The organism is Chryseobacterium sp. CY350 (assembly GCF_027945075.1).
Lineage (GTDB): Bacteria > Bacteroidota > Bacteroidia > Flavobacteriales > Weeksellaceae > Chryseobacterium.
The window spans coordinates 1,787,814-1,903,156 of record NZ_CP116034.1; the positions used below are offsets into that span (position 1 = coordinate 1,787,814).

Sequence of the window (115,343 nt, forward strand, 5' to 3'; positions counted from 1 at the left end):
AAAATCTGATCCTGCAAGAACTTTCACTCCACGAAGTTCAGTATTTTGAATTTGAGGATTATCATCAATAAAAAAAACCTGGTTCCACTGTTTTTTTTCTTTCTGAATAATTTCTACCAAATGTAAAATCTCTGTAGAAAAACCTCCTGCTCCAATTAGATATAAATCTTTCATTAAAATTTTTTGTCAACACTTATTACAGTTCCTCCCCAAGATAATCCTACACCAAATCCTACTAAAGCAATATTTTCTACTGGAAATTCGCCAGAATATCCATCACTCCATCTCTTTAATGCAATTGGAATTGTACACGAAACGGTATTTCCACCGTCTTCTAAATCAATATAGAATTTTTCTTTTGGAGCTTTAATTTTCTTTCTCAAAAAATCGAGCATGAATTGGTTTGCTTGGTGAAGAACAAACAAATTGCACTCATCCATCTCTACATTATTTTTTTCTAATAAATTCAGCGTAAATTTAGGAATCACGGCACTTGTGAAGTTAAAAATCTCTGGGCCATCCATGTACAATTCATTATCTGTATATCTATTACCTGAACCATATTCTTTTACTTTTGAATTGGTTTCTATTTTATTTTTACTTGCTCCGTTTTTAATAATCAATTTATCATATCCTAGACCATCCGTTCCAAACAAAAAGTTTTGAATATTATTATTTTCTTCATCATAAGATATTATCGTAGCTGTTGCAGCATCACCAAAAATTCCGCGATTAGATTTATCTTCAGGATTAAGATATTTTGAATATGTTTCGGCAGTTACTAACAAGACATTTTTAGCTTGTTTAGTTTCTATAAGACCTTTTGCCATACTCAAACCATATATGTAACCGCTGCATCCTAAATTGAAATCAAAGGCACCAACTGAAGTATTTAGTCCTAGTCTCTGTTGAAGAATACAAGCAGTAGTTGGTAATATATATTCAGGACTTTGAGTACAGTAAATTATAAAATCTACAATATCTTTATCAAAGTTATGAAAGAGTTTAAAACATGCCTTTTCAGCCAAATCTAATGCTGTTTCACTTTCATTAACCCAATATCTTTTTTTAATTCCAACCTTAGTATCAAATTTAGTGAAATCGTAATCTGGAAACTGTTTTGAAAGGTCATCGTTTGTGTAACCTTTTTCAGGAAAAATATATTCTATATGTTTGATTATTGCTCCCATTAAGTTTAATTATAGCCATTAAATGCCTCTGTTGTAGCCTGACCTTCGGCAGAAATTCCTTCTCTCACAAATACTTTATTTATTGTTTGGAAGAAAATTTTAAGATCCAAAATTACGGATAAATGATCGACATACCAAACATCCAATTCAAACTTCTTTGTCCAGGAAATGGCATTTCTGCCGTTTACCTGCGCCCAACCTGTAATTCCAGGTCGAACATTATGTCTGCGTTTTTGATTATCGTTATATAAGGACAGATATTGTGGAAGTAAAGGACGAGGACCAATTAAAGACATGTCTCCTTTTAAAACATTAAAAAGCTGTGGCAATTCATCCAAAGATGTTTTTCGTACAAAAGCTCCGACAGGAGTCAGTCTTTCAGAATCAGAAAGAAGATTTCCCCGAATGTCTTTCTTATCATTCATAGTCTTAAACTTGATGATTCTGAAAATTTTTTCTTTTAATCCCGGGCGAGCCTGAAAAAAGAAAGGCTTACCATCGTTTGCAAAATACAAACCAATTGTTACAATAATAAAGACCGGACTTAAAATCAATAATGCAAAAAATGCAACCATGAAATCAAGCAGTCTTTTTATATAATTTTTATACATTCTTATATCTTTTCTATGATCAAATTGTACGATATGTCGACTAAATATTCACTCATCAGAAGTTTCTCAGCATTATCTCCCAATTTACACAAGTCATTATGAAGTAAAGCTTCTAATTTTATATGCATTTCGTTCTTATTGCCTGCAATAACTTTATATCCGCAATTCGCTTTCTCAATGATGTCACCGATGTCTGTATTTGCATCAGTTGCAGCAAGTACAGGTATTTTCATTTCCAGATACGATAATAATCTTGATGGAAAATTAGGAATCAGGAAATTTTTATCTAGAAAAATTAAACCTACGTCACATGCTGCCAATAATTTATCATAATCATCTTTTGGTAACCGTTGAAGAAGTTTTGCATTACCCGGTTTATTATTATTGAACCAATCCTGAATTTTTGGAAACTCAGTGCCATCACCAACTATCAGAAAAAATATCTCTTCAAATTTTGTTGTATGAATAGTTTCTAATAAAAAATCTAAACCTTGCGGTTTTCCTAAATTACCTCCGTAAACAAAAACTTTTTTATTTGCAGGAATCTGATATTTTTCACGAATAGATTTTTTTTGTGCATCAGAATATGAAAAAACAACAGGTTCTATTGTGTTCGGATTAACTTCAACTTTATTACGGTTGATTTCAGGATTATGTTTTAGAACAAATTCTACATTTGCAGGAGACATACATCCTATTGTATCTGAAATCTGATACAGTTTTTTTTCCTTTTTTAAAAATTGTTTATGCAGAAAACCATCTTTTTTAAGCATATTCATATCTACAGCGTTCTGAGGAAAAATATCTTTTAGAAGTAAATAAGATTTTGCATGATCTCTTTTTTTTACAAACTCAATTACCTTTGCAAAGGTAATGGGTGGTGTAGAATATAAAACCAGATCAAATTTTCTATCTTTAAGATTATTTTTGATTGCTGAAAGATATTGATATTCTATTGCAAGAGTTCCAATTCCTTTCTCAATAATATTGGTTTTCTGAATATTAAATGTCTTTACCTGCAAAATTGAAACCCCTTCTTTTTTACTGAAATTAGTAGAAATCCCCTTTCTTCTTTCAACTGGTGATACGATGGTAACATCATGCCCTTCCTTACGAAATTTTCGCAACAAGTCCTGATAAATACCCCGGTCTTCTACAGAGTTGATTTCAACTAAAGTCAAAAAAAGTATATTCATATGCAGATTTAAATTGTCTTAAAACGATATGTAATCACATTTGCGATTTCATTCTTAAATTTCTTCTGACCAAACAGTCCTTTTAATATAATCTGTATAGGAAATAATAATTCTCACCACTTTTTCAGAAACATTCGGCATCGAATAATCGGAAACAGGTCTGAAATTTCTTTCTGCTCCTACTTTTTGTTGTAAAACCTGAGTCAAACCCTGCAAAACTCTTTCTGGAGACAAGCCAACCATCATTACGCTTGCTTCTTCCATTGCTTCAGGTCTTTCGTGCGCCTGGCGAATGTTTAGAGCTCTGAAATTTAAGATAGATGATTCCTCTGAAATTGTTCCCGAATCTGAAAGTACGGCATAAGCTCTTTTTTGCAAAGCATTATAATCGTGAAAGCCTAAAGGCTTCAAAAATTGAATTTCAGGACGCATTTCAATCTGCATTTTGTCAATCATGTTTTTTGTACGCGGATGAGTGGAAACGATGATTGGAAATTGATACTTTTCAGCGATAGCATTCAAAGAATCCATCAATCCTCTAAAGTTTTTCTCAGAGTTGATATTTTCTTCTCGGTGAGATGAAACTACAAAAAATTTCCCCTCCTCCAAATTTAGTTTTTCAAGTACCTTTGAAGCATCAATTTGTAGTAAATAATGATTCAAAACTTCAAACATAGGCGAACCCGTTTTGATGATCCTATCTGCAGGCAATCCTTCTCTTAAAAGATATTCTCTCGCAATATCTGAATATGTAAGGTTGATATCAGAAGTATGGTCTACAATTTTACGGTTGGTTTCTTCAGGAACTCTCTGATCAAAACATCTGTTTCCAGCTTCCATATGGAAAATAGGAATATGTCTTTTCTTTGCAGGAATTGCACACAGACAAGAGTTTGTATCTCCTAAAACCAAAAATGCATCAGGTTTTAATTCTTCTAATAAAGGATCAATTTTAATTAAAATATTTCCGACAGTTTCTGTTGCTGTTTTTCCAGCTGCTTCCAAGAAATAATCGGGTTTGCGAAGTCCTAGATCTTCAAAAAAGATCTGATTCAATTCGTAATCATAGTTTTGCCCAGTATGAACGATGATATGTTCTACTGCTTCAGATGCATCTAAAGCATCTAATACTCTTGATAATCTAATGATTTCAGGTCGTGTACCAACGACCGTCATTACTTTAAGTTTTTTCATTATATAGCTTTTTGCTGACGGCTTTCGTTTTTAGCAATTACTTTCAGCTTTTAATATTAAATTTAATTACAAATTATACTTCAAGAAAATAAGTGTCTGAATTTTCTGGGTTGAATGCTTCATTGATCCAGAAGATCGTATATAATTCTTCTTCTCCAATATTTTTAATGTTGTGAGTATACCAGATCGGCATATCTACATAAGCAGGCTCATTTCCGTCAAGATAAAAATCTAAAACTTCGTCAGTATCTATTTTTCTTAATTGAATCAATGCTTTACCCTTAATTACAGCAAAACGCTCAATTTTTCTTGTGTGATAATGATTTCCTCTTGTGATATCCGGAACTGTGGTTGAAAACGAACATTGTCCGCCAATTCCAAGTCTGATCACTTCAACAAAAGCTCCGCGAGGATCTGTATGTTGAGTAAATTTTACCGGATAATGTGTTTTATGATCAATATAAGAACGGTAAGTGTTGAATAAATTATGTTCGAAAGAATCATTGATCACAGGAATTTCTCCGCCGTCAAAATATTTCGTTTTATAATCATTTAATAATGCTAAGACTTCAGAAACTTTTTTAGTTGTGGTAGGTTCAATAAAGAATTCTGGTTTACTATTACCTTCTCTGATTTCACTAATAATCGTATCAACCAATTCCTGAACGTAAATTAATTTAACTTCTCCATCTGTAGCAATCGTCGGAGTTTCTCCATGTGTTAACTGATGACAGAAAGTAGCAACAAAAGAATTGTAGAAAGGTTTTCCGAAAGCACCAAAAACATTAGGAATAATTAATCCTGTTATTTTTCCACCATTTTCATTGGCCCAGTTTACCAATGCTTCTCTTCCTTCTTTTTTAGATTTCCCATATAAATTATCTCTTTCTTCCTGCGTAGAAGAAGAAATCATTACATGAGCTTTTGAATCAGTTCTTTTTAAAGAATCTACCAGCTTTTGAGCCAAACCAACATTGGTCTCATAGATAAATTGCTCACTTTCGTGACGGTTCATCGCAGCAAGATGTACAATCACATCGCACTGCTTTACAAATTGATCTAATTCAACCTGATCTTCAAAATATTCTTTTTTAAAATCAACTCTTTCAAATTCTTCAGGAAATAAGCCCAAAGTATTGTATAAATGTCTTCCGACAAAACCATTCTGACCGGTAATTCCGATTTTTTTCATTTTTAAATGCTTTTAGCAAACTTAAACCATTGCAAAACACCCATTAGTTAAAATGTTATGCTTATATATTATTAAAATAATCTAAACTGTATCTGTACTCATCGCTGATCTCTCCCATTTCATGGTCAGCTAAAACCAGCAATTTACTTTTGCCATTTCTTGCCCGAATTGCTGTAATATATCCCGCAGGAATACGAAGGTAAGTTAGCGCATCATCTTTTAAAAGATATTTCTGAATTGTTAAATCTTTTGAAGGATTTGTAAAATTATCTACTGCAATTACAGAAATTTCAAAGCTTCCTTTCATACAAGCAAACCATCTCTGTTCTACTTTATGACCTTGCCAGCCACGAATAAAATCTGTAGAATGATTTTCGATAGTGTAGATGCTTTTTATCTGTGAAGCAACAAAGTCATTATTAAAAGTAATAATTCCTCTTTCGTCCTGATGTTTCTTTCCTTCTAAAAGCATCAATTTTACTTTTTATACTTAACTTCATCTTATTATTTCTAATAAGGATATTGCATCACATCTTCTCCAAAAACTTCTTTTCTGATTAAAGGCAAAGTGGAAATCAGTTTTTTCAGACCTTCAACGCCTTCCTGCTTTGTATTGTGAGAATGATAATCTTCAATCTGGGCAACTTCTTCTTCACCTTCAGAGAAATACTGTGCATAATTCAAATCTCGGTTGTCTGCTGGTACTCTGTAAAAATCTCCCATATCCTCAGCTTTTGCCATTTCTTCCCGGGTACAAAGTGTTTCATATAATTTCTCGCCGTGACGGGTTCCGATTACTTTTACAGGAACATCTTTACCTGTGAGTTCAATTAAAGCTTTTGCCAAATCACCTATGCTTCCAGCTGGAGCTTTATTAACAAATAAATCTCCCGGATTTGCATGCTGAAAGGCAAATAAAACCAAATCTACAGCATCTTCCAATGACATGAAAAAACGTGACATATTCGGATCTGTGATTGTAATAGGCTCACCTTTTTGAATCTGATTTAAAAACAAAGGAATAACAGATCCTCTTGAAGCCATTACATTTCCATAACGGGTAAGACAAACCACTGTATCATTTGTATTTCTGGATTCTGCAACAGCAACTTTTTCCATCATTGCTTTAGAAATTCCCATCGCATTGATAGGATAAGCTGCTTTATCTGTCGACAGACAAATTACTTTCTGTACTTTGTTTGCAGTGGCTGCACGAATAACATTCTGAGTTCCTTCAACATTAGTTTTCACTGCCTGCATCGGGAAAAATTCACAAGATGGAACTTGTTTCAACGCTGCAGCATGAAAGATATAATCTACACCTCTGGTTGCCGGTTCTACACTTGAGAAATCTCTAACATCACCTATATAATATTTTATTTTATCGTTTTTGTACAAATTTCGCATGTCATCCTGTTTTTTCTCATCACGAGAAAAAATACGGATTTCCTTGAAGTGGTCTGTTTTTAAGAATCTGTTGAGTACAGCAGTTCCGAATGAACCTGTACCGCCTGTTATTAGAAGGATTTTATTTTGAATTTTCATTGTATTCTTTTACTTAATTTTTTCTAAAAATGCCCAAGTTTCACTAATACCAAGCATTAAATTTACCTTGGGACTAAAAAGCAAATCCTTTTTTGCTTTTTCAATATCTAAGCAAATATGCTGTACATCAAATTTATTTGACTCAAGGTATTGCACCTCAAAATTACTTTCACAAACATTTTTTATTGTACTGATAATTTCATTAATTGAAGTCCCTTTACCGCTTCCAATATTAAATATTTCTCCATTTGATGTACATATTGATGCTTCATATATCGCATCCGCCAAGTCGGTTATAAAAACATAATCTTTAGATATATTTCCATCTCCCCAAACCTCAAGATTCTGTTTTTGAAAAACTTTACCTAAAAAAACCGAAATAACCCCCTGATTACTAAAAGGGTTTTGCCTAGGTCCATATGGATTTGAAGGTCTTATAATATTATATTCCACCCCGTAATTTAAGGAAAAATAGGCTAAATACTTTTCGATTGCCAATTTGGTAATTCCGTAAGAAGAGATTGGGTTTGTAGATGAATCTTCTTTAATAGGTACGATTTCAGGCTCTCCATATACTGCTCCACCACTTGATAAGTAAACAATTCGCTTTATATTTTTTTCACAAGCTGTTCTAAACAATTTGACAGAGTTTATTAAATTCGATTCGATATCAAATTCAATATTTTGATTTGAAGTTATCGGTACTGTCGTGCTTATGCAATGAATTAGAACGTCCTTACCCTTAAAAGCACTTTCAACTAATTTTTGATTATTAATATCTCCAAATACATATTTTACATCCGATAGAGGTTGTCTGAACTTTTCACTCCCTAAATCAAAAACGGTAACTTCGTGACCTTTACTTATCAAGATATCTACAACGTAAGAACCTATAAATCCATTTCCTCCAAGAACTACATATTTCATATTTCAATTTTTAAAAAATAAAATCAGGTTTTTGACTTTTGTTTAACATCCAACTATATAATGACAAAGTTTTTTTTGCAATTTCATCCCAAAGATATTTTTCATTAACTAATTTTCTTGCATTTTTGCTGTAAGTACTCAGCATATCCGAAGATAAATCAATCATCCTAATCAAAGAATCTGTTATTGAATTGACATCAATATCAACCCAAAAACCGCATTCATAATCATTCAAATCTTTCCAACTAGAAGACTTTGTAGTTATAACAGGTATTCCATACGCTAAAGCATCTACAACAACCATTGGAGAACCTTCAGAATAAGAAGGTAAAATGAAAAAATCTGAGGCATCAAAAGCATCGAATTTTTTATCTCCAAGCTGAGGCTCAATAATAAAGACACGATGAGCAAGCTTCATTTCTATAATCATATTCTCTACGACATTTTGATAGCCAAACTCATCATTTCCCACTATAACTAAAACCCAATCATCGAATTTATGGTTTAACTCAAAAATTGATTTTAATAACATATCCAATCCTTTTTTAGGTGTAATTCTAGATAAATATAATAGAACTTTTTTATCTTTTGGAAGATTATATTTAATTTTAAATAGATCTCCATTTCCTTTTTTCTGTAAAAACTGTGATCCTATCCCGTTTTCTATATAGGCTATTGGATTTTTTAATCCTAATCTTCGAAAATCTTCTATTTCATATTCAGAAGTTGCATGGAGAGTATTTGATTTTTTCAAATTGTTTTTTTCAAATAAATTGAGAGCAATATCTTTCTTTATCTTGGAAGTATTTAGTGCATATTCTGATAATGTTCCATGTGCAGCGATACATGTTTTCGCACCATTTTTTCTCAAAATAGAGGTAATTAAAGATTGTGCTGTCCATAAACTGTGTTGATGCACAATATCAAAGCTTTTTTCAGATATTGATCTTTTATGTTCTATCCTCGAAAAATTCAAAAAAGGTATATCAGATGGAAACCCTTCTAATCTTTCTTGTTCTATATTGTAATTTGACGAAGCCCAAATTACATTTTCTTTATTGTCAGAGCTCCAAATATAAACATCTTCCCCAAGTTCAAGTTGAGCCTTTACCAGTCCCATACTGATTGTTCCAAGACCATAAGACTGTTTTGAATAAGAGGAAACAATATGTAGTATTTTCATTTTTGTTATTTCTTGATTATAACTTTAAGCTAGATAGACTTTAACTTGTTCTTCGGCAATATTATAAAAATCCATTTCGCTTACGTTTTTTCTTAAATTATTATAATAATCTTTATCTGTCATTTTTTTTATGGATATAAGTAGACTATTTTGATTTTCAAGATTAAAGATTAGACCATTAAAATCATTCACAACAATTTCGTCACTACAACCAACCTTTTCACTAACAATTACTGGCATTCCATTATTAAGAGCTTCTTCTACCACGAGCCCCCAAGGTTCAATTAAAGATGGCAGAATAAATACATCATAATTCTGATAAAATTTATATAAATCAACATTACTTATTGCTCCATGAAATTTGACATTTTCAAGCGCGATGTTTTTTAAATCTTTTTCCTGCGGTCCAAAACCAATTATATGTAAATTTAAATTTGGAAATGAATTGAAAACCTGGATAAGATTTAGTAAGTTCTTTTCAGGAGAAAGTCTACCTACATAAAGAAAATTTTTTACGATTGTTCTTTCTTGAAAATATGGTTGACACTTTATATTAAATAAACCTACTCCTTTCGTCTTCTTTATTTCGTGATTAAAATTCAATGCTTTTAATAATTTCATTTGCGCTTCACCCGAAGCATATGCTCGATTTACCCTATTTAATACAAGTTTCTTTATAAAAGCCTTAAATCCTTCCGTTTTTGATTCATAAATACTTGATTCAACGATAATAGAATTTTTCCTTTTTGCACTTAATAAAGAGGCGAACCATAATAAAGGCTCATCCCAGCCTCCTAAGATTAATTCTTTATATTTTGAAAATACAATCAATTTTAGTAAAAATGCAAACTGTTGAACGCTACTCTTATTTTTCAAATCAACAAACTTAAACTTAATGAGTTCTTTTTTGAAAAAATCTTCATTACGTAATTCAGCCGTATTTCCAGTGAATATGACAAAAACTTTCTGAGTTTTTGATATTTCATTAAACAGATTAACCTTATAAAAAGCAGGAAGATTAGTTATAATTATTTTATCAAATTCCATTTTTTTAATAATTTAGAGAAAATATATGCTAGCAAAATAATAAAAATCATCATTATACTAGATGTAACTATTGATCTCACTGCAAAGAACAACCAAGCAATCACAGAACTTGAAACGATAAGTATAAAATATGAGTTAATTTCAACGTTGAGTAACTTTTCATTCAATTTAGACAACAGAATTCCTATTAAAAAAAATACAATTACAGTCAGGTACTTACCAAAATCCATATATATTTCTCCTAAAAAACCAGATGCCGTCGAATGCCCACTCTCATCATACTCATCAGTATATTCTCTGATTAGCCAGAAATCAATTTGAGTTGGTTTTGAAGTCCAAATTACTCTCGGAATCCAAAAATAAAGTAGAAAAGAAAAACTTTTACCGTAAGTGAAATCATTTTTTTTAGTATAATCTGTAATCATCGCAGCATTTCTAAAAACACCTTCTTCTGTAAAGTTACTCACCACTTTTTGATTAAATGAAGAACTTTCGTCATATGAAACAGATTCATATTTTGCCCCTGATGCAATACCGATGTTGCGATACTGTAAGAAAAAATTTCCTAAAAGTCCTATCATCAGCAAAACAATTCCTAAGCCTGCTATTTTTTTTAATTTTAAATTAAAAAGGGAAGAATTTATTAATGCAATTATTCCAAACAAAAGTAAAAACCTTGTACCACTTCCAATATATAATATAAAAATAGGAAGCGAATACAATATCACTTTTATGTAATTATCTTTTCCATAGAACTGTTTAAAATAATATTTATAATTGACGATACAAATTACACCAACTGCATAACTTATAGATGATAAAATACCATATTCAAAAGCGTTCTGCCTACCTTCAGTTAAACCTTTTATAATCAAGACAATATTTCCAAAAAAAATTAAATAAGTTAAAAATAGATTAAATTTAAAAAAAGATTTCTTATTTTTAATGAAGAAAAAGTTTTTCCTTTCTCCATTTTTTATCTTTTTTTTACAGAATAAAAGTTGATGAAAATAATATCCTGATAAAAAGGTAATGGCTGAGAAAAGAATTGTTTGAAAGGCTATTTCTACGTTTTCTTTTCCCCAATCCACTATTAAATTATCTGTATTGTTTAGAATTTCTTTGAAGTAGATATATATGAAACCAAAAATAAAAATTGAAGCTAGTGATACATATTTATCCTTTATAACATTATATCCTAAAAACAAGATAAAAACCCACAATAATATATTTGCAGATAATAATAAATTACTAAATGAAATTAATGTAGTTACAATAAGTATAAAAATCAAAAATAGTCTCACAATAAAATAAATAATAAAAAGATTAAAAAAGTTGCTCAAAGCTTAAAGAATGAAATTTTTGCTGCGGTTATAATACTCAATTACTAATTTCTGTTAAACATATTTTTAATAATGTATATATATACATTATTTTTATATTTTATTGCTTCATCAAACATAATTTTTAGTTATGATAATTATTTTTTTCTTAATAAAAAACAATACTAATGTCTATATTTATTATAGAAAAACTGCCACTTAGCAATCAACTTGTCATCATTGAGAATATTCATTATTACATCAAAATTATGATATTGAATTTCTAAAGATAATGGTTCTAAAAAAGCTTCAACTTTCATTTTTGGTATTTCATCAACATGATTAATCTTACAACCTAAAGATTTTATGTAATCGAAATTATTTCCTGCTAAAAAAATTTTTTTTCCCAATTTTAATGCTGAGTATATTGCTCCTAAACCTGTTTGCTCTTCAATGGCACATATATAGATATCACATCTATCTATATATCGTGGATAATCTTTTAAATCATAAAAACTTTCATCAGTCGAAAAGTTTGTATGATAATTTAATTTACCAAAAGAAATCAAATTATTATAGGTTTCATTTTTTACTAGATCATAATTGAGCATAGCAGTTATCTTAATTTGATTTTTAAATTTTTTTAGCAGAACCACTAGCGGTAAATATGAATTTATAGCAGATGAATTATTTCCTATAAAAACATCTGCAATCAATTTATTTTCAACACTAAATAACTTTTTATCAAAATTGAATAAAGTATTTACAGATTCAAAGTATGATATTTGTTCTATATTTTTTACTTTAAAATTTAATCGTAAATTATTAGTGTCGATGTTTGACAGCGTTATAATACTTTTTAATCTTCTGTATAAAAAAAATTTAATAGGAGCACTTATATAAGATTTAATAGATCTATTTATAACAGTTCCACTTCCCCAGCAAACCCAATGAATATTTCTGTAAAATCTAAGTATGAAAAAAAACATCCATCTAAAAGAATCACTGTGAAGTATAATGAAAGAATCCTTTAACAAAAAATTCCCTAACATAAATGTTTCAAAATTATCATACATTTTAAAACATTTAACCGATAAATCCTCAAACAAGTTATTATACAATTTCCAGTTCTCAGTCGAATTGTCTTTTCCAATAACAATAAAAAAATGTTGTCCTGGAGTATTAGTTACAATACTCCTAATTAACTGTGGACTAAGATGATAAACATGTGCAGGAAAAATATGATAAATGTATTTAATCATTTGTTATCAAGAATTATTTTTTTAAAATTTGAAACATTTTTTTTTATAAACTACCTAAAATATCAATTAAATTAAATTTTCTTTATTACTCTTGCAGGCACACCTACCGCAACACAATTATCAGGTATATCTTTATTAACAACTGATCCGGCGCCAATAATTACATTTGAGCCAATTTTCACTTTAGGTAAAATTGTTGCACCTGAACCAATTTGTGAAAACGCCCCTATATGACAACCTCCCAACAAAGTGACAGCCGGAGATAATTCAACAAAATCATCAACTTGACAATCATGAGTTATTGTGACATTGTAATAAACTAAACTACATCTTCCAATTATTACACTATTAGATAAAATTACATTATCTAAAATAGTTGATCCTTCAGCAATTTTCACATCATAAGATCCAATTTGTGCTTTATCACTAATTACAGATATACACTTTCCATTCAAAGAAATAAATTTTTTATAAATGTTAAATCTTAAATGTGGATTTCCGATCCCAATAGTAAAATTAGAATCTGAAAGATCAAAAAACTCTTTAACTTCATCTTCATCTTTGAGGATTTTAAATTTGTTAAATAAGAGGCTATCACCATAATGATTAACATCATCAAAGAATGCCAAGTTAGATAATTGATTTTTTTGATGAAAAATTTCTAAAACTTCCTTTGCAAAACCTTTTGCTCCAATTATTAACATTACTTAATTATTTTGGATTCTTAACAACAATCTACAAATCAAATCTACTTCTTCCAAAGAAAGATCAACATAGAGAGGTAGACATAAGACTCTTTTTGCAAAATCGTCAGTTACTTGAAAATTTTGTTTTTCAAGATAAGGAAGCGTACTAGCTAGAGAAGGATAAAAATAACGACGTGTAAAAATCTCATGTCTCTGTAGGCCCTCCATGCATTTTAACATTAATTCTTCTGTGTCAAAAACTAAAGGATAATAAGCATAATTTAATGTGCCTTCTTTATGCCATACTGGTTGTCTGGCCTTTAATCCTTTTAATTTTTCATTATAATATTCGCTTAGCTCCTTTCTTTTTTGATGAATTTTCTGAATATAAGAAAAATTAGTCAATCCAATTGCAGCATGAAATTCTGAATTTTTTCCGTTTAAACCTAATTCTGCAAAAGCCTCTGGACCGTTGAATCCAAAGTTTCTGATAAACGCCAATTTTTTTAGAATTTCTTTATCATTAGTTACTACTAATCCTCCTTCTCCTGAATGATATAGTTTGGTTGCGTGAAGACTACAAGTAGAAATATCTCCGTATTCAAATATAGATTTTCCGTTTATTTTAACACCGAAAGCATGGGCTCCATCATAGATAACTTTTAAATTATGTTTTCGAGCAATTTTTTCAATTGCAATTACGTCACATGGGTTTCCATAAACGTGTGTGGCTAGAATCGCAGTCGTTTTATCAGTGATATTTTCTTCAATCTTTGAAGGATCAATATTAAGAGAACTTTTATCAATGTCGACGAAAACTGGTCGACAACCTTCCCAAACAATACTGCTTGTTGTAGCTACAAATGAGAATGGTGTAGTGATAATTTCTCCTTTTAAATTTAAGGCTTTAATTGCCATTTGTAATGCAACAGTTCCATTTGTTACAAATAAAAGATGGTTTAAACCTAAATATTCTTTGAGCTTTATTTCCAGATCGCTTGCCAAGGGACCCATATTAGTCAACCATTGGCGTTGCCAAATTCCTATTAAGTATTTCTGATATTCTTCAATTGGTGGAAGAAATGGTTTTGTTACTGGTATCATTTTTTTAATATAAGATTTTTTATATCGTTTAAGCTTTCAAATTTAAATAACAATGCTAAGCTAAGATATATAATTACACCAACCGCACTACAAACAAGTATTTGTAAAATATTTGTTTGTTTAATTAAAATTAGATTTAATGTATACATCGCAAAACCCATAATTGTAGAGAAAAGAAATATGGGAGATATATCTTTAATTTGATAGAAGCCACTATAGTTTAACATTTTACCAGCATAATGTGTATTTATAAGTAATGCTAAAATGGAACAGATTAATTGTCCCCAAAGGAGAGCATAAAAACCATAATATAAAGTGATTGCTAATACTATCGTAATTACTACCTTTTTAATAATTTCTAATTTTAAAAATAAATCACTTCTTCCTTTTACCTGTAAAACTATTAAATTGTATAAATGAATAGGATATAAAATTCCACTAGCGCAAATGATTTGGAAAATTGGAACCATAGGCAGCCACTTTTCTGTGAACAATAGAATAATTAATGGTTTTGCTAAAACTGCCATAATTATCATAATGGGTGTTATGATAAACAAGACAAGCTGCATTACTTGCTTGTATGCTTTTTTTAAACGAGGAATATCATCTTGAACTTTGGAAAAAATTGGAAATATTACTCGACTTAGCGCTCCTGAAACATTAGACACCGGAAGCATCATTAGCGAATTTGCCCTTGCATAATATCCAACCTGTCCTGCTGAATAATATTTACCAATTACTATTTGGTAAATATTAGTAAAAATTATATCTAAAATTCCAGACAACGTAAGCTTGTAACCAAAATGGAAATGTTGGCGGAATTTGTCCTTATTAAACACAAGAATTGGATGCCACTTTGAAGATACCCACAAAAAAAAACTGGTAAAAAATGAATTTGTTATAGCTAAGCCAACTAGACTCCAAACTCCCCAATTTTTGTAGGCCATTAAAACACCTATAACTCCACCAATAAATACTGCTGGAAAAGTTATTAATGCTTGTTTTTTAAATTTTAATTCTCTTGTTAATATAGTGTTTTGCACGGCTCCAAAAGCAGAGATTACAAATGTTAAACCATAAACGCGGGTTATAGAAGCAAGCGAAGGCTGACTATAAAAATCTGCAATTAAAGGAGCACATAGATATAATATTCCGTAAATTATAATACTACATACTAAATTAAAATAAAAAACTGTTGAATAATCCTCCTGATTTACCTCTGCAGTACGAATTAATGAACTTGTCATACCACCATCAAAAAGTGTATTACCTATTCCAATAAAGATTGCAAGCATACCAATTAAACCAAATTCTTCAGGCAATAAAATTCTTGCCAAAACAACAGAAACTACAAATGTTAATGCTTGAGTACCAAATTGTTGAGAATAAGTCCAAATCATTCCCGCTAAAGCTTGTTTTCCTAATGACATTAATTAGATATTATATTTAATAATTAACGGTATTTTATATTAATGATTCCTCCCTTATTCTTAATTTGCATAGCTAGTAAGAGATTGCAAAAATCTTCTAAGTAAATAATTAGATATCATTACCAAATATACTCTAAAATTATCTACAATCTCTTACTTACGCTATCTCTAGATAAAACTCCTTTCACATCATAGACAATTCCATGTTCTTTCAGATATTTACTAAGATCAAGTGTGAGAAATTCATGGTGTGAAACTGTATGAATAATAGCATCAAACTTAGTATCAAAAGCTTTTTTAAATTCATTGTCAATAGTATTTGAATAGCAAGTTATTCCATACTCATCAAAAACGTCCTTAGAGTTAGCCCAAGGATCATAGGTTATAATCTCAGCACCATAATCCTGCAAATTAGTAATAACATCAATGGCCTTCGAATTTCTAATATCAGGGCAATTTTCTTTAAAAGTAATGCCGAGATTCAAAATTTTAGCACCTCTAATTTTTATGTCGCTTTTGATCATTAATTTTACAACCTGTGATGCTACAAATGCTCCCATAGAATCATTCAGTCTTCTAGCAGCTAATATTAATTCAGAATAATATCCTATTTCCTGAGCTTTCTGAGCTAAATAAAAAGGATCAACCCCAATACAATGACCTCCTACTAAACCAGGCTTGAACTTTAAAAAATTCCACTTTGTTCCTGCAGCTTCCAAAACATCGTGAGTATCAATATCCATTAATGAAAAAATTTTGGCCAACTCATTCATAAAAGCAATATTAAGATCTCGCTGAGAGTTTTCAATTACCTTTGAAGCTTCAGCCACTTTAATAGTCGGGGCCAAATGAGTTCCTGCTACGATAACAGACTTGTATAAATCGTCAACAATTTTTCCGACTTCCAGAGTAGAGCCAGAAGTTACTTTTAAAATTTTATCTACCGTATGTTCTTTGTCTCCGGGATTAATACGTTCTGGTGAATAACCCACAAAAAAATCTATATTGAATTTTAATCCTGAAACTTTTTCCAAAACAGGCACACATTCTTCTTCAGTTACACCTGGATATACCGTAGATTCATAAATGACAATATCATTTTTCTTCAATACATTTCCTACTGTTTCACTCGATCTGTATAATGGAGTTAAGTCAGGTCTGTTATGTTTATCGATAGGTGTTGGAACGGTGACAATGTAAACGTTTGCATCCCGAATGTCTTCATGATTTGACGAGCAGTATAATCCCAAATTGTTGGGTGTTGCAAAAGGATTCTCACTGACCTGTACTGACTTTAATAAATCCTCAGAAATTTCCTGGGTAGAATCAACTCCGTTATTAATTTCGGCAATACGTTTTTGATTGATATCAAAACCTATAACCGGATATTTCGTTGCAAAAAGTCTTGCCAAAGGTAAACCCACATATCCTAGACCTATTACTGCAATTTTATTTTGTCTGCTCATCAATATTTTCCACATCAATTTCATTACTGAAACTTTGTTACTTATTTACCTTCCAAAAATTCTTTGTAAAAAAGATTTCTTTTGGTCTACAGAATATCCGTATCCATATTTATAACCATAACCATATCCACTGTTCATCTTACTTACATCATTCAAAACCAAACCAACATTTTTAATTTTTTTGTCTTTGATTTGTTTATTGATGAAACCAATCAGTTCTTTTTCTGTGTAACCAGACCTTGTCACATAAACTGTCGCATCAGCTACATCTGAAATTAATAATGAATCTGTTACCAACATTAACGGTGCTGTATCTAAAATAATATAGTCATATAAAGGTCTTAAATTCTCTATTAATTCCTGATATCTTCCGTTCGACAACAATTCTGTAGGATTTGGAGTAATTGCCCCGGAATATATTACATCGCAGTAAGGGTTAAATGTAGTTTGATGAACAATTTCAGAAGCAGTCATAGCATCATCATGCATAAATTCAGACAAACCAACCAATCCTCTTCTGCTTTCGTTGTATCTCTGTAACTGTGGATTTCGAATATCAGAACCAACGATTACTACTTTTTTTCTAGGCGTTGCCAAAGTAAGTGCCAGATTCACTGAGGTAAAAGTTTTCCCTTCTCCTTTAACTGTAGAAGTTACAAAAATAACATGACCTTTCTTATTTTTGGGTAACATAAAATTGATATTGGTAATCAAAATTCTAAATGCTTCTGCCAGTGGAGACATATCGTTCAGTTGTACAATTTCAGGATCACCTTTTTCCAAAGATGGTAATTCACCAATAACGGTTGCACCTTCAGCTAGTTTTTCTAGATCTTGCTTGGATTTAATTTTGTTATCAAATAATTCAAGTAAGTAAATTATTACAAACGGTATTAAAAGGCCAGCTATCAAAGCAACAAGATAAATAATTTGTTTCTTGGGTGAAACTGTACTTATTGTCAAGGCATCATCCACTACTCTTGCTTTAGGTGCGGCAATAGCTAACGAGATTGCTGCTTCCTCTCTTCTTTGCAACAAAAGCAAATATAATTGCTCTTTTATATTTTGCTGTCTCTCTATGCTTCTAAAAAGCTTTTCCTGAACGGGAATTTTAGAAATTCTACCGGAAAGCCTGTTCTGCTCAGATTGCACATTATTTCTAGAAATCTGAAGCCCAGACCTGCTTTTCTGCAGACTCTGCAACACAGAACTCCTAATACTGGTAATCTGCTTTGTTATATCCTGAACCATAGGATTTGAAGTAGTAGCATTCTGTAATAGTCTTGCTCTTTCTAAAACAAGCTGGTTATACAGAGCAATGTTTGAATTGGAATCTGAATCTGTAAGACCCACGTTCAAAGGTAAAACTTCGTAATTCCCTTGCCTGCTGTTCAAATTGCCAATTAAACCATTAATTAATTCAAGTTGTGATTCGGTAGCAATCTGTTGTTGACGTATTGTCGAAGCTGTTTGTAAGGACAATTCTGCTTCAGTTTCAATATCTGCAATGTTATTCTTAACCTTAAAATTCTGCTTCTGTGTTTCAACCTTTCCTAACTCCTCACCAATCAGATTAATTCTTTCATCAATAAATGCAGCTGTTTTTTGCGCTTCAGAATTCTTATCTAAAATTGCCTCACGATTGTAATTGACAGCCAATCTATTCAATATATCTTCAGCTTTTTCTGATGAAGGATGATTAAGACTTAATTTTATTACTGTAGAATTTTTTTCTACTAAACTTACTTTGAGCTCCGAGAGAAGTGCTCTTGATCTGTTCATTGCCGACATAAATTCCAATCTGTAACGCACTTGCTTATCAGTATGAGAAATTACATTCGGATCTCTTTGAAATATCACCACACCAAACGGTAGAGACAACGACTTATTAAAAGTGATTTCTATCGGATTTTTAAAGCTTTCTGACTTTAGGGTGATTGAACTGCCTTTCACAGTCGCAAAAACTTCTTTTGCTGGATAAGTACCTTTAGATTTTTCACTAATAACTCTCACAACAAAAGGAGCAGAATTTCTATATAGTTCAGTATCTTTTAGCTTTCCGTTAGAATAGATATTTGTTTCCAAGCCCAGCTCTTTTACGACAGAAATCATCAATTTTTTTGATTTAAAAATTTCAATCTCATTATCTACAGAGTTCGTACCCATACCTCCAACCCCACCGATTTCTGAAAGCACAGACATTTCAGGCTGACCAGACGAAGATTTTTTCACCTCTTTAATAAGCAATGTAGATTCTGTATTGTAAACAGGAATTGTATACCTAAGAAAAAACCAAGCTGTTATGATTGCAATAATCGCCCCCATAATAAACCAATACCATCTATAGACGAAAGGTTTTATAACTTCCCTAATATTGAAAGACTCTTCTTCATGAGTCTGATCTTGTGTCTGATTATAATCCACTATAATGAATAATTATGATATTATTAATTTCTTGTAAGTGCTAATACTCCAAGAGCAATAGATGCTATTACTGATGCGACAGAAATATACAACCCAGTATTAGGATCTATTCTAGCAGATTTTTCTCTGATAGAGTTTGGCTGCACGTAAATCATATCATTCTGTTTTAAATAATAATATGGTGAATTAATAAATTGTGCACTTGTTAAATCGATTCTTTGTTGTGCAAATTTACCATCTACATTTCTAACAATCAAAATGTTATTGCGCACACCAAAAGAAGTTAAATCTCCGGCTAAGCCTAAAGCTTGCAATAATGTGGTGTTTCCATCTGGAATTACATAGGTTCCTGGTTTTGCTACCTCACCTAATAATGACACTTTAAAATTGATTAATTTTAAATCTACCACAGGATTTTTGACATATATAGAGATTAAACCCGAAAGTTTTGCTTTTAATGTTTCAATGTTTTCGTCTTTGGTACTAACCAAGCCTATTTGCGGAAAATCTATATTTCCATCTGTATCTATTAAATAGGTAGGTCCTGATGCAGGTACTGGCTGAAACTGGTTATTACTGTTTGGGGTAGAATATTGTGCCACTGTAGCTGCAGAAGAATAATTTTGATTAAATGGCTTTACTACATCAAGATCTTTAGCTGAAACCATAATTACCAATTGATCGCCTGGCTGTAATGTAATTCTATTGTTTTTCACAGAATTATCAAGAGCGATGCTTTCAATATCTTTCATGTAATTGATTTCCTGTCTAGGCGCACAAGAAAATATTGTCAAACTTAGAGCTCCGTATATATAGTATTTTTTTATATTCATTCTAAATAATTTTTTCACAAAAATAGTATTATTATTCTTTAAACAAAATTTGTTTGTTTTTATATTAGTTTTTAATTTAGTTTCAGAGAATACGTCTATATATTATTCTCTATTTCTAAAGTTAAATTTTCCGTACCATTTAATAGCTTTTTGTCCAAGCTTTCGTACTCAGAATTATTACTGATAAATTCGGGCACAATTTTTTTCAACAAAGTCACAACCTGCACTTTATCACGTTTTACCGCTGATTTAATAATTTGTTTGAACAGAACTTCAATTTCACCAAAATTAACAGTTGGGTCTTTAGAAATCATAATTTTCTCATGATGAGTAGGTACTGTTGTAGCATCATTACTCAGCAATTCTTCATATAATTTCTCACCTGGTCTTAATCCTATGAATTTAATTTTAATATCTACATCAGGAGTAAAACCAGACAATTTAATCATTCTTTTGGCTAAATCTAAAATCTTTACGGGATCACCCATATCAAATACATAGATTTCACCACCAGCTCCCATTGTTCCCGCCTGCAGAACCAATTCGCAAGCTTCAGGTATGGTCATGAAGTATCTAATAATATCAGGATGAGTAATCGTCACAGGACCTCCTTTCTCAATCTGCTTTTTGAAATGTGGAATTACTGATCCATTTGATCCCAATACATTTCCAAAACGCGTAGTGATGAATTTTGTTGTATTCCCTTCAGAATTTTGCAATGATTGTACAAATAATTCTGCTGTTCTTTTTGAAGCCCCCATTACATTGGTAGGATTCACAGCTTTATCGGTAGAAACCATTACAAAACGGTTTACCTTATATTTTTTAGAAAGTAAAGCCACATTTTTTGTCCCTAACACATTCACAAAAATAGCTTCGTGAGGATTTTCTTCAATTAACGGAACATGCTTATATGCAGCAGCATGATACACCATTGAAAACTGATAGATCTCAAATATTTTTTCAAGCCTGTAACTATTGGAAATATCCGCTAAAACAAATTTAAATTTTTGTTCGGGAAACTTTTCTAATAACTCTAGTTCTAATTCATACAGAGGTGATTCTGCCTGATCTAATACTACTATTAAAGATGGACTAAACTGAGCGACTTGTCTTACAATTTCACTTCCGATAGAACCTGCTCCCCCAGTAACCAAAACATTTTTCTCAGCATGTCTGATGATAACATCTTTATTTTCAATTTTAATTGGTCTTCTATTCAATAAATCTTCAATCTGAAGCTGACGAATACCTCCAACCAAATCAGAATCTCTCATTTTACTGACGGTAGGCGCCTTCAGAACCTTTAAGCCATTATCTAAGGCTAATGTCATCCATTCTTCAAGCTCAGGTTTTGACATGATTTCTTTTATAATTAAAAGCGCATCAAAAGATTTTATTAAATCTTTATTCCTGAAAAAACGGTCGCTATTGTATATTTTGTGTCCCAACAAAAGAGCTTTGTGGGAATCTGATCTTTTTGTAAGAAAACCTTCTAATCGATAAGGATAATTAGGGTTATGCAAGATTGCTCTAGCCAAAGAAACAGAGGCATCGCCTACTCCAACAACGGCGATTTTGATTTTAGAAGAAGAACCTTTTATATCTATTAATATATTGAAAAACTGTTTTGTCAGCATTCTAAAGAAAAACATGATAGAAACAGAAATAAAAAAGTAAAGAAATAGATTTGGATATAGAAAAAGTGATTTTCCCAGCCAAAATTCTGTAGCATAATTTACTAAAAGTAATGTCAATAAAGTACTTCCAGAAGACAATACGATTTTAAAAAAGTCAAAGAATGTTGAATGTCTGATAATTCCTGCGTATGTTTTAAAAGTAAACATAAACAGAACATTTATTGCGATCAGCAAAATTCTTTTTTCAGTAAGATATTGCGGAAAATTAACTTTTACATGTAATTTTTCTAAGAGAAAATAAGAAATAAGTATGGAAGATAATATGATGATAACATCAATAAGAATAACTGTCCACCTAGGTATATATCTTAGCTCTGTGAGTTTCACAATATTATCCCCGTTATATATGGCGTTAAAAGCGTCATTCAGCTTTTTCATTCAGCATTCGTTGTTTATTTATTTTCGGCAAAGATAATCATATTATTTTGATAAAAAATGACTTAACTCATAAATTACAGTAAGCATTAGAAATCATAAGACGTAATCTTAACCATCTTAATTACTTAGGTGCTCCGAGTTTAATTTAAAAATTAGTTATCCACATTATCCATTTGCAAAACTACAAAATAATACATCACTGAAGCTAAATTGAAAACAATATATCGGCAGATTAACAAACTTTATTACAACAAAATATTTATGAGAAAATCTTCATACTTAGAATAAAAACCCCTCGAAGCTGATTCCGAGGGGTTTATTTTAATTATATTGAATGATTAAGCGATTTGCTTTCTCTTTACAACAATAACTATTAAAGCTAAAGCTGCAATTATAAGTTCTGGAATGTATTCGTTGATAGGAACTGTATCGCCTGGGTTTCCCGGAACCACATCTTCCTGGATAGCCATCTCAGAATTATCATCATAAATAAATGGATTTGATGAAGTTTCCTGCGCAAAACTCATCACAGAAAGTATGATTAAGCTTGCAATTATTATCTTTTTCATATTTGTTATTTAATTATTTTTTTAGAGTAATCTTTTCCTCCTGAAACAGCTTTGACTATGTAAAGGCCTTTAGCTTGAAGTTTTATATGAACAAGTTTGGAGTTTGCCTTAAATTGCTGAACAATTCTACCAGCCGCGTCAAATACTGCTACTGAATCAATATTTTTATTATTTCTTACATAGAAATCCTCACCTTCTCTATAAATTTCAAAAGAATCACTTTGTACTTCTGACGTAGATAACACATCTAGTTTGTACACAATTTCAAATCTGTTTCCAAATTCTCCTGCATTAGATGCAAATGAGTAAGCTTGATTTTGAAGATTTATATACGTTCCCAGCTGCTTATCATGAAGATAAATTGCCTGTCCGTTATTAAAAATTCCTTCTTTCTGAGCTAATGAAATCACAAAATTCCCGTTCTCAAAATGCTTAACTCCCATCGGAACTACATCATTCACATCAAAACCAGCTTTCCCCTGAATTACTAATTTCTGCGCATCTGCCGTTGTATAAAAAGCATCTGAACCCATAGCAATAGCTTTAGAATCGTAATTATCAAATGCATCTGAAGCAGAATTTAGATAGGCAACAGCAAAAGTATTGTTGGTGTTATAGGATGAATTTAATCTCAACCAAAACTTACCTTCACTTGCATTATTATTTTTATTGAAGAAAGTTCCGTCTGTAGCATTTCTCATGTCGTTTGTAAAACTTAATAATGTATTCACAGTAGGAGATGAAGTTTTAACGATAAATCCTTGCGCAATAGGAGCAACAGTTCCCGTAGGAATAACTGTTCCCGGATTGTTATTTACAGGAACCCATGCTGAGCTCAATGCATTATAAGTAGCGTATCCAATGTTTGTGGTAGTAGCACCATTCTGAGTGGTCACAGAATTGCTGGTGTTATCCCAAAAATACATAGTGCTCGCAATTCTTGATGAATTTGCAGTGTAAAATGCATTTAGATCTAAATTTGAAGGATAAGGGTTTCCAACTAAGTTGAATCCGTTACCGGTTGTAGCTAATGTAAATGTTTGACTTCCGTTATTTGGAACTCCAGTGAAAGTTACCGCCGCGTTTGCAATAGGCGTTTTAATAGCATAAGCTTTTGCAAATAAAGAAGATGCATCAGCAGTATTTACAAAATAGTCTGTCGCTGTATTGTAATCTGTCACAAATGCAGGAGTAGCGCCCGAATAGATATTGTTCAGATTTTGTGAAGCTACAGGCGAAGACCAGAATGCGTACTTATCAACTACACTTGTTCCTGTTTTTAAAACTTTAAAAGTTCCTGCATAATTTAGCGTAGAACCGTCTTTCTGAACAAGATTTCCACCGTTTTCAATGGTAACATCTAAAGCTGAAACTGTACTACCTGTCGTTATTTCTAGAACTCCGCTATTTTTAATTGTGATATTTTTCGCAGCAAATACAGGAAGTGAATTTGTTGAGTAAACACCTGTAAGAATAACATCTTTACCATCAGGAGTACCATTTGACCATGTTGTACCGTTCCAAACTGTAGTTTCTATTCTTTTATAAAGAGCAACTTCAGGTAATTGGCTACTTGGTGCATAAGCCTTAAAGCCCGGTGTTCCCAAACCTGCATTGTACTTTAAAATTCTTGTAGCGTCAGAAGCATTTTTAAAAGAATAATACCCTGCATTTACATAGGTCACATTCCATCTCTGCTGAGTATTGGATAATGTTGCAACAGTTGAAAGGTTTGTACTACCTCCCGCATAACTCAGATATTTAGAGTCATTAGAATTTTGAACGGTATAAACTCCACTAACATTTGTAATATTCCAAACATTATTTGTTGGAGGATTAATCACTTCATTATTTACCGCATTTAAATTTGAAGTAACCAACGTACCACTTGTAATGGTATTTGTTGTTATCACCTCATCATTAGCATCTGCAATTACATAATAGCCATCCGTTAAATTCGCTAAAGAATTGATTTTTTCAAATCGTCCGATACCATTATAAGTGACAGGATCATTGGCAACAGTTAAAACAATCTGCTGATTATATACATTCCAGTTAGTATCACCTGCTTGAGCAGCTGTGATGGTCGTTGTTCCTAAACCTGTAACAGTTACTGTATTTCCAGAAACCGTTGCAACTGCAGGATTTGAGCTTGTATAGGCAACCGTTAAATTGGCATTAGTTGTATTTGCAGGAAATGTGAAAGCAGGACTGCTTGCATATTTTGTAATATCAGAAAATCCTGTTAAAGTTTGAGAACCTTTAGCAATTGTAATCGTAATAGTTGCCGCAACTGAAGTTCCTGAAGCATTTGTAGCAGTAACATCAGTAGTAAAAGTTCCTGCTGAAGCAGATGTTCCTGTGATTTCACCAGTAGTTGTATTTAAAGTCAAACCAGATGGCAAATTACTTCCGCTTACTAATGCGTAAGAAGTAGGAGTCTGTGTAGCTACAATATTTTGAGAGAAAACAGCACCCACATTTCCCGTAAAGGTAGATGCAGTGACAGTAGGTATAGCAGTTACATTTCCTGTAACAGCAATATTTGTATTTGTTGCTACACTTCCTCCCGCAAGAATAATATTCCCTGAGTAAGCTCCTAAAGCTAAACCTGATTTTAATCTTGCATATACACTTTGAGCTGAAAATGCTCCTCCTGTATATGTAATAGTCTTTGTATCAGCAAAGTCATTTCCACCTGTTAAAGAAACTTCAAAATTTGTCGGAGCAGTCACTGTAACCGCAGTATTATCTAAATTACTTCCTGAAGTAGCAATAGATTGACTTGCTGAAGGACCATTTCCTTCAACATATGAAAATGCATTAAATGTTCCTGTTGTAGTAAAATTAGGAGTATTTGCAGATTCATAAGTAATTACAATAGAGGTAATGTAAGCTGCAGCTGTACCCTTTTTTAAAACAAAAAAAGTATAGTTATTTGCTGACAGATCTCCGGACGTCCAGGTTGTACCTGTAACTGATCCTGCAGATGTGCCACCCGTAACAGTATAGTTACCTGTTGTACTGTTTACAAGTCTTGATGTACCCCCGAATAAGGTAAATGATGTTGCGGCATTTTGATTTACTTGAATCGTCTTGATTCTACCAGGAATTGCAGTTGTATTATATACAACTCCATTACTTGCCTGAGCCTGTATAGTTCCTGCATTTGGGCTGATTGCACTTGTTATAGCTTTACCACCGAAACCTACACCTGTTTGCGTCCAAGTTCTTTCAGCTCCGCTAGCGTAAGCATTAACACCTAGATTTGTTGATCCTCCTGCCGAGGTCAAATCAATCGTTATAGTCTGGCTCATTCCCCAGACCGAGAATAGCGCCATCAAAAATGCCAATGACATCTTTGAAAAGTTTTGTAGTTTTAAATTCATAAATTATTTTTTTCAACTACAAAACTATGATTTTTAACCAATCGTTGCGAAAACTTAAAATTACATAAATATTAACTTTCGATTACATGTAAAATATTATCATATTCGAAGCCTCTGCTTAAAAGATATTTAATTGTTTTTGATCTTTTTTGATAGACCTGCAAACCTTTCTGTTTTGAAAAATGACTTTCGTAAATTTTCCTGATTATGTTTAAATAATCTTCATCATCAATCTCATCAAAACATCTGTTAATTAGCTTCTCGTTAATGCCTTTTTGCTTGAGATGCATTTTTATTTTGTTTTTTCCCCAATGTTTTATATTAAATTTTCCGCGAATATAGCTTCGTGTGAATCTCTCTTCGTTCAGATAATTTTCTTTCATCAGGTACAAGAGAATTTCATCTTTCGCTTCAGGAATTAAGACAAATTCCCGCATTTTCTGCTCTACTTCTGCATGACAGCGATCCTGATAAACACAATAGTTGACCAGTTTCTGCTTAGTTTCTTCAAAAGTAAAAAGTTTTTTATCCGGCTGCATAATTAAAAGAGTAAGAGTGATGAGTAATTAAATTACGGCTTATTAAAAAGAGGCACAAAATATTTGCACCTCTTTGATATATTTACGAAATGAAAAATTTCATGTCATTTTTTAAAACTAATTAGTAATTGAATAATGCTTTACCTTCCATCAATCCGTTCACTTTTTTTCTTACTTCAGAAATTACTTCCTCATTTTTGATATTATCTACTACTTCAGAAATTAATTCTGCAATGGTATTCATATCATTTTCTTTAAGACCTCTTGTAGTAATGGCCGCAGTTCCCAATCTTATTCCGGAAGTTGTAAAAGGAGATTTATCATCGAAAGGAACCATATTTTTATTACACGTAATATCAGCTTTTACCAAGGCCTTTTCTGTTTCTTTTCCGTTGACACCTTTGTTTCTAAGGTCAACCAACATCAGGTGATTATCCGTACCGCCACTTACAATGTCAAAACCTAAATCTACCATTGCTTTAGATAAAGCTTTAGCATTAGATTGCACCTGCTTTGCATACGTTAAGAATTGATCATCAATCGCTTCAGCAAAGGCAACTGCTTTTGCTCCAATCACGTGCTCCAGCGGACCACCCTGAATTCCAGGGAAAACAGCTCCGTCAAGAACCTGACTCATCTGTTTGATTTCTCCTTTCGGAGTTTTGTGACCGTATGTATTTTCAAAATCTTTACCCATCATGATCATTCCGCCTCTAGGACCTCTCAAAGTCTTATGAGTCGTCGTTGTCACAACATGGCAATGTTCAAATGGATTATTTAAAAGACCTTTTGCAACCAAACCTGCAGGATGTGCAATATCTGCCCAAAGTGTCGCTCCAATTTCATCTGCAACCTCTCTGAATTTCGCATAATCTAAATCTCTGGAATACGCAGAAAAACCTGCAATCAGCATTTTCGGTTTTTCTCTCAAAGCTACTTCTCTCATCTGATCGTAATCAATCAAACCAGTTTCCTGCTGAACTCCGTAAGAAACTACATCGTATTGTATCCCCGAGAAATTAACGGCAGAACCGTGCGTAAGGTGACCTCCCATGGAAAGATCCATCCCCATGATTTTATCTCCCGGTTTCAAAACTGCCAGATAAATTGCAGCATTCGCCTGAGAACCAGAATGTGGCTGCACATTTACATAATCTACCCCAAAAAGTTCTTTAGCTCTGTTAATGGCTAAAGTTTCAACCTCATCTACAACTTCACAACCTCCGTAATATCTTTTTCCGGGGTATCCTTCTGCATATTTATTGGTAAGCACACTTCCCATGGCTTTCATTACGTTTTCAGAAACAAAGTTTTCTGAGGCAATAAGCTCTAATCCGTGGGATTGTCTTTCTCTTTCTTTTTCGATAAGGTCAAAAATAATGTCCATTTATTTTTAGATTTTAGATTTTGAACCTCAAAAATACGCAATTTCGAACAGACTTAAGTATTCCTGTTGATGATTTTTATATTGAAAGTTTTATATAATTTAGATCAATAATATTTCTTTTTCAGCCATAAACTTGCTCTTACCAATAAAATAAGTACCGGAACCTCCACCAACGGCCCGATTACACCAACAAAAGCTTGTGCAGAATGTATTCCGAAGACTGAGATCGCAACTGCAATTGCCAATTCAAAATTATTTCCGGTAGCTGTAAATGATATTGATGCATTTTTATCGTAACTGACGTTCATCGATTTACTTAAAAAGAAACTGACAAAAAACATCAATATAAAATAGATAATCAGCGGTATCGCAATCTTCAGAACATCCATCGGTAATTCTACAATTTTATCACCTTTCAGACTAAACATCAGAACTATAGTAAATAATAAAGCATACAATGTAATAGGTGAGATTTTCGGAACAAATTTCCTGTTGTACCAATCGATTCCCTTTTCTTTTACTAAAATAAAACGGGTAAAAAATCCTGCCAAACAAGGTATTCCTAGATAAATCAAAACACTTTCAGTAACATCTCGCATTGGCACATAAACATTGAAATTTCCAAAACCTAATTTTTGTGGCAGAATATTAATGAAAAACCAAACGAAAAAACCGTAAGAAAATATTTGAAAAATACTGTTCAATGCTACTAAGAGCGCAGCATATTCGCGGTTTCCTTTGGCTAAATCATTCCAGACAATGACCATTGCGATGCATCTTGCCAATCCGATCAGAATTAAACCAACCATGTAATCAGGTTCATTTTTAAGGAAAATGATGGCAAGTACGAACATTAAAATCGGACCGACAACCCAATTGAGTAATAATGAAAGTGACAGCACTTTTTTATCTTTAAAAGCCATTGGCAGAAGCGAATAATCTACTTTTGCGAGCGGCGGATACATCATTAAAATTAAACCGATCGCCAACGGAATATTGGTGCTTCCTATGGAAAGGGCGTTGGTAAATGTTGAAAGATTAGGAAATAAAAAGCCTAGTCCTACTCCAATTGCCATTGCAAGGAAAATCCAAAGAGTGAGGTAACGATCAAGAAATTTGAGTTTTGGCTGCATTTTTATTGTTTAATTAAAGAAAAAACATACAGACATTCCATTGCAATCTCGTTGCTTCTCTCCGTATATTTTTCATCCTGAAGATCGGAGTTATCATAAGATTTCGGGTCAAAATAAGTTGTTCCGATTTTCAAATCACAACCCGGAATAAACGGACAGTTTTCATCTGCATCACCACAAGTCATCACCGCCAAGAAGTTTTCTTTAGGCAAACTTTCATCATCAATTGTTTTAGAAAAACAGAGATTAGATTTCTGTTCGCCAAAAATCACTTCATATTTTGGATTGCTGGTTTCATCTAATTTTTTAACTTTAAAACCTGCAGAAACCAAAGCATTGATTGCGTTTTGATTAAAAGCCGTAGCTTCTGTTCCGGCAGAAAAGGTATTGATATTGAAACCGTAAAAATCGGCAGCAACTTTTGACCAGACTTGTCCCAAATGACTTCTTCGGGAGTTATGCGTACAAACGTATACCAAGTTAATTTCTTTGCCTGAATTCAATTTTTCCTCAATATGACTCGCTAATTTTCCTAGCAAAGCTTTTCTTTCCAAAGTAATCTCATTGAAATTTTCACTGAGTACTTCGCAGCGCTTTCTGATTAACTGATTCATTTTCAAATTATTTAGTTTAAATGTATATTAACAACAGCCACTTCCCGGCGTGCAAGAATCTGACTGTTTTACGGTTATTTCCCTTAAATTTATTTTCTTCTTTTCCCCAGGGATTCCACAGGCATCTTCTGCTAAACATGCGGTGGTTTTATTTTTCAGAACAAAACTCTTCCCGTTAAAATCAAGATCATACTTTCCAATTGTTGTGTTTTGGTATTCAACTTCAACCTCAAAATCTTCAATTCCTAATTTTTCTTCTGAAAGTTTAATTATATTTAAAAGTTTTGTCGGTTTCAAACGATGTTCAAAATCATTGGCATCCCAAAGCTGAAAGTTGACTACTTTTTCCGAACGCATAACGCCACCACAGTCAATAAAGTCTTTCGCGATCATTCCTACTTCTGTCACATGGAAATGCTCCGGAACCAAAGTTCCATTTTCCAATTGAAATTCTACATTTTCTAATGTCGTTAAAATCTCTTTTATGGTTGATAATTTCATATTATATATTTCAAATCGTTATAATGCAATATTGCGATGAATCTGAGAAAAAAAATGCTTTAACAGCAATTCTGCTTTTTTACGGTAGAAATAATATTGCCGAAGTAAGTAGTTAAAGTTCCAAAAGCCATTTCATTAATACAATAACAGATTTTATTTCCTTCTATATTTCCTTTAATAAGACCGGCATTTTTCAATTCCTTTAAATGTTGTGAAACTGTGGGTTGTGCCAATGGTAATTCATTCACAATATCTCCGCAGATACATTCGTTCACCTTCAGTAGATACTCAATTATTGCAATTCTTGCCGGATGTCCCAATGCTTTTGCGATGGTAGCAATCTGATTTTGCTCTTCGGTAAAAAAATCTGTTTTTGTTGCTCCCATCCCGATAATTATATCGCAATATTACGATAAAAATTTACATCGCAATAATTATTTTAAAAATTTGTGATAGATTAACGATAATATGAAAATACACTCCGAATGAAAATGATATATTTGCATAAATCTTAAAAGCGTAAAGCGTCTGACATTATGGGAAAGAAAAAATATAAAAAACAATTACTCAATTCTTTAAAGGCTCTCGGTAAATCTGAACACCGTATTCTTAAAAGTATGACCAATCTTATGCTGCAAAAAGAACTGAAGAAAAACAAAATCACTTTCAAAGATGGTGACACATTCAGTTTTAAAGATGATATTTTTGATTACAGCGAAGACAAAAACATCAGAAAATTAGCTAAGTTGAGAAGACAGATGCTGAAAACGATGAATAATCTGGTTTTGAAAAATAAATTTAAAGACGAAGAGATTAAATTCTTAAGTTAAATTTTAATACTTCATTTAAAAGCAAAACAAAAAAGTCCCGAATTTTTCGGGACTTTTAAATTATAACGAAAGTAATTACTTCTTCGCTTTTTCCTTCAGTTCTTCTTTATCTTTATCCGAAGGATTCCATACTTTTACTTCAGCATTTTTATCTATTCCCGAAAGAATCTGCACATTGATCCCATCGCTTGCTCCTAATTTCACAAAGACTTTCTTAAATTTTCCGTCAGGCTGTTTTACCTCAACAAATGATCTGTCTTTACCGTTGCTTTTTTCGTACTGAACCAAAGATTCATCCAACAACAAAGCATTTTTCTGAGAACTCATTACGATTTCTCCGTTTGCTGAAAACCCTGCTCTGATGTATTCGTTGTTTGGATTATTTACATCACCTTCTACGGGGAATTTTATCGTTCCGTTGGTATCTTTACCTTTTGGAGCGATCATCGTCAGTCTTCCAGGGAAAGTTTTATTCTGCAAAGCGCCAATCACGATGTTCATATCCATTCCCTGCTTCAGTTTTCCTGCCTGTGCTTCGTCAATTTCTCCCTGAAAAATCAATGAATTTAAATCTGCAATCGAACAAATAGTAGTTCCTGCGTTGAAAGAGTTGGCTTCAATTACCTGACTTCCCACTTTCACAGGAACTTCAAGAACAGTTCCTGCAGCTTTTGAGCGGATTTGAGTTGTTGCCAAACCTTGCAATTCGGGAGTTGCACCTGTTTTCACAATCTGCAATCTTTTCTGAGCCGTCTGAAGTTGCTGATTGGCGTTTTTCAGGCTTTGCTGCTGAGAATACAATTGCTGCTGAGAATTTAAAAATTCCTGTTTTGAAATCACGCCTTGAGTAAACAATTTTTGCTGCATTGCAAACTGTTTCTGCATATTTTCAACATTCATTCTTGCATTGCTGATCTGGAGCTGAGAATTCATCACTTCTTGCTGAGCATTGTTTACTTCAGCAATATTCGGGATGATTTTTACGGTAGCAATCAATTGTCCTGCTTCTACTCTGTCACCTTCGTCAACCAATATTTTATCGATAATTCCTGCAATATTCGGTTTAATTTCAATTTCTTCTTTCGGAACAATCTTTCCTGTTGCCATCACTTTATCATCCATATTCTGAACGGTAGGTTTTCTGGTGAGAAACGCTTCACTTTCTGTAGAATTTGATTTCACCAAATAACTTATTCCTGAAAACAGTGCTAAAGCCAATAAAAGCCCAAGAATGATGTAAATTGCTTTTTTCCAGGTAAACTTCTTTTTCATATGTAAATTTTTATTTTTTTAATGGTCATATGTGATCTATTACGATTTCATATGTGTAGCTTATTTTAATATTGAATCAATTTCGTTTTGTCAATTTCCCTATACTCCGCAAGTTTTTCAAATGCAGCGTTCAGGTCTTCTTTTTTACTAATAAAAAGAATAACAATCATCCTATTTTTAGCATCATAAAAACTGATATTTTGCACTGAACTATTATATTTTATATTCCTAATCTCAGGAAAAGCTTTTTTTAATTCTTCAAAATTTTCCTGATGATGAGTATCAATTAGCATAAGAAAAGAAGACTCTTCTTCTGAAAGTTTTGAACTTTGAGAAACATTCTTATATGGACTTGAAATTCCTATACTATTTGCATCGAAATAGCTGAAGAAATTATCAAATATGTCATTCGAATTTAATTGTTCAGTATAGATATTCAGGGTGTTAAAATTTGGAGCATATTCATAGATAGAATCAGGAAACGTTTCTTGAAATTTTTTAACTACCTCATCAATAAAATTCTTGTCAATAGATCTATTTGCTTTAAGATATTTTTCCGTTAAAGGATAAATAGCTTTTGCAAAAAGATTAATAGTTTTATTATTATACCAATCCTGTTTATCTAAAATATTATTATTTATAATTTTATAAGCATAGCCATTTCCTAACACGGTTGCCATTGCTTCATTAAAATAGGAATAAGCAAGTTTAGAATATTGTGACTGATTCTGTTTAAAATAATTCTCAAACTCAAGCTGAATATTCTTGCTTTGTTCGTTGTATAAAATATGACACATCTCGTGTAAAGTAACACCCAATGTTCCTACTGTATCATTTGCATCTGTCAAACTTCCGATACAAAGTGCATTACCATGTGGCGTTGCTGTCGTTGTGCCATTTTTCCCAGGAATCGGATATAATACAACGTAAAACGGAATCTCTTTATCCCAAGATGATTTATAAAATTGATTGAATTTTAAAAACAACTGAGCATTAACTTCATTATATTTTTTGAGTTGATCAATCTGACTTCTAACCTTACTTTGATTTTCATTCCATACAAATTTTCTGAAATAAGGCTGTGCAATTTTCAATGAATGATACATTTGCAATTGTTCATTCATCGGTAAAATTCCCGTAATCCTTTCATTAAAATCTTCAAGATCTTTGGATTTCACAGCATTTGTGATAAGTAATGTCAAATAACTTTTTCGATAACTTCTTCCCCTCGGATAATCATGCCTTGTAATTCCTTCATTAAAATTAACAGATCTGAAATCTTGTACCGCTTTTTTAAAATCAGTATCTCCAGATAATTTCCCATCGATAAATTCCTGATAGGTAGATGAAGTTCCTGGCATTTTTGCTGCAGTTTCCATAAAATTAAACAGACTATATACTTCATTCTCTTCAAAAATGAAAAAATCGCGCTTTTGTGCATTGGCAAAGCCAAAACAGCAAACACATATTATTACAAAAAGTCTGCTCATTTTAATTTTAAATTACTCACTTCTTAATGCTTCGATAGGTCGTATTTTCACCGCTCTCTGCGCAGGGATCATTCCGATAATTAATCCCAGCAAAATCATGATTCCCATCGCGGCAAAAACCTCTGAGTAATTAACCGTCGGGTTATAAAATGGAAATTTATCCTGATTTCTGGTGAGAACATCAATAATCATCAGTAACATGATTCCGAATATGAAACCCAATAATCCGGAGGCGAGTGTAATGACGACACTTTCCAGCAAAATCTGATTTCGCACTTCAGAAGGTTTTGCTCCGAGTGCTCTTCTAATTCCTATTTCTTTCGTACGTTCTGTCACCGTGATCAAAAGTATATTTGAAATCGCAATAACTCCGGCAATAATTGTTAAAGTTCCCACAATGATAGTAAGGAGCTGCATTCCTGTTAGAAATCCGGTTACTTTTTCGAACATTTTACCGAGATTAAAAGTTCCGAATGCATTGGTATCTTCCGGAGAAACGCTGTTTTTCTTTTTTAGTTCTGCCTTGGCAAGATCTTCTACTACGGCAAGATCAGCATCTGGTTTGCTTACAATTGCAAAAAAATCTACTTTATCACCATCATTAAACATTTTTGTAAAAGTGGAAAGAGGTATATAAGATGTGGTGTCGTTATTATTGGGGCCACCTGCCTGAGCAACTTTATAAACTCCGATTACATTAAAGAACAATCCTTTAATATTGATCGATTTTCCTATCGGATTTTCGTTCTTTTTAGCATCAAAAAAATTTTTATAAATAGCTTCTCCAATCACCACAACATTCTTGTTTGCGGTAACATCGGCGTCATTGAGATAACGTCCGAAAATAAGTTTTTTCTCAGCAATTTTATTTCCTACAGGATAATCTCCGGTCAGCGTGTAAACTGCAGTTTTTCCGTTTCTGCTCATCTGTTCTCCTGCATTTCCGAAACTTCCTCTGGAGTTCTGAGGCGAAATATAATCGATCTGAGGAATTCTTTTTTGCAGCAAATCTATATCCGGAAGATGCAGACTTACCTGTCTCCCTTTCGGAAAACCGTTGTAAGGAATTGACGTTGTCTGCGACCACATAAAAATGGAATTGGTGGCAAGACCGGAAAATAGTTTATCAAAACCATTCTCCATTCCTTTTGCAGCTCCCAAAAGACTTACAAACAAAAACATCCCCCAACCTACACCGATCATGGTAAGAAACGTACGAAGCTTATTATTCTTGAGCGAATAATAAATTTCCTGCCAGGTATCTTTTTTAAATAAAATGTTCATTTTTAAAATGTCAATTTTTTACTTTATAAAGTGAGTTTGCTTTGCTGTGAATTCTGCTTCGCAAGTCCATTATTTTAATACTATTTTATTCTACTTCAATTATGAAATTCATTTAAAAAATTCACAATTGATAATTCACTTTTTATTACTCTGTTCTTAAAGCTTCAATAGGTCTTATTCTTGATGCTCTGTATGCCGGAATAAAACCTGCAATCAATCCTGAAAGAACAAGGCTGATAAATGCTGCGAAGATCAATCCCCATCCTACACTAGGATCTTTAATAAAATATTTTTCTAAACCGTCGCCTATTAATTCTAAAGTTAAAACGCCCACACCTACACCAACAAAACCGGAAATGACGGTGATGACGATACTTTCCTGCATAATTAATGCAACGATGCTTCTCGGCTTTGCTCCGATTGCTTTTCGTACTCCAATTTCCTTCGTACGTTCTTTTACGATATATACCATGATATTGCTGATCCCGATAATACCGGCAAGCAAAGTTCCCATTCCGATAAAACCTACAATAATGGTAATTACAAACAGAAAAGTAAAAGAATCCTGCAATCCTTCCGCACGGTTATTGATTCCCACAGCATTTTGATCATCAGGCGAGACTTTTTTTCTTGCCCTCAATTCTTTCTCCAAATCTTTACCGTATTTTATCGCCTGATCTGGCTCCATTTTTTCGTCATACGCTATAAAAACAGTACTCAGTGTATCAGATCCTTTTTTCACCTGCTGCAAAGTAGAAATCGGAACACTGATCATCCTTTCATCCCAGTCTCCGCCGTCATCACTAAATACACCGATAACTTTAAAAATACTTCCGTTAATTTCTAATTCTTTTCCTACAGGATCACCGTTTTTAATCAAATCACGCTGCACCATTCTTCCGATCACGGCCACGTATTGATTGTTTTCTATATCTCTTTCGGAGATAAATCTCCCATTCATCAGTTTCCTGTTTTCAATGAAAGCTTCCTGATCATTGGCTCCGGAAATCTGATAACTTCCACTTTCTTTACCGTATTTTACCAGAAAATTTGTGGAATATCTAGGAGTTGAATACTGCACTTTTTCAGGCTGAGACTTGATCAATGCTTCGTAATCTGAATTGTTAAGAGTAATATTACGATCTGCCTGCAAACCACCGTACGCGATGTTTGCACGACCTGTAAAAATCGTAATCAGATTCTGTGCATCTCTTGTAAAACCTTGCTGAAAAGCGTTCTGCAAACCATTTCCAATACCAAAAAGTACAATAAAAATATACAGACCCAAAGCTACCGTAAAGCCCGAAAGCACGGTTCGCAATACATTACTGCGAATAGAACTGAATATTTCCTGCCAACGATCTAGGTCAAACATTTTTTCCTTATTAAATGATTAAAAAACTTAAAGATTAAAAAATTAATGACTTTAAATTTTCTGTTGATTATTTTAATTTTACAAAACGATTTGCTTGATAAATTCGTCACTTTCAATAATTCCGTCTCTGAGGATCACGTTTCTTTTCGTTTGTGCAGCAACATCGGGTTCGTGAGTTACTACAATGATCGTTTTTCCTTCGTTGTTGATATCCTGAAGCAATTTCATAATATCATGAGTCGTTTTAGAATCTAATGCTCCGGTTGGCTCATCCGCCAAAACTACTTTAGGATCTGTAATCAATGCTCTCGCTATGGCAACTCTTTGTTTTTGTCCACCCGAAAGTTCGTTTGGAAGATGCGTCGCCCATTGTGCCAAACCTACTTTTTCCAAATATTCCATAGCTCGGAGGTTACGCTCTTTTCTAGGTACGTTTTGATAGTATAAAGGAAGAGCTACATTATCCAAAGCAGTTTTATATCCGATAAGGTTAAAAGACTGGAAAACAAATCCCAGAAATTTCGAACGATACTCCGCAGCTTTTACTTCATTCAGATGTTCAATCGGAATTCCGTCAAGCTCGTAAACGCCGGTGTCTTTTTCATCCAAAATCCCGATAATATTAAGCAAAGTAGATTTTCCTGACCCCGAACTTCCCATAATAGAGACAAATTCGCCTTCGTTGATATTAAGATTGATACCTTTGAGAACGTGTAGTTTACTCTTTCCCGTATCATATGATTTATGTAAATTCTGAATTACTAACATTGACCAATTGCTGTTTTTATTTTTAATAAGTAGAATATATCGTGGTTTTGTTACAAGATTAAAATTTTCTTTATATAAATTAATGTTTAATATATAATTAATTGATAATCATATAATTAAAATTTAGTGTTTAACTTTAAATTCTGCTATCCCTTTATTTTTATTGCCCAACATGCTATAAATCAATATCAGAGCGACTTTCATGTAAATGTGGAAAACTTTTAAGGTTAAAAGTCAGTCAATTACTCTTTACCCCTTTTAAAATACATCTGTGTTGTCTAACTTTGTGCTGCGCACGTTACGAGAGATCAATATAGGCCATGATTGGTATTTTAAAATATAAAGACCAAACAATCAGAAACTTACCAAATCTTCTCAGTTATACAAACAGTGATCATTTTTTAAATTTTAAAGACATTACAATTCGATATGGGAATTTTTGATAAAAGAGTAAGCTACAAGCCATTTGAGTATCCTGAGGTTCTTCAGTTTACAGAAGCGATCAACAAATCTTTCTGGGTACACTCAGAAGTTGATTTCACGGCAGATGTTCAGGATTTTCAGTCGCAACTGGAGCCGCACGAAAAAAATGCGGTAAAAAATGCACTTTTAGCGATTGCTCAGATCGAAGTTTCGGTAAAGTCGTTTTGGGGAAACCTTTACAATCACTTACCAAAACCTGAATTGAATGGTTTAGGATCTACATTTGCAGAATGCGAGTTCCGTCATTCTGAAGCGTACTCTCGTTTGCTGGAAGTTTTGGGATATAACGAAGAATTTACTCACGTTGTGGAAGTTCCGGCTTTGAAAAAGAGAATAGATTTCTTATCCAACGTGCTGAAACACGCTAATTCTGCAACGCCGAAAGAGTATGTTTCTTCTTTGCTTTTATTCAGTATTCTGATTGAGAATGTGTCTTTGTTCTCGCAATTTGCGATTATTTTATCGTTTACAAGATTTAAAGGATTCATGAAAAATGTTTCCAATATTATTGCGTGGACATCTATTGATGAGCAGATTCACGCGAATGGCGGAATTTACCTGATCAATAAAATCCGTGAAGAGCAGCCGGATCTTTTGACTGATTCTGATATTGAAGATATTTACACTTTGGTTGACCAATCTATCGAATTGGAAGGCGAAATTCTTGACTGGATTTTTGAAATGGGTGAACTGGATAAATTCTCTAAACAGGATTTGATCAACTTTATGAAATACCGTGTTGACGAAAGTTTAACCAAAATCAACATGGAAAAACGCTACAACACGACAGCTGAACAATACAGCCCGATGAAATGGTTTGAAGAGGAAGTTTTCGCCAATTCTATGGATGATTTCTTCGCAAAAAGACCGGTGGATTATACGAAGCATGATAAGAGTATTACGGCGAATGATCTTTTCTAACTTAAGAAATTTATATGTTTAACAAAAGTGCATTAATTTCTGGTTTTTCGATGACTATTTTATCGAACTACCCTCCTGAATGCCCTTGTTGCCACAAATCAACAACACCTAACTTATTAAGTCAAAAAGCAAATAATAGCAAAGACAAAATATATGTTTTTTTATCTTGCCCAAATCAAGATTGTGATGTTAGCTATGTAGCACAATATAAACGTTATGGTACAGCATCTAATAGTAGTGTAACTTTTAATTTTGATAGAATAATTAAAGGAACCGCTAATACAGAAACTTTTAGCAAAGAAATCTCGGAACTATCTCCAGCATTTGTTAAAATTTATAATGAAGCTTATTTTGCGGAGCAAAACAACTTATTAGAAATCTGTGGAGTTGGATTTAGAAAAGCATTGGAATTTTTAATTAAAGATTACATAATAAAGAAAAATCCCGATAAAGAAGAACTGATAAAAAAAATTCTTTTAGGAAAATGCATAAATGAATTTGTAGAGGATTCACGAATAAAAGAAACGGCTAAAAGAGCTGTTTGGTTGGGAAATGATCATACTCATTATGTGAAAAAGTGGGAAAGCAAAGACTTATTGGATTTAAAATTACTCATTAAGTTATCAGTTAATTGGGTAGAATCTGAGATAATGACTGAAGCTTTAATTAATAGCATGACTGAGTAAATTGGACTTTGTTGTTCCATAATTACATAAAATCTAAAATATGATTAATGTAATCGTAAGTTATACCGTAAAATCTGTGTTTGTTTCTGAAAAAAAAAACAATATTCAGAAGTTTTTGAATGATTTTAAAACTTTAGACCAGACAAAATTTGAGTATAAAGTTTTTGTGAAAGAAGACGGTGTTACGTTTGTTCATTTTTCAAATTATGAAAACGAAGAAGTGCAGAATGAGGTTTTAAACATTCCGTCTTTCAAAGAATTTCAGAGGTTAAGAGACGAAAGCGGACTTAATGATTCTCATAAAGTAGAATTTTTAAAACCTGTTTGAAATAAAGGCGCGAGCGAAGCGAGCGTCGAAACAGATAGTATTAGAGAGATGTCATGCTGAGCTTGTCGAAGCATTAAACATAAGATTACTTTCCCGAAGGGTCGGGACGGGCTGTTCCTCGCAATGACAAAGCAACAGCAATAACGTGATTCAGAAGTAAAGAAAACAAACCGTCGTCTTAGCCCTGATTGAGCGGCATGTTTGAGCTCTTTTTCTTTGCAAAAGAAAAAAGCGAGTAGAGAAAGCAGGTAGAAAAGTGAGGAGAAAGACAAAATTTTCTGCTCCTAAAAAATTAACAAAATAATGCATAAGTTGCATTTTACAATATAAAAAATGGAAGAACAAAACAACAATATCTGGTGGCTCAACGAAGAATCTGAGCAAATGCTGAACAGAGGTTACCTTCTGAAAGGTGAAACTGTAGACGGTGCAATCGATAGAATCACGACTGCAGCAGCAAAAAAATTATACAAACCTGAACTTCAGCCGGCTTTCAAGGAGATGATCATGAAAGGATGGATCAGTTTTTCTTCTCCGGTATGGGCGAATATGGGAACGCAGAGAGGTCTTCCAATCTCTTGTTTCAACGTGCATATTCCGGACAGCATTGAAGGAATTACCCACAAAATGGGTGAAGTGATCATGCAGACGAAAATCGGGGGCGGAACTTCGGGATATTTCGGGGAACTCCGTAACAGAGGAACTGCGGTAACCGATAACGGAAAATCTTCGGGAGCGGTTTCGTTCATGAAATTGTTTGACACTTCAATGGATGTGGTTTCTCAGGGCGGTGTAAGAAGAGGTGCTTTTGCAGCTTATCTTGATGTTGACCACGGCGATATTGAAGAATTTTTATCAATTAAAGATATCGGAAGTCCGATTCAGAACCTATTTACGGGAATTTGTGTACCGGATTACTGGATGCAGGATATGATTGACGGTGACGCCGACAAGCGTAAAATCTGGGCAAGAGTTTTGGAAAGCCGTCAGCAAAAAGGTCTTCCGTATATTTTCTTTACGGATAACGTGAATAGAAACAAACCTCAGGTATATAAAGATCTTGGATTAACGATTAATGCGAGTAATCTTTGTTCGGAAATCATGCTTCCGTCAACCAGAGAAGAATCTTTCATCTGTTGTCTTTCGTCTATGAACCTAGAATTATACGACGAGTGGAAAGATACGAACGCGGTACAATTGGCAATCTATTTCCTTGATGCTGTTTTATCTGAATTTATTGAGAAAACAGAAGGGAATTATTATCTTCAGGGAGCAAGAGACTTCGCTATGCGTCACAGAGCGCTTGGTTTGGGAGTTTTGGGTTACCATTCTTATCTTCAGAAAAACATGATTCCTTTTGAGAGTTTTGAGGCAACGCAGTTTAATGCAAGAGCTTTCAAACACATCAGATCTCAAGCCGATATCGCATCTAAGGAATTGGCAAACATCTACGGCGAACCTGAATTGTTGAAAGGTTACGGTATGAGAAATACGACGGTAATGGCAATTGCTCCTACCACTTCAAGTTCTGCAATTTTAGGTCAAACTTCTCCGGGAATTGAGCCTTTTGCATCGAATTATTACAAAGCTGGTTTGGCGAAAGGAAACTTTATGCGTAAGAATAAATATCTTGCAAAATTGTTGGAAGAAAAAGGTCTTGATAACGAAGAAACGTGGAGAACAATTATGCTAAATCACGGTTCTGTACAGCACTTGAATGAATTGACTGACGAAGAAAAAGCAGTATTCAAAACATTCAAAGAAATCTCTCCGATGGAGATTATTTCTCAAGCTGCACAAAGACAGCAATACATCGATCAGGCGCAGTCTCTGAATTTACAGATTCCGTCTACGATGCCTGTGAAAGACGTCAATTACCTTTACATCGAAGCTTGGAAGAAAGGCGTAAAAACTTTGTATTACCAAAGAAGTTCGTCTGTTTCTAAGGAAATGATGGTGAATTTTGTGAGCTGTTCGGCTTGTGAAGCTTAGGTTTAAAAGAGCCAAGTAAAAAGTAAAAAGAGTCAAGTTGGCTGTGAATATAAACCGCGGGAATTTTTTCGCGGTTTTTTTGTGTTTAAACGCAAAGTTCGCAAGTTTTTTTTAATGTTTGAAAATATTTTTCGTTCGCAAAGGCGTAAACTCAGCAAAGAAATACAATGATTTAATTTAGAAAAAACGGAAAAAAATAATAAAGTCTAACAAAAAGTAAAATAAACTTTACATATTGTAAAATATTATTTACATTTGAATTACTAAAATTACAAGCATGAATACTTTACAGCTTTTACCCAACCGTTTTAAAATGATCGGTTGGCTTATTTTTATTCCGTCACTTATTTTGGGGATGACTTCTCTTACAGGAATTTTGAATTTTCAAATTTCTCTGCCTGTCATCTATAATTCCGGATTTTTCAATGATGGACAAGACGGTTTTCTGAAAACAACAGAAATTGATTTATTGCCGAATTTATTTGGTATTTTGATTGTTATCGGAGGAATTTTGGTAGGATTCTCTAAAGAAAAAATTGAAGATGAATACATTTCAAGTCTTCGTCTAAAATCAGTCTTCTGGAGTTTGATTGCCTCCTACTCTATTGTTCTAATTTTATTTTTAACTGTTTTTGGAAGCCTATTTTTCACCATCATGATTCTGATAATGTTTCTGCCGTTGGTTTTGTATATTTTAAGATTTAATTATTTATTGCTTAAAAAATGAAAAATTCCATTAAAATTGAACGAGCCGTTAAAGGTATTACGCAGGAAGATTTAGCGAAAATAATTGGCGTTTCAAGGCAGACCATCAATGCTATGGAAGCGGGAAAATATGTTCCGTCAACCATTTTAGCTCTCAAGATTGCAAGATATTTTGGAAAAAAAGCAGAGGAAATCTTTGAGTTGGAAAGTGGAGATTAGCTTTTAATCTGCATATTCAGGGTGTGATGAAAACAAATTCAAACTTTTTATCTCTACACTTTTATTCAAGCTTTTTTACTTACTAAAAAAACATAATCGATTATAAATATAGGATTTCATTATAATTCAAACGCATAGCATAGAAATCAAAATAATATTTTTAAACAATCTGCGGAAAGCTCAAAATAAAAAATATATTGCAAACTGTATATTTGCACCATTAGTTGATATATTATCACACAATAATTACTAAACACATCGATGAAAAAAATTTTATTTACCGTTTTGGTAAGCTGCTTTTCTGTAGTTTACTCACAAAATCTGAATTTTACAGATTCTAAATTTAAAGCTTTAATTCTAAGCTCAAACTCCACAAATGGAATAGCAAAAAATCTCAGCGGAAATTCAATTGCGATTGATGCAAATGGTGATGGAGAGATTCAGACTGCGGAAGCGCAACAAGTGAAAATTTTAAAGGTACAACTACCAACTTTTGCAACCAATTTGGTTCCTGACAGTGTTTCAGATGCGACCAAATTCTCAAATGTTGAAGAGCTGTATATTTATCATGCAAACTCAATTATCTTAGATTATATTAACAACAGTAAAATTAGAAAAACCAAATATGTACCGACCACTGATGGCACCCCATCTGTAATTTCATATTCGTATAATAATTGTTCAGGAATACAAAATCTTAATGATGTCATAATTTCTCCCTCTACTACATTTTTTGCACCTAATAATCCAGAAACTTTAACGCTAAAAAACTGCACAGGAGTTGATATTAATCAAAATATAGAAGGTGAACTTAAAGAGCTATATATAGAAAACTGTCCTATCATTAATTTAGCAATAAAAATCGGCAATAACTTCACTAAACTACACGTTCCAAATAATAATTCTTTAGAAAGAATTGATTTTACGACTATCACGTTTCCATTGTACACCTATCTGGGGACGGAGTTAATTGCAAATAATTGTGAAAATCTACAGGAGATCACTACTGCAGGAGATTACAACAACAATTCTATGGTTTTCATTTCTTCCATAAATATTAATGGATGTACTGCATTAAAAAAACTTAAAGGGCTAAACTATGTGAATATTAATTTCTCTGGTGCAGGATTAATAAATCTTGAAGAGCTAGATTGTGCATTTTACAACAACCCAAATTCTTCTATGGGATTTGTGAACTTAGGTAATGTAAACTCTATAAATCTTTCAGGGCTTCCAAAACTAAAAAAATTAACAGCCTTTAATCAACCACTCAATTATGCAAATATAAATGTTTGCCCTCTTTTGAAAGAGATAAATATCGTAACATCGTGCCAATTTTTAAGTAATTTAGACGTTAGTAATCTACCAGCGTTGCATACGCTTTTAGCTTTTGATGGTGATTCAAATGACTATACCTTACCTCAGAATTTACAGAATATAAATGCACAAAATTGTACCGCTCTTACGACTTTAGAAATATGGGGAAACAGCGATTTAAAAAGTTTAAATTTACAAAATTGCTCAAGCCTTCAATCTCTTAATCTTAGTCCCAGCTCATCTGCATCTACATATTACAACTATAATGAACTGAATACGTTGAATATCCTTCAATGTTCAGGTCTTGAAGAATTAGAAATTGGAGCAACAAAAGTAAATACTTTAGATATTTCCGACTGCGTGCAATTAAGATCATTGAAACTTTATAATCTTGAACTTCTTTCTCAGGTAGATATCTCAAATAATACTGTTTTAGAAGATTTAGCGATAAAAAATTTACCATTATTTACTACTCTAAATCCTTCTGCTAATGTTAATTTAAAAAATGCAAGTGTAAGTGAATGTCCACAGATTACTCAATTAGATTTTTCAAGCAACTCCAGCTTAGAATCAATTTTGTTACCTGATATGGCCAATTTGAATTCGGTAAACATCAGAAACGGAGCTATAGAGCAAACTATTATGCTTTATGGTACTGTTTACGATCCTATGCCATCTATTAATCCCAATTTATCATTATGTGTAGATGATGGTCAGTTTATTCAGTTATCAACTACTTATACGGATCTTAATTTTTCGACTAATTGCAGCAATTTACTCACCACCATTTGGAACGGAACTAGCTGGAACAACGGTATTCCTACATCATCGGTAAATGCAATTATCAATGCACCATATTCTACAACATCCAACCCTGCGTTTACGGCAAAAAGCATTTTTGTTAACAATGGTGCATTTGTAGAAATTACTTCAGGAAACACCATCAACGCTGCTGATGTAACCGTAAAAAATGGTGGAAACCTTATTCAAAGAGATGGTTCTACATTAAATTATACAGGAGATTTCAGCGTTAAAAAGTACTCAAAAAGTGACTTTGATAAATACGCATTCTGGTCTTCACCAGTTGCTTTACAAGATCTTAATACAATCTACGGAACAGGGATTACCCCTCAATTTATTACGGAATATAACACTGCTACAGACAATTTCGTAAACGCAGCTTCTACAACTTCAGCTTTCGGTAAAGGATATTCTATTAAAACGCCTTCAGGTTCAACAGGAACTTTAACTTTTACAGGAGTTCCAAACAATGGTACTCAAACATATAATTTAGCAACGACAGGAAACAGATTTAATTTAGTGGGAAATCCTTATCCTTCAAATTTAGATTTAGATAGTTTTTATATAGCAAACCAGGGAAGAATTTCTAATACATTATATTTTTGGGATAACACGAGTAATTCTGTTACTACTCAAGGTGGTGCTACTTCTGTAAACATTGGGTATGCCACTTACAATGCTTCTACCTCGGCTTGGGTTCCTGCACCAAATACTAATACTGCTATTCCTACCGGAAATATTGCCAATATCGGACAAGGGTTTTTTGTAAGAGCATTATCGGCTCCTTCAGATACTTCTCTAAGTTTCACCAATGATATGAGAAAAGCTACATCAGGAGCTTTCTTTAATAAAAACAATTCTACTACAGAAGGCAAATTTTGGTTAAAATTAAACTCTTCTTACAATACCAACAATACGATTGCGGTGGCTTATTTAAATTCGGCTTCAGATGCTTTTGATCAATATGATTCTAAAGCAATCGGAATGGGTTCTGATGCTTTTTATACAATGGCAGATGCTCAAAAACTCGTAATTCAGGGAAAAGCTGGTTTTGACATCACTGACATCGTTCCTGTAGGAACAAAACATTTTCAAAACGCAAACTTTACGATTTCCTTAGTTCAGAAAGAAGGAATTTTTAATAACGGACAGGCGATTTATCTTCACGATAAAGATTCGGGAACGTACACCAATTTGCAGAATGCTGAATACAGCTTTACCAATAACTCAGGAGAATTTGCAAACAGATTTGAGATTGTTTACAAGCTAGACGTTCTTGCAACAGCAGAAACTACTAGAAATTCTTTCGAAGTGTACAGGGAAGGCGATGATTTCTTCGTGAGAAATGATAAAAACATTGAAACAGTTGAAGTATTTGATGCAGCCGGAAGAAGAGTCTTGAAGCTGAATTCTAGTGCGAAATTAGTACGCATTAAAATAGATGCAAAAGGTGTATATTTTCTAAAAGCGGTCTCAGCAGGAAAAGAATATTCTAAAAAAATAATAAAATAACAAATGAAAAAAATTTTAATAACTTGTTCTATTGTGCTTTCAGGGCTGGGTTTCGCTCAGTCTTTAGACGACAATTCCTACGTCTACGAAAAAACACCTGTAACCCAAGAAGATACTTTTCCGGGAAATCCGGGAGATCCGAATGCATCACCAATCGATCAGTATATTCCCTTCCTTTTATTGACTGCGATTGTGATGCTTATCGTGCTTAAAAGAAAGCAAAAGACAGTTTAATTACTGAATATCCACAATTAAAGTAATTACTTGAAATCTTCTCGAACATTATTTGATAAGATTTTGACTGTAAGAACTAAGATTTTATTAAAAGCTTTTGAAGGTTTTAAATTGGTGCTTTATGTATTGTTTGTATAAGATAAACGACTATTGAATCATAAAAAATTTATAATACAAGAAGAATATAGTTTTGTGGTTTGTATCGTATATCACATTACCAAAAAACAATATAATTACACTTTTATAACAATACAATCATAAATTTTACATAGACCGATGAAATCATCACAAAAAAATGAAAATCAATTAATTATCCAAACAAACTTCAATTATTACATTTGCATAATCAGCTGATAATTCTAATATCAAAGAAAAATTACTAACACATCGATGAAAAAAATTTTATTTACCGTTTTGGTAAGCTGCTTTTCTGTAGTTTACTCACAAAATCTGAATTTTACAGATTCTAAATTTAAAGCTTTAATTCTAAGCTCAAACTCCACAAATGGAATAGCAAAAAATCTCAGCGGAAATTCAATTGCGATTGACGCAAATGGTGATGGAGAGATTCAGACTGCGGAAGCGCAACAAGTTGTGATTCTTGATGTAAAAATGGACGAAACGCAAAAAATTGATGCCGCAACCGGAGAAATTAACTTTCCATATTATTTCGCTCATCTTCCTGACAACATCACTGATGCTTTGCTTTTTACGAATGTGAAAGAACTTTACATTTCAGACACAAAGAATGCAAATATAAGTTTTATAAATAATAACAAAATAACAAAACTAGCATGCATGAATCGCTGGTACTACGATGAAGCCTCTTTTAATGGAAATTTCTATGAATCATATTTCTTTGATGTAGATTTTACCATTGACAATTGTCCATCAATTCTGACGATGAATGATATTAATGCTTTTTATCATCCCTATTTTTTGGGACAGACTATTTTCAGAATCAAAAATAACCCACAGTTTAATGGGGCATTGGTGATGAATGATATATTAGTTTCTGAGCTGTACATGGAAAATATTGATTTGACATCAATTAAAATTGATGATTGCAGAGGTCTTGTAAAATTATCTGTTCCTAATATTACAACATTGCAAACGATTAATATTACCAATACACAAAATGCCAGCTTTAATCAAGAAATTAATCTGATCGCAAACAATTGTACGTCTTTGCATGAAGTTATTTTAGATGGTGACTATTATGACAGTTATGCCGTATACATTACTGCGATTAATGTCAATGGATGTTCTTCTCTAAAGAAACTAAAAGGTCTTAATGCTTCAAATATTGATTTCTCAACAGCAGCATTAGCGAATCTTGAAGAATTAGACTGTGCGTATTATAACAGATACCTTTACACAGCAAATTCTCTAGGAAGTGTAATATTAGGCAATGTAACATCGTTAAATCTTACAGGACTTCCTAAATTAAAAAAATTAACAGCCTTTAATCAGCCTCTCAACTATGCAAATATAAATGTTTCCCCACTTTTGCAAGAGGTAAATATTGTAACATCAATTCAGTTTTTAAGTAATTTAGATGTTAGTAATTTAACTGCACTGCATACACTAAAAGCGAATAATGGTGCTCCGGAGGATTCTAGTATACCTATAAATCTACAAAATATAAATGCCCAAAATTGTACAGCTCTTGCAGATTTAGAAATTTGGGGAAACTATGATTTAAAAACTTTGAATCTGCAAAATTGTTCAAGTCTCCAAACTTTGTCTATTAGTGATAACATACTTTACAATTATTTTACTGAGCTCAATACACTAAATCTCCTTCAATGTTCAGGTCTGCAGGAATTATATATCAAATACACAAAGATCAGTTCATTAGATATTTCTGATTGTACAGGATTAAAAAAACTTGATCTTATTGAAAATAATTTTCTCAATCAATTGAATATTTCTAATAATGTAAATTTAGAAGAACTTCATATAGAAAAACAACCTTTGATAGCACAGTTAAACACTTTAAATAATGTCAATTTAAAGAACGTATTTTTTAAAGAATGCCCATTATTAACACAACTGGATTTCTCAACCGCTTCACATTTAGAGAGTTTTTCTGCATTAGATAATTTAAACTTAGTTTCAGTTAATGTTCACAACAACTCCATAGAACAGTATGTTGAAAATTACAATCACAATCCCAGCTTATCAGTTTGTGTTGATGATGCACAGTTGGCAAGCTTTAATGATTTTGATATAAATTTCACCTCAGATTGCACAAACTTAATCAAAACTATATGGAATGGTACAACTTGGAGTAACGGAGTTCCTACGTCAGCTATCAATGCATTTATTGCCGGAAATTATTCTACAACAACACACCCTATGTTCACAGCAAAAAATATTATTGTGAATAATGGAGCTGTTTTAGAAATTACTTCAGGAAATACAATCAACGCTGCTGATGTAACCATAAAAAATGGTGGAAACCTTATCCAGAGAGATGGTTCTACATTAAATTATACAGGAGATTTCAGCGTTAAAAAGTACTCAAAAAGTGACTTTGATAAATACGCATTCTGGTCTTCACCAGTTGCTTTACAAGATCTTAATACAATCTACGGAACAGGGATTACCCCTCAATTTATTACGGAATATAACACTGCTACAGACAATTTCGTAAACGCAGCTTCTACAACTTCAGCTTTCGGTAAAGGATATTCTATTAAAACGCCTTCAGGTTCAACAGGAACTTTAACTTTTACAGGAGTTCCAAACAATGGTACTCAAACATATAATTTAGCAACGACAGGAAACAGATTTAATTTAGTGGGAAATCCTTATCCTTCAAATTTAGATTTAGATAGTTTTTATATAGCAAACCAGGGAAGAATTTCTAATACATTATATTTTTGGGATAACACGAGTAATTCTGTTACTACTCAAGGTGGTGCTACTTCTGTAAACATTGGGTATGCCACTTACAATGCTTCTACCTCGGCTTGGGTTCCTGCACCAAATACTAATACTGCTATTCCTACCGGAAATATTGCCAATATCGGACAAGGGTTCTTTGTAAGAGCATTATCGGCTCCTTCAGATACTTCTTTAAGTTTCACCAATGATATGAGAACAGCTACATCCGGAACTTTCTTTAATAAAAATAACTCTTCCACAGAAGGCAAATTTTGGTTAAAATTAAACTCTTCTTACAATACCAACAATACGATTGCGGTGGCTTATTTAAATTCGGCTTCAGATGCTTTTGATCAATATGATTCTAAAGCAATCGGAATGGGTTCTGATGCTTTTTATACAATGGCAGATGCTCAAAAGCTCGTAATTCAGGGAAAAGCTGGTTTTGACATCACTGACATCGTTCCCGTAGGAACAAAACATTTTCAAAACGCAAACTTTACAATTTCCTTAGTTCAGAAAGAAGGAATTTTTAATAACGGACAGGCGATTTATCTTCACGATAAAGATTCGGGAACGTACACCAATTTGCAGAATGCTGAATACAGCTTTACCAATAACGCAGGAGAATTTGCAAACAGATTTGAGATTGTTTACAAGCTAGACGTTCTTGCAACAGCAGAAGCTACTAGAAATTCTTTCGAAGTGTACAGGGAAGGCGATGATTTCTTAGTGAGAAATGATAAAAACATTGAAACAGTTGAAGTATTTGATGTAGCCGGACGAAAAGTCTTGAAGATAAATTCAAATGCGAAATTAGTACGCATTAAAATAGATGCAAAAGGTGTATATTTTCTAAAAGCGGTCTCAGCAGGAAAAGAATATTCTAAAAAAATAATAAAATAACAAATGAAAAAAATTTTAATAACTTGTTCTATTGTGCTTTCAGGGCTGGGTTTCGCTCAGTCTTCAGACGACAATTCCTACGTCTACGAAAAAACACCTGTAACCCAAGAAGATACTTTTCCGGGAAATCCGGGAGATCCGAATGCGTCACCAATCGATCAGTATATTCCTTTACTTTTATTGACTGCGATAGGATTGGTTGTCGTGCTTAAAAGAAAGCAAAAGACAGTTTAATTACTGAATATTTAATAATCACAAACTCCTAAAGTTAAACTTTAGGAGTTTTTTTTGAAAAGCAAATATTTATTAAACATCTGAACCGAAATAGATTCGTGCTTTTTTATATATTTGTTTAGATAAGAAAAAAGATTCTTAAAAATATTACAATATGAAATTCGGACAAGTAGAAGATCCTTCGCAAATAGATTTTACGTTACCAAAAGATCATCCTAGAACTAAAGAAATTTTAAAGGAAAATAAAAAAGGTCTGGAAAATATTTCTATCGGATGTGCAAAATGGAACAAAACGGATTTGAAAGGTTTCTATCCGAAAGGAACGAAAGATGAGCTGACCTATTATGCCACACAGTTTAATTCAATCGAATTAAATGCTACATTTTACAGTCTGCCTTCCGCCGAACAGGTTTTGACGTGGAAAGTAAAAACACCTGCTGATTTTAAATTTTTCCCAAAAATCACCAACACAGTTTCACATTTCAGAAGACTTTTAAATATTGATGATGTGGTCACACAATTTGCGACGGCAGTATTGAATTTTGACGAAAAACTTGGAATGGTTTTCCTACAGCTTCACGATAATTTTAAGCCAAAAGACTACGAAAGACTGGAACAGTTTGTGACTAAATGGCCAAAAGAAGTTCCCCTCGCAATAGAACTCAGAAATACAGAATGGTTTACTGATGAGGATATTTTTGATAAAACCTGTCAGCTTTTTGAAGATAACAATATCACAAATATTATCGTAGATACTGCCGGAAGAAGAGACATGCTTCATATGAGACTTACAACGCCAACTGCTTTCATAAGATATGTAGGAGCAAATCATGAGAGCGATTATGATAGATTAGAAGATTGGCTGAAACATTTAACTAAATGGAAAAAAGAAGGTCTGCAAAATCTTTATTTCTTTGTTCACCAAAATCTTGAGAAAGCCTCACCTTTACTTTCTGCACATTTGATTGAGGAAATGAATAAAGACTGGAAAACAGATATTAAAATTCCGAAGTTAGCTTTTGAAACTCCACCGAGTTTGTTCTGATAAATAATTAATTAAGATTTAATTAAATTTATCTAATTATGCTTTACCTGTTTTTTTCGCAGCATTAAAGAAATATTTAGAAATATCAAAAGGAAACAGAGCGTCACCCAGATTCCTGTCTGCATATTTTCAAAATTGTAGGCCTCAACATGCTTTTTTGCCTGTTCAGAAAGTTTCTCACTTTGAATAATGTAGTTTTGGGCCTCCACAATCTGATCCATATTTTTATTCGGGACAGCATGTTGAGAGAAGTAGACCAGATTTTTCTTGCCTAGATAACCAGCGACCCAGTATTGATCTGATTTTGTCAGTTTAAGATGCTCAATTCTGTAATATTCGGGACGTACTTTACCTATGTGTTTGGTTTCGAATGTTCCGCTTTTATCAAGATTGTTGACATTAATTACATAAAAATCAAGCGGCTGCGGAAGTTTATTGATTACCTGCAACGACACCGAATTGCTAACAATGCCGATCGAACTTTTCTTGACAAACCAATACGTGAAGAGCGAAATGGAAATCACCAGAGTAAAAACCCGAAAGATCTTTGCCCATTTCGCAAACGATCCGGATCTCACCTTAAAAAGGAAAAGTGAAAGAATCAGTGAAAAAAAAATGATAGAAATGATAAATCCCATGCTGCAAAGATAATCATTAGAGATGTTTCACGGAATGTTAATCAACATTCCATTCTGCAAAAAATTGATCCAAAAAATTCAGCATAAACTGATGTCTTTCCCCGGCTATTTTTTTTCCCTCTCTTGTATTCATTAAATCTTTCAACAGGAGAAGCTTTTCGTAAAAATGGTTAATAGTCGTTCCGTTTGATTTTTTGTACTCTTCTTTTGACATATTCATCTGGGGTTTAAGATCCGGATGATACATCAGATTATTTTTAAAACCTCCAAAATTGAAAGTCCTTCCAATTCCGATGGCGCCGATAGCATCAATACGATCTGCATCTTGCACGATTTTTAATTCGATAGGCAAATCTTTTGGCGCTTCTCCTCTATTTTTGAATGAAATATTTTGAATGATAAACAAAACCTGCTCTATAATCTCTTCACTTACTTTCTGACTTTCCAGAAATTCTCGAGAAATTTTTAAAGCTAAAGATTCGTCACCATTGTGAAATTTGGGATCAGCAATATCATGAAGTAAGGCAGAAAGTTCTACAACTTCAAGATTACAGTGTTCGGTTTTTGCGATTTTTTTTGAAAGTTTCCATACTCTTTCGATGTGAAACCAATCGTGTCCGGCTTCCGCGCCTTCCAGTTTTTCTTTTACAAATTGTACGGTGTTTTCTATGATGTTGTTCATTTTAAGTTTATTTCTTTCGTTTATTTTATTTAAAGGCATTCCCAAAAATTATTGAATCTCAGCAAGCTTTCGAAAATAGCAAATTTTGTCTTATTACTTCACTTCATTTAGAACAATTTCCCAAAGATTCATGTTATATTTTCTGAAAAAATTGATGTGTCCTATTTCTCCTTTTTCAGATTCAGAAGTTTTGATTAATCTGTAGGTTGGTTTTAAATTCGGGTAGGTATCATTCAGTAGAGATTTTACTCCTTTATCCGTTAACCAAGCATCATCTTCAGCTTGTATCACAAAAACTTTCTGTTTTAAATCTTTTGAAAAGTCTTCAGTTTTAAACAATAATTTGTTGGTAGATTTGGGGTTCAAAATTAACGTTCTCCAGTCATAAGCGCAATTTTTTGGCAGACTTTCTCCCAATCCAAACCAATGTGCCGGAAAATAACCGAATAGCTCTGTGAAAAAAGGCTGGGCAATTCCGAAACCGAGTAAAGCTTCAACTTTTGTACGCCATCTTAAATGTCCGACAAAAGCGTTTTGAGTGCCAACAAAGATAAATTTGTCGAATATTTTTGAATCTTTATTCATTCCTAAAATCAATGCGCCCACCGAATGACCGAGACAAAATTTCTGATAATCCGGAAATTCATCAATTATAAATTGAGTAATTACTTTGTAATCTTCACTTCCCCACATCCTCATCGATGCATCGAAGTTTCTCATTCTCTGAGGTTTTGAAAGACCAATACCGCGATAATCATACGTAATAACGGTAAATCCTTTTTCAGCAAAAAACTGAGCGAAAGAAAAATAGACATGCTGTCTCACACCGGTAGCAGAATTGATCAGCAAGACCTTGTGATTGTTTATTTCAGGTTTAAAAACATGTGCAACAATCTGAATCTTATCATGTGTTTGGAGAATCAGTTTTTCCATAAGATCAAAATAAAATATCCACCGATAAAAGTGGATATTATTATGTTGAGATTGTATTAATTTTTAACTTTTCGATATGCAGCAAATAATTTACTTAAAATAATCTGAATATCTAGGAAGTGCTGTCTGCGCACCTTTTCCTAAAGAAACCTTTGATGAGACTTCATTTCCAAACTTCACGCATTCTTCGATTGAGTTCTTATGGCACAACGCTATTGCGAAACCAGATGTGAACGCATCGCCCATTCCCATTTTATATACCATACTTTCATCTTCATTTCTAAAATATTTCATCTCTGTACCATCAAAATAGACTGTAGAATTGGTCTCGTCGCGGATGAAAACCTTATTAAAATATTTTTTTAGAACTTTTTCTCTTTGATCGTCACCAAAGATAATCTCTAATTCGCTGCTTTTAGCAACAATAAAATCTGCACTATCAATTATTTCCTTCGTAAGCGGTCTTCCCGGAGAAGCATACAAACCTACCATTTTCCCGTAACTTTTTGCTTTCCTGACAGTATATTCCACAACATTCATTGGAATTTCCAACTGCAAAAGAACCATATCCGCTCCGTAAATATATCGGTCTGCTTCCTCCACGTCTGCAGTTGTAAGATAATTATTAGCGGCAGGAACTACCACAATAGCAGCTTCGCCATCAGAACTTGTGACGTATGCTGTTCCGGTTGCATCTTTATCAGTCTCTGTAACGTATCCTACGTTTACTTCTTCTTCGACCAGATTTCTCATGATTTGCTGACCTAGTGGATCAAATCCCACGCATCCTATAAAATAAACACTTGCACCCAATCTTGCCGTTCCTACTGCCTGATTTGCACCTTTACCACCGAAATAATTATCACAGGAACTCGCCATCACTGTCTCGTTAGAAGATGGTATTTTCTCGGTATATAAAATCAAATCCAGAGAGCAACTGCCAACAACGACTATTTTAGGCTGTGTCGAAGTAAAATTCATATTTTGTATTTTTAGCTTTTGGTAAATTTAAACAACTTAGTGTTACAAATAATAATTATTTTTAATTTACTAAAATCTCTATAAATTCAGTAACGATTTTGACAGGTTTATCATTCTGCTCATACGCAATATAACTGGCGTAAAAACCTTCTCCATAACCCGTTTCGAAGCCAAAAATTGTCCCGGGAAGCTCATCCGATGGCTTTAAAAATGCATATTGATCGATTGCTCCTTTCTCATCAAAAAAATGCTCATGGAAAAACTCTTCGTAAATCCCCATAAAATCGTCTCCTTTTCTACGGTAAAGCTTCTGCTCGAGTTCATTGAGACTTGCCTGCGTTTCAACATCCATGAAACAGCCCATTCCGCTTTCTACAGGATAACCAAAAACTTCACCTTCTGCTAAATCTTTGATATTCTGACTTTCGGTTGTTGCTAATTTCCACGATGTAATTTCTGAATCGTTGAAAACGATTTCGGCATAAGCAACGCAATTGCTTTCTCTTTCTTTATGAAGTAAAACTGCAAAATCGCCTTTCGGAAAAACATCTGTAAATGATTGCATATCATTTGTAATCAAAGGATCACAAGCAACCAGTTTTCCGGTTGAAAGATATATTTTTCCCACATCAAAACTTTCAAGAAGCGGACTTTCTACAAAGTTTTTTGAGAATAGTTTTTTTATATTTTCTAGGTGTGTCATTTTTAATTTTTAGGTTAAGGTTGAGGCTAAGATTAAGATGTAGTCAACCTTAGCCTAAGTCTCAACCTGAATTACAAACTTTTCAGCTTTTCTTCAAGAATCGCAATCTTATCCTGCGCGTCTTTTTGTTTCTTACGTTCCACTTCTACCACTTCAGGTTTTGCGTTGGCAACGAATTTTTCGTTGGAAAGCTTTTTATCAACAGAAATTAGAAATCCTTTAAGATATTTTACTTCCTCTTCTGTCTTCTTTTTTTCTTCTTCTAAATCTAATTTTTCACTTAAAGGAATTGAAACTTCAGTCGATCCAACCAGGAACGTGAAACTCGGTTTATCTGTTTTTTCATTAAAATGAATTTCAGAAATACTTGCTAGTTTTTTAACAACTGCTTCGTTTTCAAAATTGGCAACGTTTGTATAAACTTCAACCGCTTCTCTTGGTGAAATTCCTTTTGTCTGACGGTAATTTCTTACTCCTGAAATGATTTCTTCTGCAGTTTCAAAGTTTTTAATGATATCTTCATTAAATTCTTCTGCTTTCTTTTGCTGAGCGATTACCAAAGCTTCTTCAGGTTTTCTTTCTGAAATCAACTGCCATAATTCTTCTGACAAGAATGGCATAAAAGGATGCAGAAGTTTCATTAATTCTTCAAAGAAAATAATCGTCTGATTATAAACTTCTTTAGAAATTCCTTCTCCGTAATTTGGTTTAATTGCTTCAAGATACCATCCGCAGAAATCGTCTTTCACCAATTTTTGAATCAAATGCAAGGCATCAGAAATTCTGAATTTATCAAACTGATCATTGATTTCTGTAATTGATTTATTTAATTGATTTTCAAACCATCCAATTGCCTGATGATCTGAGTCAATCAATGGTTTATCTTCTTTTGTCCAGTTTTGGGTTAAACGGAAAGCGTTCCAGATTTTAGTCATGAAATTTCTTCCCTGAACCATTAAATCTTCGTCAAACAACAAATCATTTCCGGCAGCCGAACTCAGTAAACTTCCAACACGAACTCCATCTGCACCGTACTGAGAAATCAAATCTAAGGGATCTGGTGAATTCCCCAATTGCTTAGACATCTTTCTTCGCTGTTTATCTCTTACAATTCCAGTAAAATAAACATTTTTAAAAGGAACTTCACCTTTAAATTCTAACCCCGCCATAATCATTCTGGCAACCCAGAAGAAAATAATATCCGGACCTGTTACCAAATCTGAAGTCGGATAATAGTAATTGATATCTTTATTATCAGGATCAAGCAAACCGTCAAAAACCGACATTGGCCACAACCACGAAGAGAACCAGGTATCAAGAGCGTCCTCATCTTGCTTTAGGTTGCCCGTTGTTAATTGGTGATTATTGGTTTTTTCTTTAGCTAAAATTAATGCATCTTCGATGTTTTCTGCAACTACGAAATCATTTTCACCATCACCATAATAGAATGCGGGAATCTGCTGTCCCCACCAAAGCTGACGGGAAATATTCCAGTCACGGATGTTGTCCATCCAGTGTTTGTAGGTGTTTTTAAATTTTTCAGGATAGAATTTCACTTCATCATCCATTACAACGTCTAACGCAGGTTTTGCGATATCAGACATCTTTAAAAACCACTGGACAGAAACTTTAGGTTCAATAACTGCGCCTGTCCTTTCAGAAGTTCCTACTTTATTTACGTAATCTTCTACTTTCAACAAAAGATCATTTTCGTCTAATTCCTTAGCGATTTGCTTTCTTACATCAAATCTGTTTTTTCCGGCGTAATGTAAACCATGATCATTCAGATTTCCGTCATCATCTAAAGAATCAATCATTTGTAGATTGTGCTTTTGTCCGATTTCGTAATCATTGATGTCGTGAGCAGGAGTGATTTTTAAAGCTCCTGTTCCGAATTCAATATCAACATATTCATCTTCAATAATCGGAACTACTCTGTTTACAATCGGTACAATAACGTTTTTACCTTTCAAATGAGCATATCTCTCATCATTTGGATTGATACAAACTGCAGTATCACCAAAAATCGTTTCAGGACGCGTAGTCGCTACCGAAAGAAATTCTTCTGTACCTTCAATTTTATACTTTAAATAATATAATTTTCCGTTTTGTTCTTTAAAAATTACTTCTTCATCAGAAATATTGGTTTTTGCTTCCGGATCCCAGTTCACCATTCTGTAACCTCTATAAATAAGTCCTTTATTATATAGATCAACAAAACTTTTGATAACCTGCTGCGACATTTTATCTTCTAACGTAAAACGAGTTCTGTCCCAATCGCAAGAACAACCTAATTTCTTTAATTGTTCAAGAATGGTTCCTCCGTATTTATCAGTCCATTCCCAGGCATGTGTCAAAAATTCTTCACGGGTGATATCAGATTTATTAATTCCTTCAGACTTTAGTTTAGCAACAACTTTAGCTTCAGTAGCGATTGAAGCATGATCCGTTCCCGGCACCCAACAAGCATTAAAGCCCTGCATTCTTGCACGACGCACCAAAACATCTTGAATGGTATTATTCAACATATGTCCCATGTGAAGAATTCCTGTAACGTTTGGCGGCGGAATGACTACCGTATAAGGCGGCTTCTCATTAGGTTCTGAGTGGAAATATTTGTTTTCCAGCCAGTAGTTGTACCATTTCTGTTCTGTATCTTGTGGATTATATTTTTCTGAAATCTGCATAAATTCTGGTTTCTTTGACTTATAATCTGCAAAAATAGTTTAAAGTAAAAAAATGTGAGCATTAATTAAAATAATTTTTAACTTTGTTTCTCAAAATTTATCTAACAAATATATTAACATTCAAGAATATGAATTGCCCAGACTTGCTTTTGGATAAATTCCGGTAAAGTCATGCGATAATATATTACTTTTAAAATTTAATAAAAATCTTCATATGAAAACATTATTTGCAGGAATTGCATTATTCGGAACGATTGCTTTAGCATCTGCGCAGACAATTACATTTGACAAAACTACTTTTGATTATGGTGCGGTGAAACCAAATTCAGACGGACACAGATTTTTTAATGTAACCAACACAGGTGATAAGCCTTTGATCATTTCAAATGTAAAGGCATCTTGCGGATGTACAGTTCCTGAGTGGAGTACAGATCCTATTGCTCCCGGGAAAACAGGCAAAATAAAAGTTGGATATGCTACAGCTAACCCTGGTGCATTCAACAAAATGATTGAAGTATTTTCTAACGACCCTGTTAACAGCAGAAGTGTGATTTACATCAAAGGCGATGTAAATGCTAATGCTCCTGAACCAAAACCTTTGACTCCGGAAGAGCAAAAAGCTGCTGCTAAAGCTGAAAAGAAAGCTGCTAAAGCTGCCAAAAAAGTGGCTGTAAAAAGTTAATATTATTTCAAAATAATACTAAACCGTCTCAATTGAGGCGGTTTTTTTCGTTATATTTAGTAAATATTTAAATATAAAAATTCAAAAATCTAAAAAATGGCAGATAACTTTTCGGATGACTTTCTTGTAAAAGGAAAATTTTCAATAAAAAAAACTTCAACAGAATATAAAGGCAAACTTACAAAAGAAGAAGGAATGCAGATACTTGAGAAGGAAAAAGAAAAACTACGGGAACTTCAGGAAAAATTATATGCCGATGGCAGCAAATCTCTTTTGGTGGTTCTTCAGGCGATGGATGCTGCAGGAAAAGACAGTTTGATTGAGCATGTTTTCGGTGGGGTAAATCCGCAGGGATGTAATGTCACAAGTTTTAAAACTCCCAGTTCGAAGGAATATTCTCATGATTTTTTGTGGAGACATTATTCAGCCCTACCACAAAAAGGGATGATCGGAATTTTCAACCGTTCGCATTATGAGAGTGTTTTGGTTTGTAAAGTGCATCCTGAATATAATTTAAGTGAAAAAACATGGGATTCTGTAAAAGATTTTGATGATAAATTTTGGAAAAACAGATATGAAAGCATTAGAAATTTCGAAAAACATTTAGCTCAAAACGGAACTACGATTATTAAGATTTTTCTTAACGTTTCGAAAGATGAACAAAAGAAAAGGCTTCTTGACCGAATCAATGAGCAGGAAAAAAACTGGAAATTCTCAACAGCCGATTTACCGGAGCGAGCGCTATTTGATGAATATATGACTTGCTACGAAACTGCGATTAATGAAACCTCGAAAGATGAAGTGCCGTGGTACGTACTTCCCGCAGATAACAAATGGTTTGCGAGGCTTGCGGCAATACAGATCATTATTGATACGTTAGAAAAAATGGACTTGAAATTTCCCGAACTTTCAAAAGAAGACAGAGCAGGTTTGGATGATGCTAAAAAACAATTGGAAAGTGAATAAAGAAGAATCTAATAAAATATAAAATAGCCTTGTGAAAATGTGGCTATTTTATTTCCAGCTAAAAAAATCACGAGAAAATCTGTAAGCCGGATTTTGTACTTCCTAAAAAATGCCTGTTATTTATCTACGTTTTACATTGCTGCAAAACTTGAGCTGATTACCCCTCGGCTTTCAGGACGAGCCGCCCCTATTTTCATTGCTGAAAAGAACCGATATACTTATCATTGCACCGCAAAGAGTTTACCTGGTTTCACTACAGCCGAACTGTACCTGCTTTCTGTTGCACTTGTCCTATCCTCACGGATGACGGATGTTATCCGCTTTGCTGCTCTATGGTGTCCGGACTTTCCTACCCTTACCGAAATAAGAATCAACAAGCCGACTTTCTCGTGGCTGCAAAGATAGGAATTAGTTATGAGTTAAAAGTAATAAGTCAATGCCCTAGAGTCGAGAAAACTTGGCCATGAATATATTTCAAACCCATCACTTATAATTAATAACTTATAACTCTTCACCAATTACCACATTATTGTTATCTTCGTGCCAATTATACAGAATTTTGATTTCCAAAGAGAAAGAATTTGCCCAGCTTATAAAAGATAATCAAGGTTTGATTATTAAAGTTTCGCGGCTGTATACTAACTCTCTTGAAGATGAGGAAGATCTTTTCCAGGAGATTGTCTTGCAGTTGTGGAGAAGCTACGATTCATTTAAAGGAAATTCAAAAATATCTACCTGGATGTATCGCGTAGCTCTTAATACAGCAATCACGCTTTTCAGAAAAAAGAGCAAAAGTTTACCTACCAACGAACTCGACATCAATCACAGAGATTTTATTGAAGATGATGATGACAAGCAACAGCAAATCTCATTGTTGTATACTGTTATCAAAACTCTACCGAATGTTGAAAGAGCAATCGTAATGATGTATCTGGATGATCTTCCCTATAAAGACATTGCAGAAAACCTTGGAATAACCGAAGTGAATGCTCGCGTGAAAATGAACAGACTAAAGAAAGTCCTTAAAGAAAAAATGGAACGAAATGCCTGAATTTGACATAGACAGTTTTAAGAAAACATGGCAGGAGCAGCCTGTTGAACCCAAATATAACAACGACGAAATCCTTCAGATGTTGAATAAAAAATCGCGCAATTATGTGAAATACATTTTTTGGATCAGTGTCGTTGAATTCGTTCTTTTCACTATTTTTGGTCTTTTTCTGATACTTCAAAATAAAGAATCTAATACTTTTCTTACTTCCTTACAAAGATTAGGCGTTGAAAAAAACGACGAGATGCAGAATATTCTTGATAATATTTATTTGATTATCAAAATCTGTACTTTATTTATAACAGGTTATTTTGTTATCCGATTTTATAAAAATTATAGAAAAATAAAAGTTGAAGAAGATCTTAAAGAATTCATTTCAAGAATTATCAGCTTTAAAAAAACAGTCAATGCCTTCATTTTAATAAACATTTTAATTGTGGTTGTTTTTACGTCTGCTCTCACAATTTTTGGAATTTACTCTATAAAGAACCAAAATAGTGCACTTGCCAATTCGTCAATATTAGCTTTTATTATAAGTTTTATTATTAGTACTGTGCTTTGTGTGGTTTTAATTTGGGCTTATTACAGATTGGTGTACGGAATTCTCATTAAAAGACTAGATAAAAATCTTGTTCAGCTCAAAGAGATTGAGTCTCAGGAATAATAACTTTAGAAGCATTAAAAATAAAAAAAGCGTCAGGAATAATCCTGACGCTTTTATATTATTGTTATAATTCTTTTCTAAGTCTTGCAACCGGAATATTCAGTTGCTCCCTGTACTTAGCGATCGTTCGCCTCGCAATATTATAGCCTTGTTCTTTTAAGATAACAACCAAAGCATCATCCGTTAATGGTTTTCGTTTATTTTCTTTACTGATGACTTCCTGAAGATGCATTTTGATTTCTTTTGTAGAAACTTCTTCACCATCATCATTCGTAAGACTGTCGGAAAACAAGTCTTTCAAATATAAAATACCATTCGGCGTATCGGCATATTTACTTTTTACTACTCTAGAGATTGTAGAGATATCGAAACCTGTAATATCGGCAATATCTTTAAGAATCATTGGTCTTAATGACTTCTCATCACCTGTAATAAAATAATTATGCTGAAATTTTACTATAGCGTTAATGGTCTGTAACAAAGTATTCTGACGCTGATTAATCGCATCGATATACCATTTGGCAGCATCTAATTTTTGTTTGATGAATAACGCAGCCTGTTTATGCTCTGATGAATTTTTATCATGAGAATAAGTTGTTAAAATATCTTTATATTCTTCAGAAACACGTAAAGTCGGCGCATTTTTGCTGTTCAACATAGGGATTACCAAACCATCTTTTACTTGAATAACAAAATCCGGAATAATCTCCTGATTGATTGTTATGGTCTGAGTTTCAAAATTTCCTCCAACTTTAGGCGAAAGTTTAGCTATTTCCTCCAAAGCATCCTTCAGATCTTCTTCTTCTATATCGTACTTTTGAATAATTTTGTTATAATGCTTATTCGTTAAGGCATCAAACTGGAATCGCAAAATATTTGCTGCTAAAGAAATCGCTTTGTTGGCACTAACTTTCTTTTCTATTTGCAATAGCAAACATTCTTGCAAACCACGCGCTCCAACTCCTGATGGATCAAGTTTTTGAATATAATTCTCTAATATATCTTCTACTTTTTCTGTAGTGGTATAAATTCCCTGAGAAAATGCAAGATCATCAACAATTGATTTCACTTCTCTCCTCAAATAACCGTCAGTATCAAGGTTACCAATAATATATTCAGCGATCTTTAGATCTTCTGAATTAATATTGATAAGGTTAATCTGTTCCATCAAATAATCATACAGAGACTGACCTTCTGTTAAAAGACTTTCGTTATCAAAATCTTCATCATCAGCAGAATAATTGCTTGACGCTGTTTTGTAAGTAGGTTCATCATCGTAGATGTAATCATTTACATCAAAATCCGTTTCAATACTTTCAGTACCTTCAGTTTCATATGAATCTTCAATTGACGAATATTCATCTTCCTTTGGCTCTTCTTTTGCAACTTCTAACGCAGGATTTTCCTCCAGTTCCCTTTCCAATTCCTCTTCAAATTCTAACGTATGAAGTTGAATTAACTTCATCAGTTGGATCTGCTGGGGAGCGAGTTTTTGTCCTAATTTAAGCTGTAAATGTTGTTTTAGCATATCGACTCTGATTTTACATAACGTATTCTACGAATTTAGTAATTATTTTTTAATAAAAATAACTTTTAGCATGATTTTTGCTTTATGCAGATAATTATATCAATAATGAGAAAAACTCATGTGCTAGCGTGAGTTTTTTTTTGTCCAAAATATTCATCAATTTCCATTTGCATGATAGAATTAACGTCAAAATAAGAATTAAGAATATAAGATTTTCAAAATTTCTTTCATTATTCCAATGGAGATCTATACCGATTCTAATACTTACTGAGTAATATGCTTTTACTAATTTCGACAGTAATGGCACTACAAGGTAGAATTTTAACAAGAAGCATCACAGCATAATTTAATTTAATATAGATCTTATTACAGAAATTACCACCTTATACTCAATTACACATTTAAGAAATACGCTTTTTTCGAAATTTCTCTTAGCCTTTGAATCATAGAAAAATATTGACATTATTTAACAGTAGTAAATAATATTGTTTGGTTAATTTTAAAAAATATTTTTTGAAGATAAAATTTTTGGTACTTCAAAGGAGGTTACTATACTAAAACAGACCCTATAAGGTTTGAGAAGCAAAAGTAATTTACATCGGTCTTATTTTATCCTTTAAAGGATTTTTTTTAAGAAGACCTCTTATAATCTGTCGGCTTAGATAATTCTAATAATACAACCTAACATAACTTATTAACTTGTATAAAATTACCATATTTCGAAATATCACTGTTATAAAAAATTCTTGCAAAGAGTATTAGAGTTATTTTTAAAAATTTTAATGATTAATTGTATGAAGACATCATTTCAAATTTTGAAAATATTCTAATGTTGATACAGAAAATTTAATTGTTGATATTGCTTAGCTACATTATACTCAGAGAAATTATATTTAATCATAAGATAGTTGTAATTTTCACTATGCTTAAATTCATATTTTAGTTCAAGTTAAATAGCTCTCTTCTCAAGAAACAGTAATATTTGATGTATTCTAATTGTAGCCAGCGCTTTATACTTAAAATAATTGATTCGGATGTAAATGCTAACTGCAATAAAGCGTTATCCAGAACCATAGTTCTATGATGTTTTGCCTGGAACTAATAATTGCTGGAATTAGAATGAAGTTAATAGCTGTTATTACAATTACGTTTAACTTTCAATTGCGTATACACAAAAAAAAGCTCCTTTATCGGTTGATAAAGGAGCTTTAAAAAAAAAGACTGGCGGCGACCTACTCTCCCGCTTTCGCAGTACCATCGGCGCTGGTGGGCTTAACTTCTGTGTTCGGAATGGGAACAGGTGAGCCCCACCGCTAAAACCACCCTAAAGGTTGTATATAGCTGTAAGCATTAGGCTTTAGGCCTTAAGCTTATGGCTTTTTAATCGATAAAAACAGTCACAAAGAAAAAACCTTTCTTGCACTTGCAAGCGATTTGAGATAGGTTTATAATTTTTTAAATGATTACTCATTGATGATTATATTTATTCCTGTAATAGGCTATAAATCTACGGGTAATTAGTACTACTCGGCTATGCTGTTACCAACTTTACACCTGTAGCCTATCAACGTCGTCATCTCCAACGACCCTTAAAAGATGTCTCATCTTGAGGCGAGTTTCGCACTTATATGCTTTCAGTGCTTATCTCTTCCAAACGTAGCTACTCAGCGGTGCTCCTGGCGGAACAACTGATACACCAGAGGTTTGTTCAATTCGGTCCTCTCGTACTAGAATCAAGCCCTCTCAAACATCTAACGCCCGCAATAGATAGAGACCGAACTGTCTCACGACGTTCTGAACCCAGCTCGCGTGCCACTTTAATGGGCGAACAGCCCAACCCTTGGGACCTTCTCCAGCCCCAGGATGTGACGAGCCGACATCGAGGTGCCGAACCTCCCCGTCGATGTGAGCTCTTGGGGGAGACTAGCCTGTTATCCCCGGAGTACCTTTTATCCTATGAGCGATGGCCCTTCCATACGGAACCACCGGATCACTATGTCCTGCTTTCGCACCTGATCGACTTGTAGGTCTCACAGTCAAGCACCCTTATGCCATTACACTCTACGCACGGTTACCAAGCGTGCTGAGGGTACCTTTGAAAGCCTCCGTTACTCTTTTGGAGGCGACCACCCCAGTCAAACTACCCACCACGCAGTGTCCTTCTAAAAGAAGTTAGGCTCCAAGTAAGTAAAGGGTGGTATTTCAACGTTGACTCCACAAACACTAGCGTGCCTGCTTCAAAGTCTCCCACCTATCCTACACATTACTTACTCAAAGTCAATACGAAGTTATAGTAAAGGTTCACAGGGTCTTTTCGTCCCATTGCGGGTACTCGGCATCTTCACCGAGACTACAATTTCACAGAGCTCATGGTTGAGACAGTGCCCAGATCGTTACACCATTCGTGCAGGTCGGAACTTACCCGACAAGGAATTTCGCTACCTTAGGACCGTTATAGTTACGGCCGCCGTTTACTGGGGCTTCAGTCAAACGCTTCGCATTGCTGCTAACGCCCTTCCTTAACCTTCCAGCACCGGGCAGGTGTCAGACCCTATACAGCATCTTTCGATTTAGCAGAGTCCTGTGTTTTTGATAAACAGTCGCCTGGGCCTCTTCACTGCGGCCAGCATTGCTGCTGGCGTCTCTTCTTCCGAAGTTACGAGACTATTTTGCCTAGTTCCTTAACCATGATTCACTCTAGCACCTTAGGATTCTCTCCTCGACTACCTGTGTCGGTTTTGGTACGGGTTGCTTCACTTCGGCTTTTCTTGGAAGCACTTTCCTTACAGCAACTTCGCCCGAAGGCTAGGTCTTGACTATTCCGTCAGTCTCCAGTAAGTACGGCACTCCGTCCCCTTTTTAGTGTGAGCAAGTATGGGAATATTAACCCATTGTCCATCCACTACCCCTTTCGGGTTCGCGTTAGGTCCCGACTAACCCTCAGCTGATTAGCATGGCTGAGGAAACCTTAGTCTTTCGGTGAGCGGGTTTCTCGCCCGCTTTATCGTTACTTATGCCTACATTTTCTTTTCTGTACGCTCCACAATGGCTCGCGCCACTGCTTCTGTGCAAACAGAATGCTCCCCTACCAGATACAACCCTAAGTTGTAAATCCATAGCTTCGGTACTCTATTTATGCCCGATTATTATCCATGCCGGACCGCTCGACTAGTGAGCTGTTACGCACTCTTTAAATGAATGGCTGCTTCCAAGCCAACATCCTAGCTGTCAATGCAGTCCAACCGCGTTGCTTCAACTTAATAGAGATTTGGGGACCTTAGCTGTTGGTCTGGGTTCTTTCCCTCTCGGACACGGACCTTAGCACCCGCGCCCTCACTGCCGTGGAACATTTATTAGCATTCGGAGTTTGTCAGGAATTGGTAGGATTTGACTCCCCCGCATCCAATCAGTAGCTCTACCTCTAATAAACTTATACACGACGCTGCACCTAAATGCATTTCGGGGAGTACGAGCTATCTCCCAGTTTGATTGGCCTTTCACCCCTACCCACAGGTCATCCGAAGACTTTTCAACGTCAACCGGTTCGGTCCTCCACTTTGTGTTACCAAAGCTTCAACCTGCCCATGGGTAGATCACAAGGTTTCGCGTCTAATACTACTAACTATGCGCCCTATTCAGACTCGCTTTCGCTCCGGCTCCGGACCTGAAGTCCTTAACCTCGCTAGTAACATTAACTCGTAGGCTCATTATGCAAAAGGCACGCCGTCACCCAACTTGTGGGCTCCGACCGCTTGTAGGCGTACGGTTTCAGGTTCTATTTCACCCTTCTATTCGAAGTGCTTTTCACCTTTCCTTCACAGTACTTGTTCACTATCGGTCTTTCAGGAGTATTTAGCCTTGGAGGATGGTCCCCCCATATTCAGACAGGATTTCACGTGTCCCGCCCTACTCATTTATCATCTAAATATACCTTTCAAATACGGGGCTATCACCCTCTATGGCTGTTCTTTCCAGAACATTCTTTTAAATATATAAAGACTTTTGGGCTAATCCGCGTTCGCTCGCCACTACTTACGGAATCTCTTCGATTTCTTTTCCTCAGGGTACTTAGATGTTTCAGTTCTCCTGGTTTGCTCTCCTTGCGGAGTGACTGGTCTTCAACCAGACGGGTTGCCCCATTCGGACATCTCGGGATCAATTCGTGTGTGCCGATCCCCCGAGCTTTTCGCAGCTTACCGCGTCCTTCTTCGCCTCTGAAAGCCTAGGCATCCGCCATACGCCCTTAACGATTTCTTTCCTATTTATTTCTCAAGCACTCGCAAGTGCTCGGTTTTTTCTTTGTGATATTTTTACCGTTAATGTCAATGATCTTAATGTCTTTCTGCTCGTCTGATAAATGGATATTTGTTTTGGCTCTATCCATCTTACTTTTAAATCAAACTTACAAAACTGTGGAGAATAAGGGAGTCGAACCCTTGACCTTCCCGATGAATCGGGTCGCTCTAGCCCCTATCGGCTAAAATCCTTTGTTTATTCTTTAAATAACTTCTGTGCTCGTTACATCTCTGTAACTTTTTTATTACTTCTCAGTAATGGTGGAGAATAAGGGAGTCGAACCCTTGACCTCCTGCGTGCAAGGCAGGCGCTCTAGCCAGCTGAGCTAATTCCCCTCTAGGTGCTTCTGGCGATTTGCTTCTTGCTTCCAGCTTTCTTGCCATCAGCTATAAGCCATTTGCCATCCGCTTCAATTAGTAGTCTCGGGCAGGCTCGAACTGCCGACCTCTACATTATCAGTGTAGCGCTCTAACCAGCTGAGCTACGAGACTTTGTTTAGATGTTAGATTTTAGACACCAGATGTTAGACTAATCTCTAACTTCTAATTTTCTAACCTCTATTTTCTAAATCTCTCCCTCTGATACTAATTTCTAGTGGGTTTGTATTTTTATAATATAAGCAACCGAGTAAAAAACTAAAACGTTTTCTTTTAAGTAAGTACATGGTACATTAAAGTACCTTTATTTGTTTAACGTCGAAAGACGCTCTAAAATGAGATGTTCCAGCCGCACCTTCCGGTACGGCTACCTTGTTACGACTTAGCCCTAGTTACCTGTTTTACCCTAGGCAGCTCCTGTTACGGTCACCGACTTCAGGTACCCCAGACTTCCATGGCTTGACGGGCGGTGTGTACAAGGCCCGGGAACGTATTCACCGCGCCATGGCTGATGCGCGATTACTAGCGATTCCAGCTTCATAGAGTCGAGTTGCAGACTCCAATCCGAACTGAGACCGGCTTTCGAGATTCGCATCTATTCGCATAGTAGCTGCCCTCTGTACCGGCCATTGTATTACGTGTGTGGCCCAAGGCGTAAGGGCCGTGATGATTTGACGTCATCCCCACCTTCCTCTCTACTTGCGTAGGCAGTCTCACTAGAGTCCCCAACTGAATGATGGCAACTAGTGACAGGGGTTGCGCTCGTTGCAGGACTTAACCTAACACCTCACGGCACGAGCTGACGACAACCATGCAGCACCTTGAAAATTGCCCGAAGGAAGGTCTATTTCTAAACCGATCAATTCCCATTTAAGCCTTGGTAAGGTTCCTCGCGTATCATCGAATTAAACCACATAATCCACCGCTTGTGCGGGCCCCCGTCAATTCCTTTGAGTTTCATTCTTGCGAACGTACTCCCCAGGTGGCTAACTTATCACTTTCGCTTAGTCTCTGAACCCGAAAGCCCAAAAACGAGTTAGCATCGTTTACGGCGTGGACTACCAGGGTATCTAATCCTGTTCGCTCCCCACGCTTTCGTCCATCAGCGTCAGTTAAAACATAGTGACCTGCCTTCGCAATTGGTGTTCTAAGTAATATCTATGCATTTCACCGCTACACTACTTATTCCAGCCACTTCTACTTTACTCAAGACCCGCAGTATCAATGGCAGTTTCATAGTTAAGCTATGAGATTTCACCACTGACTTACGAGCCCGCCTACGGACCCTTTAAACCCAATAAATCCGGATAACGCTTGCACCCTCCGTATTACCGCGGCTGCTGGCACGGAGTTAGCCGGTGCTTATTCGTATAGTACCTTCAGCTATCTACACGTAGATAGGTTTATCCCTATACAAAAGAAGTTTACAACCCATAGGGCCGTCGTCCTTCACGCGGGATGGCTGGATCAGGCTCTCACCCATTGTCCAATATTCCTCACTGCTGCCTCCCGTAGGAGTCTGGTCCGTGTCTCAGTACCAGTGTGGGGGATCACCCTCTCAGGCCCCCTAAAGATCATTGACTTGGTGAGCCGTTACCTCACCAACTATCTAATCTTGCGCGTGCCCATCTCTATCCACCGGAGTTTTCAATATTAAATGATGCCATTCAATATATTATGGGGTATTAATCTTCCTTTCGAAAGGCTATCCCCCAGATAAAGGTAGGTTGCACACGTGTTCCGCACCCGTGCGCCGCTCTCAAAGTCCCGAAGGACTTCTACCGCTCGGCTTGCATGTGTTAGGCCTCCCGCTAGCGTTCATCCTGAGCCAGGATCAAACTCTCCATTGTATGTTTGTCTGACTCACTCAAAGTTTTGACGCTTTAGTTTTTCCTTACTTGGTTGTTATATCTATTTTTCAATGATCTCTTCTCTTACGCTTTCTCAGCTGCCCTTTTCTGTCGTTGGGCGTTGCCGTATTTGCGTGTGCAAAAGTAAAACTTTATTTCTAATTAGCCAAATGTTTTTTGAAGAAATTTTAAAGTTTTTTAAGTAACCCTAAACCCTTCTCTTAACCCTCAACCTATCTACTCCTGCGCTCCCCGTATCGGGACTGCAAAGATAAAAACTTTTTCTAATTACACAAAATTTATCTGAATAAAATTTCATGGTATTTAAAATCATTTCTACCGGAGTTTTTTTTGTTCCTGCCTGTCTAAAGGCGCTTCTGCGCTACCGATCTACTCTCGTTTTTCAGTGGGGCAAAAGTAGCACGTTTATCCCCATACTTCCAAATATATTTAACATAATGTTCATTTTTAATTCATATCCGAACTTAACCCTTTGAAGATCTGATAGAAAAATTTCTAATTCCTCCGGTGGGTTTTAATGAGGTCACATGTTCGGCACCGTTTTCTGATGAAAACTGAGGCTTCATTATATAAAGTTGGTTTTCTGAAGGGCTGATTTTGACTCATGGAAAGCGCTCATCCGAAGATCGCTCCCCTAGCCCCGATCGAAACGGCATCCTTTTCCGGGATGGACGAAGCGAAGCGTAGACCTTCCCGGAAAAGATACAGTGGAGAGCGGGAAAAAGCTCCTGAAAAAAAACCTTCTTTTTATAATCGGTCTTTAAAACAAAAATACCTCTGATTATTTCAGAGGTATTTATATATATTAAGTGAATTTTAAAATTCTGCATTCTTTGGAGTTCTCGGGAAAGGAATCACATCACGAATATTGGTCATTCCTGTCACAAATAAAACCAAACGCTCCAGTCCTAAACCGAAACCGGCATGAGGAACGGATCCGAATTTTCTTGTATCAAGATACCACCAAAGTTCGTGCTCGTCTACGTGCATTTCTGCCATTTTGCTTTTGAGAACATCTAATCGTGCTTCTCTTTCTGATCCGCCAATAATCTCACCGATTCCCGGGAAGAGAACGTCCATCGCGGCAACGGTTTTGTTGTCATCATTCAGCTTCATATAGAATGCTTTGATTTCTTTTGGATAATCGAAAAGAACTACTGGACATTCAAAATGCTTTTCTACCAAGAATCTTTCGTGTTCAGACTGCAAATCTGCTCCCCACTCCTCGATCGGATAAGCAAATTTTCCTTTTTTATTTTCTTTTGAATTTAATAAAATCTCAATTGCTTCTGTGTAAGAAACTCTTTTGAAACGTTTTGCAATTACATTTTCTAGTTTTTCGATCAAACCTTCCTTGGCTCTTTCTTTTTCAGGTTTTGATTTTTGTTCTTCTTCAAAACGCTTATCTAAAAATTCAAGATCATCTTTACAGTTGTCTAAAACGTATTGAATCACATATTTTAAGAAATCTTCTGCCAAATCGATGTTATCTTCAAGATTGTTGAAGGCAACTTCAGGCTCGATCATCCAAAATTCTGCTAAGTGACGCGTTGTATTTGAGTTTTCCGCACGGAAAGTGGGTCCGAAAGTGTATATTCTTCCCAATCCCATTGCAGCAGTTTCACCTTCAAGCTGTCCGGAAACCGTTAAGTTGGTTTTTTTACCAAAGAAATCCTGAGCAAAATCGATATCTCCCTGTTCGTCTCTTGGAATATTATTTAAATCAAAGTTGGTTACTCCAAACATTTCACCTGCACCTTCTGCATCTGCACCGGTAACAATGGGAGTGTTGATGTAAAAGAATTGGTTTTGGTTGAAAAATGAGTGAATCGCAAAACTCACTGCATGACGTACTCTGAAAACAGCCCCAAATAAATTGGTTCTGAATCTTAAATGCGCCTGCTCTCTCAACACTTCCAGTGAATGTTTTTTTGGTTGAAGAATCGTTTTGTCTCTTTCTTCTGTAAAGTTATCGCCCAAAATGATGATTTTTTTTGCGATAATTTCTACGGCTTGTCCGGCTCCCTGGCTTTCTACCACTTCACCAACAACTTTCAAAGAAGAAGCTGTACTTATTTTACTGATGATCTCAGCATCGAAATTTTCGAAATCAACAACAACCTGCAAATTATTAATAGTAGAACCATCATTAAGCGCAATAAAGCGGTTTGCACGGAAAGTTCTTACCCAACCGTAAACTGTAATGTCATGATGTAGTACTTTTTTGTAATCCTGTAGGACTTCTTTAATCGTCTGCTTTTTCATTTGTTGATTGATAAATTTTTTATGTAAAAATTAATGTGTGCAAATCTACAAAAAACAGGGTAATTTTTCTATGATTACACTGTTTGATTTAAAAATGATATAATAATGTTGAAATTTACTTCTATATTAATTGAAAAGTGTAGTTTTTTTCCTCTGCTTTCCTTTTCTGATATTCCATGCGTGGTAACAACTTGGGACATCATATTGCCAATTAGGAAGAATCAAAATAATAAAAATAACATCAATATGAGAAATAACCCCTAAAATTAACGCTAATTGAAATGCCCGACCAGTCTGTTGAAATCCTATTAAATAAGTGAATGTAATGAGTAAACTCAAACCCCACAATTTTGAAAGCCAAGCATGAGTACAGGTTTCTTTTCCGAATTTTAAGATGCTAATAATATAACATAAAGCTTCCATGATGAAAATTACCGTTATACTTAGCCAATGGATTTTTATTAATTCGGTATTAAGAAAGTAAGTTGCAAATCCTAACGAGAGCCAAAAAACTAAATCAACCTGACTGTCGAGTCTTCTCAATTTTTCTGTGGAGACACCGATTTTTCTTGCAATGATTCCGTCAAAAATATCTGTAAGCAACCCAATAAACATTAAGGTTAAAATTAAAAATCTGGATTCTTCACCTTTTAAATAGGCTAAAAAGAAAATCACTGGTGCAAGAAGAAAACGGATTGCTATTAATAGGTAAGGTGTATTTTTCATGATATTTTGATTTCGAGTTACTTAACAGTTAAATGGTTGATAATTTACTTTCTATTATTTTGTAAAATTATACTTCAAAGCTAACTGCGAAAACCAATTTTATGAATGCGAAAAAAAATTAAAATAAATCTTTACATTTGTGAAAATCGCAAAAAAGTATGAATCAGGAAACTCTACTCAAACAAATCAGAAAGAAAATCGGACATAAATCGTTGAATGATGAGATCGCCAATATCCTTAACATTAGTTATGATTCGGCGCACCGCAGAACTTCAATGAAAGCAAAATTCAGTTTTGAGGAAGCAATAGAATTAGCAAAATATTACCAGATTTCACTAGATAAGTTCTTGGGAACGGAAAACCAATTGGTGGTTAAAAGAACAAAACCCGTAAAAACCCAAGAAGATCTGTTGTATTTTTTTGAAAGTTCGCTACAGATTCTGGATGTCTTTCAGAATATCAATCAATCGAAAGTTTATTATTCTGCGAAAGATATTCCGTTTTTTTATACAATTTCGAATACAATTTTATCTCGCTTTAAATTTTATGTCTGGATGAATCTGTTGAACGAAGATAAATTCCTCTGTTCGTTTGAAGATTTTGATCTCCCATACTATTCGCCAAAAAATGAAATGCTGAAAGATTTGTATGAAAATCAAAACGTAACGGAAGTCTGGAACGACACAACCATCATGAGCATTCTCATGCAGATTTCTTTTTATTCTGAAATGGGACTTTTAAAATATAAAGATATTGAGTTAATTTTGGATGAAGTGAGATATGTTCTTCAAAAAATTGAATTTAAAATTCAAAATAAACCTGATTTTAATTTCTACGTGAACGATCTGGTGATTTTAAGCAATAATATTTTGTTTAAAAATGAATATCAATCTTCGTTTTTTATTCCTTTTAATATGTTTGGGTATATGATGACGAACGATGAGAATACTTGCAATGACACATTGGTTTATTTTGAGCACGAAATCAAAAATTCAAAATCGCTGAATACTTCCGGAAACAGAGAGAGAAAAATATTTTTTAACAGGATGTATAAACAAATTGATGACTTACAGGCAAAGCTCAAAAGTTAATTGCATCAGTTTTTTTTATAGTGCAGCTAAATATAATTAAATATTAATTACGATTAATTAATGTGTGAATACCGATTATACCTTCAAAATTTTGTAGATTTAGCGTTTAACTAAACCAAAAATTTATGAATATTACATTAGATCAAGCCCAAAGAATAATTGCAGCTGCAATTGAAAAATCAAAACAGTTAGGTGTAAAAATGAATATTGCTGTAATGGACAGCGGAGTAAATCTCGTAGCATTTGCTAAAATGGATGATGCCTGGCTTGGATCCATTGATATTGCCCAGAAAAAGGCGAAGACGGCCAGATTTTTTAACATGAATACCGGCGAAATTGGAAAATTATCACAACCCGGACAACCTCTATACAATATTGAACACTCTAATAACGGACTGATAACTTTTCCTGGTGGAGTTCTGATAAAAGATTCTGAAGGAAATATTATTGGATCAATCGGGGTAAGCGGAAGTACCGTAGATGATGATCATGAAGTAGCCTCAGCCGGAGCAGCAGCTTTATGATAAACTTAAAAATATAACAGAAAATAAAGTTGGTTAAAGAAAAACCAGCTTTTTTTGTGAAACAAAATCAGAATAAGTTATTCGTCTTTTTTAGAAGGAACCAAGAAAACATCAATCAAACCTTCAGGAAGTTCTATTTTGATATATCTTTCTTCCCTGTTTACCTCAAGAATCCACTCTTTGATCATTGGGATTACAACTTCCTTTCCGTATAGATTGGTAATAAAATAGTTCTGCGCGGTCTGATCGTTTACAGATCTTATCACTCCACAGTCTTTATTATCCTGATCCATAATCTCAAAACCAATCACTTCATGGTAATAAAACTGATTTCCGGTAAGTTTGGGCAATGTATTTAATGGAAGGTAAACGTTTTTACCTAAAGATTGATCTACCAAAGCTTCCGAAGAATTTTTGAAGGCCAGATTTAGAGCATCTAATTTGCTCCAAGATGATTTTTCAATAAAAAAAGGAACCAATAATCCGTTTATTTCTACGAATATTGATTCCAATTTATTGTAAAGCTCGGGCTGGTCGGTATCCAGTTTAAGGATAACGTTTCCCGCAAGGCCGTGTCTGCGCGTGATTTTTCCTAAAAAATAGCAATCTTCTTTACGCATATCGGTTTGTTTTTAAGCTTCAGTGTTTTCTTCAGTTTCAGCAGCAGGAGTTTCTCCTTCTGTAGCTTCAGCAACTTCTTCAGCAGGTGCGTTTGCAGCCTCTTCAGCAGCTTTAGCATCAGCTTCTACTTGTGCAGCAGCAGCAATTCTAGCTTCGTTCACTTTAGTTTCAGCATCGAAAGCAGCTTGCTTAGCATCAGACTGAGCTTTAGATAAACCTTCTACTTTACCTTGTACTTTTTGTTCTTTTGATTCTACCCAAGCAGCGAATCTTTTTTCAGCTTCAGCCTCATCAAAAGCTCCTTTAGCAACACCACCTTGTAGGTGTTTTTTGTAAAGTACCCCTTTGTAAGAAAGAATAGCTCTTGCAGTATCAGTTGGCTGAGCACCGTTGTTTAACCACTTTACAGCAGAATCAACGTTCAAATCGATAGTAGCAGGGTTAGTAATTGGGTTGTAAGTACCTAGTTTTTCGATGAATCTACCATCTCTTCTAGCTCTTGCATCTGCAACTACGATGTGGAAAAAAGGTCTCCCTTTTGAACCGTGTCTTTGTAATCTAATTTTTACTGACATAATGTTTGAATTATAAGGGAACTCGTCCCAGTTAAATATTTAAGTGTGCAAAGATAATAAAAAAGTTCAAATTAAATCTTTCGAGGTGAGATAATATTAAATTATTTCAGATGAAAAATAAAAAAGGTAATAGTGTTGAAATAATTACAGAAATAAAAACTGCCAAAAATACTATAAGATTATCCCTTGTTTTCCCAACAATAAATCTAATAACAAAATAATTAATTATATAGATAGGAACAAGTAAAAAAAATGAAAACACATTTGTAGTTAAAACAAATATCCAAAAAAACAAAAAACCTATTATAGAAGAAATGAAAACTCCAAAAAAACTTTTGTAAATAGTAACTAAATCAATTTTGTTATTTTCAATTACCAAAGAAAATTGATGATATTTATGGATTATAAAATCTTCAAGCTCTTGATTATTGAGAACACTTGATGAGATACTTTCAATAATAAAAAATAAATCATCACCCTTTTTTACCATATTGTATACTTCAAAAGATATTCTTCCTTTTTCTTTTATAAATGATGTTCTCCTATTTGCTTTGCTTACAAATTCGTCATAATTAAATTTCTGTTTAATAGCTTCAGTCATTTCTTCGTCGATTTTTCCGGTATGCTCACTCATATACAGATAAGCGGCAATCAAATCTTCTTCACTGAAATTTCTATAAAAATTTTTCATTTTAAACTAATCCCATATAGAAAAGCCCAAGACATTTTTGGTTTTCTTCGATCGTTAAAGATTCTTTCAGTTGATCTACAATTTTTGGTGAACTCCAGTAACACCCTACTCCGTTTGCGGTACAGGTAAGGTACATATTCTGAACTGCCATAGAAACGGCAGAAATTTCTTCCCATTCAGGAACCATCCCGCTGAAGTTCACAACGATAGAAACTACAGCATCCGCTTTATTGATTTTAAAACCAATATCATTATATTTTTTCTCTAAGAAAAGTTGTTCGGGTTGTGAAGATTTATAAATTTCCTGCATTTCTACAGCCAGTTTAGCTTTTTCTTCACCTTTGAAAATTTTAAAACGCCAAGGTTTTGTACGTTTATGATTGGGAGCAAACTTTGCCGAATTTAAAATCTCGTCTACAATTTCCTGTGAAATTTCTGTTTCAGAATAATCTTTAGGAAATATACTTCTTCTTTGCTCTATGATTTCTTTTAAAACTTCTGCTTTATTCATAAAAGCAAATTTACAGAAAAGTTGCTGGATGCATGTTGATCTGTGATAGTTTTTATGATTAAAATTTATACCAAAAAGCGTTTTAAATAGTTGATTGCGTTTTCATAATGTAAATTTGAAACTTACAATTTCTAAAGAACCTCAACAATTTTTTGGTGAATTTTATTTAATGTAAACTCATCTCCCGGTTTCATTCCCATCATTTTTTTCGCCATCGGACTTTCTGAAGAAATCGCGTAGAAACGGTCGCCTTCAAAAAAAAACTCACCCAAAGAAACCGAAATATAAAAACGCGCTTTATTGGTAATTACCAAAGAACCCAACTGCACTCTTTCTGTACTTTTATTTAAAACTTTTGCCATGTTGGTTTTAAGATCATTCAGAGCACCGAGTTGCCTTTGCATTTGATAAATTTCTTCCTGCATTTCCTCACGCATACTATCGTACTTCGGTGTTTTTTTGATATCCCGACTGGCTTCTAAAGTAAATTCTATAAATTTTTTAAGTTTTTCTATTTTTTCAGAAATTACGTTTTTTACATAATCTCTTATGTTGTTTTTCTCAAATACTATCTTCTCCATGTATCGTAATCTTTAGATAAAGATAATATTTTTTTGAATAATTAAATCAAAAAACCACTTCTCTAAAGAAATGGTTATATATTTTTATTTTGGCTTGTTTTGCTCGTAATCTGAGACATCAATTTTTCTCTCGTCTGCTTCGCGCCTTTTTTCGAGCTGCTGAACATTTTTATCCATTTCGCTCTGACTGCCTTCCATGTAATTTTTGTTGTTTCCCTTTCCTAGGTTTGCTGCGCACGATGCCAATAAAAAGCAAAGACAAGTTGCTGTTAACAAAAGATATTGTTTCCTCATTACTAAATTTTTTTTCAAAGATATATGTTATGTTTATTTCAAGCTAAAAGTTTAGCTACAAATTATAGATCTGAGAATCTTTAATTCTAGGTCTCAGCAAAAAGCTGCATCCAAAAGCCTCATGATACTATTTTTCGCAAATCTGCTTCAGACTCTGCAGACCTTCTTCATAAGATTTTCCCATTTGATAATCCATCATTGGTCTCATTATTTTCATCCATGTTTCCTGTTCTGTATCCATCGTCCAGGTTACTTTTGTTGAATTTCCTTCAGAACTTAAAAGAATTTCAGAAGTCGCCTGCCCTTCGAAAGGTTTTATAAAAGTCATTTCCGATTTTTGCTTTTTATTCAAAACCAATTCTTTAATTTCCTGACAGCCAGCTCCTGCATCATCGTTTTTACTGTCCCAGTAGTACTTATCTCCTACTTCGCCCGAATTTCCGGTGTACGTAACTTTCATATTTTTATCCAGTTTCATCCACGGATTCCATTGGTTGAAAGCTTTCATTGAGTTTATCTGTTGCCACACTTTTTCTTTGGGAGCATTGATGACCATTGACTTTTCGTAATGATAATTGTTTCCGAAAGCCAAAATCGCAACTATTGCGTAACCTACAATGAGCAGAACAATGATTCCGATCACTTTTAAAATTGTTTTCATGTTATAAATATTTAAGTTTATTTTTTCTGTATTAAATAAGAAACCAGCTTTTTGACTAATCTTTTTTCTATTTCGAAGACGTCACAGAAATCTGTATTTTAGAATATCTCCTATCTTGAAAATCTAATCCATTTTCTGGAATCGGTATTTTAAACGTTTTTACTTTTTTGAGATATCATTTGAGTTTATCATTTGAAGCAAAATTACACTTTAAGAAGAAATTTAATCTTTTCTTAAGACAAGAAAAATTAACAATTAAGTATTTTTGTCACAACTTGATGTTGAGGAATCATTTTTGAGCCTTGAAAATCATTAAATCAATTAAAATTAAAAATACATCAATGAATATTTTAACAGAAAATTTCAGCACTCCATATCATTCAGCACCATTTGATCAGATCAAAAACGAAGATTATCTTCCGGCATTTAAAGAATTAATTCAGAAATCGGAGGAAGAAATTGATTTAATTGTCAATAATTCCGACGATGCAACTTTTGAAAATACCATCGAAGCTTTAGCTTTTTCAGGAGAGCAATTAGACAGAGCTTCCAATATTTTCTTTAATTTAAATTCTGCCGAAACGAGTGACGAGTTGCAACAAATCGCTCAGGAAGTTTCACCGATTTTAACTGAATATTCTTCAAAAATCTCTCAAAATGAAGCTCTATTTAACAGAATTAAAAAAGTGTACGACGAGAGAGAAAAGTACAATCTGAATGAAGAACAGGAAATGCTTTTAAATGAAACTTATAAAGGTTTTGTAAGAAGCGGTGCTCTTTTAAATGAAGAAGACAAAGAAAAATTGAAGAATATCAGTATGGATTTGTCTATAAAATCTTTAAAATTCGGACAAAACGTTTTAGCTTCAACCAATAATTATTTTAAACACATAAGCAATAAGGAAGACTTAGCCGGAATTCCTGAAGCAATCATCGATCAATACGCAGAAGAAGCTAAAGAAAGAAATCTGGAAGGTTGGGTTGTCACTTTGCAATATCCAAGCTATATTCCGTTTATGACGTATGCTGAAAATCGTGAATTGAGAAAAGAACTGGCTTTGGCAAACGGTAAAAAATCTTTTAACGGTGGCGAATATGACAATCAGAATCTTATTAAAGAAATTTTAAATTTAAAACTACAGAAGGCTGAATTACTGGGTTACGAAAATTATGCAGATTATGTCTTGGAAGAAAGAATGGCAAAATCTCCCACTAAAGTTTTAGACTTTTTGAATGAGCTTTTAACGAAGGCAAAACCTTACGCGGAAAAAGAAATTGAAGAATTAAAATCTTTAGCAAAAGCAGACGGAATTGATGAAATGCAAGGTTATGACCACGCTTTTTATGCAGAAAAACTACGTAAAGCAAAATATGATCTTAATGATGAAGAACTGAAACCTTATTTTCCATTAGAGCAGGTTCAGGAAGCCGTTTTTGGTTTATCAAAGCAACTTTTCGGATTGACTTTTGTGGAAAAACATGACGTTCCGAAATATCATGAAGATGTAAAAGTGTATGAAGTGAATGAAAATGGCGATTTCAAATCTCTTTTGTACGTTGATTATTTCCCAAGAAAAGGCAAAAGAGCCGGAGCGTGGATGACGAGTTATAAAAATCAGTATAAAAAAGACGGTGAAAATTCTCGTCCGCATATTTCCATTGTCTGTAATTTCAGCAAACCTACAAAAGATACACCTAGTTTATTGACTTTTCAGGAAGTGACCACTTTGTTCCACGAGTTTGGTCATGCGCTTCATGGAATGTTGGCCAATACACAATATCCGAATTTATCGGGAACTTCTGTGAAATGGGATTTTGTGGAATTACCTTCTCAATTCCTAGAAAATTTCTGCTACGAACCTGAATTTCTGAAAACTTTTGCCAAACATTACAAAACAGGTGAAGTTTTACCCGACGAAAAAATCGAAAAGATTGCTCTATCCAAAAACTTCATGGAAGGTTACCAAACTATGAGACAGCTTGGTTTCGGAATTTTGGATATGAATTATCACACGAAAGTTGGAGAGCTGGAAAATAAATCTGTGAAAGAGTTTGAAGATTATTACACAAAGGCAACACAATTATATCCGTCAAACGCTGAAACGGCGATGAGTCCGAGTTTCTCACATATTTTCCAGGGAGGATATTCTGCGGGATACTATTCTTACAAATGGGCAGAAGTTTTGGATGCCGATGCATTTCAATATTTCAAAGAAAACGGAATTTTTAATCCTGAAATTGCCGCAAAATATAAAATTCTTCTTTCTTCCGGCGGAACAAAGGATCCGATGGAATTGTACAAGAATTTCAGAGGAAGCGAGCCGAAAGTGGAGAGTTTGCTGAAGAGAGCGTTTGGGTAATTAAAAATACAATCAATGCAATGAGTCCGTTATACAAATTTAACGGACTTTTTTTATAATTTTATGAAAAACAAACAATAACTTGAAAATTAAAATTCTCTTCGCTCACACATTTTTTTTCTGCATCAAATTATATTCGCAAAACACTTATGTCTTTTTCGGTTCGTTTAATCGCGATAAAAATACAGAAGGAATTTTCGTCTATCAATTAGATACCATCAAAGGGAAATTATCGAAGGTTACGACTGTAAAAAATATTCTGAATCCGTCTTATCTGACTTTATCACCGAACGGAAAATACGTTTTTGCCTGCACCGAAAGCAAAACCAAAAATGCAGGAAGTGTTAGCAGTTTTGAATTCAATCCTGAAAATAAATCGCTGACTTTCATTAACAGTCAGAAAAGTGGCGGTGAAAATCCGGTTTATCTTACCGCTCATCAAAACGGAAAATGGCTCATCAACGGAAATTATACAGAAGGTAGTGCTTCAGTTTATCCGATTTCAGAAGATGGTAAAATTCAACCAATGGTTCAGAATTTTCAATTTACAGAAGGAAGCATCGATCCCGGAAGACAGGAACGTTCGCACATTCATTCTACTGTTTTTTCACCCGATTTTCAATATATCTTCATGCCTGATTTAGGAGCAGACAAAATAAGATGCTACAAATTTAATGATCATAAAAATGAGCCTTTGGAAAGTTGTAAGATCCCGTTTACCAAAACGACTATGGGAAGCGGACCGCGACATTTTACATTTCATCCCAACGGAAATTTTGCCTATTGTATTGAAGAACTATCGGGAACAGTAAGCGCATTTCGATATTCTGACGGAGCTTTGGAAAGCATTCAAAGAATTAATACCCATTCTGAAAAGTACAAAGAAAATTTTGAAAGCTCAGACATTCATATTTCTCCCAACGGTCATTTTTTATATGCTTCAAACCGTGGCATCGAAGATAATATCGCCATATTTTTAATTCAAAATAATGGAACACTGAAGACCATTGGTTATCAACCGACCTTTGGTAAACACACCAGAGTTTTCGCTATTGACGAATCTGGAAAGTTTTTGATTACTACCAACTCAAGAACCGGAAACGTAACTGTTTTCAAAAGAGATCTTAGAACCGGATTGCTTCAAAAAGTTGGTAAAAAAGTGAAAATAAAAAGCGTTTCATGTGTACAAATCAGAAAATATTAGTTGATCTTTATATAGAAAAAGATAAAAAGTAGTATTCACAACCAACATGAAAGATTTAATTCCGACAATCAATGAAATTATTAAGTTTGGACTTTATCCAAGCTTAAGCGAAACTAATAAGGAAACTTTGCTGGAAAAAAATCTTATCAAAATCTACAGTCTCTATTTCGATATTACCTATACATTCGATAAGGCCAAATATCCTGATTTTAATAAAAAGCAGTTTCGTAATGTTCAGAAAAATGTAGAAAGTAATTTTAAGGACTTTGGATTTTACAAGATAATTCTTGATATTCAAAATATTGACGGTCTGCAGGAAAGCGCGCTCGGTGACGCAATAGACGATCTGAGCGATATTATTTTAGATCTTTTAGAGATCAAATGGCGAATCAATAACAATAGCCTGAATGACGGACTTTGGTATTTTAAGTTTATTTTTCACGCACATACTCAGGAGCATATTATTGGATTACTAAACTTTATGAAACAAAAAAACACATAATTCGATTGTTTTACCTTTAATTTAATTTCTAAATAATTACTTTTATAAAAATTTAATCATCATGTTACTTGCCATTCTTTTACCTTTTCTTTCATTCATCCTTCGTGGGAAAATAATCACCGGAATTATATGTTTTATTTTACAGATCACCATTCTGGGCTGGATTCCCGCTGCAATATGGGCTGCGTTATCTTTGCAGAACTCAAGAGCCGAAAAAAGAAATGAGAAACTGATCCGAGCAGTGGAGAAAGGAAAATTATAAACCTGTGAAAAAATTAATCTTTATTGTCTGGGGAATTCATATCATAATTAGCATTGTGCTTTTCTGTGTCTATAGATTTGTCATTGCTTCAAAAGAGTCTACAGAAACAAACTTTTTTGAAGCTTTTTTAAATATTTTAGAAACACTGGTAGATTTGGGGTTTTCTATTTTATATTTTTTTGGAATGGTTGCATTCTCACTTCCTTTTTTTCTCAATTTTATTAAGCAGATCAGAAATAATTATTTTTTATCACTTCTCACTTTTTTAGGTTTACCAACAGCATTTCTCATCTATTTTATGATCGATGTCTCGTTCGATTATCATTCGAAAAACGTTCTTACAACTTTTGTTACTTTCTCTATCATTTATCTGCTAATTACTATCACTGAATTTCTTGTATTCCGCAAAAAAATTCAAAACTGCCATTGACAACGTAAATAATCAAACTAATAATCAACGATTTAAAAATTATTTCCCACGCTGTTGTAATATTTTAGTGTTAAGAGTTGTCTTATCAGTAAAATAATATACATGAATAAGAAAATTGTTCTTCTTTTTGCGGTTGCCTCATCAGCATTTTTTTCTGCACAAAGTATTGAAGGAACCATTACCGATAAATCTCATCAGCCATCTGCCGATACAGAAATTCTTTTAACTAAAGAAAATTTAAAATTCTCATCGATTACAGACGAAAAAGGAAAATTCAAAATTCAGCTTAAAGAAGACGGTAAATATGTTATCCAAATCATTAAAGACGGAATTACAACTAACACAGAAAATATTACCATAAAAGGTGATCTTTTTAAAAACATAGAAATAAAAGAAGAAACAACACTCACCGAACAGAAAATAGAAGGTGTAACGATGACAGCTAAGAAAAAACTTTTTGAAAGAAAAGTTGATCGATTAGTTTTTAACGTCGAAAATTCAGTAGCCTCACAGGGTATTGATGCTGTGGAAGCTTTAGCCAAAACTCCGATGGTTCGTGCCACAGATGATGCAATTTCTATTGCAGGAAAAAGCAATGTTGCCATCATGGTGAATGATAGATTGCTTAATCTATCCGGTCAGGAAATGATTAATTATCTAAAAACTTTGCGTTCAGACGATATATCGAAGATCGAGGTAATTACTACTCCACCAGCAAAATATGAAGCGGAAGGAAAAAGCGGATTAATAAATATTGTTTTAAAGAAAAACACGAGTCTCGGCTGGAACGGCTCGCTACAGACATCCGGAAGTTATTACTGGAACAGACCGGCAGTTTCTACGAGAAGTGGAGCCAGTTTTAATTATCAGGGTAAAAAACTTTCTATTACTACCAACTTGTCCTTGGGCGACAATTTTTGGGAACAGAAATCCTACAATTATCTAAAAGGAAAAGGAAATAGCGATTATTGGAATACCGACAGCAAAAGCTCAAATAATTACCGTTATAAAGGTGGAAATTTAAAAGGTGAATACAAAATAAACGATAAAAATCTTGTCGGAGTCAATTACAATTATTCATACAGCAATCCGATAGAGCAGGCAAAAAATTTGACGCAAAGACAGAATAATAATATCCAGCAGGATTTTTACTCGGATTCTGATAACAGGAATATTAGAAAAGTACATAATGCAACGGCTTTTTATGATGTAAAATTAGATACTTTGGGAAGCAAACTGAGCCTCTCAGCAAACTTGATGCTGAACGATGCCAATGCTAAAAATCTTTACAATACCATTACTGATATTACCACGTCATCATTCGTAAATCCTATAAGTCAATATAAAATTTATTCGGGCCAGGCAGATCTCGAAAAGAATTTCTCAAAAATAAAAACAGAATCCGGAGTAAAATTTACCAGTATTAAAAATGATTCTTATTTTAATTTTTTTGATATTGAAAACGGGCAAAACATTAGAAATACCGCTCGAAGTAATGACTTTTTCTATAACGAGCAAAACTATGCTGCTTATGCTTCCACAAGTTTTAAAATCAGTGAGAAATGGGATGCAAAAGCGGGATTGAGATATGAATACACCAATCTGGAAGGAATTTCCGTAAACGACAATATTACAACAAATATTAAATACGGTAAATTTTTCCCAACTGCTTATCTAAGCTATAAAGCAAACGACAACAATACATTTTCGGTAAATTATTCCAGACGAATCAGCAGACCGTACTTTGGAAATCTGAATCCTTTTAAATATATTATTTCAGAATTTGAATACAGCACAGGAAATCCTTATTTATTGCCAACATTTTCAGACAATCTGGAATTTGGATATGTCTTAAAAAATAATTTCAACATTACTGCGTATTACAATTACAACAAAGACAATTCAGATAGAATCCAGATTGTTGACGGACTCGAAAAATACAGCATCGTCAAGAATTTTTATAATGAAGATCAGGCGGGAATCAATATTTCGTACAATTACAATAAATTAAAATGGCTGGAATCTAATATTTTTGTCAACGGTTTTTATGCCAAATCAAAATCTTACGATCCACAAGCAGTTGCCGCTCCTGCAGGTTATGGAGCCAACTTCAATCTCGATAACAATTTCTTTTTAAACAAAGAAAAAACCTTCACATTAATGCTTGGGTTATGGAGCAACATTCCCAACAGAAGCGGAAACACATATTTTTATGGAAATTTCTCAGCGTATTCAGGTGTTAAACTAAATCTGATGCAGAAAAATTTAATGATCAATCTATATGTGAATGATCTATTAAATACTAACCGCTCAAAAGGAACAGAGTATTATCCAAATTATAACGTAGAATATTATTACAAAGGAATTACTAGAAACGTGTATCTCTCCGTGACGTACAAATTCGGAAACAACGATGTAAAAGGAGCAACCAAACAGGTGAAGTTTGAGGAATCAAGCAGAGCCGGCGGCGGAAGTTAAAAATTAAAAAGCTGTTTCAGGTTTATCTGAAACAGCTTTTTCTTTTATTTAATAATTTCTCCCTTATAATATTTCTCTAAAAAGAAACCCAAATCAGCACGATAACCGATGCCGGAAGCTTCAAATTTCCAACTGCCGTTTTTCTTGTACAATCTCCCGAATTCAATTCCTGTTTCTATGGAGAAATCTTCATCGAGTTCATATTTTGCGATCTCCTGATTGTTATTCTGATCGACAATTCTGATATACGAATTTCTTACCTGCCCAAAATTCTGCCTTCTTCGTTCAAAATCTTCAATCGTTACCACAAAAAGAATTTCTTCAACTCTCGCATCAACTTTATCAAGGTCAATCATAATTGCTTCATCATCATCACCGTCGCTGTTTTTTCCACTGGGATCGTCGCCGGTGTGAGTTAACGCTCCGTCAGGAGAATTCAGATTGTTATAAAAGACGAAATAATCTTCACTTACTAATTTTCTCTGAGCATCAATCATAATTGCAGACGCATCAAGATCAAAATCGTAACCCGTTCCTTCATTGGGATCCCAACCAAGACCGATCGTCATTTTTGTAAGTCCGATATCAATTCGCTGCCCTTTCTGTAAGTTAATTGCCATAGTATTTTACTTTATGCCTAAGATAGTTTTGATTTGCTAAATTTCCAAATAATCAGCTTAAAAAAATATTAAAAAAGCCCGATCAAAATGATCAGGCACTATTATTTAAGTACAATTTTTAAGTTTAAACAGATTTTAGTTCTGTCTCTTCAGCAAGTTTATTTCTGGCTTTTGCCAACATCGGAATTGAAAGCAGTCCTGTTGTCAGCATAATTACAATTTGTAAAGGAAGGGAAATGAATGAATACGTTAAACCCATTTCACCACCGAATTCTGCACTTTTCCCCATAGAGATAAACAGAGCCATAAAACCATATTTCATTGCAAGATTAAAAGCTCCGATTCCGCCGCTTGCCGGGACGATCATTCCTAAAGTACCAACTACGATGATGAAAAATCCGTCGGCGATTGTAAAATTTGAAGTTTCGGGTAAGGCAAAACAAACGAGGTAAGCTGCCATGTAATAGCAGATCCAGATTCCTAATGTGTAGAGTATAAATTTTACTTTTTGTTTTAATTTAAATATCGACATTAAGCCTTGAAGAATTCCGTCAATAAATTCGATTATTTTGCCCAATACCGGAACTTTGGAAAGTTTATTTTTAAAAACAAAAAATAAAACCGCCCCGAAAATTAGGATGGCAATAATCAATAAGACTTTATTTGGGTTGACTTTAATATCTGAGTTTTCATAAAATGAAAGAATAGCATCGTATTTAAAAATCAATGTTAATCCTAAGAATCCCATCATACAGACCAGATCTACCACTCTTTCCAGAATAATCGTACCAAAAGATTTGTCTACAGGAACTTTCTCTACGCCATATAAAGCCGTTGCACGAGCAACTTCTCCACTTCTTGGAATCGTTAAATTCATTAAATATCCGAAAGAGATTGTCCAGAATGCATTAGAAGTAGAAATCCTATGTCCCATTGGTTCCAGCAATAGATTCCAGCGAACTGCTCTGAACCAATATGCCAAAACACCAAAAACAGCAGCAAACAAAACCCACATATAATTTGCCTTTGCTAAAGACTTTTGTACTACATCAAAATCAAAACCTCTGAGAGCAAGCCACAGGAAAAATCCTGCAAATGCAAGCGAAACAACAATGGTAAGAATAGACTTTAAAGGATTGGTCGATTTTTTTTCCATGAATTAGGTAAGAAGATTAGTTTTCTCATCCGGGAAAACAATTTTCGGCTGAAAATCTCTGGCCTCTTCGGGTGTCATCTGTGCATAAGCGATGATAATAATGATATCATCTCTCTGTACTTTTCTCGCAGCCGGACCATTCAGACATACTTCTCCTGATTTTCTTTTACCTTTGATAACGTACGTGTCAAAGCGCTCACCGTTGTTTACATTTACGATATAGACTCTCTCTCCTACAACAAGACCTGCTGCTTCGATAAGCTCTTCATCAATCGTTATACTTCCTATATAATTAAGGTCAGAAGCGGTAACTCTTACCCTATGAATTTTAGATTTAAATACTTCTATTAACATAATGCAAATTTATTAATAATATTTAATAAAATAATACATTACAAAATAATAGAAGAGTCAGAAAAACAGACAATTAATTTATAACACAGCAATATATTTTATATTCAATTGCATATTGTCTAAGAAAAGTATAAAATACATAAAAACTAAATATCAAATTTAGGATTTAATAATAATAAAAATTATTATACTAATTTTTGGAAAGTCAATAAACATAAGCAGTTGGCACGATTTTAGTTTCTCGAAACGTACATTTTACGTAAAACTATAAATTGTGAAATGTTGATTGTTTTTAGGCGAAAACAAAAAATAATCACAACTTTTTAGAAAAAATTTGCACAATTTGAAAATTGTTTTATATTTGCTACAATTACTAACTAACTTTTAATATAAAAATTATGAACAAGTCTGAATTAATCGACGCAATCGCGAAAGATGCAGGAATCACTAAAGTTGCAGCTAAGGCAGCTCTAGAATCTTTCATTTCTAATGTTTCAACAACTTTGAAAGAAAAAGACGGAAAGGTATCTTTAGTAGGATTCGGAACTTTCTCTGTATCTGAAAGAGCTGCAAGACAGGGAATTAATCCTGCGACTAAAAAGCCAATCAAGATTGCTGCTAAAAAAGTTGCTAAATTCAAAGCTGGTGCTGACTTGGCAACTGCTGTTTCTGGTGTAAAGAAGAAATAATCTTTTCTGATTATAAAAATGCAACCTCATCTTTCGGTGAGGTTTTTTTATTGCATTAAAGTCAGAAATTATCTTTAAACTCATTAAAAAGAATGAAGATCACGGCGCCAGTCTGGCAATTTCCCAATCAAAATCTTTCAAAGAGTAGATAATTCTGTCATGTAATCTATTTGGTCTTCCCTGCCAAAATTCTATCTCATAAGGTTTTGCGATGTAACCGCCCCAGTTTTCCGGTCTCGGAACTTCAGAATTTTCAAATTTTTCTTCTAATTCTTTTAACTTAACTTCCAAGAACTGTCTGTTGGGTATCACCTCGCTTTGTGGAGAAACTGCAGCTCCGAGTTGACTTCCTTTCGGTCTGGAATGAAAATATCCATCACTTAGATTTTCTGGTATTTTTTCTAAGTTTGCCTTAATGATAATTTGTCTTTCTAATCCTGGCCAAAAAAAATGAAGACAGGCTTTGTGCGTTTTTTCAATTGCTTTACCCTTTCTGCTGTCGTAATTGGTATAAAAAATAAAACCTTCGTAAGTGTATTCTTTTAGCAAAACCATTCTCGTTCTGGGGCAGCCGTCATTTTCTACAGTAGAAATCGCCATTGCATTTGCTTCAGAAACGGTGGGATTAGACGAAGCATCCAAAAACCAGTCTCTGAATTGCTCTATAGGATTCTCTTTAATCTCACTTTCAATAAGTTGAGATTTTTCGTATATTTTTCTCTTATCATGAAGGTTTTCCATAAATAATTTTTATTAAATTTGAGTATGAATTACTCATACAAAGGTAAAATATTAATTTCCACGCCTGATATTTCCGGAGATATTTTTTCCAGATCAGTCGTCCTTATTATAGAACATGATGAGAATGGAGCTTTTGGTCTAATCCTAAATAAGAAAAATTCTAAGATGAGTAGCAGATTCAAAAATTTCTTTGACTTTGCAATCGAAGTTTACGACGGCGGACCTGTAGAAAACGAAAAAGTATTTTTTATTATTAAAGGAAAAAAAGTTTCACAGACATTTACAGAAATTAATCCTGAGTTTTATGTAACCGAAGATATCGAAACTGTAATAAATGCTGTTCTGAGCAAAGAAATAAGTATAGATGACGTAAAGATATTCTCTGGATATTCCGGATGGGGCGCGCTTCAGCTCGATAATGAGATCAGCCGTAAAATGTGGACTGTTGTAGATGTTTACAATCTAGATTACACATTGCCAAATGATCAGACTTTATGGAAATCTATTATGCAAAATCTTGGCGGTGAATACCTTCTGTGGGCAAATGCGCCAGAAGATATTTCTCTCAACTAATCATTACTTCACAAAGAAGCGATTTACATTTAACAAACTTTAAGTATTTGTTGTATAATTTTTAACATACTTTTCACGTTCTTTGGAAAAACAAAAACAAAAGCTATGAATGTAAAAAAACTACTTATTTCTCCCCTTTTCGCAATTGCATTTTTATCTTTTAAACCGGTTGACAAAAAAATAATCATCATCGATGCCGGACATGGCGGAAATGACTTAGGTGCAAGTTACGATGGTATTTCTGAAAAACAAATTGTGTTGGCAGTTGCTTCAAATATCAAAAAAATTAGTAATTCTCAAGATCATTATGAAATCGTATTGACTAGAGATTCTGACAATTCTTCTTCTCTGAATGAAAGAACTGATATGATTAATAAACTTAATCCTGAAATGGTTATTTCGCTTCACATGAACAGAAGCGCTGAGAAAGAATCTAAAAGAAAAGGCCACGAAATATTTACACAAAACTCTGACGCTTCGAAAGCATTAGCCGGGAAAATCTCAAAAAAATTGGGAGACTGTAATATCCAGGAAAAAGATCTGCATATTTTAAGAGAGTCTAAAGCTCCTGCCGTGTTGGTAGAACTTGGTTTTCTTAACAACAAAGATGATCGCCAATATTTAAGCAGCGAGGCAGGACAAAAAGAAGTTGCACAAAAATTTACGGAAATTATTACCGAGAAATAAATACAAAATACACTTTTCTGATTGTATCAGAATAAAACCCGGTAAAGGACGTCACTGTTGTTTACCGGGTTTGTCAATTTAGATGGAAAAACTAAAACTATTTTTCCAACCTTCTACCAATTCGGCAAAGCGGACATTTTCAAATGTTTTATTTCTAATTTTATTAATAGAAAAAATACCTTTTTCGTCTGATATCATCAATATTTCTTCGGCTTTTTGAGATTCGAAAGCGATAATCTCATGCTCCTGAATATCTGCAAGATTATTTTTGTGCAAGAATGTTACAAAATTTTCCAGCAGCGGAGAAATATATGCTCCTTCGGAATGCTTGGGAACTTTAATGATGTCTCCATCCAAAAAGAGAAGATTTCCCGAAGTAGAACGTGCAATTCTCTTATTTGGATTTAAGAGAATAACATCATCAAGATCATTTTCCTGAGCATAAATTCCTGCGTAGATATTTTCCGGACAGTGAACTCTAATATTGCTCAAAAGATTATTATTGACATTGATTTCTTTAATTAAATCGAGTTCCAAATGTCTATCATGAATTGCCAGAACATCTACCATGTCATCAACTTCAAAGAAATATGAGATGGTAGATTTAGATAAAGTCGCCCCGTCAGAATTTCTATACACTAGAAAATTGACAATTCCGCTTTTGACTTCTTGATCAATAATTACTTTTTCATTAAAAAGATTCTGAAAAAACTCCAAAGTATAGGTCAACGGAATATTCATCCTCATTTTTCTCATCGAAGCCATCAGGAAGAAGTAGCATTCTTCATCCATGATCAGTTTAGAATTTCTTACAAAAAATGAAACTTTCACAGCATCTCCCAAAAGAAATGCTCTGTTTTTCAGCTCAAGCTCTTCCGAAGTAAAATATGTATTTTGCAAAATATGATTGTTTATAAAAAAATAATGAACGATAAATCGTTCATCAGTTTTACCATTAAGTCAGTATCGCTTAAAAATTAAGCAGCACCTAATTTTATTCTAAGATTTTCGATCAGGTTTTCCCAGTATAAAGCATTTTCCTCTTCGTCACCTTCTTCACAGAAATCTGTAATATTAAGAGCTAAATCTTCTGTAATATCGTCGATAGTGATGGTCATTTCAAAGAAGTTTTTGGTACCTTCATCTTCTTCCCATCGGAAACGTACGAAACCTTCAGGCTTATACCTGATCAAAGTCGCTTTTTCTTCAGAACCTCCACCCCAACTAAAATAGAAATCGTCTCCTTTCTCTATAACATCATCTGCAAACCACTCGGATAAACCCTCAGCACTAGCCAAATATTCATACAATATCTCTGAAAGACAATGCATTGGGAATTCGTAATGGACTTTATGTTTCGCCATATAACTTATTTTTAACGTCACGCAATATATAAATTAATTTTTTTATTACACAAAAAAGTAAATAGATTTTTATGCTTTATGAATGATATTTGTCAGAAAAATAATTTTAAATTTTGCCAATCAGGTTTTTGTTATTTAATCGACACAATTCGGCATAAAAACAGTTTTATCTAAAAGATTTTCAGCTCTTTCATCAAAATCTTATTCCATATAATATATGTAAATAAAAAATGAAGTTTCCAAAACCATATGTTATGTGGTTATGGAAACTATATTTTCGAGTTACTGTTTAATGATCATTTAAGACCTCAATAATAATTTTACATCCTTCCTCAATCTCTTTTTCTGAGATAGTAAGTGGTGGTGAGATTCTCAAATATTCGTTTCTGTAAAGCTGCCAGAAGATTACAAGACCTTTCTCCATACATCTTTTTGCAACATTGAGTGTATAATCTGGCGATTCAAGATTTACTGCGAGCATTAAACCTTTTCCGTTGATATTTTTGATTTTCGGGTGCACCAAAAGTTTTCTGAACAATTCTTCTTTTTTAGCAACTTCGTTCATCAGTCCGCTTTCCAAAACTTCCTTTAAAGTTGCGTGAGACGCTGCCGCAATAAGAGGATTTCCTCCGAAGGTAGTGATATGTCCCAATTTTGGTGAATGCGAAAGTGTTTCCATGATTTTTTTTGAACTCATAAAAGCTCCAACAGGAACTCCGCCGCCCATTCCTTTACCCATTACCAAAATGTCCGGAACAATTCCGAAATGTTCGAATGAAAAAAGTTTTCCCGTTCTTCCGAAACCAGGTTGAATTTCATCTAAAATTAAAAGAGCCCCAACGTCCTCGCATCTCTTTTTTAATTTAACCAAATAATCTTCGTTCGGAACTAAAAATCCTGCCGCTCCCTGAATAGTCTCCAGAATTACACAAGCTGTTTTTTCAGTTATTTTATCAAAATCAACTTCATTATTAAATTCAATAAAAGAAACCATCGGCAACAACGGACGAAATTCTCTTTTGTGATATTCATTTCCTGAAACACTTAATGCGCCGTGTGTATTTCCGTGGTAAGAATTTTTGAAAGACACAATCTCTTCTCTTCCTGTGTATCTTTTGGCTAATTTTAAACTTCCGTCAATAGCTTCTGCGCCGCTGTTGACCAGATAGGTAATTTCTAAAGGTTCAGGTGTCGCCTCTGCCAATAATCTGCACAATGCAACAGGTTTTTCCTGAGCATATTCTCCATAAACCATTACGTGAAGATATTTATCTGCCTGTTCTTTGATTGCTTTCACAATCTTGGGATTAGAATGACCTAAAGTATTGGCAGAAACTCCTGCAACAAAATCCAGATATTTTCTTCCGTCTTTTCCGAAAATATAGCTTCCCTCTGCTTTTTCTACTTCAAAACCTGCGGCAAACTGCGTAGTCTGAGCCTGATATTTAAAAAAATCTTTTTGCATTTCTATCTATGAAAAATTTAGGCAAAGCTAAAAAAGATTTGGTAGATGATGAAATTTTGAGCAGTGGAAAGTGCTTTTAATATCTTGCAGTGATTATTTGTTATTAATCAACCTCAATTTAATTTTAAGTATATTTTTGAAAACGAAATTATGAAGAAAGACTTTATAAATAATGATTTTTCTGTATTAATAAAACGAACACATTCCAGACAGTTCTCCATACAAGTCGAAACTTATTCATAAAAAGAAAAGGACATCTTGCTTAAAAATTCAACATTCTATCCGAAAGTTACTGATGATTTACTTGCTGACATATCTACATAAAAAAAAGACCAGCTTCACAACTGATCTTTTACTTTTATCTTCTCACCCTTTTAGGTTTTTTGGCTTCTTCTGCGGCTTTTTGCTTATCAATAACTTCCTGAGCCTGATTAAAAAGCGTATCTGCCGATTCATATTTAATCTCTTCGTAATTTGGAGTATCAACGAGGATATCCTGCCATTTCCTTATGCGATCTCTGGTATTCCAGTTAAAATCGGGGAATTTCTTTTTATCCGGGCCAATCTTACTCATCGGATATGTAGAAGCCTGAGCGCCAATACTGCATGAAATAATCTGCAACTCCTGCTGCTCGAAAAGCGTTCCTATGATTCCGCATGTTGACAGTGTAATTCCCAATCTTTCATTCTGCTTGGTTTTTTCATTGAAGTCATCATCATAAGTAATTGCCTGAGCATTCCCTATTACCTTGATCTCTTTAATATCCTTACCCTCATAATAAACCGCCATGAGCTTACCTTTTACCTGGTTAAACTCATCTTTCATATTCAGAGAATCTGCCTTGCTAATGGCAAAACCATTTCCGATTACTTTTATAGAATCTATATTTTCTGTCTGTGTGTTAGAATAAACCTCTACTTTATCTCCGGTTACCTGTTTTGCACCGCTCCACAAAATCGGGTTCTTGTACATATGCATTACGCCGTCGGTTTCGTTAAAAGCGATAGAATCGGCTCGTCCCTGTGCATTAGATTTAAATATCCTTGCTTTTTTAAATGCTCTTAGATAACTTTTCTTAATGTTCGTAGAATCTAATTTTTGATATGAAAGTATTTTTTCGGCAGCAAAATAAATAGAATCTTTCTCAAGAATTTTAACGGCATAAGGCCCTTTTGTCATCATGGCAGAATCTCTCTTTTCGAAAATTTCTCCATATCCTCCTTTCAAATATCTTTTTTCTAAAGGATCGTCCAAAGTTACATTTCCTGTAGCAGTACCAAAACCGCTCAGCTGGTTGTAGTACATTTTATCTCCGGTCAGTATTTTATCGTTATAATAGATCCTTGAATTCTTATTTAGAAAAGACTCTTTGGTATTCAGATTATGTGTACCTTTTTCGGTAAAGATTCTGTTCTTAGGATTTTTTCTATTCGTAATCGTAGTGGGACCGTTGATATCAACAATGTTGGTGTTTTGATTTTGAACTACATTAATTCCATCTAAAATATAATCTTTGTCTTCAATTCTCACATTATCGGTTAAATTGATTGTTCTGTTGGTCAGATTATAAGTAGCAGATTTTGAGTAGGTAGTACTTTTACCGTCATTGATGGTTCCTCCTGTATTGTAATAGGCGAGATTTGAACCTCGGTCATAATACATCGTTTCAGTTTTTATTACTGTACCTTTAGGATCATTAAGAACCACATTTTTCCTGGCTACACCTTTTTGAGTATTTCCGTCGTACTCCATTTCTGAAGCAGTAATTACCGATCCGTCTGTATTCTGAAGTTTTGTATTACCAATTGCTTTTACGAAATTTTCCGCATCATACATAACAACCAAATCTGCTGTAAGTATGGATCCCTGATGTTCTATCTGCACGTTTCCGACCAGATATCTGTTACCGTCATATTTCGTATCTTTCTTAATTTCATCAGCATTGATGATCTTCACTTTATTATTAAGATTTGATTTCTGCGGCTGGTTTTTTACTGGATTCTGTAAAAAAGGATCTCTCTGCACAAGTTTTGGGTTATCTTGTGCAAAAGTGAAAGTAGAAAATAAGATAAATAGAAAAAGAAATATTCTCATCAATTAGTCATTCTTTGTGCCATAAAAATACAGCGAATGAGAGTCAATTTTAACACCAAAAGCCTCTTCAATAGCTTCTTTAATGCCCTGAATTCTTGGATCGCAAAACTCGATGATCTCTTCAATTTCTTTATCAGAACCCTTTTTGTAGATCACCAAATGGTCATGCTGTTTATCAAAGTAAGACTTTTCATAAGATGAAGACGTTAATGTCTTTTCTCCAAACTGGTGCTTACGGATCAATCCTGCATCAAGGAAAATTTCTATAGTATTGTAAATCGTTGCTTTAGAAACATGATATTTCTTCTGCATCATCAAAAGATACAAATCATCTACATTAAAGTGGTGATCCATATTATAGATTTCCTCTAATATAGTGTATCGTTCAGGTGTGTTACGAAATCCCTTTTCAAGCAGGTAATTTCTTAAAACATCTTTTATCAGCGTAATATTTTTTTCTTTTTGTAAAGTATCCATCAAAAAATTTATACTACAAATTTATCGATTTTTATTTAAATACAATATACCACTTGAGAGAGTATGAAGCTGATATTCTAAAAATTATATCCTTTAAAGTTAGACTGCTGAATCCTGTTTGCAGAAATAGTTTCTTCGGTCAAAGGTGCCGATTCTACTTCTACATTGTGCATGGTAACTCCCCAAGATTTAAAATCGTCACTTCCGATATACTTAACAAAGTTGTACAAACTCAATGTAATTTTCTGTTTTACCGTGAGAAGAATATCGTTTATATAGGTGTTATCAATAATCACATATTTCAGATCCGGCGGAATATTGTGTGCTCTCAAAGAAGGGTGACTGCTTCGGGAAGGAATCGTTCCTTCAGCCATAAGATCCTTTAAAACCATACTGAAATAATCATTGATTCTTCTGTCTATTTTAAATCCTAAAAGGAAATTAACTTTATAAATTGTTCCAGGTAAAATTTCATCTACGGTATATTTAAAAGTATACGGATCTTCCTGATTGATAATGCTTAATATAAAATAATGGTCTGCTCTTTTTGGCTGTTTTTTGATAATTGAATATATTATTTTAGCCTCAACCTCATCATTATATTTTGCTCTGCTCAGATATGCCAGATTAGTACAGTATTTAGGAATAGTTTCATCAAGCTTCATGTCTTTTATGATAGCGACATATTTACTGATTTTAACAAAATTAATGAATTTAGCTTTAATCAATCTACCATTAATCCACGAATACATGCAGATTCCGATAAAGCCTGCTAAAATTACGGTTATCCATCCTCCTTCGAAAAACTTAATGATATTTGCACTGAAAAATCCTAATTCGATCGACATGTAGGTCATCGCGAACAATAAAATAATCAATTTATTTACCCTTTTCTTCAGAAGCCAAAATACAAGCAATACAGTTGTCATTAACATCGTGACGGTAATTGAGAGACCATATGCTGCTTCCATTTTACCAGATTCTCTAAAGTGTAGAACCACAATAATACAAAGAAATAATAGTCCCCAATTAATTCTCGGAATATACATTTGCCCTTTCACACCAGAAGGATAATTAATCTTTTGGTTTGGCCATAAATTAAGTGACATAGCCTCAGAAAAAATTGTAAAAGAACCGGTAATCAAGGCCTGACTTGCTATAATTGCTGCTGCTGTAGCCAAAATAACTCCCGGCAAAATCATCCAGCTTTCCATAATTCCGAAAAACGGATTTATGGTGACTAATCCTTCTTTTCCATAATTACTTAAGAGCCAAGAACCCTGTCCTAAATAATTTAAAATCAACATGATTTTTACAAAAGCCCAGCTTACTCTGATGTTTTTTGCTCCACAATGTCCCAAATCTGAATACAATGCCTCTGCCCCTGTCGTACAAAGGAAAACAGCTCCTAAAATTACAATTGCACTTGGTGAGTCTACGATAAGTTTATATGCATAGTAAGGATTAAAAGATCTTAGAATTTCAAAATTTTCGCTTAGATGAGAAACACCCAAACCTCCTAAAATAAGAAACCAGATCACCATGATAGGACCAAAGAATTTCCCAATAAAGCTGGTTCCAAACTGTTGAACAACGAATATTGCAATCAGTATCGCAATGGTAATAGGAACTACCGGTGTATGCGGATTATAAATTTCAAGTCCTTCTATAGCAGACATTACGGTAAGAGACGGAGTAATCACGCCATCTGCAATTAAAGCTGCAGCTCCTATGATAGCTACGAGATAAAGCCAACGTTTCTTCAAGTTTTTCACCAAAGAAAACAATGCTAAAATCCCTCCCTCACCTTTATTATCAGCTCTTAAAGCTATGATAACGTACTTTAGTGTAGTCTGCAATGTTAAAGTCCAGATGATACAGGAAAGTGCTCCTTCGATGTATTCATTAAAAGGCATGGTATTTTCCGTTCCTCTCGCATTCACAATTGCTTTCATTACGTAAAGCGGTGATGTTCCGATGTCACCGAAAACAATTCCTAGTGATACAAGAACTCCCACAAATGAAAGTTTTTTAAGATCTAAATGATGACCTCCCTCTGTAACTTCTGCCATGTCAGCTGATTATTTTTGAATGCGCAAATGTATACTAAATTTATGATCTTGAGATCAAATAGTTATTCATTGTATAAATGAAAAAACTTCCTTTCGGAAGTTTTTTTCTATGATTTAACGTACATCGCTTTTTTGATTTCCTCTTTTACTTTTTCAAGTTTTGGGAACCAATCTGCAAATAATGCCGCTGAATAAGGTGCAGGAGCATCAGGTGTTGTAATTCTCTTAATCGGAGCATCCAAATAATCGAATGCTTTTTGCTGTACCATATAAGTAATCTCTGAAGACACAGAACCAAATGGCCAGGCTTCTTCTAAAATTACCAGTCTGTTTGTTTTCTTTACTGAAGTTAAAACCGTATCAAAATCCAGAGGACGAACCGTTCTCAAATCGATCACTTCCACAGAAATACCTTCTTTAGCCATATCTTCAGCTGCCTGAATAGCCAATTTCATGATTTTCCCGAAAGAAACCAAAGTAACATCCGTTCCTTCTCTTTTTACTTCAGCTTTTCCTATCGGTAAGTAGTATTCTTCTTCAGGAATTTCCATTTTGTCTCCGTACATCTGTTCAGATTCCATGAAAATTACAGGATCGTTATCCTGAATTGCAGTTTTTAATAATCCTTTCGCATCATACGGGTTTGAAGGAACTACTACTTTAAGACCTGGTACATTTGCAAACCAGTTTTCGAAAGCCTGAGAGTGTGTTGCTCCCAACTGACCTGCAGAAGCTGTAGGACCACGGAAAACAATCGGGCAATTCCACTGACCTCCACTCATCTGACGGATTTTTGCCGCGTTGTTGATGATCTGATCGATCCCCACAAGTGCAAAATTAAACGTCATATATTCTACAATCGGTCTGTTACCATTCATTGCAGCACCCACAGCAATCCCTGTAAAACCAAGTTCGGCGATTGGTGTATCGATTACACGTTTAGCACCAAACTCATCCAGCATTCCTTTTGAAGCCTTGTAAGCACCATTGTATTCTGCTACTTCTTCTCCCATTAGAAAAATGGATTCGTCTTTACGCATTTCCTCGCTCATTGCCTGCGCAATCACTTCACGAAAAGTATATTCTGCCATATTTATTTGAAAAATTTAGACTACAAAAATAGTAATTATTTATTATCTACATTACAAAAACGGTAATTGATTGAATGAATTATTATTTTGTTTAAATTGCTTTTTCTTCAATCTCACTCAGTTCTTTATAATTTTTTCTAAGATGAGATAAAATTTTCCCGTAGGTGCTTTTATAAATAAGGAATAAGATATACATAAAAAACAACAGTAAAACCGCAAAGATTATATAAATTCCCAGTTGCGGATTCAATAGTTGCGGATCGGTGGTGTAAAGATTATTGTGATGATAACCGTCTTTAACACCTGCCAGGAAATCTTTAGTGTAATCATTGAAGTTAAAAATATTGTCTATTACTATCAACAGAAAAGAAATGACGGCATATCCCAAAATTACTCTTTTGATATTCAAAATACCTTTCATTAATAACATTGAGCTTTTTTCTATTTTTACCTTCAAAAAAAAGTAAAGAGTTAGCGCAAAGAACAATGCGAATAAAGCTATCCTTAAAGCAGGAAATTGCCCGTCGATATATCCGTAAACTGCCCATAAAGAAAGTTCTATCAATCCTATCAAAAATAATATTTTTGTAATCGAAACAGATCTCTGCTTTATCATTTTATAGATTTCATTTTCTGAATATTCTTTAAACCCTTTAGATTCTTTACTCCAATCTGCTTTTAAAAGTTCTAATTCATCCATCTTATTTTGTATTTATTTTTGCTTTCAAATTATTCTTAGCTCTATTCATTTTCACTCTTGCATTTCCTTCTGTAATTCCCAGAATATTACCGATTTCTTTATAGGGTTTATTATCAAGATACATCATAATTAATGCTTTTTCAATATCCGTAAGAGAATAGATATGATGATACATTTCTTTAACCTTATGTTCATCATCTTCGTAAGATTCTTCCCTAATCTTCAGACATGAAACACTTATATCAACTTGTTGGAAATGCTGTTTCTTAGTTTTCTTAAATAATGTCATGGCTGTATTTAAAGCAACCTGATACATCCACGTAGAAAATTTCGATTCACCTCTGAAACCCGGATAAGATTTCCATAATTGTATCGTGATCTCCTGAAAAAGATCTTCATGATCTTCAGAATTATCGGTATAAATTCTACATATCTTATGTACAATCCTTTGATTTTCTTTAAAAACATCAATAAATTTTTTCTCCAATCCTGAGTTCATATTCTATAGGTATATCATTTCAGTTTTCGTTACAGGTAATCACATAAAAAAAAAACAACTCATTACTGAGTTGTCCTATATTTAATATTATTTTAAACTGATTAGTTGACTTTCTGCCAAACCTGAGTTCTTCCTAAAATAGAAACTCCCATGTAACCTCTCACGTTCAGTTTATCACCAGCTTTTGTAATTGTACATTTGTACGTTTTTCCAGTTTTCGGATCCGTAATCGTTCCGTCCGTAAACTCATCACCGTCCTTTACCAAACCTCTGATGATTTCCATTCCTAAAATCGGTTTTCCTTTACGATCATCTTTACAACCTACACAGTTGGGATTTGCTGGCTTTATCAATAGCTGAGAAACTTTACCGTAATATTTACCGTCAGATTTTTTCCAGATCTCCACGATAGATTTTGCCTGCTTAGTTTCATCATCGATTGTTTTCCATTTTCCTTCAATCTGTGCGAATGACATTACGCTGAATAAAGAAAGTACAAATGTTGCTAATAATTTTTTCATATTATTTAAGTTTAATTTATTAATAAGATACGTTATCTGTTCAATAGTTAAAAATAGAAATAAATTTTAAACAAGCAAACATTTTTACTATCCTTTGCATATATAGTAAGAGATGTAACGAATTAGAAATTTAAACGCATATTTAATTTAGCTTTCTGTTGATCACTCTAGTCATATAATCCTGATACCATGCTTTTGCTATAAGCTTTCCTTTTTCAGTTTCCGGAGTTTTTATTTTGCCATTTAAATTATTTTCAAATCCTAAGTCATTTTTGTCATAAATCCCTGTAATTTCCTTACCATCAAAGCGATAAATATAATTCCCGATGATAAATTGTTCCGAAGATCCATCAGAATTAACGATTAATGGAGAATACTTTTTATCGCTCAGTAGACTTCTTCCCCAGCTTCTGATTTTCTTATTATATCCAATTAAATCTGCCAAAGTAGGATAAATATCGATCTGCTGTGCAACTTCATTATTAATTCCTTTTAAATTAAATTTCGGATTTGGAGAATAAAAAATCAACGGAACAGCAAAGCGATTCATTGCTTTTTCATATTCCGGATAATAAATCTGGTTCGGATGATCTCCCGTAAACACAAAAATCGTGTTGTTGTACCAAGGTTGTTTTTTAGCTGTTTCGAAATATTTTTTGATCGAATAATCTGTGTACTGCATTGGCTCATGCATTTCTACTTTTCCTTTTTTAAATTTTCCGTTATATTTTTCAGGAATTTTAAAGGGATGATGAGATGAAGCGGTAAAAACCGTTGTCATAAAAGGTTTCTTTTTGCCTACATTTTTCGCGAAATATTGGAGAAAAGGCTCATCCCAAATCGCCCACATTCCGTCAAAATCTTCATCATGATTATACTCGTCTTTCCCGAAATAATTTTTAAAACCCAAAATATTTCCAAAACCTAAAAATCCCATTGAACCGTTTGGCGCACCATGATAAAACGACGTATCGTAACCCATATCATTACAAACAGAAACAATCGACTGAATTTTTTGATTAGAATAAGGCGAACTGGTAAAAGCATCGGTCAAACTAGGTATTCCCGCAAGAATGCTGCTCATACCGTGAATCGACTGCCTTCCGTTTGCAAAAGTGTTCGGAAAAATAAGACTTTCATTAGCTAAACTGTCGATAAAAGGCGTGTAAGAAACGTAATCCTTAATATTTTTATCTTTATTAAATGCGCCGGAATATTCTCTGCCAAAAGATTCTACAATAAAAATCACAACGTTGGGTTTATCCTCAACCTCTCTGTCGTAAATTTTATAAGGCTGAATATTTTCATCAATAAATTTCTCATCAACGAAACGAACTTCTTTAAAATTATTGGTTCCCAAAGTTCTGAAAAATGAAAAAGTACTGTTGAGAACCACATTTCCCTGTAGCGGCGTTTTCACAAATTTATTGGCATCCACCAGATTGATTGGTCTTGTACTGTGCTTGAAATCTCCACGAATTCCGCCAACAATCAAAACAGCGGAAAGACATATTGTAACCACAGAAAGAATAAAATAAGGAATTAATTTAGCAGGTTTTCTCTCCTGAATTTTAAATCTCTTATAAAGAAAAACCCACAAAGCCATTAATGCGATGAACCAAAAAATCACAAACGGATGCTCTTTAGTGGAAACCGTGAAAACTTTTAAAATATTTGTTTCATGTTGTGCCACCTGAAAAGCCGCGGAAGTCAGTCTGGTCTGAGAAAATTTATAATAAATGAAATCTCCGAAATTCATGGCATAAGCAATTCCATTGGTGATAAAATACAGCCAGAAAAGAACTTTTTGATAAGTTTTTTTGGTATTGATAATAATCGGAATGAGACTCAGGAGAATAAATAATGAGTTAACGTATAAAATCGCAGTCATATCAAACGCAATCCCGTGATAGGCAAGACTGAAATAATCTGAAACGCTGTCAATTTTTATTAAATCTTTATTGAAAAACCAAAACAGAAATCTGGCAAACTGATAAAAAACGAATGCCAAAAAAACCCTGTAACATAATATCAGGACTTCTTGTTTTCTAAATTCTTTAAAAAATTTCATTGATATATAATGTTTTTAAAGTAAAAATAAGATCGCGTGGTTGACAAAAAACGGTCAACAATAGCGATTTTCGCGATGCAAATTTACATTAAATTGATAGTATTGTAATTTTTAGTTCATATTAATTAAGGTTAAAATTTTTAAAAAATGTAATTTTGCTTTTATGAATTTCATTAAAAACAATCTGGCAAATGCGATCACACTTGGCAATTTATTTTCCGGTTGCGTGGGAGCTATTCATCTCATTTTAGGCGATTATCAGACGACTGCAATTTGCATCATCCTTTCTCTGATTTTAGATTTTTTTGACGGATTTGTTGCCAGAGCGTTAAAAGCGAATTCCAATTTGGGAACCCAGCTGGATTCTTTGGCAGATATGGTGAGTTTCGGACTGATTCCGGGATTGGCCATGTTTAAAATGCTTGAACCTTTCGGAAACGAACTTTTAGGATTACATCTTCCTATTGAAATCAAATATTTAGGATTTTTCATCACGCTTTTTTCGTGTTTAAGATTGGCAATTTTTAACTTAGATGAAGACCAAAAATATTATTTTAAAGGTCTGAATACACCGAGTAATACAATTTTGATTTTTAGTTTGTATTATGCTTTTAAAGAAACTCAAAGTTTCAGTTTTCTATTCAAAAGTGAATTGTATCTGTTGATTCTAACAGTCTTATCTTCTTGGCTTCTAATTTCACCAATAAAAATGATTGCAATGAAATTCAAATCAATGAAATTACAGGATAATTATCCAAAATTAGCTTTGTTGATCGGAGCAATTCTTATTTTAATTATATTTAAAACAGTCGGAATTCCCTTGGTGATTCTCTACTATATTTTCATTTCATTACTATTTCAAAAACAACTAAAATAGTATGAGTGTTGAGTTATAAGTTAAAATAATTCTTACAACTCATTATTCATAATTCGTAACTTATAACGCTTTAAAAATGAACTTAAGACTACATAAACCACTCTGCGTATTTGATCTTGAAACTACAGGAACTAACGTCGGCAAAGACCGGATTGTTGAGATCTGCATCTTAAAAGTAAATCCTGATTCTTCGAGAGAAAGTAAAACCTGGCGTGTAAATCCGGAAATCGCAATTCCGAAAGAATGCAGCGAGATTCATGGGATTTATGATGAAGATATCAAAGATGCTCCGACTTTCAGAGAAATTGCTCCCAAAATCGTTGAAATGATTACAGGTGCAGATTTGGGTGGATTCAATTCTAACCGTTTTGATGTTCCTTTACTTGCGGAGGAATTGCTTCGAGCTGATTTTGATTTTGATTTGAGCAAATTTAAATTAGTAGATGCACAAACGATCTTCCATAAAAAAGAGCCTAGAAATCTTAGTGCAGCCTACCAATTTTACTGTGGAAAAACTTTAGAAAATGCACATTCTGCAGAGGCAGATGTTTTAGCAACATTCGAAGTTCTTGATGCACAGGTTGGTAAATATGATGATATTCCGAAGGAAGTGGCCGAACTGAGCGAGTTTTCTACTCAGAACAAATTTGCAGATCTGGCGGGCATGATTCATTACAATGCAAAAAATCAGGAAATTTTTGCGTTTGGAAAGTACAAAGGTCAGGTTGTAAAAGAAGTTTTCCAGAAAGACCTGGGATATTACGGTTGGCTTCAGAATGCTGATTTTCCGCTTTATACAAAGAAAGTTTTTACAAAAATTCAGTTATCAAGTAAATTTTAGAAAAAACTTATTTTCTTGTATGGAACAGATATTGGAGTTATAAAAATTAAAAGAAAAATGAGTGAATTAGTTAAGTTCAAATTTTACGAAACAGCTCTCGAAGCGAATAGAGATAAACAGATCTTAGCTGAGAACGACATTCAGAGTTTCATTGCGAATGAGCAGACGATACAGTCAGATTGGCTTTTATCACAGGCTTTAGGCGGAATTCAGGTTCAGGTTTTTGAAAATGATTTTGAAAGCGCCGAAAAAATTCTGAATGATTATCACGAAAACGACAAATTTTCTCTGGAAGTTGAACATACGGTTGAAAATCCAAAGTTTGATTTTGTCTGTCCGAAATGTGGTTCAAACCATATTTACAGGGATGACAGTTCCACGAGTTTTTTTGGAATTTCTTTAATTTCAAGCCATAAATTTGTGTGCTATTTTTGCGAAAATGAGTTTACGCATGATTAAATGAAGTGTTTTAGATTATTCAGAGATTTCTAAATATCGATAACATGAAATTGATGTCTGGTCTCAAAAAAGAATTACAAAATCCTTAGCCCCTATTGCAGTGGAAATCCTTTTTTGAAAAAAAAGATTGTAACGGAAAGCGGGAAATAGCTCCTAAGAAAAAATAAAAATGGCTTAGTTATGATACGTTGGAGAAAAATAATGATATTAAATAAATTATGAAAATAATCTGCATAGGAAGAAATTACAGCGAACACGCAAAAGAATTGGGAAATGCAATTCCCGACAAGCCTGTGATTTTCATGAAACCCGACACGGCGGTTTTGAAAGGAAATGATTTTTATATTCCTGAATTTTCCAATGATGTACATTATGAACTTGAAGTTGTAGTGAAAATCTCAAAAGGAGGAAAATATATTCAAAAAGAAACAGCTAACAAACATTATGATGAGATCGGTCTGGGAATTGATTTTACAGCGCGAGATCTTCAAAGCGATCTGAAATCTAAAGGTTTGCCGTGGGAATTGGCAAAAGGTTTTGACGGTTCTGCTGTTGTAGGAAACTTTTTCAAAAAAGAAAATTATGATCTTGATAATCTGCAGTTCTCATTGCTGAAAAATAAAGAGAAAGTACAACACGGAAACACAAAAGATATGATCTTCAAGATCGATGACATCATTGCTTTTGTATCGCAATATTTCACGTTAAGAGTTGGTGATCTTATCTTTACAGGAACTCCTGAAGGTGTAGGAAAGATTTCTGAAAATGATATACTTGAAGCTTATCTTGAGGAAGAAAAAGCTTTAGACATTCGAATATTATAAGTTTTTAACAAAGAATATTTTATAATATTTCATATCTTTAAAAGACAAATTAAAATATGAAAATATGATCAACATCGTACTGCCTGTAGATTTTGGCGATAAAACAGATCAGCTCGTTGATGGAGCTGTAGAATTTGCGAAAAAGGTTAATGGAAAGATTAATCTCATCCATGTTGCGCCTACAGATATAGGTTTTGCCATCGGAGATATGGGTTATCAATATTTCCCGGAAATAGAGGAGAACGAGATCAGAGAAGAACTTGTACTTCTGAACAAAATCAATCAGAAAATTTTATCTCATAATATCGATTGCGAACACCTTTTAAAACAAGGTATCGCTAAAGACATCATTCTGGAATATGCAGATACTAAAAACGCAGATTTCATTGTAATGGGATCACACGGAAGAAGCGGAATTTATGATGTTTTCGTCGGAAGTTTAACGAAAGGCATCACTAAAAGCTCTAAAATTCCGGTAGTTGTACTTCCGATTCACGATTAAAATTTATAATTAAGCATAAAAAAGACCGATCAAAAAATTTGACCGGTCTTTTTACTATATAACCAATTAATTAACCTTCTTTTTTGTAGATCGTAGGATCGTAATAAGGGTGTTTACCCTCAGTTGGAGAATAATATTCTTTGTCTTTGTCTCCTCCAAGTGTTACCACCAAGACATAGCACCAATATGTAAATAGTACGCAACAAACGATGAATAAAATCCAGTTGAGTACGTTTCCAAAGGTTGTAAAAAAACCAAAAGACCATTTGAAAACATCACTTAAGAATAGAAAGAAAGACGTCATTATTTTCCTTTTTTAAATTAACTTTGCACAAATTTATAAAAAATGTTTAGATTACTTTCAAAAGAAAGCAATATTTTTTCAATTCCTGTTTATATTGGTTTTCTTCTTTTAGTAGTTATTATTATTAACACCCTGAACTTCAATACATATGAAGCGATAATTGCGATCATAACATTTCTTGGAATTTCGTTGGGTTATTTCTGTTTTAATACGATTGCGCTAAATTATCAGACGCATCTGCCATTATTTCTCTACACATTTTTTGTTTTGGGCCTTTATCCCGGAAAACTCGACATCGGAATTGCCGTTGCATTGCTTACCAATTCGTTTCTTTTGCTTCTTCTCACAAGCACAGATGAAGATCTTAGAAAGAAATCTTATGTCTTAGTAGGAGCCATTTTAGCATTAAATTTCATCTTCCTTCCTACGACATGGCCGATGATTTTCTTTGTATTGATTCATTTAATTGTTACTTCAGAAAGAATCGGGCTTAATATTTTCAGATTTATACTGGGAATATCATTAATTGGTTTAAGCTATTTTTCTCTGATGTTTTTTATGAAATTTAATGACTGGAATACAGATTATCTGCCATTCGGAAAGATGAAATTGATTTCTGATTACACAGAGCTTTTGCCCCTCATTCCAATTATTCTGATGCTCTTTTACGCAATATATGACCATTTTAAGCATTACAATAAAAAAAGCCCTGTAAGCAGGTATAAATATACTTTCCTTCTGGTTTTCTCGTTTGCACAGTTAGTAAGCATCGTGATGTATATGAACACAAATTATGAATACTTACTGCTTCTTGCATTTCCTACAACCATTATTATGAGTAGAATGCTGAGATTTTTACCTAAATACTGGATGCAGGAAATAAGTTTGTGGGTAATTATTGCGAGTCTTGTTGTTTTTAAAGCAGGAACTCATTTCAATTTATTTTAAAAAAAGATTATGATTCAAATAGACGATAAATTAATTTCTGAAGATATTTTCTCTGAAGAATTTGTTTGCAACCTTACCAAATGTAAAGGTGCATGTTGTGTAGAAGGTGACGTGGGCGCTCCTTTAGATAAAGATGAACTGGTGATTTTAGATAATATTTTCGATAAAATAAAGCCTTATCTTACCGCAGACGGCATCAAAGCTTTAGAAGAACAGGGAACGTGGACGACCGATCCTATGGACGGAATGTACGTTACTCCGATGATCGAAGATGCTGAATGTGCCTACGTGACTTTTGATGAACGCGGAATCACCAAATGTGGAATCGAAAAAGCATATGAAGACGGTGCCATCGATTGGCAAAAACCCATCTCGTGCCATTTATATCCGATTCGTGTAACTGAGTATTCTTCTTTCTCAGCTTTAAACTATCACGAATGGCCTATCTGTAATGATGCCTGTACTTTGGGTAAAGAATTGCAGGTTCCTGTTTATAAGTTCCTGAAAACACCTCTGACAAGAAAATACGGTGAAGATTTTTATTCTACTTTGAGCGAAGTTGCTGAAGAATGGAAAAAAGAATATGGGAAATAGTTGATTATCTAAAATCCAGATGTTTTATAAAAACAAAACCACCGCAGAAAAATTTCTGCGGTGGTTTTTAATTAATCGACTAAAATTAAGGAACTTATTTTGCTACAGTTGCTTTTACCGTTGCAGTTTCAGATTTTTTTGGTGCGTTTTCCCATCCGTCTTCCGGCATTAGTGTAGCAACCACTCTGTTTTTAGTAAGATATTTTTTGGCAACATCCTGCAAATCTTTTACAGTAAGTGCTTTAACCTTCTCCGTAAAGTTGAGTATTTCATACTTATCACTTCCATCTAATTGATTTTTAGCGATCGCATTCAACCAATACGAGTTATCTTTCATATCTGTATTGTAGTCGTTCATCTCTCCTTCTTTGTACTTATCAAGATCTTTTTGTTCCGGACCTTTATCAATAAGTTTCTGAAGTTCTGTGATTGCACTTTTTGTAAGCTTATCAGCATTTTCAGGTCCGCAAGGGAAACTTAAACTGAAAGAATAACTGCTGTAAGGAACTCGTCCCATATAACCTCTTGCACCACCACCGTAGATTCCGCTTTCGTCTTCTCTCAGTTTTTCTATTACTTTGATCGTAGCCACTTCGCCGAGCGCAGCTAATGCCATTGCTTCTTTTTCATTGTACGGAGCTTCACCGGAGTATACAATCTGAACCATGCTTTTAGGATCTTTTCCTTTCTTGTAAACCTTGGTATGATCGCCCGTCAGAGATCTGTATCCTGTATCTTTATAGTTGGTTGCTTTGCCTGTAGAAGGTAAGCTTGCAATATACTGTAGAACTTCATTTTTAAATTTTGCCTCTTCTACGTTTCCTACAAAATAGAAATGGAAGTTTCCTGCATTGGCAAATTTCTCTCTATAAACATCATATGCTTTTTTATAATCAGTTGCAGCCCAGTCTTTTTCCATAGGGAATAAACCGATAAATCTTGGGTTTTTTTGATTGGTAAATTTAGCATGTTCACTTGCAAAATAAGTCTGTGGGTTAGACATCAAATTATCCAACATCGCAGACTGTTTCATTTTAAATGCATTAAATGCTTCCGGGCTGTAATTTAAACCTGTAAAATAAGCATACATTAATTCCATCGCGGAACTAAGATCTTTCTGGCTAGTTCTTCCGGAAACACCTTCTACAATACCGCTAACGAAAGGATTTACACTAAGTTGTTTTCCTGCAAGATAATTCGTAAGATCAGCCTTTGACAACCCATTAACACCAGCTTCCATCAGAGCGTTGTAAGCAAACTGAGTTTTGTTGTAGTCTGCATCGTTTAATAGAGAATTTCCTCCTAAACTTCTTGCTGTAAAAACAATTTCGTCATCTTTAAAATCAGTTTTTTTGAATGTAACTTTTGCTCCGTTGTTAAGCGTCCATGTTGTTGTGCCTAATTTAGCGTCAGTTTCTGTTTTAGCAATTTTACCTTCTGATTTAAAAGGTTTAACTAAATTTTTAATAGCAGCTTTTTCCTCATAAGGTTTAAGATCTGCTAACTTTACATCATCAAAAGTTTTTAAAACTGAAGCCTCCGTTGGCATCGTAACATTGTCTTTTTTAGGACCTGTAATTACGATTACACGGCTGTCTTCTTTTACCATTTTCTTGATCACCTCATTTGTCTGAGCAAGCGTCACGGTTGGTAAAAATGTTTTAGTATCTTCATATTTCCAGGCAATTCCCGGCATTGGCTCTTTCTCCAAAAAGTTTCTTACATATTCGTCTACCAACATATCGCTTTCAGTTTTGTCACGATTGTTGTAAGATCTTTCCATGTTAGACATGATCTGAGACTTTGCTCTGTCTAATTCACCTTGAGTAAAGCCAAATCTTTTTGCTCTTTCCGTTTCTTCTAAAAGAACTTTCAAAGCATTGATCTGGTTCCCTTCTTTTACCATTGCAAACCCCTGGAAAGCTTCCTTCGTTCTTGCGTACGTTCCTCCGTGGTATACAGACCCGAAAGTAAACGGCGGGTTATTAGAATTTACAAGCTCTCTCAGTCTGTTATTCAACATTGTAGTTGCAACATTCTCAACAAGACTTTGATTATATTGTTCTACTGTAACGTCTGGCGTATAAGCATCTGCATCTTTCATGATAAACTGAACCATAGAGTTGGTAGCATCAGGATCAGTTTCTATGGCTACAAGAGTTTCTGTGTGATTCGGTAAATCAAAAGATTTTCTCTCTCTTGGCTTAGAAGGATTTTTATATTTGCTGAAATTATCTTTAATTTTTTTCTCAACCTCATCTACATTAACGTCTCCTACTACTACAATCGCCATAAGATCTGGTCTGTACCAATCTTTGTGGAACTGTCTGATTACATCCGGCTTGAAATTCTCCAGAACATCTTTTTTACCGATTGGGAGTCTGTTAGCATACTGAGATTTGTGTAATAATTTAGGTAGATATTTATCAGACATTCTTTTGTCTGCGCCCAATCCTAATCTTAATTCTTCTAAAACTACACCTCTTTCTTTATTAATCTGCTCATCCGTAAGAGTCGCATTAAAGGCCCAGTCTTCCATCACTTTAAGACCAGCGTCAAGATTACCTGGTTTATCTAATGGTACAGGAAGCATGTAAACAGTCTCATCAAAACTAGTGTAGGCATTAAGGTGCTGACCAAATTTGATCCCGATAGACTGTAGAAAGTCTACCAATTTATTATCAGGGAAATTTTTGGTTCCGTTGAAGTTCATATGCTCCATAAAGTGAGCGAGACCTCTTTGGTTTTCGTCTTCAAGAATAGATCCTGCATTGATTGCTAATCTGAAATCTACCTTCTTTTCCGGTAGCGTATTTTTTTTGATATAATACTTCATTCCGTTTGGAAGAGTACCCGTTTTTACAGAAGCATCCATTGGGATATTCTGTGCGAATCCATTAGCTGAGGTCAAAAAGACAACACCCAATGATAATAAAATTCTTTTCATATAGTTAGCATTTAAATTTTGCGATGTAAAAATATACATTATTCACAATTACAAGAAATTTAAATACACATCTTTTAGTTAAATTACAGTTAAAATTAACAACAAAATATACGAAAAACAAAAAAGACCGGAATAAATCCGGTCTTTTTAACATAATGTATTTATTTACTTAAAATCCGCATCGCTCACACCAGAGTTCAACGTCACTTTATTAGTTTTGATAGTCACTTTCTGACCTGCTCCTTCTGCTTCTATCAGTTCAGGAAATTTTATTCCGTCTACCGTAATATAGCTTTTCATAATTGCATCTCCCTGTCCTGTTCCAGCTTTGTAAAGCAATCCTGTAGCAGCATCGAAGTAAAATTTACCTTTGTCTGAAGACAGAACATTGTAATCTTTGCCATCTATTTTTTCTACCGTTACGGTCTGGAATTTTGACGCATCATAACCTAAGGCATCAATTGTTTTGCTGTTTTTAAGGTCTGCAATCTGATTTGCAGGAAAATCTGTTTTAGTACCCATCTGGTTCATATATCCTTTCTCACCATCGAAAACCTGAGTCATTTCCTGCCCCATTACAGATTGTACAGATTTGAATTTATTTCCCATCTTCTTGGTCGTAGAGTTGATCTCCATACCCTGAGCATTGATTGTATTTTCAATAATGGTAGATTTCACTGCTTCCAACTTTGCTTTTCCGCCAAGAGCCGTCAAATAGTTGTCGATGACCTGCTTCGGAGTGATCTGAGATGTTGAAGCTGTAGATTTTACAGTAGCCGTAGATGTTTTTTGTGCCACTGCTGATGTAGAAAACATCATAGCACAGAAAAACGGAACGATTATCTTTTTCATATGATTTAAATTTTAGTGATGTAAATATATGAATTTTTGAGCGGTGCAGATGTATCAACTTTTGTTCATTGAAAAAAGCTACATTGCTACTAATATTTAAATAGTTTTAATCTGAGCTTAAAAAAAAACAAAACCCACCAAAGCGGTGGGTTTCAATTTTTATATGAAATGTAAATTACTTCTTCAATTCTTCCAAAAACTCGTCGTGAGAGATTGCAGTTTCTTTTTTAGTCGCTTTTTCAAGAATTACATCTTTTAGTTTAGCCATTGCAACTTCAGAAGAGATTTGTCTCACCTGCTCCTGATCTTTCAACATCTCAACAGCGTATTTCTGAATTTCCTCGTCTCCTAAATGGTGAATTCCGTAGATTGCCAACTGGTTTCTTACCAACTGCTCAGCCTGAGCCAAAACATCTGCATAATCTAACTGGATATTGTTATCAGACATCAATTTACCTTCAATGATCTGATATTTCAATTGATTTTTCTCGTTTTCAAGAATCTCTTTTGCCTGCTCTTCATTCTGAATGTTCTGATTAGAGAATACCAACCATTTTGTCAGGAAAGACTCAGGAAGTTTCACTTCTTCTTTTTCAGAAACCTGCTCCAATACTTTGTTTACGAAATGTACATCAGCATTTTGCTGGAAATATTCATCTAACTCAGATTTCACTTTTTCCTTAAGTTCTTCCTCAGTTTTGATGTTTCCTTCACCGTAAACTTTATTGAAAAGTTCTTCGTTAAGTTCTGCTAAGTTTAAGCTGTAAAAATCTTTTACTTTCACTTCAACTTCAGCGTGGTGCAAATGCTCAGCTTCTTCTTTAGTAAACCCTAATTCTTTAGCTAAGTTTTCGTCAGAAGCCAAAGTTTCTTTAGAAACTTTCACAGACTCATCCATTTTCAAACCTTTTACCAATTTGAAAGCATCTTTGTTTTCAGCAGTAATGGTAACATTTTTTGGATGGTGGTGGTGCTCACCTTCAGCATCTTCTTCTATAACCTGAGAAATTTCTAGGTTGATGTAAGAATCTTTAGTGATTTTGTCTTGCGGAACCTGCTCTGCAAAACGCTTCTGCATGTTCTCAATGCTTTTGCTGATTTCTTTATCAGAAGCTTCTACTTTGTAGTGTGGAGCTTCGTATTTAGCTAGATCTATAGTAAATTCTGGTTCGTAACCTACTTCAAAAGCAACTTCCAATTTCTCTGCATTATGATTAAAATCATTTACAGGCTGTGGAACTGGCTGACCAACTAATCTTAGTTTGTTTTCGTTGATATAGTTATTCAAAGCATCAGAAACTTGTTTGTTGATTTCTTCGAATGCAATCCCTGCTTCATATTGCTTTCTAACCATACTCAAAGGCACTTTTCCTTTTCTGAAACCAGGAACCTGTGCGTTTTTAGCATAATTAATCAATTGCTTTTCTACTTTTTCTTTGTAGTCAGATTTCTCCAATGTTACTGTAAGCAATGCACTTACATCATCATGGTTTTTTGCGGTAACCTTCATTATTGATTAAAATTTTAGGTTGCAAAAATATGAATTTTTTATTAAAACAAACCATTCATTTTCTTATAATAAAGTTAAAATAAAAAACCACTGAATATTTCAGTGGTTTTGGTATATCTAGAGGCTATTACTAATTTATTAGGTTATATGTTGCTTCCGCATCAGTTTCACCTCCTACTACACTTCCCCAAGCTGTTCCGGACTTTGCATCGTTTACACTTTGAGGAGCATGAATTAAATCTAATTTTAAAAATGGCGATGGAGAATTTACTACATTTACCACTTCCCATTTCGTTCTCAACCCTACTCTTTTTCCGTCATTTCTAAGATCGTTTCCATCTAATCTTGTAATATTGATATTAGATTTAGGGAAATCAAAAATAAGGAAATGCTCGTCTTTAGCTTCAATGATTTCCTGAGTTGCATCGTCATTTCCGTTTCTGAATTTTGCTTCGACGGTATACGTTTTTCCGTTGGTAAGCGGAATTGTAGGAATCCCACCTGCGCCAATGCTGTAGTTATATTCTATTGCAGTAGCTCCCGGAGAATCTTCTTTCACTAATAAAATAATATTGGTTAATTCTTCTTGTGGAAGATCATCTTCTTCGGCCGAACCGTCTCTCTGACAAGAAACAACCGTAATTGTGATGAATAAAACAGCTAATAATTTGATGATATTTTTAGTACTAAATAATTTGTTCATTTTGATAAATTTAAGTTTGTAAAATTTGATTGAATAATTTGTTGAAATCTTTAGAATCTGTATCTAAAGTTTAAAATAAAGTTTCTTCCTGCCTCATCCGCAAAGAATCTCAAACGATTCAGATAATCTCTATATGAAGTGTTAAATAGATTATTCACGATAAGACCCGCAGAAAGATTTTTGCTAATATTAACGCCCGTCTGAATATTCCAGAGCGAATATCCGTTTGGCGGAGTACTGAAATCAATTGTTTTATCAGTCAGTTCTCCGTTTTCGTAAATTTCTAAGTCTGCATTTCTGATAGGAAATCTAGTTTGCTTTAAAGAGGTTTGATTCTCAATAGTAAAATAGAAGTTATTCCATTTTTCTTTTTTGAACTGCAATGCATTAGAGAAATTCGGAGGCATCATTAAAATTAATGGTTCGTTGTTGGTTTCGTCTTGTCCGTAAACATAACTTCCCTTTCCAACGTAGGTGAGATCATCTGTAAGTTTAAAATTCACATCCAGATCCAGACCATACATTTTTGCATCAATCTGCTGATACGCCCATTCCGGGAAAACACCTCTGATCGTACCTTTAATCCCAACAGGAACTTCATTAATGAAATTTTTAGTAATGAAAAAATAAGGATTTACAGAAATATTCAGCCCTCTCAAAACATTGAATTTTGAATCCACTGTTAAATTAAACTGATGTCCCTGTTCGTTTTTCAATCCCATATCTCCGGTTTCAATAATTCCTGCGGAATGATGCAATCCGTCAGAAAACAGTTCTGCAACATTCGGAGATCTTCCCACTTTCGCATAATTAAATTTCAGATCAAATACAGAACCTGGATGATATTCCAGACCTG

The 115,343-nt window shown here is 34.0% G+C and carries 104 protein-coding genes, 2 tRNA genes, 3 rRNA genes and 1 other RNA gene (2 of these 110 cut by a window edge); 34 read left to right on the forward strand and 76 right to left on the reverse strand.

From position 1 onward, the window contains the following. The 28 genes from PGH12_RS08190 to PGH12_RS08325 form a co-directional block, all read right to left on the reverse strand. Nucleotides 1–174 carry the beginning of a PglD-related sugar-binding protein gene (locus tag PGH12_RS08190; RefSeq protein ID WP_267600091.1) on the reverse strand. It extends 471 nt beyond the left edge of the window, so the window shows 174 of its 645 coding nt (coding positions 1–174); the start codon lies at nt 172–174; the stop codon falls past the left edge of the window. After that, nucleotides 174–1,190, reverse strand: a complete 1,017-nt coding sequence (locus PGH12_RS08195) for a ketoacyl-ACP synthase III (RefSeq protein WP_267600090.1) — start codon at nt 1,188–1,190, stop codon at nt 174–176. The genes PGH12_RS08190 and PGH12_RS08195 overlap by 1 nt, the downstream gene beginning before the upstream one ends. A gap of 5 nt (nt 1,191–1,195) precedes the next feature. Beyond that, nucleotides 1,196–1,801, reverse strand: coding sequence for a sugar transferase (locus tag PGH12_RS08200; protein WP_267600089.1), 606 nt, complete (start codon nt 1,799–1,801; stop codon nt 1,196–1,198). A gap of 2 nt (nt 1,802–1,803) precedes the next feature. Further along, nucleotides 1,804–2,997: a glycosyltransferase family 4 protein gene (locus PGH12_RS08205; RefSeq protein ID WP_267600088.1), complete on the reverse strand. Its 1,194-nt coding sequence runs from the start codon at nt 2,995–2,997 to the stop codon at nt 1,804–1,806. A 54-nt stretch (nt 2,998–3,051) separates the two neighbouring features. Beyond that, a complete protein-coding gene (gene wecB / locus PGH12_RS08210) occupies nt 3,052–4,191 on the reverse strand; it encodes a non-hydrolyzing UDP-N-acetylglucosamine 2-epimerase (RefSeq protein ID WP_267600087.1) in 1,140 nt (379 codons plus the stop codon). Nucleotides 4,192–4,264: 73 nt separating this feature from the next. Continuing rightward, nucleotides 4,265–5,383, reverse strand: a complete 1,119-nt coding sequence (locus PGH12_RS08215; protein WP_267600086.1) for a polysaccharide biosynthesis C-terminal domain-containing protein — start codon at nt 5,381–5,383, stop codon at nt 4,265–4,267. 61 nt (nt 5,384–5,444) lie between these two features. Further along, a complete protein-coding gene (locus tag PGH12_RS08220) occupies nt 5,445–5,855 on the reverse strand; it encodes a WxcM-like domain-containing protein (protein ID WP_267600085.1) in 411 nt (136 codons plus the stop codon). A gap of 38 nt (nt 5,856–5,893) precedes the next feature. Then, nucleotides 5,894–6,928: a polysaccharide biosynthesis protein gene (locus tag PGH12_RS08225; protein WP_267600084.1), complete on the reverse strand. Its 1,035-nt coding sequence runs from the start codon at nt 6,926–6,928 to the stop codon at nt 5,894–5,896. Between the two features lie 9 nt (nt 6,929–6,937). Then, the gene (locus PGH12_RS08230) at nt 6,938–7,855 is read right to left on the reverse strand and encodes an NAD-dependent epimerase/dehydratase family protein (protein WP_267600083.1); all 918 of its coding nucleotides are present in this window, start codon (nt 7,853–7,855) and stop codon (nt 6,938–6,940) included. Nucleotides 7,856–7,865: 10 nt separating this feature from the next. Continuing rightward, the gene (locus tag PGH12_RS08235) at nt 7,866–9,038 is read right to left on the reverse strand and encodes a glycosyltransferase (RefSeq protein WP_267600082.1); all 1,173 of its coding nucleotides are present in this window, start codon (nt 9,036–9,038) and stop codon (nt 7,866–7,868) included. Nucleotides 9,039–9,062: 24 nt separating this feature from the next. After that, complete coding sequence (locus tag PGH12_RS08240; RefSeq protein WP_267600081.1) at nt 9,063–10,085, reverse strand: glycosyltransferase; 1,023 nt, start codon at nt 10,083–10,085, stop codon at nt 9,063–9,065. After that, nucleotides 10,067–11,389: an O-antigen polymerase gene (locus PGH12_RS08245; RefSeq protein WP_271286824.1), complete on the reverse strand. Its 1,323-nt coding sequence runs from the start codon at nt 11,387–11,389 to the stop codon at nt 10,067–10,069. Before PGH12_RS08245 ends, PGH12_RS08240 begins: the two co-directional genes overlap by 19 nt. 203 nt (nt 11,390–11,592) lie before the next feature. Beyond that, nucleotides 11,593–12,483, reverse strand: coding sequence for a hypothetical protein (locus PGH12_RS08250; RefSeq protein ID WP_267600079.1), 891 nt, complete (start codon nt 12,481–12,483; stop codon nt 11,593–11,595). Nucleotides 12,484–12,740: 257 nt separating this feature from the next. Then, nucleotides 12,741–13,373, reverse strand: coding sequence for an acetyltransferase (locus PGH12_RS08255; protein ID WP_267600078.1), 633 nt, complete (start codon nt 13,371–13,373; stop codon nt 12,741–12,743). A 3-nt stretch (nt 13,374–13,376) separates the two neighbouring features. Then, nucleotides 13,377–14,459: a DegT/DnrJ/EryC1/StrS family aminotransferase gene (locus PGH12_RS08260; RefSeq protein WP_267600077.1), complete on the reverse strand. Its 1,083-nt coding sequence runs from the start codon at nt 14,457–14,459 to the stop codon at nt 13,377–13,379. Next, complete coding sequence (locus PGH12_RS08265) at nt 14,456–15,889, reverse strand: lipopolysaccharide biosynthesis protein (RefSeq protein ID WP_267600076.1); 1,434 nt, start codon at nt 15,887–15,889, stop codon at nt 14,456–14,458. The genes PGH12_RS08260 and PGH12_RS08265 overlap by 4 nt, the downstream gene beginning before the upstream one ends. 143 nt (nt 15,890–16,032) lie before the next feature. Beyond that, nucleotides 16,033–17,355 (reverse strand): nucleotide sugar dehydrogenase, encoded by a 1,323-nt coding sequence (locus tag PGH12_RS08270; RefSeq protein ID WP_267600096.1) that lies wholly within the window; start codon nt 17,353–17,355, stop codon nt 16,033–16,035. A 45-nt stretch (nt 17,356–17,400) separates the two neighbouring features. Next, complete coding sequence (locus tag PGH12_RS08275; protein WP_267600075.1) at nt 17,401–19,779, reverse strand: GumC family protein; 2,379 nt, start codon at nt 19,777–19,779, stop codon at nt 17,401–17,403. Nucleotides 19,780–19,802: 23 nt separating this feature from the next. Beyond that, entirely contained in the window at nt 19,803–20,612 is an 810-nt protein-coding gene (locus PGH12_RS08280) for a polysaccharide biosynthesis/export family protein (protein ID WP_267600074.1), read from the reverse strand. A 95-nt stretch (nt 20,613–20,707) separates the two neighbouring features. Continuing rightward, nucleotides 20,708–22,690 carry a polysaccharide biosynthesis protein gene (locus PGH12_RS08285; RefSeq protein ID WP_267600073.1) on the reverse strand — a complete coding sequence of 661 codons (1,983 nt, stop codon included), beginning with the start codon at nt 22,688–22,690 and terminating at the stop codon, nt 20,708–20,710. A gap of 338 nt (nt 22,691–23,028) precedes the next feature. Continuing rightward, nucleotides 23,029–23,259, reverse strand: a complete 231-nt coding sequence (locus PGH12_RS08290; RefSeq protein ID WP_267600072.1) for a hypothetical protein — start codon at nt 23,257–23,259, stop codon at nt 23,029–23,031. Between the two features lie 5 nt (nt 23,260–23,264). Beyond that, nucleotides 23,265–26,648, reverse strand: coding sequence for a RemA C-terminal-like gliding motility protein (locus tag PGH12_RS08295; protein ID WP_267600071.1), 3,384 nt, complete (start codon nt 26,646–26,648; stop codon nt 23,265–23,267). 71 nt (nt 26,649–26,719) lie between these two features. Continuing rightward, nucleotides 26,720–27,187 (reverse strand): regulatory protein RecX, encoded by a 468-nt coding sequence (locus tag PGH12_RS08300; RefSeq protein WP_267600070.1) that lies wholly within the window; start codon nt 27,185–27,187, stop codon nt 26,720–26,722. A gap of 121 nt (nt 27,188–27,308) precedes the next feature. Then, nucleotides 27,309–28,574 (reverse strand): serine hydroxymethyltransferase, encoded by a 1,266-nt coding sequence (glyA, locus tag PGH12_RS08305; RefSeq protein ID WP_267600069.1) that lies wholly within the window; start codon nt 28,572–28,574, stop codon nt 27,309–27,311. A gap of 104 nt (nt 28,575–28,678) precedes the next feature. Then, the gene (gene arsB / locus PGH12_RS08310; protein WP_267600068.1) at nt 28,679–29,707 is read right to left on the reverse strand and encodes an ACR3 family arsenite efflux transporter; all 1,029 of its coding nucleotides are present in this window, start codon (nt 29,705–29,707) and stop codon (nt 28,679–28,681) included. Between the two features lie 2 nt (nt 29,708–29,709). Beyond that, entirely contained in the window at nt 29,710–30,321 is a 612-nt protein-coding gene (locus tag PGH12_RS08315; protein ID WP_267600067.1) for a low molecular weight phosphatase family protein, read from the reverse strand. A 27-nt stretch (nt 30,322–30,348) separates the two neighbouring features. Beyond that, on the reverse strand, nt 30,349–30,822 hold the full coding sequence (locus tag PGH12_RS08320) for a DUF6428 family protein (protein WP_267600066.1): 474 nt from the start codon (nt 30,820–30,822) through the stop codon (nt 30,349–30,351). Nucleotides 30,823–30,881: 59 nt separating this feature from the next. Next, nucleotides 30,882–31,208: an ArsR/SmtB family transcription factor gene (locus PGH12_RS08325; protein ID WP_267600065.1), complete on the reverse strand. Its 327-nt coding sequence runs from the start codon at nt 31,206–31,208 to the stop codon at nt 30,882–30,884. A gap of 150 nt (nt 31,209–31,358) precedes the next feature. Here PGH12_RS08325 and PGH12_RS08330 point away from each other — a divergent pair, with 150 nt between their 5' ends. Beyond that, nucleotides 31,359–31,652: a hypothetical protein gene (locus tag PGH12_RS08330; RefSeq protein ID WP_267600063.1), complete on the forward strand. Its 294-nt coding sequence runs from the start codon at nt 31,359–31,361 to the stop codon at nt 31,650–31,652. A gap of 75 nt (nt 31,653–31,727) precedes the next feature. On the opposite strand, the gene PGH12_RS08335 is transcribed toward PGH12_RS08330, so the two are convergent. The 5 genes from PGH12_RS08335 to PGH12_RS08355 form a co-directional block, all read right to left on the reverse strand. Then, the gene (locus PGH12_RS08335; RefSeq protein WP_267600061.1) at nt 31,728–32,924 is read right to left on the reverse strand and encodes an efflux RND transporter periplasmic adaptor subunit; all 1,197 of its coding nucleotides are present in this window, start codon (nt 32,922–32,924) and stop codon (nt 31,728–31,730) included. Between the two features lie 65 nt (nt 32,925–32,989). Continuing rightward, nucleotides 32,990–34,414 (reverse strand): hypothetical protein, encoded by a 1,425-nt coding sequence (locus tag PGH12_RS08340; protein ID WP_267600060.1) that lies wholly within the window; start codon nt 34,412–34,414, stop codon nt 32,990–32,992. A gap of 12 nt (nt 34,415–34,426) precedes the next feature. Continuing rightward, nucleotides 34,427–35,698: an ABC transporter permease gene (locus PGH12_RS08345; RefSeq protein WP_267600059.1), complete on the reverse strand. Its 1,272-nt coding sequence runs from the start codon at nt 35,696–35,698 to the stop codon at nt 34,427–34,429. 145 nt (nt 35,699–35,843) lie between these two features. Further along, nucleotides 35,844–37,073 carry an ABC transporter permease gene (locus tag PGH12_RS08350; RefSeq protein ID WP_267600058.1) on the reverse strand — a complete coding sequence of 410 codons (1,230 nt, stop codon included), beginning with the start codon at nt 37,071–37,073 and terminating at the stop codon, nt 35,844–35,846. A 78-nt stretch (nt 37,074–37,151) separates the two neighbouring features. Beyond that, nucleotides 37,152–37,841, reverse strand: coding sequence for an ABC transporter ATP-binding protein (locus tag PGH12_RS08355; RefSeq protein ID WP_267600057.1), 690 nt, complete (start codon nt 37,839–37,841; stop codon nt 37,152–37,154). 429 nt (nt 37,842–38,270) lie between these two features. Between PGH12_RS08355 and PGH12_RS08360 the strand changes: the two genes are divergently transcribed. The 11 genes from PGH12_RS08360 to PGH12_RS08410 all read left to right on the forward strand — a co-directional run bounded on the left by PGH12_RS08360 (nt 38,271) and on the right by PGH12_RS08410 (nt 52,116). After that, nucleotides 38,271–39,245 carry a ribonucleotide-diphosphate reductase subunit beta gene (locus PGH12_RS08360; RefSeq protein ID WP_267600056.1) on the forward strand — a complete coding sequence of 325 codons (975 nt, stop codon included), beginning with the start codon at nt 38,271–38,273 and terminating at the stop codon, nt 39,243–39,245. Between the two features lie 14 nt (nt 39,246–39,259). After that, nucleotides 39,260–39,931, forward strand: a complete 672-nt coding sequence (locus PGH12_RS08365) for a DUF4145 domain-containing protein (RefSeq protein ID WP_267600055.1) — start codon at nt 39,260–39,262, stop codon at nt 39,929–39,931. A 40-nt stretch (nt 39,932–39,971) separates the two neighbouring features. After that, entirely contained in the window at nt 39,972–40,259 is a 288-nt protein-coding gene (locus PGH12_RS08370) for a hypothetical protein (RefSeq protein ID WP_267600054.1), read from the forward strand. A gap of 333 nt (nt 40,260–40,592) precedes the next feature. Beyond that, the gene (locus PGH12_RS08375) at nt 40,593–42,251 is read left to right on the forward strand and encodes a ribonucleoside-diphosphate reductase subunit alpha (protein ID WP_267600053.1); all 1,659 of its coding nucleotides are present in this window, start codon (nt 40,593–40,595) and stop codon (nt 42,249–42,251) included. A 277-nt stretch (nt 42,252–42,528) separates the two neighbouring features. After that, entirely contained in the window at nt 42,529–42,978 is a 450-nt protein-coding gene (locus PGH12_RS08380; RefSeq protein WP_267600051.1) for a hypothetical protein, read from the forward strand. After that, nucleotides 42,975–43,175 carry a helix-turn-helix transcriptional regulator gene (locus PGH12_RS08385; protein WP_267600050.1) on the forward strand — a complete coding sequence of 67 codons (201 nt, stop codon included), beginning with the start codon at nt 42,975–42,977 and terminating at the stop codon, nt 43,173–43,175. The genes PGH12_RS08380 and PGH12_RS08385 overlap by 4 nt, the downstream gene beginning before the upstream one ends. 261 nt (nt 43,176–43,436) lie before the next feature. Further along, nucleotides 43,437–46,805 carry a T9SS type A sorting domain-containing protein gene (locus tag PGH12_RS08390; RefSeq protein WP_271286817.1) on the forward strand — a complete coding sequence of 1,123 codons (3,369 nt, stop codon included), beginning with the start codon at nt 43,437–43,439 and terminating at the stop codon, nt 46,803–46,805. Between the two features lie 3 nt (nt 46,806–46,808). Further along, nucleotides 46,809–47,039, forward strand: a complete 231-nt coding sequence (locus PGH12_RS08395; RefSeq protein WP_267600124.1) for a hypothetical protein — start codon at nt 46,809–46,811, stop codon at nt 47,037–47,039. Between the two features lie 390 nt (nt 47,040–47,429). After that, nucleotides 47,430–50,837 carry a T9SS type A sorting domain-containing protein gene (locus PGH12_RS08400; RefSeq protein WP_271286818.1) on the forward strand — a complete coding sequence of 1,136 codons (3,408 nt, stop codon included), beginning with the start codon at nt 47,430–47,432 and terminating at the stop codon, nt 50,835–50,837. 3 nt (nt 50,838–50,840) lie between these two features. Beyond that, nucleotides 50,841–51,071: a hypothetical protein gene (locus PGH12_RS08405; RefSeq protein WP_267600098.1), complete on the forward strand. Its 231-nt coding sequence runs from the start codon at nt 50,841–50,843 to the stop codon at nt 51,069–51,071. 154 nt (nt 51,072–51,225) lie between these two features. Continuing rightward, nucleotides 51,226–52,116: a DUF72 domain-containing protein gene (locus PGH12_RS08410; protein ID WP_267600099.1), complete on the forward strand. Its 891-nt coding sequence runs from the start codon at nt 51,226–51,228 to the stop codon at nt 52,114–52,116. 32 nt (nt 52,117–52,148) lie between these two features. On the opposite strand, the gene PGH12_RS08415 is transcribed toward PGH12_RS08410, so the two are convergent. The 6 genes from PGH12_RS08415 to PGH12_RS08440 form a co-directional block, all read right to left on the reverse strand. Continuing rightward, entirely contained in the window at nt 52,149–52,754 is a 606-nt protein-coding gene (locus PGH12_RS08415; RefSeq protein WP_267600100.1) for a hypothetical protein, read from the reverse strand. 37 nt (nt 52,755–52,791) lie between these two features. Further along, the gene (locus PGH12_RS08420; RefSeq protein ID WP_267600101.1) at nt 52,792–53,436 is read right to left on the reverse strand and encodes an HD domain-containing protein; all 645 of its coding nucleotides are present in this window, start codon (nt 53,434–53,436) and stop codon (nt 52,792–52,794) included. Nucleotides 53,437–53,529: 93 nt separating this feature from the next. Continuing rightward, nucleotides 53,530–54,369: an alpha/beta hydrolase family protein gene (locus PGH12_RS08425; RefSeq protein ID WP_267600102.1), complete on the reverse strand. Its 840-nt coding sequence runs from the start codon at nt 54,367–54,369 to the stop codon at nt 53,530–53,532. A gap of 90 nt (nt 54,370–54,459) precedes the next feature. After that, complete coding sequence (locus PGH12_RS08430) at nt 54,460–55,350, reverse strand: ribokinase (protein ID WP_267600103.1); 891 nt, start codon at nt 55,348–55,350, stop codon at nt 54,460–54,462. Nucleotides 55,351–55,411: 61 nt separating this feature from the next. Continuing rightward, on the reverse strand, nt 55,412–56,053 hold the full coding sequence (locus PGH12_RS08435; RefSeq protein ID WP_267600104.1) for a DUF4241 domain-containing protein: 642 nt from the start codon (nt 56,051–56,053) through the stop codon (nt 55,412–55,414). Between the two features lie 71 nt (nt 56,054–56,124). Then, complete coding sequence (locus tag PGH12_RS08440; RefSeq protein ID WP_267600105.1) at nt 56,125–58,740, reverse strand: valine--tRNA ligase; 2,616 nt, start codon at nt 58,738–58,740, stop codon at nt 56,125–56,127. A 214-nt stretch (nt 58,741–58,954) separates the two neighbouring features. Between PGH12_RS08440 and PGH12_RS08445 the strand changes: the two genes are divergently transcribed. After that, nucleotides 58,955–59,422 (forward strand): DUF1573 domain-containing protein, encoded by a 468-nt coding sequence (locus PGH12_RS08445; RefSeq protein WP_267600106.1) that lies wholly within the window; start codon nt 58,955–58,957, stop codon nt 59,420–59,422. 96 nt (nt 59,423–59,518) lie between these two features. Next, nucleotides 59,519–60,388: a polyphosphate kinase 2 family protein gene (locus PGH12_RS08450; protein ID WP_267600107.1), complete on the forward strand. Its 870-nt coding sequence runs from the start codon at nt 59,519–59,521 to the stop codon at nt 60,386–60,388. A 66-nt stretch (nt 60,389–60,454) separates the two neighbouring features. Here PGH12_RS08450 and rnpB read toward each other — a convergent pair. After that, an RNA gene (gene rnpB / locus PGH12_RS08455) (RNase P RNA component class A) lies at nt 60,455–60,778 on the reverse strand. A 169-nt stretch (nt 60,779–60,947) separates the two neighbouring features. Between rnpB and PGH12_RS08460 the strand changes: the two genes are divergently transcribed. Together PGH12_RS08460 and PGH12_RS08465 are read left to right on the forward strand one after the other, a co-directional pair. Continuing rightward, nucleotides 60,948–61,439: an RNA polymerase sigma factor gene (locus PGH12_RS08460; protein ID WP_267600108.1), complete on the forward strand. Its 492-nt coding sequence runs from the start codon at nt 60,948–60,950 to the stop codon at nt 61,437–61,439. Then, complete coding sequence (locus PGH12_RS08465; protein WP_267600109.1) at nt 61,432–62,103, forward strand: DUF8845 family protein; 672 nt, start codon at nt 61,432–61,434, stop codon at nt 62,101–62,103. The genes PGH12_RS08460 and PGH12_RS08465 overlap by 8 nt, the downstream gene beginning before the upstream one ends. 64 nt (nt 62,104–62,167) lie before the next feature. Here PGH12_RS08465 and rpoN read toward each other — a convergent pair whose 3' ends face one another. The 8 genes from rpoN to PGH12_RS08505 form a co-directional block, all read right to left on the reverse strand. Continuing rightward, nucleotides 62,168–63,631, reverse strand: a complete 1,464-nt coding sequence (gene rpoN, locus PGH12_RS08470; protein ID WP_267600110.1) for an RNA polymerase factor sigma-54 — start codon at nt 63,629–63,631, stop codon at nt 62,168–62,170. A 1,219-nt stretch (nt 63,632–64,850) separates the two neighbouring features. After that, a 5S ribosomal RNA gene (gene rrf / locus PGH12_RS08475) occupies nt 64,851–64,958 on the reverse strand. A 170-nt stretch (nt 64,959–65,128) separates the two neighbouring features. Beyond that, nucleotides 65,129–67,888: ribosomal RNA gene (locus PGH12_RS08480) — 23S ribosomal RNA — on the reverse strand. Nucleotides 67,889–68,185: 297 nt separating this feature from the next. Continuing rightward, a tRNA-Ala gene (locus PGH12_RS08485) sits at nt 68,186–68,262 on the reverse strand. 82 nt (nt 68,263–68,344) lie between these two features. Then, nucleotides 68,345–68,418: transfer RNA gene (locus PGH12_RS08490), tRNA-Ile, on the reverse strand. Between the two features lie 219 nt (nt 68,419–68,637). Next, nucleotides 68,638–70,154, reverse strand: a 16S ribosomal RNA gene (locus PGH12_RS08495). Together the 16S, 23S and 5S rRNA genes with 2 tRNA genes alongside form the textbook arrangement of a ribosomal RNA operon. A gap of 837 nt (nt 70,155–70,991) precedes the next feature. Next, the gene (gene asnS / locus PGH12_RS08500; protein WP_267599774.1) at nt 70,992–72,440 is read right to left on the reverse strand and encodes an asparagine--tRNA ligase; all 1,449 of its coding nucleotides are present in this window, start codon (nt 72,438–72,440) and stop codon (nt 70,992–70,994) included. Between the two features lie 126 nt (nt 72,441–72,566). After that, nucleotides 72,567–73,166 carry a CDP-alcohol phosphatidyltransferase family protein gene (locus tag PGH12_RS08505; RefSeq protein ID WP_267599773.1) on the reverse strand — a complete coding sequence of 200 codons (600 nt, stop codon included), beginning with the start codon at nt 73,164–73,166 and terminating at the stop codon, nt 72,567–72,569. Between the two features lie 158 nt (nt 73,167–73,324). Between PGH12_RS08505 and PGH12_RS08510 the strand changes: the two genes are divergently transcribed. After that, nucleotides 73,325–74,257 carry a helix-turn-helix domain-containing protein gene (locus tag PGH12_RS08510; RefSeq protein ID WP_267599772.1) on the forward strand — a complete coding sequence of 311 codons (933 nt, stop codon included), beginning with the start codon at nt 73,325–73,327 and terminating at the stop codon, nt 74,255–74,257. Between the two features lie 125 nt (nt 74,258–74,382). Next, complete coding sequence (locus PGH12_RS08515) at nt 74,383–74,781, forward strand: GlcG/HbpS family heme-binding protein (RefSeq protein WP_267599771.1); 399 nt, start codon at nt 74,383–74,385, stop codon at nt 74,779–74,781. Between the two features lie 77 nt (nt 74,782–74,858). On the opposite strand, the gene rimM is transcribed toward PGH12_RS08515, so the two are convergent. From rimM to PGH12_RS08550, 7 genes are all read right to left on the reverse strand, one after another. Continuing rightward, on the reverse strand, nt 74,859–75,401 hold the full coding sequence (gene rimM / locus PGH12_RS08520; RefSeq protein WP_267599770.1) for a ribosome maturation factor RimM: 543 nt from the start codon (nt 75,399–75,401) through the stop codon (nt 74,859–74,861). A 12-nt stretch (nt 75,402–75,413) separates the two neighbouring features. Beyond that, nucleotides 75,414–75,977, reverse strand: coding sequence for a 30S ribosomal protein S16 (locus PGH12_RS08525; protein ID WP_267599769.1), 564 nt, complete (start codon nt 75,975–75,977; stop codon nt 75,414–75,416). 106 nt (nt 75,978–76,083) lie between these two features. Further along, nucleotides 76,084–76,668: a hypothetical protein gene (locus PGH12_RS08530; protein ID WP_267599768.1), complete on the reverse strand. Its 585-nt coding sequence runs from the start codon at nt 76,666–76,668 to the stop codon at nt 76,084–76,086. Between the two features lies 1 nt (nt 76,669). After that, nucleotides 76,670–77,179, reverse strand: a complete 510-nt coding sequence (locus tag PGH12_RS08535; protein ID WP_267599767.1) for a nitroreductase family protein — start codon at nt 77,177–77,179, stop codon at nt 76,670–76,672. Between the two features lie 131 nt (nt 77,180–77,310). Then, nucleotides 77,311–77,760, reverse strand: coding sequence for a hypothetical protein (locus PGH12_RS08540; protein ID WP_267599766.1), 450 nt, complete (start codon nt 77,758–77,760; stop codon nt 77,311–77,313). Nucleotides 77,761–77,844: 84 nt separating this feature from the next. Beyond that, nucleotides 77,845–78,054 (reverse strand): hypothetical protein, encoded by a 210-nt coding sequence (locus PGH12_RS08545; protein WP_267599765.1) that lies wholly within the window; start codon nt 78,052–78,054, stop codon nt 77,845–77,847. Between the two features lie 127 nt (nt 78,055–78,181). Further along, nucleotides 78,182–78,715 (reverse strand): SRPBCC family protein, encoded by a 534-nt coding sequence (locus tag PGH12_RS08550; protein WP_267599764.1) that lies wholly within the window; start codon nt 78,713–78,715, stop codon nt 78,182–78,184. Between the two features lie 341 nt (nt 78,716–79,056). Here PGH12_RS08550 and PGH12_RS08555 point away from each other — a divergent pair, with 341 nt between their 5' ends. The 6 genes from PGH12_RS08555 (at nt 79,057) to PGH12_RS08580 (ending at nt 85,951) form a co-directional block, all read left to right on the forward strand. Next, nucleotides 79,057–81,075, forward strand: a complete 2,019-nt coding sequence (locus PGH12_RS08555; RefSeq protein ID WP_267599763.1) for a M3 family metallopeptidase — start codon at nt 79,057–79,059, stop codon at nt 81,073–81,075. 82 nt (nt 81,076–81,157) lie between these two features. Beyond that, nucleotides 81,158–82,279, forward strand: coding sequence for a lactonase family protein (locus tag PGH12_RS08560; RefSeq protein ID WP_267599762.1), 1,122 nt, complete (start codon nt 81,158–81,160; stop codon nt 82,277–82,279). A 46-nt stretch (nt 82,280–82,325) separates the two neighbouring features. Then, nucleotides 82,326–82,781 carry a DUF5063 domain-containing protein gene (locus PGH12_RS08565; protein WP_267599761.1) on the forward strand — a complete coding sequence of 152 codons (456 nt, stop codon included), beginning with the start codon at nt 82,326–82,328 and terminating at the stop codon, nt 82,779–82,781. Between the two features lie 61 nt (nt 82,782–82,842). Next, the gene (locus PGH12_RS08570) at nt 82,843–83,043 is read left to right on the forward strand and encodes a YqaE/Pmp3 family membrane protein (RefSeq protein ID WP_267599760.1); all 201 of its coding nucleotides are present in this window, start codon (nt 82,843–82,845) and stop codon (nt 83,041–83,043) included. A gap of 4 nt (nt 83,044–83,047) precedes the next feature. Next, the gene (locus tag PGH12_RS08575) at nt 83,048–83,473 is read left to right on the forward strand and encodes a hypothetical protein (RefSeq protein ID WP_267599759.1); all 426 of its coding nucleotides are present in this window, start codon (nt 83,048–83,050) and stop codon (nt 83,471–83,473) included. A gap of 102 nt (nt 83,474–83,575) precedes the next feature. Further along, entirely contained in the window at nt 83,576–85,951 is a 2,376-nt protein-coding gene (locus tag PGH12_RS08580; RefSeq protein ID WP_267599758.1) for an outer membrane beta-barrel family protein, read from the forward strand. A 44-nt stretch (nt 85,952–85,995) separates the two neighbouring features. Here the strand turns inward: PGH12_RS08580 and PGH12_RS08585 are convergent, their stop codons facing one another. The 3 genes from PGH12_RS08585 to panD form a co-directional block, all read right to left on the reverse strand. Beyond that, a complete protein-coding gene (locus tag PGH12_RS08585) occupies nt 85,996–86,571 on the reverse strand; it encodes a TerD family protein (RefSeq protein ID WP_267599757.1) in 576 nt (191 codons plus the stop codon). Between the two features lie 124 nt (nt 86,572–86,695). Continuing rightward, nucleotides 86,696–87,727, reverse strand: coding sequence for a lysylphosphatidylglycerol synthase transmembrane domain-containing protein (locus PGH12_RS08590; protein WP_267599756.1), 1,032 nt, complete (start codon nt 87,725–87,727; stop codon nt 86,696–86,698). Between the two features lie 3 nt (nt 87,728–87,730). After that, on the reverse strand, nt 87,731–88,081 hold the full coding sequence (panD, locus tag PGH12_RS08595) for an aspartate 1-decarboxylase (protein ID WP_267599755.1): 351 nt from the start codon (nt 88,079–88,081) through the stop codon (nt 87,731–87,733). Nucleotides 88,082–88,479: 398 nt separating this feature from the next. On the opposite strand from panD, the gene PGH12_RS08600 reads away from it, so the two are divergent. Then, entirely contained in the window at nt 88,480–88,770 is a 291-nt protein-coding gene (locus PGH12_RS08600) for an HU family DNA-binding protein (RefSeq protein WP_263003449.1), read from the forward strand. Between the two features lie 99 nt (nt 88,771–88,869). Here PGH12_RS08600 and pdxH read toward each other — a convergent pair whose 3' ends face one another. Beyond that, the gene (gene pdxH / locus PGH12_RS08605) at nt 88,870–89,511 is read right to left on the reverse strand and encodes a pyridoxamine 5'-phosphate oxidase (protein WP_267599754.1); all 642 of its coding nucleotides are present in this window, start codon (nt 89,509–89,511) and stop codon (nt 88,870–88,872) included. A 24-nt stretch (nt 89,512–89,535) separates the two neighbouring features. On the opposite strand from pdxH, the gene PGH12_RS08610 reads away from it, so the two are divergent. Next, nucleotides 89,536–90,084 carry a YqgE/AlgH family protein gene (locus PGH12_RS08610; protein WP_267599753.1) on the forward strand — a complete coding sequence of 183 codons (549 nt, stop codon included), beginning with the start codon at nt 89,536–89,538 and terminating at the stop codon, nt 90,082–90,084. A gap of 105 nt (nt 90,085–90,189) precedes the next feature. After that, nucleotides 90,190–90,771 (forward strand): N-acetylmuramoyl-L-alanine amidase family protein, encoded by a 582-nt coding sequence (locus tag PGH12_RS08615; RefSeq protein ID WP_267599752.1) that lies wholly within the window; start codon nt 90,190–90,192, stop codon nt 90,769–90,771. A gap of 78 nt (nt 90,772–90,849) precedes the next feature. Here PGH12_RS08615 and PGH12_RS08620 read toward each other — a convergent pair whose 3' ends face one another. From PGH12_RS08620 to PGH12_RS08670, 11 genes are all read right to left on the reverse strand, one after another. Then, nucleotides 90,850–91,671, reverse strand: coding sequence for an aminotransferase class IV (locus tag PGH12_RS08620; RefSeq protein ID WP_267599751.1), 822 nt, complete (start codon nt 91,669–91,671; stop codon nt 90,850–90,852). A 77-nt stretch (nt 91,672–91,748) separates the two neighbouring features. Then, entirely contained in the window at nt 91,749–92,135 is a 387-nt protein-coding gene (locus PGH12_RS08625) for an START-like domain-containing protein (protein ID WP_047444457.1), read from the reverse strand. A 289-nt stretch (nt 92,136–92,424) separates the two neighbouring features. Next, nucleotides 92,425–93,600, reverse strand: a complete 1,176-nt coding sequence (locus tag PGH12_RS08630; RefSeq protein ID WP_267599750.1) for an aspartate aminotransferase family protein — start codon at nt 93,598–93,600, stop codon at nt 92,425–92,427. Between the two features lie 358 nt (nt 93,601–93,958). Beyond that, nucleotides 93,959–95,695: an OstA-like protein gene (locus tag PGH12_RS08635; protein ID WP_267599749.1), complete on the reverse strand. Its 1,737-nt coding sequence runs from the start codon at nt 95,693–95,695 to the stop codon at nt 93,959–93,961. A 3-nt stretch (nt 95,696–95,698) separates the two neighbouring features. Further along, a complete protein-coding gene (locus PGH12_RS08640; protein WP_047444463.1) occupies nt 95,699–96,172 on the reverse strand; it encodes a Fur family transcriptional regulator in 474 nt (157 codons plus the stop codon). 77 nt (nt 96,173–96,249) lie between these two features. Then, nucleotides 96,250–98,244, reverse strand: coding sequence for a KUP/HAK/KT family potassium transporter (locus PGH12_RS08645; protein ID WP_267599748.1), 1,995 nt, complete (start codon nt 98,242–98,244; stop codon nt 96,250–96,252). 107 nt (nt 98,245–98,351) lie between these two features. After that, complete coding sequence (locus PGH12_RS08650; protein ID WP_267599747.1) at nt 98,352–99,335, reverse strand: pyruvate dehydrogenase complex E1 component subunit beta; 984 nt, start codon at nt 99,333–99,335, stop codon at nt 98,352–98,354. Between the two features lie 91 nt (nt 99,336–99,426). After that, nucleotides 99,427–100,035, reverse strand: coding sequence for a DUF8845 family protein (locus tag PGH12_RS08655; RefSeq protein WP_267599746.1), 609 nt, complete (start codon nt 100,033–100,035; stop codon nt 99,427–99,429). Between the two features lies 1 nt (nt 100,036). Beyond that, complete coding sequence (locus PGH12_RS08660) at nt 100,037–100,534, reverse strand: RNA polymerase sigma factor (RefSeq protein WP_267599745.1); 498 nt, start codon at nt 100,532–100,534, stop codon at nt 100,037–100,039. A 101-nt stretch (nt 100,535–100,635) separates the two neighbouring features. Next, a complete protein-coding gene (locus PGH12_RS08665; protein ID WP_267599744.1) occupies nt 100,636–101,055 on the reverse strand; it encodes a DUF2147 domain-containing protein in 420 nt (139 codons plus the stop codon). A gap of 142 nt (nt 101,056–101,197) precedes the next feature. Next, complete coding sequence (locus PGH12_RS08670) at nt 101,198–103,126, reverse strand: LTA synthase family protein (protein ID WP_267599743.1); 1,929 nt, start codon at nt 103,124–103,126, stop codon at nt 101,198–101,200. A gap of 163 nt (nt 103,127–103,289) precedes the next feature. On the opposite strand from PGH12_RS08670, the gene PGH12_RS08675 reads away from it, so the two are divergent. From PGH12_RS08675 to PGH12_RS08695, 5 genes are all read left to right on the forward strand, one after another. Further along, complete coding sequence (locus PGH12_RS08675) at nt 103,290–104,003, forward strand: CDP-alcohol phosphatidyltransferase family protein (RefSeq protein ID WP_267599742.1); 714 nt, start codon at nt 103,290–103,292, stop codon at nt 104,001–104,003. Between the two features lie 76 nt (nt 104,004–104,079). Continuing rightward, entirely contained in the window at nt 104,080–104,844 is a 765-nt protein-coding gene (locus tag PGH12_RS08680) for a 3'-5' exonuclease (protein ID WP_267599741.1), read from the forward strand. 57 nt (nt 104,845–104,901) lie between these two features. Then, nucleotides 104,902–105,303, forward strand: a complete 402-nt coding sequence (locus tag PGH12_RS08685; protein ID WP_267599740.1) for a putative signal transducing protein — start codon at nt 104,902–104,904, stop codon at nt 105,301–105,303. 218 nt (nt 105,304–105,521) lie between these two features. Then, nucleotides 105,522–106,127: a fumarylacetoacetate hydrolase family protein gene (locus tag PGH12_RS08690; RefSeq protein WP_267599739.1), complete on the forward strand. Its 606-nt coding sequence runs from the start codon at nt 105,522–105,524 to the stop codon at nt 106,125–106,127. A 64-nt stretch (nt 106,128–106,191) separates the two neighbouring features. Beyond that, nucleotides 106,192–106,629, forward strand: a complete 438-nt coding sequence (locus PGH12_RS08695; protein ID WP_267599738.1) for a universal stress protein — start codon at nt 106,192–106,194, stop codon at nt 106,627–106,629. Nucleotides 106,630–106,699: 70 nt separating this feature from the next. Here PGH12_RS08695 and PGH12_RS08700 read toward each other — a convergent pair whose 3' ends face one another. Continuing rightward, nucleotides 106,700–106,933: a DUF6341 family protein gene (locus PGH12_RS08700; protein WP_050377423.1), complete on the reverse strand. Its 234-nt coding sequence runs from the start codon at nt 106,931–106,933 to the stop codon at nt 106,700–106,702. 42 nt (nt 106,934–106,975) lie between these two features. Between PGH12_RS08700 and PGH12_RS08705 the strand changes: the two genes are divergently transcribed. Beyond that, a complete protein-coding gene (locus tag PGH12_RS08705; protein ID WP_267599737.1) occupies nt 106,976–107,881 on the forward strand; it encodes a DUF6427 family protein in 906 nt (301 codons plus the stop codon). A 9-nt stretch (nt 107,882–107,890) separates the two neighbouring features. Further along, nucleotides 107,891–108,475 carry a DUF3109 family protein gene (locus PGH12_RS08710; RefSeq protein WP_267599736.1) on the forward strand — a complete coding sequence of 195 codons (585 nt, stop codon included), beginning with the start codon at nt 107,891–107,893 and terminating at the stop codon, nt 108,473–108,475. A gap of 94 nt (nt 108,476–108,569) precedes the next feature. Here PGH12_RS08710 and PGH12_RS08715 read toward each other — a convergent pair whose 3' ends face one another. The 5 genes from PGH12_RS08715 to PGH12_RS08735 form a co-directional block, all read right to left on the reverse strand. After that, entirely contained in the window at nt 108,570–111,422 is a 2,853-nt protein-coding gene (locus tag PGH12_RS08715) for a M16 family metallopeptidase (RefSeq protein ID WP_267599735.1), read from the reverse strand. Between the two features lie 165 nt (nt 111,423–111,587). Beyond that, on the reverse strand, nt 111,588–112,274 hold the full coding sequence (locus PGH12_RS08720) for a hypothetical protein (protein WP_267599734.1): 687 nt from the start codon (nt 112,272–112,274) through the stop codon (nt 111,588–111,590). A gap of 175 nt (nt 112,275–112,449) precedes the next feature. Beyond that, nucleotides 112,450–113,784, reverse strand: coding sequence for a trigger factor (locus PGH12_RS08725; protein WP_267599733.1), 1,335 nt, complete (start codon nt 113,782–113,784; stop codon nt 112,450–112,452). 130 nt (nt 113,785–113,914) lie between these two features. After that, nucleotides 113,915–114,487 carry a hypothetical protein gene (locus PGH12_RS08730; protein ID WP_267599732.1) on the reverse strand — a complete coding sequence of 191 codons (573 nt, stop codon included), beginning with the start codon at nt 114,485–114,487 and terminating at the stop codon, nt 113,915–113,917. A 50-nt stretch (nt 114,488–114,537) separates the two neighbouring features. Beyond that, on the reverse strand, nt 114,538–115,343 hold the 3' end of the coding sequence (locus tag PGH12_RS08735; RefSeq protein WP_267599731.1) for a TonB-dependent receptor. It continues 1,579 nt past the right edge of the window; 806 of the gene's 2,385 nt are visible here — the last part of the coding sequence; the start codon falls outside the window, past its right edge — the gene reads right to left on this strand; its stop codon occupies nt 114,538–114,540.

Coding starts and splice junctions, on each gene's coding strand:
- PGH12_RS08195 (WP_267600090.1), bottom strand. CDS start 1,190: ATGGGAGCAATAATCAAACATATAGAATATATTTTTCCTGAAAAAGGT.
- PGH12_RS08200 (WP_267600089.1), bottom strand. CDS start 1,801: ATGTATAAAAATTATATAAAAAGACTGCTTGATTTCATGGTTGCATTT.
- PGH12_RS08205 (WP_267600088.1), bottom strand. CDS start 2,997: ATGAATATACTTTTTTTGACTTTAGTTGAAATCAACTCTGTAGAAGAC.
- wecB (WP_267600087.1), bottom strand. CDS start 4,191: ATGAAAAAACTTAAAGTAATGACGGTCGTTGGTACACGACCTGAAATC.
- PGH12_RS08215 (WP_267600086.1), bottom strand. CDS start 5,383: ATGAAAAAAATCGGAATTACCGGTCAGAATGGTTTTGTCGGAAGACAT.
- PGH12_RS08220 (WP_267600085.1), bottom strand. CDS start 5,855: ATGCTTTTAGAAGGAAAGAAACATCAGGACGAAAGAGGAATTATTACT.
- PGH12_RS08225 (WP_267600084.1), bottom strand. CDS start 6,928: ATGAAAATTCAAAATAAAATCCTTCTAATAACAGGCGGTACAGGTTCA.
- PGH12_RS08230 (WP_267600083.1), bottom strand. CDS start 7,855: ATGAAATATGTAGTTCTTGGAGGAAATGGATTTATAGGTTCTTACGTT.
- PGH12_RS08235 (WP_267600082.1), bottom strand. CDS start 9,038: ATGAAAATACTACATATTGTTTCCTCTTATTCAAAACAGTCTTATGGT.
- PGH12_RS08240 (WP_267600081.1), bottom strand. CDS start 10,085: ATGGAATTTGATAAAATAATTATAACTAATCTTCCTGCTTTTTATAAG.
- PGH12_RS08250 (WP_267600079.1), bottom strand. CDS start 12,483: ATGTATGATAATTTTGAAACATTTATGTTAGGGAATTTTTTGTTAAAG.
- PGH12_RS08255 (WP_267600078.1), bottom strand. CDS start 13,373: ATGTTAATAATTGGAGCAAAAGGTTTTGCAAAGGAAGTTTTAGAAATT.
- PGH12_RS08260 (WP_267600077.1), bottom strand. CDS start 14,459: ATGATACCAGTAACAAAACCATTTCTTCCACCAATTGAAGAATATCAG.
- PGH12_RS08265 (WP_267600076.1), bottom strand. CDS start 15,889: ATGTCATTAGGAAAACAAGCTTTAGCGGGAATGATTTGGACTTATTCT.
- PGH12_RS08270 (WP_267600096.1), bottom strand. CDS start 17,355: ATGAGCAGACAAAATAAAATTGCAGTAATAGGTCTAGGATATGTGGGT.
- PGH12_RS08280 (WP_267600074.1), bottom strand. CDS start 20,612: ATGAATATAAAAAAATACTATATATACGGAGCTCTAAGTTTGACAATA.
- PGH12_RS08285 (WP_267600073.1), bottom strand. CDS start 22,690: ATGAAAAAGCTGAATGACGCTTTTAACGCCATATATAACGGGGATAAT.
- PGH12_RS08290 (WP_267600072.1), bottom strand. CDS start 23,259: ATGAAAAAGATAATAATTGCAAGCTTAATCATACTTTCTGTGATGAGT.
- PGH12_RS08295 (WP_267600071.1), bottom strand. CDS start 26,648: ATGAATTTAAAACTACAAAACTTTTCAAAGATGTCATTGGCATTTTTG.
- PGH12_RS08300 (WP_267600070.1), bottom strand. CDS start 27,187: ATGCAGCCGGATAAAAAACTTTTTACTTTTGAAGAAACTAAGCAGAAA.
- glyA (WP_267600069.1), bottom strand. CDS start 28,574: ATGGACATTATTTTTGACCTTATCGAAAAAGAAAGAGAAAGACAATCC.
- arsB (WP_267600068.1), bottom strand. CDS start 29,707: ATGCAGCCAAAACTCAAATTTCTTGATCGTTACCTCACTCTTTGGATT.
- PGH12_RS08315 (WP_267600067.1), bottom strand. CDS start 30,321: ATGAATCAGTTAATCAGAAAGCGCTGCGAAGTACTCAGTGAAAATTTC.
- PGH12_RS08320 (WP_267600066.1), bottom strand. CDS start 30,822: ATGAAATTATCAACCATAAAAGAGATTTTAACGACATTAGAAAATGTA.
- PGH12_RS08325 (WP_267600065.1), bottom strand. CDS start 31,208: ATGGGAGCAACAAAAACAGATTTTTTTACCGAAGAGCAAAATCAGATT.
- PGH12_RS08330 (WP_267600063.1), top strand. CDS start 31,359: ATGGGAAAGAAAAAATATAAAAAACAATTACTCAATTCTTTAAAGGCT.
- PGH12_RS08335 (WP_267600061.1), bottom strand. CDS start 32,924: ATGAAAAAGAAGTTTACCTGGAAAAAAGCAATTTACATCATTCTTGGG.
- PGH12_RS08340 (WP_267600060.1), bottom strand. CDS start 34,414: ATGAGCAGACTTTTTGTAATAATATGTGTTTGCTGTTTTGGCTTTGCC.
- PGH12_RS08345 (WP_267600059.1), bottom strand. CDS start 35,698: ATGAACATTTTATTTAAAAAAGATACCTGGCAGGAAATTTATTATTCG.
- PGH12_RS08350 (WP_267600058.1), bottom strand. CDS start 37,073: ATGTTTGACCTAGATCGTTGGCAGGAAATATTCAGTTCTATTCGCAGT.
- PGH12_RS08355 (WP_267600057.1), bottom strand. CDS start 37,841: ATGTTAGTAATTCAGAATTTACATAAATCATATGATACGGGAAAGAGT.
- PGH12_RS08360 (WP_267600056.1), top strand. CDS start 38,271: ATGGGAATTTTTGATAAAAGAGTAAGCTACAAGCCATTTGAGTATCCT.
- PGH12_RS08365 (WP_267600055.1), top strand. CDS start 39,260: ATGTTTAACAAAAGTGCATTAATTTCTGGTTTTTCGATGACTATTTTA.
- PGH12_RS08370 (WP_267600054.1), top strand. CDS start 39,972: ATGATTAATGTAATCGTAAGTTATACCGTAAAATCTGTGTTTGTTTCT.
- PGH12_RS08375 (WP_267600053.1), top strand. CDS start 40,593: ATGGAAGAACAAAACAACAATATCTGGTGGCTCAACGAAGAATCTGAG.
- PGH12_RS08380 (WP_267600051.1), top strand. CDS start 42,529: ATGAATACTTTACAGCTTTTACCCAACCGTTTTAAAATGATCGGTTGG.
- PGH12_RS08385 (WP_267600050.1), top strand. CDS start 42,975: ATGAAAAATTCCATTAAAATTGAACGAGCCGTTAAAGGTATTACGCAG.
- PGH12_RS08390 (WP_271286817.1), top strand. CDS start 43,437: ATGAAAAAAATTTTATTTACCGTTTTGGTAAGCTGCTTTTCTGTAGTT.
- PGH12_RS08395 (WP_267600124.1), top strand. CDS start 46,809: ATGAAAAAAATTTTAATAACTTGTTCTATTGTGCTTTCAGGGCTGGGT.
- PGH12_RS08400 (WP_271286818.1), top strand. CDS start 47,430: ATGAAAAAAATTTTATTTACCGTTTTGGTAAGCTGCTTTTCTGTAGTT.
- PGH12_RS08405 (WP_267600098.1), top strand. CDS start 50,841: ATGAAAAAAATTTTAATAACTTGTTCTATTGTGCTTTCAGGGCTGGGT.
- PGH12_RS08410 (WP_267600099.1), top strand. CDS start 51,226: ATGAAATTCGGACAAGTAGAAGATCCTTCGCAAATAGATTTTACGTTA.
- PGH12_RS08415 (WP_267600100.1), bottom strand. CDS start 52,754: ATGGGATTTATCATTTCTATCATTTTTTTTTCACTGATTCTTTCACTT.
- PGH12_RS08420 (WP_267600101.1), bottom strand. CDS start 53,436: ATGAACAACATCATAGAAAACACCGTACAATTTGTAAAAGAAAAACTG.
- PGH12_RS08425 (WP_267600102.1), bottom strand. CDS start 54,369: ATGGAAAAACTGATTCTCCAAACACATGATAAGATTCAGATTGTTGCA.
- PGH12_RS08430 (WP_267600103.1), bottom strand. CDS start 55,350: ATGAATTTTACTTCGACACAGCCTAAAATAGTCGTTGTTGGCAGTTGC.
- PGH12_RS08435 (WP_267600104.1), bottom strand. CDS start 56,053: ATGACACACCTAGAAAATATAAAAAAACTATTCTCAAAAAACTTTGTA.
- PGH12_RS08440 (WP_267600105.1), bottom strand. CDS start 58,740: ATGCAGATTTCAGAAAAATATAATCCACAAGATACAGAACAGAAATGG.
- PGH12_RS08445 (WP_267600106.1), top strand. CDS start 58,955: ATGAAAACATTATTTGCAGGAATTGCATTATTCGGAACGATTGCTTTA.
- PGH12_RS08450 (WP_267600107.1), top strand. CDS start 59,519: ATGGCAGATAACTTTTCGGATGACTTTCTTGTAAAAGGAAAATTTTCA.
- PGH12_RS08465 (WP_267600109.1), top strand. CDS start 61,432: ATGCCTGAATTTGACATAGACAGTTTTAAGAAAACATGGCAGGAGCAG.
- rpoN (WP_267600110.1), bottom strand. CDS start 63,631: ATGCTAAAACAACATTTACAGCTTAAATTAGGACAAAAACTCGCTCCC.
- asnS (WP_267599774.1), bottom strand. CDS start 72,440: ATGAAAAAGCAGACGATTAAAGAAGTCCTACAGGATTACAAAAAAGTA.
- PGH12_RS08505 (WP_267599773.1), bottom strand. CDS start 73,166: ATGAAAAATACACCTTACCTATTAATAGCAATCCGTTTTCTTCTTGCA.
- PGH12_RS08510 (WP_267599772.1), top strand. CDS start 73,325: ATGAATCAGGAAACTCTACTCAAACAAATCAGAAAGAAAATCGGACAT.
- PGH12_RS08515 (WP_267599771.1), top strand. CDS start 74,383: ATGAATATTACATTAGATCAAGCCCAAAGAATAATTGCAGCTGCAATT.
- rimM (WP_267599770.1), bottom strand. CDS start 75,401: ATGCGTAAAGAAGATTGCTATTTTTTAGGAAAAATCACGCGCAGACAC.
- PGH12_RS08525 (WP_267599769.1), bottom strand. CDS start 75,977: ATGTCAGTAAAAATTAGATTACAAAGACACGGTTCAAAAGGGAGACCT.
- PGH12_RS08530 (WP_267599768.1), bottom strand. CDS start 76,668: ATGAAAAATTTTTATAGAAATTTCAGTGAAGAAGATTTGATTGCCGCT.
- PGH12_RS08535 (WP_267599767.1), bottom strand. CDS start 77,179: ATGAATAAAGCAGAAGTTTTAAAAGAAATCATAGAGCAAAGAAGAAGT.
- PGH12_RS08540 (WP_267599766.1), bottom strand. CDS start 77,760: ATGGAGAAGATAGTATTTGAGAAAAACAACATAAGAGATTATGTAAAA.
- PGH12_RS08545 (WP_267599765.1), bottom strand. CDS start 78,054: ATGAGGAAACAATATCTTTTGTTAACAGCAACTTGTCTTTGCTTTTTA.
- PGH12_RS08550 (WP_267599764.1), bottom strand. CDS start 78,715: ATGAAAACAATTTTAAAAGTGATCGGAATCATTGTTCTGCTCATTGTA.
- PGH12_RS08555 (WP_267599763.1), top strand. CDS start 79,057: ATGAATATTTTAACAGAAAATTTCAGCACTCCATATCATTCAGCACCA.
- PGH12_RS08565 (WP_267599761.1), top strand. CDS start 82,326: ATGAAAGATTTAATTCCGACAATCAATGAAATTATTAAGTTTGGACTT.
- PGH12_RS08570 (WP_267599760.1), top strand. CDS start 82,843: ATGTTACTTGCCATTCTTTTACCTTTTCTTTCATTCATCCTTCGTGGG.
- PGH12_RS08580 (WP_267599758.1), top strand. CDS start 83,576: ATGAATAAGAAAATTGTTCTTCTTTTTGCGGTTGCCTCATCAGCATTT.
- PGH12_RS08585 (WP_267599757.1), bottom strand. CDS start 86,571: ATGGCAATTAACTTACAGAAAGGGCAGCGAATTGATATCGGACTTACA.
- PGH12_RS08590 (WP_267599756.1), bottom strand. CDS start 87,727: ATGGAAAAAAAATCGACCAATCCTTTAAAGTCTATTCTTACCATTGTT.
- panD (WP_267599755.1), bottom strand. CDS start 88,081: ATGTTAATAGAAGTATTTAAATCTAAAATTCATAGGGTAAGAGTTACC.
- PGH12_RS08600 (WP_263003449.1), top strand. CDS start 88,480: ATGAACAAGTCTGAATTAATCGACGCAATCGCGAAAGATGCAGGAATC.
- pdxH (WP_267599754.1), bottom strand. CDS start 89,511: ATGGAAAACCTTCATGATAAGAGAAAAATATACGAAAAATCTCAACTT.
- PGH12_RS08610 (WP_267599753.1), top strand. CDS start 89,536: ATGAATTACTCATACAAAGGTAAAATATTAATTTCCACGCCTGATATT.
- PGH12_RS08615 (WP_267599752.1), top strand. CDS start 90,190: ATGAATGTAAAAAAACTACTTATTTCTCCCCTTTTCGCAATTGCATTT.
- PGH12_RS08625 (WP_047444457.1), bottom strand. CDS start 92,135: ATGGCGAAACATAAAGTCCATTACGAATTCCCAATGCATTGTCTTTCA.
- PGH12_RS08630 (WP_267599750.1), bottom strand. CDS start 93,600: ATGCAAAAAGATTTTTTTAAATATCAGGCTCAGACTACGCAGTTTGCC.
- PGH12_RS08635 (WP_267599749.1), bottom strand. CDS start 95,695: ATGAGAATATTTCTTTTTCTATTTATCTTATTTTCTACTTTCACTTTT.
- PGH12_RS08640 (WP_047444463.1), bottom strand. CDS start 96,172: ATGGATACTTTACAAAAAGAAAAAAATATTACGCTGATAAAAGATGTT.
- PGH12_RS08645 (WP_267599748.1), bottom strand. CDS start 98,244: ATGGCAGAAGTTACAGAGGGAGGTCATCATTTAGATCTTAAAAAACTT.
- PGH12_RS08650 (WP_267599747.1), bottom strand. CDS start 99,335: ATGGCAGAATATACTTTTCGTGAAGTGATTGCGCAGGCAATGAGCGAG.
- PGH12_RS08655 (WP_267599746.1), bottom strand. CDS start 100,035: ATGGATGAATTAGAACTTTTAAAAGCAGATTGGAGTAAAGAATCTAAA.
- PGH12_RS08660 (WP_267599745.1), bottom strand. CDS start 100,534: ATGAACTCAGGATTGGAGAAAAAATTTATTGATGTTTTTAAAGAAAAT.
- PGH12_RS08665 (WP_267599744.1), bottom strand. CDS start 101,055: ATGAAAAAATTATTAGCAACATTTGTACTTTCTTTATTCAGCGTAATG.
- PGH12_RS08670 (WP_267599743.1), bottom strand. CDS start 103,126: ATGAAATTTTTTAAAGAATTTAGAAAACAAGAAGTCCTGATATTATGT.
- PGH12_RS08675 (WP_267599742.1), top strand. CDS start 103,290: ATGAATTTCATTAAAAACAATCTGGCAAATGCGATCACACTTGGCAAT.
- PGH12_RS08680 (WP_267599741.1), top strand. CDS start 104,080: ATGAACTTAAGACTACATAAACCACTCTGCGTATTTGATCTTGAAACT.
- PGH12_RS08685 (WP_267599740.1), top strand. CDS start 104,902: ATGAGTGAATTAGTTAAGTTCAAATTTTACGAAACAGCTCTCGAAGCG.
- PGH12_RS08690 (WP_267599739.1), top strand. CDS start 105,522: ATGAAAATAATCTGCATAGGAAGAAATTACAGCGAACACGCAAAAGAA.
- PGH12_RS08695 (WP_267599738.1), top strand. CDS start 106,192: ATGATCAACATCGTACTGCCTGTAGATTTTGGCGATAAAACAGATCAG.
- PGH12_RS08700 (WP_050377423.1), bottom strand. CDS start 106,933: ATGACGTCTTTCTTTCTATTCTTAAGTGATGTTTTCAAATGGTCTTTT.
- PGH12_RS08705 (WP_267599737.1), top strand. CDS start 106,976: ATGTTTAGATTACTTTCAAAAGAAAGCAATATTTTTTCAATTCCTGTT.
- PGH12_RS08710 (WP_267599736.1), top strand. CDS start 107,891: ATGATTCAAATAGACGATAAATTAATTTCTGAAGATATTTTCTCTGAA.
- PGH12_RS08715 (WP_267599735.1), bottom strand. CDS start 111,422: ATGAAAAGAATTTTATTATCATTGGGTGTTGTCTTTTTGACCTCAGCT.
- PGH12_RS08720 (WP_267599734.1), bottom strand. CDS start 112,274: ATGAAAAAGATAATCGTTCCGTTTTTCTGTGCTATGATGTTTTCTACA.
- PGH12_RS08725 (WP_267599733.1), bottom strand. CDS start 113,784: ATGAAGGTTACCGCAAAAAACCATGATGATGTAAGTGCATTGCTTACA.
- PGH12_RS08730 (WP_267599732.1), bottom strand. CDS start 114,487: ATGAACAAATTATTTAGTACTAAAAATATCATCAAATTATTAGCTGTT.